This window comes from Pseudomonas sp. SG20056, assembly GCF_031764535.1.
Classification (GTDB): domain Bacteria; phylum Pseudomonadota; class Gammaproteobacteria; order Pseudomonadales; family Pseudomonadaceae; genus Aquipseudomonas.
On the sequence record NZ_CP134499.1, the window covers coordinates 2615688 to 2731030 of the forward strand.

Sequence of the window (115343 nt, forward strand, 5' to 3'; positions counted from 1 at the left end):
ATGATCAGCGCCAGCCAGGCGTAGCTCTGGCTGATAAAGATGCCGGCAAAGCACAGCAGCGTGCAGAGCGCGCCAAAACGCACAATGGCCAAGCGCCGGCCCGTGTGATCGCCCAGCCAACCCCAGATATTCGGCGCAATGCAGCGCATCAGCATGGGAATGGCGATCAACTCACCGATCCGCGCGGCGGAAAACCCCAGGTGATCGAAATACAGCGCGAGAAAGGGCGCGGTGGCGCCGAGCAGCGAGAAATAGAAGAAGTAGAAACCGGACAGACGCCAGTACGGCAAAACCGGGCTCATGCTGAGCACAAACCCGGCAGCGTGCTGCGGAGCGCACGTGGCCGCGCAGCAGCGCTGATCACAGCTGTGGCAGCACCGGCGTGCTGACCCGCACATCGGCATTCTGCGCGCGGTGGCGCAGCAGGTGGTCCATCAGCACGATGGCCATCATCGCCTCAGCGATTGGTGTAGCGCGGATGCCCACGCACGGGTCGTGACGGCCCTTGGTGATGATATCCACCGGGTTGCCGTGAACATCGATCGAGCGCCCCGGCGTGGTGATGCTTGAGGTCGGCTTGAGCGCCAGATGGGCCACAATCGGCTGACCGCTGGAAAGCCCGCCGAGAATGCCACCGGCATTGTTCGAGAGGAAACCTTCAGGGGTCATCTCGTCACGGTGCTCGGTGCCGCGCTGCGCCACGCTGGCGAAACCCGCACCGATTTCCACGCCCTTGACAGCGTTGATGCTCATCAGCGCATGGGCCAGTTCGGCGTCCAGGCGGTCGAAAATCGGCTCACCCAGGCCTGGCATCACGCCTTCGGCGACCACGGTGATTTTCGCGCCGACCGAATCCTGATCACGGCGCAGCTGGTCCATATAAGCTTCCAGCTCCGGCACCTTGTCCGGATCGGGGCTGAAGAAGGCGTTCTGTTCGACGCTGTCCCAGGTCTTGAACGGAATTTCAATCGGGCCGAGCTGGCTCATGTAGCCGCGAATCACGATGCCCTGGGTCGCCAGGTATTTCTTGGCGATGGCACCGGCGGCCACACGCATGGCGGTCTCGCGCGCCGAACTGCGGCCACCACCGCGGTAGTCGCGGATGCCGTATTTGTGGTGATAGGTGTAATCGGCGTGAGCCGGACGGAAAGAATCCTTGATCGCCGAGTAGTCCTTGGACTTCTGGTCGGTATTGCGGATCAGCAGGCCAATCGAGCAACCGGTGGTCTTGCCCTCGAACACCCCGGCAAGAATTTCCACCTCATCGGCTTCCTGGCGCTGGGTGGTATGGCGGCTGGTGCCCGGTTTGCGACGATCAAGATCGCGCTGCAGGTCTTCCAGGCTAATCTCCAGCCCCGGCGGACAGCCATCGACAATGGCGACCAACGCCGGGCCATGGCTTTCGCCGGCGGTGGTGACAGTGAACAGCTTGCCGTAGGTATTGCCGGACATGTGCAAAACGCTCCGCGAAAATCAGCTCCGAGGCTACGCCAGCCGGCGCAAAGCCTCATTTGGATAAAGGCGGCGAGTATACCCGTGGCGTCCGCACAGATCATCCTCGAACCTTCAGGGCAGATAAACGTCAAAGAAGCTCACCCCCGGCAGTTCCTTTCCATGACCCGAGCTCTTCTGTTGCCCCTTCTTCTCTGCAGCGCCCTGCTAAATGCCGCGCCCAACGCCGCCCACAACACCACCGCACACAGCAGCGTGCAGCAACCCATGCGCCTACAGACCGGCGAGGGCACGCTGCATGGCACGCTGCTCAAGCCCAGCAGCACCAAGCCGGTGGCCGTGGCGTTGCTGATTGCCGGCTCAGGCCCCACCGACCGTGACGGCAACAACCCCGAAGGCGGCCAGAGCGACAGCCTCAAGCGCCTGGCGCAAAGTCTGGCCAAACAGGGCATCGCCAGCCTGCGCTATGACAAACGCGGTGTAGCCGGCAGCCGCGCCGCCACCCCGGATGAACGCGACCTCAGTGTTGAGGGGTATGTCAGCGATGCCGTGGGCTGGGCACAGCTGCTCAGGGCTGATCCGGCGTTTGACCGACTGATTCTGATCGGCCACAGCGAAGGTGCGCTGATTGCCAGCTTGGCGGCCGAACAGGCCCAGGCCGATGCCCTGGTGGCGATTGCCGGCAGCTCGCGGCCGATTGATCAGTTATTGCGTGAGCAACTCGCCGCTCGCTTGCCCCCGCACCTCATGGCGCAGAGCAATCACCTGCTTGACCGCCTATTGGCCGGGCAACTCACCCCGCAAGTACCCAAAGACCTGCAGGTGCTGTTTCGCCCCAGTGTGCAGCCCTATTTAATTTCGCTGCTGCGGCAGAACCCCGGTCAGGCCTTTGCTCGCCTGCAGATTCCGGCGCTGATCGTACAAGGCAGCCACGACGTTCAGGTCAGTGTTGCCGATGCCCATGCCTTGCAGGCGGCCAAGCCGGATGCCGAGTTGCTGATCATCCCCGGGATGAACCATCTGCTGCGCATCAGCGCGCTGGATTTACCGGCGCAACTGGCCAGCTACGACAATCCTCGGCTACCGTTGGCACAGGGGTTGGGCGAGCAGATCGCCCAGTTCATCCAGCGCAGCGGCAAAAAGCCAGCCTCCAGTTAGCCGAGCGGCGGCCGATAAGCGCATCAGACGACACCTGAAGATGTCGCGCACAGGATCGCCGTGTATGACTGACAACCCAGAACCACAGAACGATACCGACGCTGCTTCGCAGGAGGTCGTCGAGCAAGCCCACCCGTGGGCCGATCTTGCGCCCGAGCACTTTCGCCTCTTGCGCCTGACCGCCTTACCCACCGACCGCCACACTGGCGCACGCCCCTTGCGCTTTATCCAGTTCGGCCGCGTCGAGCGGCTGGGCAAGCAACAGAGTTTGCTGCGTTTAACTTTGCAGCTCCCCGGTCAGCGGGTGCGCAAGGAGCAAAATATTCTCGAAGTCTGGGCCGATCACGAACAACGCCTGCTCAGTTTCGGCCCCGACAGCGCACTGCAGGTGCAGCCGGAAAACCGAGGTTTAGGGCGCTTTATGCTGGCCCAGGGGATTAGCTGGGCACGCCAGCACTTCGCCCACTATCAAGTGGCCAACACCACGCTGCCCAGCAAGGACGCCTTCAGTGAAGAAGCCCGTGCGCGGCGCGACCACTGTCTGCAGGCCCAGGGCTTTGTCGTCGAGTACCTCGATCCACTGAAGATCAAGGCACATTGCGTCGCACCACGGGTCAGCTCACTGCATGGCAACTGGCATACGGAAAAAGTGCAGATCGTCGAACTGCTGGACGCTGCCAGCATGCTGCAGCAGGCTGACCAGAGCCTGCGCGAGCAAGAAGTGAAAGTACGCAAACTGGAAGAGCGCATTGAGGTGTTCAAACGCGAAGACAACGGTCTGCGCTTCACCATTACCTGCCTGGTGGCCTTCTGCGTGTTTCAGGCGGGGTTGCTGATATGGATTGCCACGCGCTAGAGGGTGGCGCGGGCCTGGCGATACTGCCCTGGCGCCACGCCATAGGCCTGTTTGAACTGCCGGCTCAGATGACTCTGGTCGGCAAACCCCAGCTGCATCGCCACACTCAGCGGCGCACAGCCATTCCTTAATAACGCCCGAGCCTGTTCCAGGCGGCGCTGCATTAGCCAGCTATGCGGCGGCAGGCCGGTAGCGCGGCGGAATACGCGCGCGAAATGAAATGGTGACAAGCCCACCGCCTGCGCCAGTTCCTCCAATGACGGGGGCGACGCCAGCTGGCTGCTGAGTAATTCCTTGGCGCGGCTGACCGCATGCGGCTCATGGCCCGGTGCCAGGACCTCAGGCAGATGCGCATGGCGCTGAAACAGCAGCAGAATCGCCTCACGCCAGGCAGTTTGCAGCTGCAGCGCCGACGCCTGGCTGTCCAGTAATTGATGCAAGGTGACGAACTGGTGATGCAGCTGTGGATCATGCAGCACGCTGAGCGCGAATGACGGCATGTCCTGCTGACCCCACTCCAGCTCTGCGAGCACGCCGCATACCTGCGCATTGTCCGGGTAAAAACCGCGGTAATGCCAACCCAGATCATGGGCTTTGGAGCCGGTATGCAGCTCGTCCGGATTGATCAGCACCATGCTGCCGGCCGGCGCCAGATGATCGCTGCCGCGATGACGAAAGCGCTGCGCACCATGTTCAATCACGGTAAAGACAAACCCTTCATGCACATGCGGGGAAAAGCGCTGCTCAACATAATGCGCCTGCAACAGCTCTACCCCGCCCAACTCGCGTGATTGCCAGAACCGTGTCTGCTCGCTCTGTGCCTGCCCCATGCCTCAACCGCTGAAACGCGCCTCCAGCTGCTGCTTGATCGCCGGCCAGTCGTGATCCGTGATGCTGTACAACACGCTGTCGTCCAGACGCCCGTCCGCCAGGCGGCGATGGTTACGCAGCAGACCTTCGCGCTGTGCGCCGAGCTTTTCGATGGCACGTTGCGAACGTAGGTTGCTCGCAGCGGTTTTAAGCTGAACGCGTACCAGCCCCCAGTGCTCAAAAGCGTGCTTGAGCATCAGGTACTTGATAGTGGTATTAAGGCCCGTGCCATGCTGGCTGCGATCCAGCCAGGTCCAACCAATTTCCGCAGCCGGCAAGGTGTTCATAAAGTCGCCGAAACGGGTGGTGCCTACCAGCTGGTCGCCCAGGCGAATCACAAAGGGCAAGGCCCGCCCTTCACGCTGTTCGAGCAGGCCCTGGCGATACCAGTCGAGGCGCTGGCTGCCACTCATATAGATCAGCTCCTGGCGATTGGCTTCAGCCAGACTGATCAGGGCGGGAATATCGGCATCGACCATGGGCTCGATGCGTAATCCACCACGTTGCAGGGTTATCAGTTGCGGCTTGAACATAGGGTCCCTCCTCGGACAGAGTCGCAGGCGCGACACGCTAACAGGGCCAACACGTGTGCACAATCCACAACAGCAACAGGTTCTACGTCAGTGCGACCTTGGTCGTGCCTGACGCATCGCGACTTTGCTGCGAGACTGACACCCATCATCTGCCGTCGACGCTGATGCGGTAGGCTCTGGGCAGCCGCTGCGCTGCCAGATAAGACCCCGGCAGCCCCCTATAGTTTGTTTTCGGAGTTTGCATGACCCTGTCTAGCGGGCTGATCGCCGCGGTTGCGCTGATTTACATGGCCATTCTGTTCGCCATCGCTTTCTACGGCGACCGCCGCGCCACGCCTATGCCGCCCAAGATTCGCGCCTGGGTCTACAGCCTGTCACTGGCGGTGTACTGCACCAGTTGGACTTTTTTCGGCGCAGTGGGCCAGGCCGCCGAGCAACTCTGGTCGTTCCTGCCAATCTACCTGGGGCCAATCATCATTCTGGTCTTCGCGCCCTGGGTGCTGCAGAAAATGGTGATGATCAGCAAACAGGAAAACATCACCTCGATTGCCGACTTTATCGCCGCGCGCTACGGCAAATCCCAGGCGCTGGCGGTGGTGGTAGCACTGGTCTGCCTGGTTGGCGTATTGCCCTATATCGCCCTGCAGCTCAAAGGCATCGTGCTCGGGGTCAACCTGCTCAGCGGCGCTGGCGCCGGCGCCAATGGCACCGGCGCTCAGGACACCGCGTTGATCGTCTCACTGGTGCTAGCACTGTTCACAATATTGTTCGGTACGCGCAACCTGGATGTCACCGAACACCACCGCGGCATGGTCCTGGCAATTGCCTTCGAATCGCTGGTCAAACTGCTGGCCTTCCTCGCCGTTGGCACATTTGTGACTTATGGCCTGTACAACGGTTTTGGCGACCTGTTCGACCAGGCCAAGGCCAACGCCGAACTGGAGAGTTTCTGGGCAGAAACGGTGAACTGGCCGGCGATGATGACCCAGACGGGGCTGGCGATGATCGCCATCATCGCCTTGCCTCGGCAGTTTCATGTGGCCGTGGTGGAAAACATTGAGCCCAAGGATCTGCGCCTGGCGCGCTGGGTGTTCCCCGCCTACCTGATACTCGCCGCGTTGTTTGTGGTGCCTATTGCCTTGGCCGGGCAGATGCTGCTGCCGGCCGGCGTTACCCCCGACTCCTTCGTAATCAGCCTGCCGCTGGCCGAAGCCCATCCGGCGCTGGCCATGTTGGCCTTTATCGGCGGCGCATCGGCGGCTACCGGCATGGTGATTGTCGCCTCCGTGGCGCTCTCCACCATGATTTCCAACGACATGCTGCTGCCCTGGCTGCTGCGCCGGCAGAACACCGAGCGGCCCTTCGAGGCCTTCCGTCACTGGATGCTTACCGCGCGCCGCGTGAGCATCGTAGTGATCCTACTGCTGGCCTATGTGTGCTACCGCCTGCTCGGTTCCAACGCCAGCCTGGCAACCATCGGCCAGGTCTCCTTCGCCGCCATCGGCCAGCTGGCACCGGCGATGTTCGGCGCGCTGGTGTGGAAACAGGCCAACCGCCAGGGCGTGTTTGCCGGGCTGTTCTTCGGTGCGCTGATCTGGTTCTACACCCTGGTCATGCCGCTGGTAGCACGCGGCCTGGGCTGGCCAGCGGATGCCTTGCCGGGTGTACAAACCCTGCTCTACGGTCCGATTGGTTTCCAGGTCGATCCGCTGACCCGTGGAGTGGTGCTGTCGCTGGCTGGCAACTTCCTGCTGTTTGCCTGGGTCTCCTACTTCTCGCGCACCCGGGTGGCCGAGCATTGGCAGGCCGGGCGCTTTATCGGCCATGACCTGGGCAACAAACCGAGTAACCGCAGCATGCTCGCGGTGCAGGTCGGCGACCTGTTGCTACTGGCCAACCGCTTTGTCGGTGAAGACCGCGCGCGGCAAAGCTTTATGCGCTTTGCCTACCGCCAGGGCAAAGGCTTCGACCCCAACCAGACAGCCAACAGCGAATGGATCGCCCACACCGAACGCCTGCTGGCTGGTGTGCTCGGTGCCTCATCGACCCGCGCGGTGGTCAAGGCGGCCATTGAAGGCCGCGAGATGCAGGTCGAGGACGTGGTGCGCATCGTCGACGAAGCCTCGGAAGTGCTGCAGTTCAACCGCGCGTTGCTGCAAGGCGCCATCGAGAACATCACCCAAGGCATTAGCGTGGTCGACCAGTCGTTGCGCCTGGTGGCCTGGAACCACCGTTATATCGAGCTGTTCAACTACCCCGACGGCCAGGTGTATGTCGGCCGGCCAGTGGCGGAGCTGATCCGCTTCAATGCCGAACGCGGCCTGCTCGGCGGCGGCGATATCGAGGAACACGTCAGCAAGCGCCTGTACTGGATGCGCCAGGGCACTGCGCACACCTCCGAGCGGTTGTTCCCTAACGGCCGGGTGATCGAGCTGATCGGCAACCCGATGCCCGGTGGCGGTTTCGTTATGAGCTTTACCGACATCACCGAATTCCGCGAAGCCGAGCGCGCGCTCAAGGACGCCAATGAAGGCCTGGAACAACGGGTCAGCGAGCGTACCCAGGAGCTGTCGCAGCTGAACCAGGCTCTGACCGAAGCCAAGGGCGTGGCGGAAGCCGCCAACCAATCAAAAACCCGCTTCCTCACCGCCGTCAGCCATGACCTGATGCAGCCGTTAAATGCCGCGCGGCTGTTCTCCGCCGCGCTGTCCCACCAGGACGATGCCCTGCCCGCCGACGCCCGCGAACTGGTGCGCCACCTCGACAGCTCGTTGCGCTCGGCTGAAGACCTGATCAGCGACCTGCTGGATATCTCGCGCCTGGAAAACGGCCGCATCACCCCGGACCGCCACGCCTTTGTACTGAACAACCTGTTCGATACCCTCGGCGCGGAATTCAAGGTGCTGGCCGCCGAACACGGCGTGGACTTCCGCCTGCGCGGCAGCCGCCTACGGGTCGACAGCGACATCAAACTGCTGCGACGCATCCTGCAGAATTTCCTGACCAACGCCTTCCGCTACGCCAAGGGCCGTGTGCTGCTCGGCGTGCGCCGCAAGGGCCAGCAGCTGCGCCTGGAAGTCTGGGATCGCGGCCCGGGTATTCCCGACGATAAACGCAAGGTGATTTTCGAAGAGTTCAAACGCCTGGACAGTCATCAGACCCGCGCAGAAAAAGGCCTGGGCCTGGGCCTGGCGATTGCTGATGGTTTGTGCCGAGTGCTCGGCCATCAGCTGGAAGTACGCTCCTGGCCGGGCAAGGGCAGCGTATTCAGTGTCACCATTCCCCTGGCCCTGAATGCCGAGCCGCCCGTACTGGTCAGCCAGCCCGAGCACAATGGCGAGGCGCTGGCCGGCATCCAGGTGCTATGCATCGACAACGAAGACAGCATCCTCGCCGGTATGCACAGCCTGCTGTCACGTTGGGGTTGTCAGGTGAGGACGGCGCGCAATCGCCTGGAGTGCGAACATCTGCTGAGTGAAAACGTGCGGCCGCAACTGGCACTGGTGGACTATCACCTGGATGACGGCGAAACCGGCACCGAGCTGATGGCCTGGCTGCGCACCCGTTTGGGCGAGCCGCTACCGGGCGTGGTGATCAGTGCCGACGGCCGCCCCGAGCTGATCGCTCAGGTGCATGCCGCCGGCCTCGACTTCCTGCCCAAGCCGGTCAAACCGGCGGCCTTGCGTGCGCTGCTCAGCCGCCATCTGACGCTACGCTGATCAGCCATTCAGGCGTTGCTGGAACAACTCCTGATGCTCGCGGCACTGCGCAGCCGCGAGCAGGAATACACCGTGACCGCCACGCTCGAATTCCAGCCAGGTGAAATCGACTTCCGGGTACAGCGCCTCGACATGCACCTGGCTATTACCGACTTCGATAATCAGCAAGCCCTTTTCGGTCAGATGATCCGCCGCCTCAGCGAGCATGCGCCGCACCAGGTCTAGGCCATCGTCGCCGCAGGCCAAGCCCAGCTCAGGCTCGTGCTGGTATTCGGCCGGCATATCGGCGAAATCCTCAGCATCCACATAAGGCGGGTTGGAGACGATCAAGTCAAAACGCTGCCCCGGCAGCCCGGCAAAACCATCGCCCTGCACGGTGTACACGCGCTCATCCAGGCCGTGACGCTCGATGTTCTGATTGGCCACTTCCAGCGCCTCAAACGACAGATCACCCAGCACCACTTCGGCCTCGGGAAACTCGTAGGCACAGGCAATGCCGATGCAGCCCGAGCCGGTGCACAAATCGAGAATCCGCGCCGGCTCCATCGCCAGCCAGGGCTCGAAGTGCTGCTCGATCAGCTCGCCAATCGGTGAACGTGGAATCAGCACGCGCTCATCGACAATAAACGGCATGCCGCAGAACCAGGCCTCGCCCAACAGATAGGCGGTCGGTACGCGCTCGTCGATACGCCGTGCGAGTAAGGCATGCAGATGCGCATGCTCGTCGTCTTCCAGGCGGCAATCGAGGTAGCTGTCGGCGATTTCGTAAGGCAGGTGCAGGGCACCAAGCACCAGCTGGCGGGCCTCATCCCAGGCATTGTCGGTGCCGTGGCCGAAGAACAGTTCCTCGCCATGAAACCGACTGACCGCCCAGCGAATGTAATCGCGCACGCTGCGCAGGCGGGTTGGGTAGGTATGTGTGGCGTCAGTCACGGCAGCTCTCCGCAGAAAAAGTGCGCCATTCTAGCAGCCTGCCGTACCTGCCCGCGCCGGGCGCAGTGCTGATCTAGCGGCGCGACGCATTGCTGACCATAAAGGCCGCCACAGTCACAATGTAGGCCTGCCCAAGCCTTATGCGCATCAGTATAATTTTGTTACCAATTTCTAACCCTTCCCCTCCCTTCTCAAGACATTCCTAAAAATGGTCATAGATCCCTTCTCGATCACGGGCTTGCTCGTGCTGGCGATATTCCTGATTGGCATGACGCTGATCGTTTTTGAAGCACAACTGGAGATGGATAAGTTCAAGCCGGCGATGTTCATGATGTCCGGTCTGATCGTTATCGGTGCCCACTACGCGTTTTACGACCCCAATGGCTTTCAGTTCTTCCTGCATGCGCAGAGCGAGATCAAGGAAGAGCTGTTCGGCCTGATCGCCTTTATGGCGTTTATGTGGATGGTGGTCGAGCTGCTCAACGAGCGGAACGTCTTCACCGCACTCAATGGCTACCTGATGCGCAAGGGCCTTGGCGCACGCGGTATGTTCTGGGCCACTGGCGCGCTGTCGGCGCTGCTCTCGCCGTTTCTCAACAACATCACCACGGCGATGATCTTCGGCAAGACGGTGAAGAACATCTCGACCAATCAGCGCTACACCCATATCTCGCTGTGCAACATCGTGGTCGCCTCCAACTCCGGGGTGTGGTTTCTCGGCACCTCGACCAGCCTGATGGTGGTGCTGGCCGGCAAGATCAGCATCGCCGGCCTGCTGTTGCTGATCCCCTCGGCGTTGATCGGCTGGCTGTTGTTCGCCGCCACGCTGCACTTCTTCTATCTGCGCAAACTCGATGGCCAGAGCCTGATCCAGGTGGCTGACCAGGCCGAGTCTGCGCTTAAACCCGGCGGCGCGGGCCTGGCAGTAGTCGGTTTCTTCGCGGTGTTTGGCGCGGTGCTGTGCAATATCCTGCTGAAAGTCAGCATCGAGTTCGCCATCGGCATCGGCCTGGGCATCGTCGCCCTGTATGCCTGGCTGCTAATGCGCCGCGGTATCGAGCTGCCCTGGCAGGATCAACTGCAAAAGGTCGAGTGGAACGCCCTGCTGTTCTTTATCGGCATCATCACTTCGGTGGCCTGCCTTAACCACGTCGGCTGGCTGTCGTATATCTCGCGGCTGTTCGAAGTGCTGCACCCCACCGCAGTCAACGTGGTGCTTGGGGTGGCGTCTGGGGTGATGGATAACGTGCCCGTGGAAGCGGCTGCGCTGATGTCCAACCCACAGCTGGGGCTCAATCAGTGGGCGCTGAATGCGCTGATGGTGGGGATTGGCGGCTCGCTGACGGTGGTCGGTTCCGCTGCGGGAGTCATGGCGATGTCACTGGACAAGACTTACAGCTTTGCTGTGCACCTGAAGTTTCTGCCGGCCATTCTGGTCAATTTCTTCGGCTCACTGGGTATCTGGTACCTGCAGTTCGAACTGTTTGGCCTGTACTAAAAACGAAAGCGCCAGAGCATGCTCTGGCGCTTGTCGATGCGCTGCGGCATTTACACGCGCCGCCGCTAGTCTCGTTTAAGGTGTAGTTCGCGCAGCACAGCGATGGAAATCGCCACGGCGAACAACAGCCAGAAATGCTCGGAAAACAGTGCAATCAGGTTCATATTGCAGCTCCTTTGCTTGAAATCGCCGTTCCTCGGCAGCCCCCCGATTCTGCTCGCCACATAGGCGACACGCAAGATCATCGACCACAAAGGTTCACAGCAGCGCAGCACAGGCGGACAATGGGTGGACTGTCCATGCCAGCCTGGAGTTCCTGCCATGTCCACCCCTAAAACGATGTTCGCCCTCACTGGCCGCAGCCATGCGCCCGCCAGCCTGAGCAATGCGACCTTGCTGATCATTGATGCGCAAGAGGAATACCGCAGCGGCGTATTGCAATTACCGGGGCTGGATGCCGCACTGGAAGAAATCGCCAAACTGCTGGCCGCCGCCCGTCACCTGGGCAGCGCCATCGTTCACGTCAAGCATTTGGGCATCCCCGATGGCCTGCTCGACCCACGCGGCCCACGCGGTCTGCATCTGCCGGAAGCCGCGCCGCTACCGGGCGAAATCATCGTCGAGAAGCGCATGCCCAATGCCTTCAACGGCACCGAACTGCATGATCGTTTGCAGGCCCTGGGCCACCTGGACTTGATCGTCTGTGGCTTTATGACCCATTCGAGCATCAGCACCACAGTGCGCGCCACCAAGGACTATGGTTATCGCTGCACCGTGGTAGATGCCGCTTGCGCCACCCGCGACCTGCCAACGCTCGACGGTCAGGTGATCAGCGCCGCCGACATGCACCGTGCCGAGATGATCGCCCTGGCCGACAATTTTGCCGCCGTGGTGCCCTGCGCCAGCGCCTTAATCTGAATAACCGACAGCGCGTAACAGTTCGCAACTTGCACAGAGGCTGAGCGGCGTAGTTGAACCCCTCCAGCCTAGCCCGGTCATACCGCCGATAACCACCGAGGAAATTGGCATGAGGAAATCGGAATGAAACACTCCGATGGTTTCGATGCACGCCGCCTGCGCCCACGCAATGCCAGCAACTGGCGCCTGCGCCTGGGCGCTGGCTTGGCCGCGTTGTTTGCCACATTCGGCGTACTGCTGAGCATGGCCGGCATCGCCACCCTGCTCGGCCAACCTGCCGCACTCGGCCCGCTGAACGAATCGCCAGCCGCCGCCAGCGTATTTGTCGTGATCGGGCTGCTGTTGCTGACCTTCGGCGTGCTGCTGTGGCGCCGCTGCCGACGCCGCCTGCGCCGTCCCAGCGACCTGAGCATGGCCCCACATCTGATGAAAAAGCGCGACTGAGTGCCGGGCAGCTTGGTTACACTAACGGCCTTCGCGGAGATCTAAATGCAAGACGACGATTTTTCCCTATTCAAAGCCGAGTTGCGCGGCGTCAAACCGATCAAGCATGACCGCGCCGACACCGGCAAACCGAAACCCAACCGTGCCCAACTGGCCACCCTGCGCCAGGCCGCCACGGCGCGCGTGGATTCGGTCAAGGTCGACGGCCTGTCCGACCAGTTCGTGATCGATGTCGGTGCCGAAGACCCGCTGTACTGGGCCGGCAACGGCGTGCAGGACGGCCAGATGCGCAAACTCAAGCTGGGCCAGATCAGCTTCGAGGGCAGCCTTGACCTGCACGGCATGAGCGTGGAAAAAGCCCGCGACACCCTCTGGGAATTTATCGCCGAGGCCAACAAGCTGGAGGTGCGCTGCGTGCGCGTCACCCATGGCAAGGCTGTGCGCATGGATGGCCGCAAACCAATGATCAAAAGTCACGTCAACACCTGGCTGCGCCAGCATCCGCAAGTGCTCGGCTTTACCTCCTGCCTGGCCAAGCACGGCGGCACTGGCGCGGTGTATGTGATGCTCAAGCGCACCATGATGGATGGCCGCGACGAATAAGCCCCTGCGGCTGGCGGCTTGCGCACTTGCCAGCCCGACCCTCGCGGCCTAACCTGCGCCCTTCAGAAAGACCTACGAGATTGTCCATGTCCCTGGAACAGCAATACACCGAGATCCTTGGCCAACTTGGCGAAGACGTATCCCGCGAAGGCCTGCTCGACACGCCCAAGCGCGCCGCCAAAGCCATGCAGTACCTGTGCAAGGGCTATCAGCAGACCCTCGAGGAAGTCACCAACGGCGCGCTGTTCAGCTCCGATAACAGCGAAATGGTGCTGGTGAAGAACATCGAGCTGTACTCGCTGTGTGAACACCACCTGCTGCCTTTTATCGGCAAGGCACATGTCGCCTATATCCCCAATGGCAAGGTGCTCGGCCTGTCGAAGGTTGCACGCATCGTCGATATGTATGCACGCCGCCTACAGATTCAGGAAAACCTCAGCCGGCAGATCGCCGAAGCCATCCAGCAAGTCACCGGCGCCCTCGGCGTGGCGGTGGTAATCGAAGCGCAGCACATGTGCATGATGATGCGCGGCGTGGAAAAGCAGAATTCCTCCATGGTCACCTCGGTGATGCTCGGTGAGTTCCGTGAAAACGCCGCCACCCGCAGTGAATTCCTCAGCCTGATCAATAACTGATCAAGCCCTGCTGCAGAAGAAACCGGCCCCGCGCCGGTTTTTTTCTGCCTGCATGTTCTCAAGGTGCGCGGCGATATTCCGCCAAAAGCCGCAATAAATCCGCCTGGGCATGGCGAGATCACGCCACCTAGAACCACTGAGTGACCCACTGCAACTGCGGCAGCGCGCCGCAGTCCAGCGCTTTGCAGCGGCGGGCATGCTTCTTGCGATTCTTTCGATTAGCACCAGGCAACGCCAGTCGCCGCGCCTTGGGCTGCTGCTGTTATGCATACGACGCCCTGCACACCCTGCCCCGCGCCTGTCGCCTGCCGACGGGCCAGCACGCTATTGCCACACGCCTGACCCCGTGTCGGCGCAGGCCGTCACTTTGACTTCACCGATAAGATGGTTGGTTTAATGAAAAAGCTCCTGTTGACCCTGCTGTGCCTGAGCGTGATTGGCTGCGCCAAGCACCCTGAGCCGGAAAAATCCGTGGATGTTCTGCTGATTGGCGGCGGCATCATGAGTGCCAGCCTGGGCACCTACCTCAATGAACTGGAGCCGGGCTGGAGCATCGACATCTACGAGCGCCTCGACCGCGTCGCCGATGAAAGCTCCAACGCCTGGAACAACGCCGGCACCGGCCACTCGGCCTTCTGCGAGCTGAACTACACCCCGCAACTGGCCGATGGCAGCATCGACATCAGCAAGGCCGTGGCGATCAACGAGTCGTTCGAGATTTCCAAGCAGTTCTGGGCCTATCAGGTTGAACGCAAGGTGCTCAACAATCCGCCTTCGTTTATCAACAACGTGCCGCACATGAGCTTTGTCTGGGGTGATGACAACGTCGAGTTCCTCAAGAAGCGCCATGCCGCTCTGCAAGCCAGTTCGCTGTTCCGTGGCATGGAATATTCCGAAGACCCGCAGCAGATCAAGCAGTGGGTACCGCTAGTGATGCAAGGCCGCGAGCCTGGGCAGAAGCTCGCCGCGACCCGCGTATCGATCGGCACCGACGTCAACTTTGGTGAAATCACCCGCCAGCTGTTCGGCTCGCTAAGCCAGCAGGACAACGTCAGCCTCAACCTGCAGCATGAAGTGCGCGGTATCGAGCGCAATGCCGACAACACCTGGAACGTGCAGGTGGCCGACCTGGCCAACGGCGGCGCAGAGAAAACCATCAACGCCAAGTTCGTGTTTATCGGCGCTGGCGGCGCGGCTCTGAAACTGCTGCAGATGTCCGGTATTAGTGAAGGCGAAGGCTATGCTGGCTTCCCGGTGGGCGGCTCGTTCCTCGCCACCAGCAACCCGGAAATCGTCGCTCAGCATCAGGCCAAGGTTTACGGCAAAGCTTCGGTCGGTTCGCCGCCGATGTCCGTACCGCACCTCGACACCCGTGTAATCGAGGGCCAGAAGGTGTTGCTGTTCGGACCGTTCGCCACCTTCTCCACCAAGTTTCTGAAAAACGGCTCGCTGCTCGATACCTTCAGCGCCCTGACCACCGACAACATCCTGCCGATGACCCACGCCGGCATCGATAATTTCTCGCTCAGCACCTACCTGATGGGCCAGCTGATGCTCAGCCAGGAAGACCGCATGGATTCGCTACGCGAGTACTTCCCCAATGCCAAATCGGAGGATTGGGAGCTGATCCAGGCTGGCCAGCGCGTGCAGATCATCAAGAAAGACGCTGAACACGGCGGCATCCTGCAATTCGGCACCGAAGTGGTCAGCGCCGCCGATGGCAGCCTCGCCGCCCTGCTCGGCGCCTCGCCGGGTGCTTCGACAGCCGCACCGATCATGCTCTCGGTGCTGGAGAAGACCTTTAAGGACAAGCTGCAGAGCCCCGAATGGCAAACCAAGCTGAAAGAAATCATCCCGTCCTACGGCCAAAAGCTGAACGACGACCTGGCGCTGACCAACCAGATCCGCGCCTGGAGTAGCGAACGCCTGCAACTGGAGTTCGTTGAAGTGCCACCGCTGGCCCTCACCCCAGAGGTCAGCCAGGCGCAGTAAGCGCCTGCCGGCAATGCAAATTGCCAGAAGCACCTTCTACCGTCGTCTCGCGCGACACAAGCTGCGGCCATGGATGGCACGCAATAAAAAACCGGCCACAAGCCGGCCAATGCACTCCCACACACCCTGCCAAAGCTAGCCTTTCGCAGGGTGTTTTTATTCAGGGCCGTAACCATGCAACCAGCAACAGCATTCGATATCGGTCAGCGCAGACGCAGCGCTCATCTGCACGCCGCATCTTTGATACAAATCACGGGTTCATAAACCCAGCAAAACCACTATCAACTGGCACTGCTGGCCAGCAGGCAATTGCAGCTGAGGCATGTAGAGACATGGGGCATCTCCATGCGGAGCAATTTACCCCCCAACGTTCTAGTCACTCGAAGCAGCTACCCAATAGCTAGATTAAGCTGGGAGGTATTGGCGGAAAATTATCCACATAAAGCCAGTCTCTCTGGATGCAACTCATGGCCTGTCATTTATCTGCGCAACGCGACAGGCATGGTTTGCATCCTGTAACAGGCCACAACCAGCCGGAGGCAATCAGTGGCAAATGCCATTTCATCTGTCTACCTAGCACTATGCGACGCCATAGGGTGGGCGATCTGCTCCAGCGCACAGCCACTGCCCAGGCATTCACGGCTCATCGCCAATCGCAATCCGCTGGCAACCGCCACAGTGCTAGAGCGCTGCCAATGCGCGACTAGCAACCTGCGCCGGGTCAGTAGCTTGGTAGGTCTAAACCTTGCGCTGATGCATGGCATGGCGTCAGCACAGACAATTGAATTGTCGGCTGCCGACTTCTTGGCACCGCAAGTACCCGCAGTGGAGGCCTTGTTGCGCACGGCCGGCTTTGAGCCGGCAATAACGCTCGTACCAGCTGCGCGCTCGCTGCTTATGTTGCAGCGCGGTGAAGTTGATGCCGAGTTCTTTCGTCAGCCTGGCGCAGTAGCGTCCTTTCGTGAGCAGGTACATCTGGTCGGACCGCTCAGTTGCTCAACAAATTACGCCTTCGTGCACAGGGACAGCAGCTGGGTAATTAACGCTGCAGAGGACTTGCGTGATTTACGTGTCGGCATACTGAATGGCAACAAGCTGGCCACAGACCTGTTGGATAAGCAGGGCATCCAACACGACAAGCTCATCAGTCGCGAAAATATGTTCCTGATGCTGGAGCGTGGTCGCCTGGACATCGTCATAGAGCCCGAACGCAGCGGATTGACCTCACTGCAGCAGACAGGGCTGAGTAAGACCCTAGAGCGTCGTGGACCTGCGCTTACCAACCTGCCGAACTATCTGGTTCTGCGCAAACACGTGGAACAATGGGGGCCGCGCCTGGACCGCGCAGCAGCTCAGGTATTACGCAGCGGGCAATGGCATCAATGGATCGAAGTGATAAATGAAGGATTGGGCATTCCCAAACATGTCGGCCTGGGCTGCCTACCAAAGCCCGATGCAGAACTGCCCGACAAACGACCTACTGCCCCTTGAACGGCACCCGCGGTTTGCTGCGTAACGGGTCGAGCAGGCCCGACAGACCGTTGTGATCAATCTCCTGCATCAGCGCCAGCAGCCGGCCGATTTCTCCCTGGGGAAAACCTTCGCGGGCAAACCAGTTGAGGTAATTACCCGGCAGATCGGCGAGCAAACGGCCTTTGTATTTGCCGAAGGGCATTTCGCGGGTTACCAGCAACAGCAGGTCTTCGGGTTTCATCGCAGGCTCGGCAGGGTCAGGCATCGAGCGCGGATTATGCCGTTCGACCGGGACCACGGCCAGCGTCGGGCCAATCGCAGCAAACTCGGGTAAGCTGCGCGCCCGTATTTAGCTACCCAAGGTTTGCCCCCGCATGATTATCAAGGCACTGCGCATTGGCCTCGGCCAGTTGATCATCTTCCTCGACTGGATCAGCCGTCCGGCCAAGCTTAAACGCACCCCAGAAGCTCAGGCTGCGGTCGAGCAAAGCGCCCGCAACCTGGCGCTGTACCAATTCCACGCCTGCCCGTTCTGCGTCAAAACCCGCCGCACCCTGCACAAGCTCAATGTTCCAGTGGCCCTGCGCGACGCGAAGAACGACGCCCAGGCGCGCAGTGAACTGGAGCAGCAAGGCGGCAAGATCAAGGTGCCGTGCCTGCGCATCGAAGAAAACGGCCAGAGCACCTGGCTGTACGAGTCCAAGGCGATCATCGCTTATCTCGACGAGCGCTTCGCTACTGCCTGATCAGGCAATCGGGGCCGCCTAGCGGCCCCAACAGCTCAAGGCTGCACAGCCTGCAACTCGCTCGCGAAAAACTGACTGCCCTGTTGCTGCGCAACAAAACTCACTTTGTCGCCCACCTTAAGCCCCTCCAGCTGGGCGGCGTCCTGCACCTGAAACACCATGGTCATCGGCGGCATGCCGATATTGGCCAACGGCCCGTGGCGCAGGGTGATTTTCTGGTTGGCTGCATCAATCTTGCGTATCTCGCCCTGGCTTGCCGCCGCAGCGCTGTTGGTGACCGGAGCGGCGCTGTGCTGGCTGGCAAATACGGGGCTGGCCAGCGCGCAGGCCAAGGCGATAACACTCAGTAAATTTTTCATGGTCGATCCTCTGCTTGGGTAAGGGGTTAGTTGGTCAGCACACGAATGCGGCCAACCATGCCTGCCTGATAGTGGCCGGCGATCAGGCAGGCGAAGTCGAATTCGCCAGCACGGTTGAAGGTCCAGATGATCTCGCCACTCTGCCCCGGAGCGACGTGGGCCATATACGGCTCGTCGTGCTGCATGCCGGGGAACTTGGCCATCAGCGCCGCGTGCGCATCCAGATCCGCCTGGGTGCCCAGCACGAACTCATGCAGCAACTTGCCCTGGTTACGGTGCACAAAGCGGATGGTCTCGCCCTGCATGACCTCAAGTTGGTCGGGGCTAAAGCGCATCTGGTCGCTCATGCCTATTTCGATGGTACGGCTGACCTGCCCAGGCTCACCGGCAATACCCCAGGGTTTCTGCTCTTTGACTATGGCAGCGCTGTGCTGCGCAGCGTGTTGTTCGCTATGGGCCAGCACGGGGCCGCTAAGCAGCATGCCCGCCAGGGCGAGTGCCAACGGCAAATAAGCTGTCTGTTGCATGGACTGCCTCCTCAATGGCCTGCATGGCTGCTAGGTTTACGCACTTGCACCTCGACCGGCTCGCCAGGCGGCTGTTTGAGCGGCATCGACTGCCCGCCGGCCTCGCTTGAACGCGCCGGTTGGACCAGCTCCCCTTTCCATTCATAGGCCACTGTGCCGGCCGGGTGTTTGAACCAGCCCGGGTCGCGGTAATCGCCAGGCGCTTGATCCTTACGCACCTTGAGCACGGTAAACATGCCGCCCATTTCCACCGAGCCGAAGGGGCCGTCGCCGGTCATCATCGGTGCGGTGTTGTCCGGCAACGGCATCTGCATTTCCGCCATATCAGCCATGCCACGCTCGCCCATCACCATGTAATCGGGAATCAACTTGGCGACCTTGCGCGTCATCTCGCGATGATCGACACCAATCAGCGTCGGCACGTCATGGCCCATGGCGTTCATGGTGTGGTGGCTCTTGTGGCAATGCAGGGCCCAGTCGCCCTCCTCATCGGCGAGAAACTCCAACTGACGCATCTGCCCCACCGCCACATCGCTGGTCACCTCCGGCCAGCGCGCCGCCAAGGGCCGTGGACCGCCATCGCTGCCGGTCACTTCGAACTCATGGCCATGCAGATGGATCGGGTGATTGGTCATGGTCAGGTTGCCGACGCGGATGCGCACCTTGTCGTTGTGCCGCACCACCAGCGGGTCGATACCGGGGAAGATGCGACTGTTGAAGGTCCACAGGTTGAAGTCGAGCATGGTCATGATCTTCGGCGTGGCCGCCCCAGGCTCGATGTCATAAGCGTTAAGCAGAAAGCAGAAGTCGCGGTCTACTTCGCTGATCAGCGGGTGGTGTTCCTTGGGATGAGTGACCCAGAAGCCCATCATGCCCATGGCCATCTGGGTCATTTCATCGGCATGGGGGTGATACATAAAGGTGCCGGGGCGGCGCGCGACAAACTCGTAGACGAAGGTCTTGCCCACCGGAATCGCCGGTTGGGTCAGCCCGGAGACGCCATCCATGCCATTGGGCAGACGCTGACCGTGCCAGTGGATGCTGGTGTGTTCGGGCAGCTTGTTGGTAACGAAGATGCGCACCCGGTCGCCCTCCACCACCTCGATGGTCGGCCCCGGCGACTGGCCGTTATAGCCCCACAAATGGGCCTTGTAGCCTGGCGCCAGTTCGCGCACCACCGGCTCTGCGACCAGATGGAACTCCTTGACGCCGTTGTTCATCCGCCACGGCAGGGTCCAGCCGTTGTGGTTATAGGGCCGACCGCTCTGCGGTTGCAGCGGCGGCTGGGTGTCGGCGCTACCCTGGGACACCGCCTCCGGTATGCCAGCCAGGGATACCCGGCTGACCGCCGAGGTGGCGACAGCTGCAGTAATCGCGCTGGCACCGAGAAAGAAATCACGTCGTGAAACCATGGGAAATAGTCCTTGATCAGTGCCCGGCGGGCTCGTCGGTGGCGGCCATAGCCGGAGTGCTTGCTGACAGACTGGGCGCGCCCAACAGGGCCATATCCAGATCGGCCTTGGCGATCCAGAAATCGCGCTGCGCCTGCAGATAGCCGTCGACCGCGAGGATTTGTTTGCGCGCATCGGCCAGCAGCTCGAAGGTGCTGATAAACATGCCGTTGTACTGCTGGACATTTTCCTCGGCGATGCGTGCGCGCAGCGGCAACACCTCGTCGCGGTAATGCCGGGCAAGGTCATGGCTGGCCTGGTAACCGAGGTAGGCCTCGCGCACTTGCGAGCGCGCATTGACCGCCGTGGCAGCGGCGCGATTAAGCATCTGCCGGTACTGCGCCTCGGCCTTGGCCACCTTGGCGCCACTCCAGTCGAACAGCGGCAACTCGACGCTGATCTCGTAGCCACGCTGGGTCGGTTCCTCATTGGAGCGGTTATTCACCACGCCCAGCTCCAGCACGTTGATAAAACGCGTGGTCTTGCTCAGCCCCAGGTTGCTGGTCAGGCGCTCGGCGTCAAGGCGCACAGCCTGGATATCCAGACGTTGAGCCATGGCTAGGCGCTCGACATCCGGCAACTGCTCAGGCTTAGCCGGCAACTCGGGCAAGCGCTCGGGCAAGTGGAAATCGATCTGCTCGCCCCACAAGCCAAGCAGGCGGGTCAGCTGCTCGCGGCTCTGCACTCGGGCCTGTTCGGCGCGGATCAGATTGAGCCCCGCATCGGCATAGAAGCTCTGCTCCTGGGCCCGTTGCAGCGTGCTGTAGTTGCCCACTGCGGCCAGCCGTCTGGCCAGCTCAGCCGATACCTCAGCCGCCTGCATCACCTGGCCCATAAAGCCGAGACTTTCCTGCGCTGCCACAGCGCGGTACCAGGCCTTGCGCGTCTGGCTGGCCAGTTCGAACAGCGCCAGGCTGGTTTGCCGCTGCACCTGCTCGAAGCGCTTGGCCTCCATGTCGGAGGTCAGCGGCATGGCGATCAGCCGCGCCAGATTTATATGCAAGCCGCGCTCGTACTCCACCTCGCTGCCTTTCTCCAAACGCCCGAAGGAAAAGCCCGGATTGGGGATACGCCCGGCCTGCACCCGCTCGGCTTCGCTGATGCCCAGCGCATCGAAGCTTGCCTGCAAGTCGCGGTTATTCAGCAAGGCAACCTGCACGGCGGCATCCACCGTCAGCGGTTCGGCCAGCAACTCGGCGACCCGCTCAGCCACCTGGCTGCGCTGCTCCGGGGTTTTCACCCAGGTCACCTGTTTGTCCAACTGCGCCTGGCTGGCCTGCTCGACCTGAGTAAAACCACCATCTTGGCTAAAGCTGGCGCAGCCGCTCAGTAGAACAAGCACCGCGCAAAGCCCGATGCGGCTCGTCATACCACTCAATTCAGTGATGGCCATGGTGCGCCTCCATTGACTTGATCGGCGGCTCGGTAGGCTGCTGCACCGGGATTTCCTGGGTATCAGACCCCTGGGCGTAAGGCTCTTGAGCATAAGTGCGCCAACCACCGATCCGGCCGACCAAATCGTTGGCCTCTCGCCAATCGTGCGGCGGCTGCTCAGCAAAACTCTGATAGGTCTTAAGTGGCGATTGATAGTGCAGAGCCGGCGTGGCGGCCTGGGCGTCCAGCGGGTCGGGCGACTCGGCCCAGCTGCCCGCAGGCAGCAGCCATGCCAGGCAGATAAACGCCTGCAGGCAGTTCAAGGGAAAACGCATCATCGAATAGTCTCGCGTGCAGCGGCGCGCCTGCGCTAAGCAGGCAAACACCGACGAATAGCTAAATACGCGTTACGCGGGCCTGGGCAGCAACTGCGTCAGGTGCGTCAACGCACGGTTTGGCTTAGGCGAGAAACAGGCGGGGCGGTCTTTCGGGGGTTTCGGCGATAAAGCCGACAAATTGATCCAGTCGCGCCAGGGATGGCTCGACCGCTTGCAGTGGGGAATGGCTGGCAACCACCGTGCTCAGGGCCACCGCACCGACACAAAAAGCGCAGAGGCTGCACAGGCTGTTATCGGCGGTAGACACAGACTTGCTGGAAGTGTCGCTGGCGTGATGCTCACCATGGGCCGAGTCTGTTGCGGACTCAGGCATGACCATCGCGCCGGGATGATGCGCCGCCATTTGCGGATCAACCTGGGCCATCGCCCCGCTCTGCTGGGTTACCGCGCATAACTGCATGCTGATGGCGGCCATACTCTGCGCCGGGAGGGCGAGCATGAGCATCCAGATCAGAGCGGTACGCAGGGTTTTACGCATGGTACGAGTGTGTCTTCAGCACGGTTGATGGGTCGGATTATCCACCCAATAAGCCATTTGTCCATGCCCAGGCATGGGCAAAACCGCTCGCAGCTGGCTATGATCGGAACCCATGACCAGCACACCACCCTTGCGCCAACCCTGCCCACCCGGTGCCTGCGACTGCGGGCGTGAGCAGCTGCTGGAGAATGCCAGCAGCGATATGCGCATCCTGCTGCTCACCCGCGCCGAGGAAAAGCGCCTGCTGGAGCGCCTGGAAAACCTCGAGAGCCTGGCCGATCTGGAAAAGCTGCAGCGGCGCATCTACGAACAACTTGGCGTACGCGTTGCCGTTGCGCCTGGTTTTAACGAAGTGCGCAGCATGCGCGGTATCCAGATCGAGATCGATGAACTCCCCGGCCTTTGTCGCAAAACCCGCCAGGCCATTCCCACCGCCATCCGCCGCGGCTTGGAAAAACGCCCGCAGATCGCCTACGACCTGCTGAACGCCCATGACCTGTTTCGCTATATTTAAGGGGCTGGCTAAGAGGGTCGTAAGCCGACCAAAGGGCCAGACGCCGGTCGACAGCATGAGCCGAAAACCGCGCGGTTGACAGGCCAGTAAAAATCAGCAGAATCGCCGCCCCTTTTCCACGGATGGAAGTCCCTCGTGCAACGGATTGTGATTTTGGGCAATGCCGGCAGCGGCAAGTCCACTCTGGCGCGGGCCTTGGGCAAGCGCCTCGGCGTACCCGTCGTGCATCTCGATACCCTGTTCTGGGAGCCCGGCTGGGTCGAGCCCGACGCTACGCAGTTCCGTGAAAGAGTCCGCGATGCGCTCACCACGGATGCCTGGGTCTGTGAAGGCAATTACTCCCGCCGCACCTTCGACCTACGCCTGCCCAGCGCCGACCTGATCATCTGGCTGGATACACCGCGGCTGACCTGCCTGAGGCGCGTCATCGTGCGTAGCGTCTTGAACCGACCGCGCCCCGACCTTCCTGCAGGCTGTAGAGAAAAACTCGACCAGGCATTTCTGGAATTTCTTAAGTTCGTCTGGCAGTTCGACCATGGCTACCGTCAAGGTATCGAGGCAGTGCTCGTGGCCATAGGCCCGACGGTGCCAACAGTGCATCTACGAGACCGTCGAGAAATTGCCGCCTTCCTTGCTCAGTTGCCCGCAACACCTGCAACCCGGCCCAGTTCGATTAACTGACGACCCGAATAAAGGAATTATTACTCGTGGCAGAACACTTCATTCGCCCGCTCGCGCTATGCATTTTTCATCATCAGAGGAAAATACTGGTCAACCAATTCCACGATGCCGACGAGAACCGGATGCTCTTTCGCCCCATTGGCGGCGGCATTGAATTCGGCGAAAGGAGCCACGAGGCTATCGTTCGCGAAGTGCAGGAAGAACTGGGCCACTCGATCAGCGACATTCGCCTGATTGGCACGCTGGAAAGCATCTTCACCTACGCAGGCAAGCCAGGGCACGAGATTGTCCAGGTCTACGATGCCAGGTTTGACGACGCAGAGGTCTATGAACAACCCTGGTTAGACGGCCACGAAAGCGATGGCGCGCCGTTCAGGGCAGCCTGGCACTCCAGCTCCAGCTTCACCCAGGCATCGCCGTTGGTGCCGGAAGGACTCTATGACCTGCTCAAGCAAGCATCGCTGTTGTGACGGCCCGAAGGTAGTCCGGGGCTGGCCATATGGCAATTCATGCGATGTTGGCATAGCGAAATTTTTCGTAGCACTCTGAAAATCCTGGTACAGAAAGCGCCCATTACTGAGGCCCCTACGGAGACTGACTTGAAGGATGCCCCTGCGCCCGACCTGCTTGCGACAAAAGCATGCCCTGTGGTTATGCGGATGATTGACGGCATGGCGCACCTGCTGGTGTTCAAACATCCGCTATCGGGTTACCAACTGGTGAAGGGCACCATTGAAGTCGGTGAGCGGCCTTCCCATGCAGCCGTGCGCGAGCTTGCTGAAGAGTCGGGCATTCGGCATGCACGGCCAGTAAAGGATCTAGGCAGTTGGAATGCCGGGTACGAGCAACAGATCTGGTCGTTTCAGCTTTGCGAGGTCGCAGAGTCGCTACCCCATCAGTGGCGCTTCGACACACATGATGATGGCGGACATGTCTTTGAGTTCTTCTGGCATCCGTTGAATGCTGATTTTCCCGCGCCTTGTCACACGCTATTTCAGGCAGCCTGGGCACAGATCAGAAATCGGCTTTATGCCACGGACGCGGACACACATAAGCCCTTATAGCGGCTCTCACCGCAGCTCATCGCCACTCCCAAAAACTGACTTGATTCAAACCGAATATGTCCATGCCTGCTGCACGATGCATGGCACGAGCTACTGAGGCTGTTTGAGTCTTGGGCAGTTGGGGCAAAGCTTCACACCCGGCAGCACGTAGCGGATGCAGCACAACCGGCGCTGTCGCCACGGCCGTACCTGACCGTCGGCGTGCTCGATATCGACATAGCGGATTGGCGCATACAGCGGGTTGCGCGAACCATCCGGGCGTTGCGCGGTGCTTAGCAGGCGCTGGCCATCGAGCAATAACTCTGCTTGCTCGCTGCGTTTTTGCAGTTGCCCGAGCCAGGCTTCGAAGTAGTTGCCGGCATTGCTCCAGAGCACTTTCGCCGATACTCCGGTATGGGCGCAGAGTGCCTGGATAAAGGGCTGCAGATTGTCATCGAGCAGATGGGCAAAACGCTCGAAGGGATTGTGCGGCGGCGGCAGCGGCTCGCACGGCCCAGGCAGCTTGAACACCAGCGGCAAGCCTTCGCCATCGACGATGATCGACAACTGCCCGATCTGCAGCGGCATGCGCTGGTTCAGCAGCAGCGCCGCACTGATCACCGGCGGAAACAGGCGCATAAAGTACTGATTGGCCCAGATCGACGCCAAACCGCGCTGGTCAGCCGTCGCGAACTGCGGGCGGAAGCGCGCCATCAAGGTACTCAGCGTCTGCGGCTGAAGGAATTCCTCGCCAGAGATGGCCTCGCGCGGATCATCTGCCCCCACAAAAACATTACGGTAACGCGCCAGATCGCCACTGAACAGCGTGGTCAGCTCGGACAACATTTCTCCCTCCACAGAGGTATCCGTTGAGGTCGCAAGAGCTGCGGTTACAGGCAAATTCGGCGCCTCAACAGCAACGTTGTTCTTGGAATAATCCTTGGCGTGCAATGCCTTTACTCGTCACAAAAGCCAATATTAACGCTAACGATTAGCATTTGCGCAATGCTGATTCATTACTTAAGATGCAGCCCGCGCCCAATCTAGAGCGGTTATGCACATGGATGATGTAGGACACTCGAAAGCAGCCGTGCATCTGGCGATGCTGATCAACCTGCTTTCCATCGGCAGCCTGATGATGGTGATGCCCCTGGGTCCGGACCTTGTACGCGACCTCGGCATGCAGGCCAGCCATGTCGGCTATATCAGTGGCGGCGCCACGCTCGCCTCGGCCCTGAGCATGGCTCTGGCAGCGCCCTGGCTGGATCGCCTGCAACGCAAACAGGCGCTGGTGATCCTTCTAACCCTGCGTTTCGCCCTGCTGATGGCCTGCGCCCTGACCAGCAGCGCCGAGCAGCTGATTCTGTTGTTTGTGCTCTCCGGCCTGGTTGCCGGGCCCATGGGCGCGCTGCTGATGGCAAGCATGCTCGACATCATCCCGCCGGCCGAGCGCGGGCGAAAACTCGCCTATATCGGCATGGGCTTTTCTCTGGCGGCGATTGTGGTGGTGCCCCTGGCTCTGGAGCTGGCGCTGCGCTGGAGTTGGCAGGCGCCCTTTATCGTCTTCGGCGGCCTGGGCCTGGCGCTGGCCTTGCTGTGTCACCTGCTGTTGCACATCCAGGTCAGCGCTTCGCGGCCCAGCGGCTCGGTGTTGCCGCTGCTGAAATCACCGCTGTGCCTGGGCGCACTGGCGATCACCGCGCTGCAGATATTCGGCCACTTTCTGCTGGTGCCGCATTTCTCCAACTACTTCCAGTTCAACCTGAATTTTCCCCGCGAGCAGATCGGCCTGCTGTTTCTCTGCGGCGGTCTGGCCAGCTTGGCAGCCATGCGCCTGGGCGGTATCTGGATCGACCGTGGCCAGGCGCTGACGGTGATTCTGCTCAGCAGCTTCGGTCTGGCACTGACCACGCTACTGGGTTTCGCCACTCCGATTGGCCTGTCGATCTACCTGGTCTTCGTGCTGTTTATGGCCGCCAGCGCGGTCCGCACCAACAGCAGCATGACCATTGCCGCAGCGATCCCGCCACCGCACCAGCGCGCCGCCTTTATGGCGTTTCAGGGCACCGTCAGCAACGTCGCTGCCGGGCTCGGCAGCCTGTTTTCGGCGCTCTACCTGAGCACCGGCGCAGACAACCAGCTTCAAGGCTTCAACCAGTTAAGCGGCTTTTATGTGGTCGTCGGAATACTCACGGGGGTGGGTATGTGGTTGCTCCAACGCGGTATCCGGCGACGCGACGCCGCCAGCCACACCGCAGGCATAACAACACAGGCGGGCTGAAACCGCCGATCACCAGTGATCAGCTGTAAACGCGTCAACACCTACTCAAATGGAACCTGTCATGTCTTTTGTCAGAAACATCAATCGCCGTCGCGCCATCTCGCTGGGCGTACTGGGCGGTCTGCTGCCTTTCGCGGCGCTGGCCGACAACAGCGTCACCCTGGAAGACAGCATCGTCACCGCCTCGCAAACGGCCCACAGCCAGTTGAGCGTGCCCGCCAGCGCCTCGGTTATCACCCGCGCTGAGCTGGAGAAGATGCCGGTCTATGACCTCGCCGATGCGGTAAAGCGCCTGCCAGGCGTACACATCAATACCTCCTCGGCCTATGGTCGCAAGGAGATCAAGATTCGCGGCATGGATTCGGACTACACCCTGCTGCTGGTCAACGGCCGCCGCATCAACTCGCGTGACGCCCTGACTTCCAACTATGCCAACGACTTCGACCTGTCCTCGATCCCCATGGCAGCGGTTGAGCGTATCGAAGTGATCCGTGGCCCGATGTCTTCGCTCTACGGCGCCGATGCCCTGGGCGGCGTGGTCAACGTGATCCTGCGTCAGCCCACCAACAGCACCGAAGCCGGCGTGGCCTACAGCTACGAGCACCCGACCAAGGGTGATAACGGTGACCGTCACATCAGCAGCGGCTACCTCAGTGGCGCGCTGATTGAGAACAAGCTGCTGGGCAATCTGATTGTCGAATCCACCGACCAGGCCGCCTGGCAAACCGACAAGCTCAGCCTCAAGGGCACCGACGCCACAGAAAAGCGTCAGGGCGCCAACGTGCTTGGCTCACTGAGCTGGTTGCTCGACGAGCAGCAGAGCATCGACCTGGACTTCAGCCACCGCAAGGATGAGCGCAAGGCACGCTGGAACAATGCCGGCGCCCCTGCCCCGCTGGTCACTAACGAGCAGGAAATGGATCGCACCACTTTCGGCCTATCGCATAACGGCAACTGGGACAGCTTCAACTCCCGCGTGCGCTACTACTACGAAAAGGTCGACCTGACCGACGACTCGCAGATCATGACCACACTGCGCGGCCGTGTAGGTGAAGTGGAGCAGAATAACCACACCGTAGACGGCCAGATTTCGACCACCTTGGGCAGCCATCTGCTGACCGCCGGTAGCGAGCTGCGTCGTACCACCCTGGAGCACAACCAAAACCTCGGCAAGGAAACCGAAGTCGACCAGAAAGCCGTCTACCTGCAGGACGAGTTTTCCCTGGGTGACCTCGATATCACCCTCGCAGGACGCTGGGATGACCATGAAGTATTCGGAGGCGCATTCAGCCCGCGCCTCTACGGCATCTACAACCTGACCGACAACTGGGTGCTCAAAGGTGGCGCCGGCAAGGCCTTCAAGGCACCGGACATTACCCAGTCCGACGAAAACTACAGCGTGCTGGCTTGCCGTGGTATGTGCCAGATCGTCGGCAACCCGGATCTGAAACCGGAAACCTCGGTCAGCTATGAGCTGGGCACCCTGTATCAGGACGAGCGCCTGCAAGCCGGCATTATGTTCTTCAACAACGAGATTGAAGACATGATCGTCAGCGACAGCTGGCGGCCGCCGCTCTACCGGCCACGTGTCATGACTTACACCAACGTCAGCAAAGCGCGTATTCAGGGTTATGAGTTGCAGGGCAGCTACGCCTTTACCGATGCAGTGACCGCACGCGCCAATTACACCTACTCAGACGCCGAAAACCGTGACACGGGCAACGAGCTGAACTACAGCCCGAAGCACGTAGGCAACATCGGCCTCGAATGGCAGGCACTGCCGAAACTGGGTCTGAACCTGGACTACCAGTACACCGGCAGCCAGATGCTGGTCATCCCCAACAAGGCCTCCAGTGTTGAATCGGATGCCTACCACACCGTCAGTCTGGGCACCAAGTTCCAGGCCACCAAGGAGCTCGCGCTCAAGGCCGGGGTAAACAACCTGACCGATAGCAAACGTGATGATGTGGCGCAGTCCATCGACCATCTCCTGATGGGCCGCACTGTGTTCGTCGGCTTCAGCTACGACCTGTAGCACCCTTACCCCGGCGGCACCTGTCGCCGGGGTTACCCGAATTCTGTCCAGTAGAACCATGAGCCAGCTAACCCGCACCTTCCCTATCCAGCAACGCCACGTCCTGCTCGCCGGTAGCCTCTTGCTGCTCAGCCTGCTGGCGCTGTCCCTGGCCACCGGTGCCGGGCAATACGGCGCGGCGGATGTGGTCGGTTTTCTACTGGGCAACCCCAACAGCCTGGCCGATGACAAACTGGCCATGGTGGTAAACAGCCTGCGCCTGCCGCGCACCCTCGCCGCGCTGCTGGTCGGCGCCAGCCTGGCGCTAGCTGCCACCCTGCTGCAGAGCGCAACGCGCAACCCACTGGCCGAACCCGGGCTGCTCGGGGTGAATGCCGGCGCGGTGCTCGGCCTGGTGGTCGGGCTGATCTACTTTGGCGTCGAATCGACCCAGGGCTACCTGCTCTGGGCCGGTGCCGGCGCACTGCTGGGCAACCTGCTGGTGCTCGGCATCGGCGTCATGCTCGGTCAGGCCAGCCCGCTCAAGCTGATCCTCGCCGGCATGGCCCTGGCTGCGGTGTTTGGCGGTATCGCCAACTTTCTGTTGCTCTCCACCCGAGTGGCGCTGGAGCAGTTTCGCTACTGGAACCTCGGTTCACTGTCGGCCTCCGAGCTGTCGGCCGTGACCACGGTCAGCCCATTGGCATTGCTCGGTCTGGTGCTTGCCGCCCTGCTCTGTCGGCAACTGACGTTGATGCAGATGGGCGACAGCCAGGCCCGCGCCCTGGGTATCTCGACCACCTGGGTGCGCGTTGGCGTGCTGCTCGCCGCCACTCTGCTGACCGCCTGCGCCATCGCCCTGGCCGGCCCAATCGGCTTTGTCGGCTTTCTGGCTGCCTACTGCGCCCGCCTGCTGGAACCGGTAGCGCTGCTGCGCCAACTGCTGTTTTCCAGCCTGTTTGGCATGCTGTTTCTGCTCGCCGCCGACATCCTCGCGCGCTGGCTGGTACAACCCTATGAACTGCCGGTCGGCACTTTGCTGGCTGCGCTCGGTGCGCCGGCTTTGATCGCCATCGTTCTGCGCGGCGGCTTCCGTTCTCTATTGGCGGTGAAATAAACATGCCCAGCCATCAACCCTCCGGGCTCTGGCATCTGCGTTTGGGCCCACTCAATCTGCTGCTGCATCGGCGCACCTGGCTGCTCAGCCTGCTGGTGCTGGCGGTGCTACTGACGCTATTGATCGTGGCCATCAGCCTAGGTTCCGGGCGCATGGGCGTGCTCGATGTACTGGCCACACTGAGCGGCCAGGGCAGCAAGCTCAATGACATCATGGTGTTCAAGATCCGCATGCCACGGGTCGCCGCTGTGGTGGTCGCAGGGCTGGCCATGGGCATGGCCGGCTGCCTGATCCAGACCCTGGTACGCAACCGTCTGGCCACCCCGGATATGGTCGGGGTCAACGAGGGCGCATCGCTGGCGGTGATCGGTTTTGCGCTTTATCTGACTGTTGGCAGTTGGCCCTGGTGGGCCTCGCCACTGGGTGCGGCGCTGGCTGCGGTGGCGCTGTTCGTGCTGTGCCGCCGACCGGGCGAACAGGGTTATCTGTTTATCGTGATTGGCATCGCCTTGTCGGAGCTGCTCGGCGCCATCGGCGATTTTTTTATGGCCACCCGCCCACTGGTGCATCTGGGCAGCATCTACCTGTGGACCATGGGCCACTTCGCCGGAGCCAGCTACCAAACGGTCGCCCCCATCAGCCTGATCCTGTTGGCACTGATCCCGCTGCTGGCCTGGCTTAACCGCCCACTGGCACTGCTGCGCTTCGGTGAGGCGACCGCACAGAACCTCGGCATCAAGGTCGCGGCGCTGCAACTGACGGTACTTGGCGTGGCGATTCTGGTGGCGGCGCTGGGCACCGCCATCGGCGGCCCGGTGATCTTTATCGCCATGGCCGCGCCGATCATCGCCTCCTGGCTGGCCCGCGACCACCTCGCGCCGATCTGGCTGGCAGCGTTATGTGGCGCAGTGCTGCTGGTGGGTAGCGACACCTTGGTACGCCTGCTGGCACAGCCCGAAGAAATTCCCACCGGGATCATGACCCGCCTGCTCGGCGGCGTTCTATTGCTGATCCTGTTGCTCAAAGACCGCAAAGGCTCCGATTGATGACGCTGTTGTCCACGCCAATTCCCCCGCCCCGACCTGCGCAGTTGCGTGCGCACAACCTGAGCTTTGCCTACCAGGCCAAGCGCGTGTTGCAGGACATCTCGTTCGAGCTGCCCAAAGGCAAGCTGATCGGCATTGTCGGACCCAACGGCAGCGGCAAATCCACCCTGCTCAAGCTGCTGGCGCGGCAACTGCCATTGCAGGACGGCCAGGTCGAACTCAATGGCACGCCGCTGCAGCGCTACGGGATGAAGGCCCTGGCCCGCGAGCTGGCCTTTCTCCCGCAGCGCCCGGTGATGGCCGAAGGCATTCGCGTCGAGCAGCTGGTGCAATACGGCCGCCATCCGCATCAGGGCTGGTTCAACCAGTGGAGCGCGGAAGACGCCCTTCAGGTCGCCCGCGCCCGCGATGCCATGCAGCTGCAGGACATCTGGCAGCAAGTCGCCTCCTCGCTGTCCGGCGGCCAGGCTCAGCGCGCCTGGCTGGGCATGATCCTGGCGCAGAACACCGACCTAGTGCTGCTCGACGAGCCCACCAGCGCCCTGGATATCGGCCACCAGGCCGAGGTGATGGAAGCGGTAGTGAATATCGTCGACGAGGGCCGCACCGTGCTGATCGTGATTCACGACCTGGGTGTGGCCGCGCGCTACTGCGATGAAATCATCGCCCTCGACAACGGCCATATCGCCGCCATGGGCCCGGCCCGTGAGGTGATCAACAAGGCCCTGATCGACCAACTCTATGACACCGACGTGGACATCCTCGCGGCGCCCGATGACGGCGCCCCGGTGGTGGTGCCGCGTCGGCGCAAACCCATCCACTCTGCACAGGACTAATCCGATGACTACTCTATTGCGCTGGAGCCTGCCCCTTTTGCTTGCCACCCAGCTGTTAAGCGCGGCCGCCGTGGCCGACACTCGCCAGGTCGAAGACGCCTTCGGCAACCCGGTTACTGTGCCCAGCTCGCCACAACGGGTAATTACCTTGAGCGAATTGGATCTGGATGCGGCGCTGGCCCTGGGCATCACTCCGGTCGGCACGATTAACGGCCGTGGCCAGGCAGCGCCGCCGCGCTACCTCGACAGTAAAGCCCTGGCCGGGATCAAGGTGGTAGGCGATATCGACAACCCGAACCTGGAAACCCTGCTGGAACTCGAGCCCGACCTGATCCTTACCGGCCCGGTAAAACCCGAGCAACTGGCGATCCTCAATGAAATCGCCCCCACGGTGATCACCTTCGCCTGGGCCAAGCCCTGGCAGGAAAGCCTGCAACGCACCGCCAATGCACTCAACCAGAGCGCTGCTGCTGATGTGCTGCTGGCACGCTACAACGCCCGCGCCGCTGAAGCCCGCGAACGCTTGAAGGCTCATCAAGGCGAGACCTTCAGCATTGTGCGCTGGAACCCCAAAGGCCCGTCCTACATGTTCAAGGATGCTTTCGCCAGCAGCGTGATCAGCGACGTAGGCCTGATTCGCCCGAGCTATCAGCAGGACCCCGGCCACACCCACTCCATGGCCCTGAGCCTGGAATCGCTGCAACTGCTGGATGCCGACTGGCTGGTGATCGGCACTCTGAGCACCAGCGGCGAAGCGGTGGAAGCCCTTCAACAGGCCGAACAGACTCCAGCGTTCAAGCAACTGTCGGCAATCCAGGGCAAACGCTTTGGCGCAGTCGATGGTTCGCTATGGACTTCGCTCGGCGGCCCACAGGCCGCCTTGCAGGTGATTGCGGATATCGAACAGCTGCTCGGCAAGGCCGACGCGCAGCCGTTCAAGAACTGAGCGATTAACCGCTGTAGCACTTGAGGGATGGGCATTAGCCTCGAATGCTGTTCTGCTATCAAGAACGCTCTCAGCTGAAGCCCCTCCTACACACACCTCACTCAGCCACTACGACTGCTGTAAGCCATCGGGGGCTGGCAAGCGCTTACGGTCCAGCTTGCCACTGGCGGTTTTCGGCAGATTTTCGAGCAGCAGAATGCGCGCCGGAATCATGTAGTGCGGCAGCCGTTGCTGTAGCCCTCGGCGAATGGTCATACGACCCAAACCAGCGCCCTCGCGCAGTTCCACGTACGCCACCAGACAGGCGTCATCGCCGCTGCCATGCAACCGCACCGCCGCGTCCTGCACGCCGTCGATACGCCGCAGACAGACTTCGATCTCGCCCAGTTCGATGCGAAAGCCGCGCAGTTTGATCTGCTCGTCGCGCCGCCCCAGATAGCGGTATGCGTCTTCGCCGACCCGCTGCACACGGTCACCGGTGCGATACAGCTGGCGGCCTTGCCAGGTAATAAAACTCTGTGCACTCAGGTCATCACGCGCCCAGTAGCCGCTGGCCAACGACGGCCCGTCGATGCACAGCTCGCCCTCGCCGCCGATAGGCAACGCCTCGCCTACCTCATCCAGCACCCAGTGGCGGTAGCCATCGAGGGACTGGCGCAGCAATACGCCCTGCTCGCCGAGCGGCAATTGCACCTGCGCCATCAGCGACCAGACCGTAGCCTCGGTAGGGCCATAGCAATTCCACAGTTGGCCAACCAATGGCGCCAGGCGTTCGGCCAAGGGCGCATCCAGTGCCTCACCGCCACATAGCGCAGTCAGCCCAGCGCGGCCTGGCCAGCCGGCCTTGAGCAGCATGCGCCAGAACGCGGGAGTGGCTTGCAAGGTGTTGATTTCGGGATGATCGGTCAAGAGCCTGAGCAGCGCGTCCGGGTCCTTGTGCGCCGGGTTGCCGACCACTTCCAGCGCACCACCGGCCCACAGCGGGCCGAGCATTTCCAGCAGGGAAATATCGAAGGCAGGAGTGGTGATAAATAGCCAGCGGGTGGCGCTACTCAGCTGCAGCCGGCGGCTAGCGGCGCTGAGGAAATTGGCCAGGGCGCGGCGGCTGATCACCACACCTTTGGGCCGCCCGGTAGAACCCGAGGTAAACATCATATAAGCCGGCTGTTGCTCATCCAGCGTCGGCCAGCTCAGCTCGCCGCCCTCACCGTCTCGCAGGTGCAGACTCGGCATAGCGAAGCTGCCCTGCCCATGAGCATCCTGCAGCACCAGCGCCAGATCGGCGTCCTCGGCAATACCCTGCAAACGCTCGAGGGGAAATTCCGGGTCCAGCGGCACAAAGCACAGGCCGTTATGCAAACAGGCCAGGGTCGCTGCCAACAGGTCGGTCGAGCGCTGCAGGTACAGGCCGACCCGTGCGCCAGGCGGCACGCCCCGCGCCGTCAGTTGCATGGCAATCGCCGCAGTGCGCGCGGCCAGGCGTGCATAGCTGTAACGCTGGCCTGCCCAGCCCAGCGCCATAGCATCCGCATGCTCGGCGAACACCTGCGCCAGGTGGGTACCCAGCAGCGGCACACCGAGGTTCTGCTGCATCGCCGTCATGCCGGCACCTCCACAGCCAGCTCGGCCAGTTCACTCAGTTGCTGACGCAGACGCTGCAGCAGTTGCTCGCTGAGATCGCCGCGCAGGCAGCCGATCTGCCGCAGGGTCAGGCGACCATCGAAAATCCCGCCGTGCAGGCTGACCAGCTCCGCCGAACGATTGTCCGCCGCACTTGGCCGGCCCGGTGCGATGGGCAACGGCTGCCAGTCGCCCTGGCCACTGCGCGCACTGCCCAGGTAATTCAACGCCACGGGCGGCAGCGGTAAGGGGTTGGGTTCCGCCAGGCTGGCGCGCAATGGCATATAGCCGACGCCGTTATCCGGCACCTGGCGCAGCTGTTCGGCGCACTGCGCAATCAGCTGCCCCCAGTCCGCCTGATCATCCAGTTGTAGCGGGTACATGCTGGTAAACCAGCCCAGGGTGCGGCTGACATCCAGGCTCGGGTCAATCGCCTCGCGGCCATGGCCTTCCAGCAGAATCCACTGACGCTGGCCGAGGCCCATCTCGCTCAACGTGCGGGTCAAGGCGGCCAGCAACAGACTGCGCACCTCACAGGCAAATACCTGAGTAGCGTGCTGGCTAAGCTGCTGAGTCAGCGCTGATTCCAACTCGAGCAGGTGCACCTGGGTCGGCTCGACGCTGACCCAGTCGTCCGCGATGCGGTAATCCATAGCCGCCATGCGCTCGCGCCAGAAGCGCAGCTGCGCGCCGGCTTGCAGCACATAGGCGAGCAAGCCCTGGCCCCACTGGCGATAGCTGCTGGTCTTGGCCGGCAGCGCTTCGCCACGGTGCAGGCGCGCCAAATCGTCGGCAAGAATGCGCCAGGACACCGCATCGACCACCAGGTGGTGACAGGCGATAAACAGCCCGCGCCCCTGCGGCAGGTTCTCCACCAGCCCCCAGCAGAGCGTACGCCCCAACATCGGCTCGAAGTGGCTTTGCAACTTGGTTAAGGCTAATTGCAAACCCGTTTCGCCCAGCTCGCGGTAGTCCAGCAATGCGGGTGAGCCCAACGGCAGGTTCTCTAGATAACGCTGGCCACTTTCCGTTACCGCCAGGCGCAAGGCATCGTGATGCTGCAGCAGCTGTTGTAGATAGCTGCGCAACTGCGATACGCCAACGTTCTCGGGCAAGCGCAGCAGCACGCCCTGGTTCCAGTGCTGCGGGGTGGCCAGGGGCTGCTCGAAGAACCAGCGTTGAATCGGCTGCAGTGGGAACTCACCGGTAAGCACGCCCTGCTCGGCCTGCACCGCGATATCTTCGCGCTTGCTGCCCAGCACCCGGCACAGGCGGCGCACGGTCTTAGCCTCGAACACTTCCTTGACCGAGCAGGGATAGCCGGCATCGCGCAGGCGCGTGGTCAGCTGGATACTCAGAATCGAATCGCCGCCCAACTGGAAGAAGTCGCTCTGCACACCGAGCGGCTGATTCAGCACGGCCTGCCATATGGCGAGTATCTCGGCCTCAAGCGGGTTGGCCGGCGGCGTATGCTCGCCGCCGGCCGCCAGGTCGATCTTCGGCAGTTGGCGCAGGTCGAGCTTGCCATTGGGCGTCAGCGGCATCTGTTCGAGCAGCACCAGGCTACTCGGCACCATATATTCCGGCAGACGCTGCGCCACATCATGCAGGATCGCCTCGACCGCAGGCCGAGCTGCACCGGGCTTGAGCGCCGCGTAGCCGACCAAGGCCTGGCGCTGGCCATCGCGTAGCACCAGTACCTTGACCTGTTGCAACGCCGGGCAGCTGAGGCTCAACTGGGTTTCGATCTCCCCCGGTTCAATGCGGTAGCCGCGCAGTTTGATCTGTTCATCCAGCCGCCCTAGGTATTCATAGTCACCATTACCTAACAACCGCGCACGGTCGCCACTGTGGTACAGACGCAGCGTCACACCAGCCACACAGTGCTCGCGGAACACCGCCGCCGTGCGCTCCGGCTGATTTAGATAGCCGCGCGCCAGGCCGAGGCCGGCCAGGCACAGTTCACCCGGCACGCCGACCGGGCAGAGGTTGCCCAGCTCATCAAGAATCAGCGCCTGCATACCGTCGATGGGCGTACCGATGGTCAGACTGCTGCCTGGCAGCAAATGCTTGCACAGCGCAGTTACCGTAGCCTCGGTCGGCCCGTACATATTGATCAGACGCACGCGCCCGGCCCAGCGTTCGATCAGCCCGCTCGGGCAGGCCTCACCGCCGAAGCCTATCGCCTGCAAGGCCGGCAACGCGCGCTCGGGCAGGGTCGCGAGCAAGGCCGTGGGGCAGATCATATGGCTGCTGGCACTGCGTTCGAGCTGCTCCAGCAGGCCTTCGTCGGGGTCGCCCCAGACCAGGCTCGCACCCTGGGTCAGCGGCAGCAGCGCACACATATTGCCGGCATCAAAGGACAGCGACATGCAGTTGAACATACGTGCCTCGCAGCCCAGCTGCAGCCTCTTGGCATGATCCTGCAGCAGGTTGACCAGGCCACCCTGCTCGACCATCACACCCTTGGGCAAACCGCTGGAGCCGGAGGTGTAAATCACCTGGGCGAGTTGCTGCGGATCGTGGCCGAGCGCCGGGGTGGTCAGTGACATGCCGTCCAGCTGCGCCTGCAGGCTGGCATCCTGCAGATCGACCCAGCGCACGCCAGCCTCCAATGCGAATGGCGGTTGGCCCTGGCCGACGATCAGCTCAATGCCGGCATCGCCCAAGATGTGCTGCAAGCGTTCGCGCGGGTAGGCCGGATCCAGCGGCACGTAAGCGGCGTTGATTTTCCAGATGGCCATGACCGCCACGGCGAAGGCATTCTCACGGCGCGCCAGTACGCCCAGCAACGCACCCGGGCCGCAGCCCTCGCTAAGCAACCAATGCGCCAGGCGGTTGGCTCGCGCATCCAGCTCGGCATAGCTTATCGCCTGCTCGTCAAAACCCAGGGCTGGGCGCTGCGGATAAAGCCGCGCCATGTCCTCGAACAAGCCCAGTGCCGTGCGCCGATTAGGATATTCGCGAGGCAACGCGGCCAGACGCGCGGCGGTTTGCTGCACCAGTGGCTGATCGAGCAGCGGCAGCGCCCAGATATCCATCTCGGGTTGTTCAACCACTGCCTCTAGTAGCAGTAACAGGCGTTCGGCATAACGTTCGACCGTGGCGTGCTCGAACAGCGCCGTGGCGTATAGCCAGTCAACCCGCACCGAGTCCATCAATTCGGTGACCTTGACCGAGATATCGGTCTTGGCCGGCAGCACCGGCGAGGTTTCCTCGACCGCCTGGCAACCGGGAATCAGGTCGTTGAAATCGACGCGTGCCTGGTACACCAGCATGATCTGGAAGATCGGGTTGATCGCCGTGTGGCGATCCATGCCCAACGCCTCGCTAAGCGCCTCGAAACGGTACAACTGGTGGTCGAAGGCCTCCAGATCATCCTTGCGGCAAGCTTGCAGGTAATCGCTAAAACTCTGCCGCTCGGGCAGCTGGGTGCGCAGCACTAGGGTGTTGACGAAAAAGCCCACCAGCCCTTCGATATCCGGGCGTTCACGGTAGGCCAGCGGCGTGCCGATAACAATGTCGCGCTCACCACTGTGGCGCGCCAGCAGCAGCGCGAACAGAGCATGCAGGCCAATAAAGGGCGAAGTGTTGTGGCGCTGACAGAGCTGTTTGAAACGCGCCCACAGCGCGTTGTCGATGGTCGAAAAGACCAGCTCGCCACCACTGGCCTGATGCGCCGGACGCGGTTTGTCCAGCGGTAGGCTGTGCACATCGGCAATACCGCGCAGGCGCTCGACCCAGAACGGCTTGAACTGCTCGTGGTAGTCGCGGAACAGCGGCGAATTGAACCAGTTGGCGTAGTCGATATAGTTCAGCGCCGGCGCTTTCCAGTTCAATGGCTGGCGATTCTGGAAGGCCAGAAACGCAGTCTTCAGATCGGCAAACATATTCTTCACCGACCAGCCGTCGGAGATGATGTGGTGCTGGGTAATCAGCAACACGTGCTCACGCGCGCCAAGGCGCAGCAGGTGCACGCGGGTCAGCTCGCCAGTGGTGAGGTCGAAGGGCCGGTTGATCTCCTCGCGCACCCGTTGCGCCACTTGGGCTTCACGGGCTGGTAACTCGAGCGCGGACAAATCCTCAACGTCCAGTTGCAGCGGCCGATGCGGCAAAATCTGTTGTTCGCCACGGCCCTGGGCATTACGCACAAAGCGCGTGCGCAGGCTGGCATGGCGCTGCGCCAGCGCATCGAAAGCAAACGCCAGCGCCGGCACATCTAGCTCGCCGGTAAGGCGGAAATAGACAGGCATGTTGTACAGGTGCGAGCTTTCCTCGTACTGCTCGATAAACCACAAACCGCTCTGCGATGACGACAGCGGGCCGCTCTCGGCGTGCTGCGCCTGGATCGGCGCGGCAAAGGCGTTAGCGGCGGCCAAACAGCTGACGATGGCATCGCGGTTAGCGCGTATTTGTTGGCCCAGCTCTGGGGTGATGGCGTCCTTGTTCGACTGGGAAACCAGCTGGCACTGGGCATTCAGACTCAGTTGCACGCCCCGGCGGGCCAGCTGGTTCAGCAGGCCGATAATATTAGTGCTCATGTGCGTCCTCTCAGTCGGTCAGGCTTGCGCCGCCGTCGACCACTATGTCTTGCAGAGTGATGTGGCTGGCCAGGTTCGATGCTAGGAACAGCACGACGCTGGCGATCTCTTCCGGGGTGGCGATCTTCTGCAGCGGGATGCCCAGCTTGAACTGCTCGGGAAAGCCGGCGATGGTGCGCGCCGCTGCATCGGGGCTGTGCCACATGCCGCGCTGCATCGGTGTGTCAGTAGAACCCGGTGACACCAGGTTGCAGCGCACGCCATGGGCCGCCAACTCGAGGCCGGCGGTGCGGATCAGGCTGCTAAGCGCCGCCTTGGACGCGCTGTAGGCAGCCATCTGCATGCGTGGCACATGCGCCGCGTTACTGCTCACAGCCACAACTGCGCCACGCCGCCAGGCCTTGAAGCGTGGCATCAGCTGACGCAGCAGGTAGAACGGCCCGGAGACATTTACCCGTAAGCAGGCATCCCAGTCCTCCAGTGCCAGCGCCTCGATCGGCGCCAGACGCAGCACGCCGGCGACACTGGCCAGCACATCGATCACCCCGTGGGCACCCAGCAACTCGTGGCAGGCCTGCTGCACTGCCTGAGCATCGCCAATATCCAGCACATAGCGGGTAAAGCCGTAATTTTGCTCGGGGAAGCTCAAATCGAAGCCGATCACCTGCCCACCCAACTGGGCAAACCCCTCCGCCACGCTGCGGCCAATGCCCTGGCCGGCACCGGTGACCCAGATGGTCTGACCGCTGAAGTCCATTTGTCTGTTCATCTACATGCTCCTTAGAGCCTGTTCACGATCTCGCGAGCTAGAGCGATACAAGGCGCTACGTAGTAACCGCCTCCGGCTGGTCAAAACGGCAAGGAAGTAGAATTTACGAGCGGTAAATAAGCATTCCGAGCTTGTTTTTAACGCAGTAGCGCCGACGCGCAGCAGATCGTGAATAGGTTCTTACCAAACCTGTTCCACCTGCGCTTCACCCTGCAGCACGCGGCTGTCGAGAAAGTGGCAGAAGTCCGCCAGACGCGGGTGATCGAAAACATCGGAGACCTTCACCGCCGTACCGAACTCACTGGCCAGGCGATTGACGATCTGGATGGTCTGCAGCGACTGCCCGCCCAGCTCGAAAAAGTTGTCAGCGGCCTGAATCGCGCTGACGCCGAGAATCTGCTGCCAGATGCTGCGCACCCGTTGCTGGGTCTCATCGTCCAGCGCCTGCTCGCGCGAGCCTTGCAGGTACTCCGTTTGCAGGCGTTTGCGGTCGAGCTTGTTAGTGGCGGTGCGCGGCAACACCGGGTAGTGCCGGTAATCGGTCGGCACCATGGCCGCCGGCAGCAGCTTGGCGAGCTCCTGGCGGATACCACGTACGTCATCGCGCGGACCACTGATAAAGGCCACCAACCGGCGCAACCCGCCGCCTAGTTCCAGACCCTGCACGCAGGCCTCATCGACCCCGCTCAAAGCCAGCAGACGCGACTCGACTTCGCCGGGCTGGATGCGATAGCCGCTGATCTTGAATTCATTGTCCAGGCGGCCGAGGTAAACCAGGCGGCCTTCCTCTATCCGCACCCGATCACCAGTGCGGTAGACCGGCGTCTGCTGCGCGCCGATCAGCAAGCTGGCAAAGGCCTGCGAATCGCTGCCCAGGTAGCCGTTGGCTAACTGCGCACCGCACAGCACGAGCTCGCCCTCCTCGGCCGGACGTTCGCCACGGCCGAGCACCAGCGCCGTGACGCCAGCCAGCGGCTGACCAATCGGCAAGCTGTCGCCATCCGCTGTCAGCTGCTGCAGATCGCAAGTAGTCGCTACCACCGTAGTTTCGGTCGGGCCATAGGTGTTGATCAGGCGAATCGCTGGCGGGGCCATACGCTGCCAGGCCGTCAGTTGTTCGCGGTACACCGCCTCGCCGCCGATGATCACACTCTTCAACCCACCCGGCACCTGCACCAGGCCGGCGCGCAGGGCCACCACCCACTCGTTCCAGAAGGCGGTCGGCAGGTCTAGCACGCTGATTGCCAGTTGCTCGAGACCCTCGACAAAGGCGCTGATCGACTCCAGCAGCGCATCGGTGCGCAGCACCAGCGTCGCGCCGGCGCTGAGACTGACAAATACCTCCTCGATGCTGGCGTCGAAGTTGAACGGGGCGAACTGCAGCATGCGATCGGTGGCATCCACGCCATAACGCAGACGCGCCGCCTGGATAAAGTGGTCCAGCGCGCGGTGGCTGATCTCCACACCCTTGGGCGTACCGGTAGAGCCGGAGGTGAACATCAGGTAGGCCGCCGCCTCGCCCTGACGTGGCGCGCAGAGGCGCTTGGTGCTGTGCAGCACGCCAGCCAGTTCGATCGGACCACTGTAGCTATCGGCCAGGCGATGGCGGAACGCCGCCTCGGTGACCACCAGGGCCAGCTGCGCGGTGGTGCAGATCAGGCGCTGACGTTCAGCGGGCTGCTCCGGGTCGAGCGGCACATACACCGCCCCCGCCAGCAACACGCCGAGTTGCACGACAATCGCCTCGGGGCTGCGGCTGAGCATCACCCCGACCCGCTCACCCGGCTGTACGCCACGCTCGCTCAAGGCGGCGGCGATGGTTTCGGCCTGCGCCTGCAATTCGCCGTAGGTAAGCCTGCGCTCGCCCTGGCACAGCGCCAGGTGCTGCGGCTGCCGTTCGGCCTGGGCGCGAATGGCCAGCAGCACGCAGCCGACCTCGGCCATGGCGGTCTGCTCGGCGGCCGGTGCGCTAAGCAGATGCTGCGCGCGGTACTGCGCGCTCCAGGCGCTCAGCAACTGATCACGCGGCTGTTGCGGGGCCTGCAACCAGGCGGCCAGCAGACTGAACAACTCCTCCTGCAGCGCGCGCACCTGCGCCTGGCTGTAGCACGCCGGGTTGGCGTCGTAATCCAGCAGCGGCACACCGTTAGCACCCAGATGCACTTCCAGGGTCAGGTCTTCCACCGGGCCGGCACTCAGGCTCAAGGTGCGCGCCGGACAGTCACCGAAGGTCTGCGGCCGGTCGAACGGCATGATATTGATCAGCGGGCCGAACAGGCGTTGCTCGCCACCGACCCGAGCGAGGTCGCGGCGCAGTGACTCGTAACGGTAATGCTGATGCTTGCGACTGCTGCGGCGCAGCTTGCCGATGCTCTGTGCGGCTTCGAGCAGATTGGCCTGATCGCTCAGGTTGAGACACAGCGGGGCGATGTTCATCTGCATGCAGGGCACATTGAAGGAGGCCGAACCCATACGGTTCATCACCATCAGACCGAGCACCTGGGCGGCGCTGCCGCTGACCTGGCGCAACTGCGCCGACAGTGCGGCCAAAAGCAGGTCTGGCCAGCCAATTTTATTGGCCTCGGCCAGTTGATTCAGCGCCTGCCACAGCGACGGCGGAAACGCTGCCGAATGACGGAGGAAGGTCGCCGAAATCGGCGCAACGCGCTCACTAAAGCTGACGGCCTCAGGCAGCGCACCCAGCTGTTCACACCAGTAGTCGCGGGCTGCGGCCGTACGGCCCTGGCTTTCGCGCTCGGCATCCTCACTCAGTACTGCGGCGTAGTCACCAAACTCGCAAGGTGCGGCCGGTTCACCGCGCGTTGCCGCGCCATACAGCTCGGCAACGCGCTGATAGAGCAGGTTGCTGCCATAACCATCGAGGGCTATGTGGTGAATGCAGCCGTAGAGGAAATCCACCTCTGTGCCATGCAGCAGAGTGAAGCGGCATGGCAGCTCGCGTTCCAGATCGAACGGCTGGCGAATCTCGGCCATGCCCCACTGCTGCACCCAGGCCTGGGCATCGATCCCGGCCGGTATTTGCACCTGCGCCACGCTGAGCGGCAGTTCGGCAGGGTTGAACCACACCTGCTCGCCCTCGACCACAAAATGCCCGCAGAGCGCTTCGCATTCGCTGACCGCCTGGCGCAGCGCGGCCATCAGCTGCGCGGCTTGGATCTTGCCGGCGAAGACGATGCATTCGGCAGTGTTGAACATCGCGCGATCTTCATTCAGCACATAGCCGTGCCACAGGCCCTGCTGGGCGACTCCCAAGCGCCTCATGCGGCACCGCCATGCTGTTCGATCAGGCTCCACCAGCCGTTCAGCGTCGGCGTCTTGGCCAGATCGGTGAAACTCAGTTCCAGCCCCTGCGCACGCCACTCACTGAGCAGCGCCATCACCTGAATCGAGTCGAGGCCGTAGTCGAGCAGGTTCTCGTCGGGGTCGAAGGGTTCGTCCAGTTCATCCAACAGGCTCAGCAGGCGTGCCTGCAAGGCGGCGCGGGTCAATGCCGGTGCGGCGGTGCGGCCCAGGCTCAGCACATCGGCGCAACGAATCACCTGGCCGCAGCGGGTCGCCACATAATTCAACGCCATCTGGTGGTCGGCCTGGTTAAAGTCGGCCACGCCATCGGCCAGCAGGAACGGCTGGATGTCGCGCATAAAGGCGTCGCAGGCGGTCATCAGACAGCCGATATGGGCGTAGATGCCGCCGATGATCAGCTGGTCGCGCCCCAGTTCCTTGAGCATGTGCTCCAGCGGCGAACGCTGAAAGGCGCTGTAGCGCCACTTCACCAGTACCGTGTCGTCAGGCTCCGGGGCCAGCCCGGCGATGATCGCCTGACGCTCGGGGTGCTGGGTAATGCCCGGCCCCCACATATCGTTGAGCAGGGCCCGTTCGGCGTCGCTTTGCGCGCCGGGCTGGGCGGTGTAAACCACCGGAATACCCAGCAGCTTGCATTGCGCACGCACCGCTGCCAGCCGCTCGACCAAGGCCTGAACGAAGGTGCTGTCGGCCTCCCAGAAGTCGGCGAAATACGCCTGCATATCGTGAATCAACAATACCGCGCGGGCCGGATCAAGCGTCCACTTGACCTTGTTAGGCGTCCATTCGCTGGGGATGCTGTAGGGCTGCAGAGCCGGGATAGCCATGAGAGGATTTCCTTATTCAGTAGGAGCTAATTCAGTGGGAGCAAGATGCGCCGCAATACGCTGACGCAGACGGGTCTTGTCGACCTTGCCGACGGCGGTCATGGGCAGCCTGTCGAGGTGTTCGAAACGGTCGGGCAACTTGTAGTCGGCCAAGCCCAGGCCACGCAGAAACTTGCGCAAGGCGATGCTCTTGAGCGCCGGGTCACGGCTGACCACGAAGGCGCAGCTTTTCTCGCCCAGCGCCGTGTCGGGCATCGCCACCAGCGCCGCATGGGTGATTGCCGGGTGCGCCATCAGCAGGTTTTCCACTTCCTCGGCGGCGATCTTCTCGCCACCGCGATTGATCTGGTCCTTGATCCGCCCGACCACCTCCAGGTAGCCATCGGCGCGCAGCCGCACTAGATCGCCGGAGCGGTAGAAACCCTCGGCATCGAAGGCCTGGGCGTTGTGTTCGGGGCTCTGAAAATAACCGCGAATGGTGTACGGTCCACGGGTCAGCAGCGCACCGATCTCACCGACCGCCACCGGGTTGCCGGCGCGGTCGAGCACGCGCACTTCATCGGCAGGGCTCATCGGACAACCCTGAGTGCCATAGACGTGCGCCTCGTCATCATCGAGACGGGTGTAATTGACCAGGCCCTCGGCCATGCCGAACACCTGCTGCAGGCGACAACCCAGTTCGCTGCCGATTCGCTGTGCCTGCGCCTCAGGCAAGCGCGCGCCGCCGACCTGCAACAGTTGCAGGCTGGCCAATTCGGCCCGTTGCTCGGCGGCAGCCTGTAGCCACAGCGACAGTGCCGGCGGCACCAGGGCGCTGACATTTACCTGATGACGAGCGATCAGCGGGAAGCAGGTCGCCGGCCCCGGATCGACCGCCAGCACCACGCAGCCGCCGGCATGCAATACCCCCAGCGCGCCAGGCGAACTCAAGGCAAAGTTGTGCGCCGCTGGTAGCGCGCAGAGATAGCGGGTGTGGCGGTCGAACGCGCAGATTTCCACGCTGCGGCGCACGCTGTAGGCGTAGTCGTCATGGGTACGCGGAATCAGCTTCGGCGTGCCGGTGCTGCCACCAGAAAGCTGGAAGAACGCCACCTGATCGGCTGGCGTCGGCGCATAGGCGCGCAGCACTGCAGCCGGCTGCAACCAGGCGCTCAGCGACCGCACAGGGTCGGCATCGCCATCGAGCAGCAGGGTATCGAGTTCAGGAATTGCGGCCTGTAATTCATCGAAAAAACGGTCATCGGCAAACAGCGGATGCTGGCGACTGCCGATAAACAGCCGCGGGCGCACCTGTCCGGCGTAGGCCAGTAGTTCCAGGCGGCTATGGCTGAACAGCGCGTTGACCGGCGCAACACCCACCTTGAGCAGGGCGAAGAAGACGATATAGAACTCAGCCTGATTACCCAGCTGGACCAACGCCCGATCACCCGGAGCAAAGCCCTGATTGGCCAGGCGCTGAGCCAGATGAGCGGCCTGCGCATCCACGTCGGCATAGCTCAGCTGGCGTTCGCCACAGATCAGTGCAATCGCCTCGGGTTGCGCCTGCACCTGGGCCTCGAGCAGTTGCGTCAGCGGCTCACCGCGCCAGTAACCGGCCTGGCGATAGCGCGCGGCAAATTCCGCCGGCCAGGGCGTGAACGGCACCAAACTCATAGCGCCTCCCGTTCCAGACCGAAGGCCGAGAGCATGGTGCCGAGCTTGTTGCCGGTCTCCAGCCACTCCGACTCCGGACAGGACGCGGTAACCAAACCCGCGCCGGCAAACAGGCTGACCCGCGTGTGTTCAACGATGCCGCAGCGGATCACCACCGCCCATTCGCCGTTGCCATCGGCATCACTCCAGCCGACGATGCCGCCAAATACACCGCGGTCGAACGGCTCCAGTTCGGCGATCAGACGTTTGGCCGCCGCAGTCGGAAAGCCGCACAGCGCTGGTGTTGGATGCAGGCGGCAGGCCAGGCTCAGCGCCGATGCAGGCGTATCCAGCTCGCCAGCGATTTGCGTCGACAGGTGCCAGAGCCGCGCGGTTTTCAACAAAGAAGGCGCATCGGCCACGTTCAGGCTGCGGCACAGCGGGCGCAGCTGGCGATCCAGCTCCTGGATCACCAGGCGATGCTCATGCAGGTCCTTGGTCGATTGCAGCAGCGCCTGCGCCACCAACGCATCAGCAGCAGGGTCAGCCAGACGCTTGGCCGAGCCGGCCAGTGGATTGGAGGTGAAGTGTCGACCGTGTTGACGCAACAACAGCTCGGGGCTCGCGCCGATCAGCACACCGCCATCCGGCAAATCCATGGAAAAGTGATAGGCCTCGGGGTTCTGCTGGCGCAGCCCCTGGAACACCGTAGCGGCGCACGGCGCATTGTCGAACTCCAGCTGCAACAGCCGCGACAGCACCACCTTGCTCACCTGGCCGCCACGCAACACTTCGACGGCACGACCGACGGCTTGTTTGAAACCAGCCTGATCCGGCTGCTCGGTGCATTGGCGTGCCTTGCCGCAGGGTAAACCGCAAACCCTGGTTGGCGGTGCGACTGGCAACAGGCGCGAAACATGGCGTGGGACAAACAGACTGGACGGCTGCTGCTTGTCGAAGGGAATCACCCCAACCACCATTGGCTGGCTCAAGCCAGCCGCCTTGGCCTCGGCAAAGGCCGCCTCTACCGCCCGTTCAACGCCGTGACCATCCTCACCTGCCGGTGTCTCGATGGCCTGAAAACAGCCGCTGGCCTCAACCCCGCCTTCAGGGGAATAGAACCTATAAGTGGGTGCATAGATATCGCTCCAAGGGGAGCCCCCACGAGCGACACGCGTCAATGCATTCACTCCAACCTCCATATTTAACGCTAATACGAACAATTAGCATTTACATAAAGATGGCAAAACTAACCACTCGCAGAAGTTGCGTCAATTTATTTCTAAGGCTCTAGCCCGTGGGTTACTGAGACGAAGTGGTGGGATTTGCAGCCATCCGCCGCGAACCTGCAGCCCGCTTGCAGCTTTGGCCGACAAGTGCAGCGATCCCGTCTGGGTGAATGACAAAAGTGATTTAGCCAAACTGCCAACGACATCGCAGCGCTGACAACGGGCGGGAACTCCTACTTGCCCCGCCCCGCCAGGATGCGCGTTGCGCCCTGGGTTTTCTGGCAGTACCAGAACACCCGGCTGACGCCACGGGTGATCGCCACGTAGGCCAGGCGCAGGCTTTCATCCTGCATGGCTTGGTCGTAGCTGTTGCTGAAAAATCCCGAGTAGGCATACAGCGCATTGCGCAGCGGGTGCGGCTCAGGCGGCATGCAGTCATCGAGGATGATTGCCACTTCGGCTTGCAAGCCCTTGGCGCGGTGGATGGTGTAGGCCTTGACCGGCAGTTTCTTGTCCAGCTGCGCGGTAATGGCCTGCAGCGGTTCGTTGCGCCGGCTGAGCAGCAGCACGGCATTACGTTCGCGGCTGTTGCGCGCGGCGGCGTAAGCGCACTGCGCGTTGATCTGTTTGAGCAGCTCCGGCAGGCGTGCCTTGCTATCGAAGCGCTGGATCAGGCGCACACCATGATCACCTGGCTGGGTAGCTTTGATCGCCTGACTGGCCTTCTCCTGTTTGTGCTGCACGTCGCCGAGCAGCGCTTCAGCGTCACGGATAATCGGCTCAATCGAACGGTAGTTGTTGGCCAGGGTCAGCACGGCGCTGCGTTTGGCTTTGCCTTTACCGGGAAAGTGCCGGTCGAAGTCGATAAACAGCTCCGGCGAGCTGCCGCGCCAACCGTAGATCGACTGCCAGTCATCGCCAATGGCCATCAGGCTGACGGCTATGCCCGACCCGGCCAGGGAACGCTGCACGGCTTGCAGCCATTGGACTATTTGCGGCGAGATGTCCTGAAATTCGTCGATCAGCAGATGGCTGAACGGTGTCAGCAGTGACGCTGCCACGCTCTGCCCGTCTGCATTCAGCCTTGCCGTCAGCTGGGCGAAGGCGGCGTTAAAGGTCAACAGCCCCTGCTCCTGCAAAGCGCGCTGGAAATAGGGCCAGAACAGCAGCAATGCCTCAAGAAACTCACGCACTGGTATTACAGTGTCGAGGCGTTGCGGCTGCATCGTCGACAACTCAACGCCGATGCTTTCGGCAAACCCGGCCTGGGCGTAGAACACTTCATAGAGCGGCGCAGCACTGAGCTCGCCCGACAGCTTGTAGGCATCCAACGGCGCCTTCGGCAGACGCTTACTCTCAGCCGGCGGTAAGGGTAATTGCAGCAGGCTATGCACCCGCTGACGAAACACCAGCTGCTCGGCATAGCACTGCTGATAGGCCTGCTTGAGCAGGCGCTGCTGCGCCGGTCGCATGCGGCCGGCGCTTAGCGGGTTATCCAGTTCACGACTCGCCGCCTGCGGGTCATCCAGCTGCTCGAACCAGCGCGGGCTATCCAGCACGCTCTTGGCCACACTGCCCATGGCCGAATGAAAGGTGCGCACGCACTGGCGCGCCTGCACGGCATCGAAGGGATAGTTGAAGAAGCCCAACACCTTGAGTAGCTGTTCGCGCAGCTCGGCGCAGGACGCATTGGTAAAGGAAATCACCGTCAGCTGCTCGGGCTTGATGCCCAGGTGGCAGAACATAAACACCACCCGCAGCACCAGCGTGGTGGACTTGCCCGAGCCGGCACCGGCGAAGATGCGCGTCAGCGGATGATGACTGAGGATCATCGCCCACTGCTCATCCGATGGCGCACTGAGCAGCCCGGCCGTCACCGCCCGCGCCACCTGCTCGCGCATAGACTGGGCTTGCGCGGCTTCGACCGTCAGCATGGCAGGGCCGTAAATGCCTTGAGTGCTTGGTTTACTGGCAGTGCGGCGCGGTTTAGCCGGCGGTTTCGTGCTAGCCGATTGGCCCTTGGCAGGCGCTTTTTTGGCCCGTTGTGCAGGCTTTTTTGACTGCACCGCCGCTTCACGCTCGGCACGCAGATAAGCTGTGGTATGGGGAAAGTAGCGCGCCAGTGCAGCGGACAACAGCCGCTTATAGCGCTGAACAGCAGATGGCATTCGCGACCCAGCCAGAAGATAGATCGTTGAATGATAAGTGCTTTTTACGTCGAGCTGGCGACTGAGCGGTGAGAAAGCGCAGCGCCTCTCACCGCTCAGTTCAACCGGCGGCTATCAACCGAGCATGCCGATATAGCGCGGGTGGCTGGCAACCCGCGCCAGCCAGGTGCGGATGGCCGGATACGGCGTCAAGTCGAAGCCGCCCTCATCTGCCACATGGGTGTAGGCATACAGCGCGATATCGGCAATCGAGAAATTCTCGCCAACCAGATACGGCGTGCGCTGCAGCTGCTTTTCCATCACCTTGAGTGCCTTGTGACCGCGCACATGGCACTCCTCGTACTCGCTACGGCGCGCTTCAGGCAGGCCCTGATAGAGCTGAATAAAGCGCGCCACCGCGACATAAGGCTCGTGGCTGTATTGCTCGAAGAACTGCCATTGCAGCACCTGGGTGCGCAGGCGCGGTTCGCTGGGCAGAAACGCGCTGCCGTCGGCGAGGAAGTTGAGGATGGCATTGGATTCCCACAGGCAGGTGCCGTCTTCCAGCTCCAGCACCGGGATCTTGCCGTTGGGATTCTTGGCCAGAAAGGCATCGCTCTGGGTCTCGCCCTTGAGGATATCGATCGGGATCCACTCATAGGGCTGATCCAGCAAGTGCAGCATCAGCTTGACCTTGTAGCAGTTGCCCGAGCGGTAATCGCCATAAACCTTGTACATATCGCCCTCCTCCAACCTGCTTGACCGCGTGGATTAGCTTGCTTGCGCCTGACGAATCACCTCGGCCAGACGCTTGAGGCCTTCGCTCAGGCGCTCCGGCGCGACGTGGCTGAAGTTAAGCCGTAAATGGCCGGGATTGGCGTCCGGGTCGATAAAGAACGGTTCGCCCGGCATAAACGCCACGTTCTGCGCCAGCGCCGGCGCCAGCAGCGTGCGAGTGTCCAGCGGCTGCTTGAGGGTCAGCCAGAAGAACAGCCCGCCCTGAGGCACCTGCCAGTCGGCCAGGTCGCTGAAGTGTTCTTCCAGCACCGCTTGCATGGCATCGCGGCGGATGCGGTAGAAGTCGCGCAGCTCGGCCAGGTGGCCACGGTATTTCTCGCTGCCCAGCCACTGCAGCGCCTGCCACTGACCGATGCGGTTGGTGTGCAGGTCCGCCGACTGCTTGAGGCGCAACAGATAGGGGAACAGATCCGGGGTCGCGATCAGGTAGCCGACGCGCAGGCCCGGCAGCAGGGTTTTCGATACCGTGCCGGTGTAAATCCAGCTGGCCTTTTGCAGACGGCTAACAATCGGCGTGGCGCTGCCATCATCGAATACCAGCTCGCGGTAAGGCTCATCTTCGATCAGGGTCACGCCGAACTCATCCAGCAGCGCCGCCACCGCGTCACGCTTGGCTTCGCTGTAACGCACCGCCGAAGGGTTCTGGAAGGTCGGGATCAGATAGGCAAAGGCCGGTTTGTGGTTCTGCAGACGCTGACGCAGGGCGTCGATCTGCGGCCCGTCGGCTTCCTGCGGCACGGCGATGCAATCAGCGCCGAACAGCTGGAAGGCCTGTAGCGCGGCCAGGTAGGTCGGCGCTTCGAGCAGCACTTCGGTACCCGGATCGATAAACAGTTTGCTGGCCAGGTCCAACGTCTGCTGCGAACCGCTGACGATCAGCACCTGGCTGGCGTCGCAGGGTACACCCAGAGCGCGAGCCTCGGCGGCAATCGCCTCACGCAGCGCCGGCTCGCCTTCGCTCATGCCGTACTGACCCATGCTCGCCGGCATATCGGCCCATTCGACCTTCGGCAACATCGGTTCGGCCGGCAACCCGCCAGCAAAGGACATGACTTCCGGACGCTGCGCCGCGGCAAGAATTTCACGGATCAGGGAGCTTTTTAGGCGGGCAACACGTTCGGAGAAGGCCATGGATACACCGGTAGCGAAGGCAAATAAAAATAGGTCAAACTGTTTGACCGAAATTCTGTTTGCCTGAAACTACGACGATCAACCCGAATACGTCAATAGGCTTGACCTTAATGCTTGACCTCAAGAACACAACCACTCAGCAGACGGCCATGGAAGCTTTCTTCTTCGGCTACCAGGCGTTTACCGCAAAGGCCGATGAAATGTTGGCTCGCCGTGGTCTGTCGCGGGTGCATCACCGCATTCTGTTCTTTATCGCCAAGTACCCGGGGCTGAGCATGAAAGAGCTGCTCGGCTACCTGGGCGTCAGCAAGCAAGCGCTGAATACCCCGCTGCGTCAGCTGCTGGAAATGAACCTGGTGCAGAGCCTTGCCGCTGAAGACGACAAGCGTAAACGCCTACTCGGCTTTACGGCCGAAGGCGCCAAACTGGAACAGGCCCTGCGCCGCGAACAAGCCAAACTGCTGCAACGGGCGTTCAGTGAAGCCGGGGAAACCGCCGTCAGCGGTTGGTTGCAGGTCAACCAGACCCTGCATAACAGCGCCAGTGAAATCTGAGAGAACACTCCCGGTATAAAACTGTACTGACGCCTCAAGCGAGCCGCCTGAAACTGTACCGCCCATTGCCTGCTTCGCTGTACCGCGACGCTCTGGGCATCTGCCCCTAGGCTGATCAGCACTGCCCACCCAATAAGTGCTATGAGCCTGCGCCATGACCACCGAACTGCTGCTCGCCTTTATCGCCTTCGCCTTTGTCACCTCGGTAACGCCGGGGCCGAACAATATGATGCTGCTGGCCAGCGGGGTGAATTTCGGCCTGCGCCGCAGCCTGCCGCACATGTTCGGCATCAGCCTGGGGTTTATGCTGCTGGTGGCCTCGGTCGGTCTCGGCTTGGGCCAGCTGTTCGAACAAGTGCCACTGCTGTATGACGTATTGCGCTATTTGGGCGCCGCCTACTTGCTGTACCTGGCCTGGAAGATTGCCGGCTCTGGTGCGCCGCAGGATGGCGGAAAGCCGGTGGGCAAGCCGTTTACCTTTCTGCAGGCAGCGGCCTTTCAGTGGGTCAACCCGAAAGCTTGGATCATGGCCATCGGCGCTATCACCACCTACACCCCGCAGGAAAATTTCGTAGTCAATGTGCTGCTGATCGCGGCGCTGTTCGCCCTGGTCAACTGCCCTAGCGTCGGCCTGTGGACGGTGGCCGGTAGCCTGCTGCGCAACTGGCTGAGCAACGCCCGAGCGCTGCGCGTGTTCAATATCGGCATGGCTCTGCTGCTGGTAGCCTCGCTGTACCCCATCTTCGCCGACACCGGACTGCTCTGATGCACGACCTGCCGCAAACTCGCCTACGGCCGCTGGCCGACACCTCGACCTCGGCGGTAGTCGCCGGGTTTATCGCCATGCTCACCGGCTACACCAGCTCGCTGGTTCTGATGTTTCAGGCTGGCCAGGCCGCAGGGCTGACTAACGGGCAGATTTCTTCGTGGATCTGGGCGCTGTCGATTGGCATGGCGATTTGCTGCATCGGCCTGTCGCTGCGTTATCGCGCGCCGATCATGATCGCCTGGTCCACTCCTGGCGCGGCCCTGCTGATCACCAGTTTGCCCGGCGTGCCCTATAGCGAGGCAATTGGTGCCTACATCTTCGCTTCAGGGCTGATTGTGCTGATCGGTTTGACCGGCACCTTCGACCGCCTAATGCGGCGCATTCCCGGTTCAATTGCGGCGGCGCTGCTGGCCGGCGTGCTGTTCAAGATCGGTCTGGAAATCTGCGTAGCCGCCGAGCAGCAGCCGCTGCTGGTGGTGGCCATGTTGGTCGCTTACCTGCTGGGTAAACGCCTGCTGCCACGGTATGCCGTGCTAGCGGCACTGATCGTCGGCAGCGTGCTGGCTGCGGTCTTCGGCCTGCTCAATTTCGAGCACTTCGAGCTGCAACTGGCGGTACCAGAATGGACCACGCCAAGCTTCTCCCTGGCGGCAGTCATCAGTATCGGCATCCCACTGTTTATCGTTGCCATGGCCTCGCAGAACCTGCCGGGCATGGCCGTGCTGCGCGCCAACGGTTATGACGTACCGGCCAGCCCACTGCTAAGCACCACCGGCCTGACGTCGATACTGCTGGCGCCGTTCGGCAGCCATGGCATTCATATGGCCGCCATCAGCGCAGCGATCTGCGCCGGCCCGGAAGCCCACGAAGACCCGAAAAAGCGCTACACCGCCGCCATCTGGTGCGGGGTCTTCTACGGCATTGCCGGAGTGTTCGGCGCCACCCTGGCCGCGCTTTTTGCCGCGCTACCGAAAGCCCTGATCCTTTCCATCGCGGCACTGGCGCTGTTCGCTTCGATCATCGGCGGCCTGACCCAGGCCATGAGCGAACCGAAAGAGCGTGAAGCGGCGCTGATCACCTTTCTGGTAACCGCCTCGGGCATGACCCTGTTCTCGGTCGGTTCGGCGTTTTGGGGGATTGTTGCCGGCTTGCTGACCCTGGCGATTCTTAACTGGGGCAAGCGGGACGTTTGAGTGTCACGTGGGAGGGGCTTTAGCCGCGACACCTGCGATAAAGCTCGCCGCTAAAGCGCCTCCTACAGGCCCGCAGGTCACCCACAATAAAAAACGGGCTTATGCACAACGCATAAGCCCGTTTTATTGCAGCCGTTGTAATCAGCCGCGCTGACGCTTCGGCAGCACATCCTTGAGCTTGGCGTGCATGCCGCGCAGGGTTTTCTCGGTGCTTTCCCAATCGATGCAGGCATCGGTGATGGACACGCCGTACTTGAGCTGGCTGAGGTCCTTGGGAATCGACTGGTTGCCCCAGCCCAGGTGACTTTCCACCATCAGACCGACGATCGACTGGTTGCCTTCGAGAATCTGGTTGGCCACATTGTCCATCACCAACGGTTGCAGGGCCGGGTCCTTGTTCGAGTTGGCGTGGCTGCAATCGACCATGATGTTCGGGCGTATGCCGGCTTTGGTCAGTTCCTGCTCACAAACGGCAACACTCACCGAGTCATAGTTCGGCTTGCCGTTGCCACCGCGCAGCACCACGTGACCGTAGGCATTGCCTTTGGTGGTGACGATGGACACGCCACCTTCCTGGTTGATGCCGAGGAAACGGTGCGGGCTGGAAACCGACTGTAGGGCGTTGATCGCCACAGTCAGGCCGCCATCGGTGCCGTTCTTGAAGCCCACGGACGAAGACAAACCGGAGGCCATCTCGCGGTGGGTTTGCGATTCGGTGGTACGTGCGCCGATGGCCGACCAGCTGATCAGGTCCTGCAGGTACTGTGGGGAGATCGGGTCGAGGGCTTCGGTAGCGGTCGGCAGGCCCATTTCAGCCAGGTCACGCAACAACTGGCGACCGATATGCAGGCCATCCTGAATCTTGAACGAGTCATCCATAAACGGATCGTTGATCAGGCCTTTCCAGCCGACAGTGGTACGCGGCTTCTCGAAATACACCCGCATAACCAGATACAGACTGTCCGAAACCTCGGCAGCCAGCGCCTTGAGGCGCTCGGCATACTCGTGGGCGGCCTTGATATCGTGGATCGAGCACGGCCCAACCACCACGAACAGGCGATGATCCTTGCCATCGAGAATATTGCGGATCACCTCACGACCACTGGCAACCGTGCGCAGGGCAGCTTCGGTCAGCGGAATTTCACGCTTGAGCTGTGCGGGGGTGATCAGGGTTTCGTTGGAGGCAACGTTCAGGTCATCAATCGGTAAATCAGCCATCGTGCTATTCATCAGTCAGAGTCATCAGGTCACGGGTGCCGGCCGCCAGCGAGCCCCGTGTGGCGGAGCACAGCAATATGAGCACAGCGGGGAAGCCGAACCTTAGCGCGTAAAGGCCCGGCTCGACAATGGGCTTGGCAGGTCGCCAAGAACGACTTGCGTTGGCAATAGCGCGTTAAAAACCGCCTTGCCTAGGTTTTTCAGCGGCCTACAGCCGGGCAATGACTAATTCAGACTGGCGCGGGAAAATTCGGCGGCATGCTGGCTGATCCACTCCTGCGCCACCACCTCGACCGGCAGGCTGCAGCCCAGTTCCTGCTCGCGTTGATGGCGATAATGCTCAATCTGGCAGACCTGTTCGACCATACGCGCGCGAAACAGCGTGTCCTCATCGACAAAGGCAATACCCACAAGGTACTTGTCTTCCTGCTTGCGGCACCAGGCCACCAGGCCTGGGTAACGCGCATGCTCGCCGAACAACGGAATACGCAACTCGATGGCCGTGCCACGGCGAAAAGCGCGGTTGGAGTTGCAAGCCACACCGCCGAGGCTGATATTGTTGAGCCGCTGCTTGGGCACGAACGCCTGTTTGCGCAGCACTAATTCAACCGGCATATCACTGGGATGACGCAGAAAGTGACGCATCTATGACTACCTCGGATGCCATCAATTTGATACCGCATTGGCCAGTATAGTGACTGAGCTGGAATTGACCGATTTAGATGCAGACCGCCATCTGCTCGACTTGCCCGGCACTTCACTGCTGATATTTACCAGCATAGGTTGTGCCAGTTGCCGTTGGGCGCGGCGTGAGCTGCCTAATTTGCCGCTGCCGATACAACGCCTGGCCTGGGTCGACGCTGCCAATAGTGGCGGTTTAGTGACGCGTTATGAGGTATTTCATCTACCCGCGTTATTCGTGGTTCAGGATGGCCAATTTTATGGCGCATTGCAGAGCAGCCTGCAGCCCGCCGCACTTATTCAGGCGCTGGAGACTGCCCTGTCGCGCCCCGCAGAGGAATTACCCTGATGAATGCAGCACCCCGTATCGGCATTATCGGCTCCGGCGCGATTGGCGGTTTTTATGGCCTGATGCTGGCCCGCGCTGGCTTTGATGTGCACTTTCTGCTGCGCAGCGAGTTCGCCGCAGTCGCCAGCCAGGGCTTGCAGGTCAACAGCGCCGTACACGGCAACCTGTACCTGAATAACGTGCAGGCTTATCAATCAGCAGCCGATATGCCGCCATGCGATTGGTTACTGATCGGCGCCAAGACCACCAGCAACGCCGAGCTAGCCCCGCTGATCAGCCAGGCCGCCGCGCCCGGCGCCAAGGTGGTGCTGATGCAGAACGGCCTGGCCGTAGAGGATGAGCTGCGCCCGCTGCTGCCGGACTCACTGCACCTACTGGGCGGCCTCTGTTATATCTGCGCCCATCGCAGCGCGCCGGGAGTGGTCGAGCACCAGGCCCTGGGCAACGTCAACCTGGGCTATCACTCAGGACCGGCTAGTGATGCCGAGAGCCGTCAGCAAATCCTCGAACAAGGCTGTGCGCTGTTCCAGGCTGCGGGGCTGGACTCCACCGCCATGGCTGAGCTGAACCAGGCACGCTGGCAGAAGCTGGTGTGGAACGTGCCCTACAACGGCCTGGCCGTGCTGCTGAACAGCGCCACCACGGCGCTGATGGGCAACACTGACAGCCGTGCGCTGATTGAGGCAATCATGCAGGAAGTAGTGGATGCCGCCGGCGCCTGCGGCTATCAGTTGCCTACGGGCTTTGCCGGCAAGCTGCTCGCCGCTACTGACCGCATGCCGGACTACCTGCCGAGCATGTACCACGACTTCGCCCTGCAGCGCCCGCTGGAGCTGCACGCCATCTATGCCGCGCCGCTGGCCGCTGCAGCCAAAACCGGTTGCGCCATGCCGCGCACCGAGATGCTGTATCAGACCCTGTGCTTTCTCGAACAACGCGCGCAATAGGACACAGCCATGAGCAAGGGATTAGGCGACAAACTGGTGCTGGCGATCTCCTCGCGGGCGTTGTTCGACCTGCGCGACAGCCATCAGATTTATGAAAGCCAGGGCGTCGAAGCCTATCGTCAGTACCAGATTGAACATGAGGACGAGATACTCCCGCCAGGCGATGCCTTTCCCCTGGTCGAGAAACTGCTGGCGCTGAACGCCGCCCTCAAGCAGCAACGCGTCGAAGTCATTCTGGTTTCGCGCAACAGCGCCGACACCGGCTTGCGCGCGTTCAACTCGATCCAGCACTACGGCCTGGGTATCTCGCGTGCGGCCTTTGTCGGCGGGCGCAGCCCCGACCCTTATCTGGCCGCATTTGGCTGCCACCTGTTTCTCTCCACTCACGCCGAAGATGTGCGCAGCGCGCTGCGGGCCGGTTTCGGTGCGGCGACCATCCTCTCCGGCGGCGCAAGGCGAGCGGCAAGTAACGAGCTGCGTATTGCTTTCGACGGTGACGCCGTGCTGTTTTCCGATGAGTCCGAGCGGGTCTATCAGCAGGCCGGCCTGGAAGCCTTTCAGAGCCATGAGCGGCAGTCGGCCCGCGAGCTGCTCGGCGGCGGTCCATTCAAACCCTTCCTCGCCGCCCTGCACCGCCTGCAACAGGAGTTTCCCGAAGAGCAATGCCCGATTCGCACAGCGCTGGTAACCGCACGCTCGGCGCCGGCCCATGAGCGGGTGATTCGCACCCTACGCGAGTGGAATATCCGCCTGGATGAGTCGTTCTTCCTCGGTGGCCTGGAAAAAGCCGCAATTCTGGAAACCTTCGGCGCCGACGTATTTTTCGACGACCAAACCGGCCACTGCGAAAAAGCTAACAAGGTCGTACCCACCGGCCATGTGCCACACGGCATCAGCAACGAACCGCAGCTCTAATCACCGCGCGAGGGCGCTCAACCGCCCTCGCCGCTCAACCCTTTCCCTCGTATATAACCATTCGTCCTCAAAACCCCGGCTTTCTTTGACTTGTCGATGGCGCTGCTAAGCTCAGATCAGGCCCGCCAGTCAGGCAGTCAAGGAGGCCGCATGATTCGCTCGATTCTCTATGCCACTGATCTAGGCCTATACGCCCCCTACATCCTGCAACACGCCCTGGCGCTCACCCGTTCCTTCAATGCCAGCCTGTATGTGGTGCACGCGGTGGAGCCCATGGGCCTGTTTGCCGAGTCGGTGCTGCAAACCTATTTAGATGAAGAACGCCTCAAGGACCTGCGCACCAACGGCCTGAGCACGGTGATGGCGAGCATCGAACAGCGGGTGCTGGAGGGTTTCCGCGATGAGATCGGCGAAGCCCTGCATGATCTCGACCTGATCAAGGCGGTGCGCGTGGTACAGGGCGATCCACCGCTGGTGATACTCGATGAAGCGCAGCAACTCGGCGTGGATTTACTGGTCCTAGGTAGCCACAGCCACGGCACCGATATGGACATTCCGCTTGGGCGTACCGCATCGCGCCTGGTGCAGTTGTCCGAAGTACCGGTGTACCTAGTGCCGATGCTGCAGCATCGCAGCCGCGGTGATCTTTAAATGAAGCGCAGCACTTTCTAATTTTTGGTCTAGATTTAATGCTTCAATCATCATTATGGTTATATAAAACGCCGGTAACCTGAACGGCTGTCTTTTTGCTTTGAGGGATTTTTATGAAGCTTCAGCAACTGCGCTACATCTGGGAAGTCGCGCATCACGACCTCAACGTTTCTGCCACGGCACAAAGTCTCTACACCTCGCAGCCCGGCATCAGCAAACAGATCCGCCTACTCGAAGACGAACTGGGGGTTGAAGTATTCGCCCGCAGCGGCAAGCACCTGACCCGCATCACCCCGGCCGGCGAACGCATTATCAATACCGCCGGGGAAATCCTGCGTAAGGTCGAAAGCATCAAGCAGATCGCCCAGGAGTTCTCCAACGAGAAGAAAGGCACCCTGTCCATCGCCACCACCCACACCCAGGCGCGCTATGCCCTGCCGCCGGTGATCAGTGCCTTTATCAAGCAATACCCGGACGTAGCCCTGCACATGCACCAGGGCACACCGATGCAGATCGCCGAAATGGCTGCCGACGGCACCGTTGATTTCGCCATTGCCACCGAAGGTCTGGAACTGTTCAACGACCTGATCATGATGCCCTGCTACCGCTGGAACCGCTGCGTAGTGGTGCCCCAGGGCCACCCGCTGACCAAGCTGCCGAAGCTGACCCTTGAAGCCCTGGCCGAATACTCCATCGTCACCTACGTGTTCGGTTTTACCGGCCGTTCCAAGCTCGACGAAGCCTTCAGCCATCGCGGCCTGACGCCGAAAGTGGTGTTTACCGCCGCCGACGCTGACGTGATCAAAACTTACGTACGCCTGGGTCTGGGCGTAGGCATCGTGGCCAAGATGGCCGTCGACCCCAAACTCGACCCGGACCTGGTGGTGCTGGATGCCGGTGAGCTGTTCGAAGCCAGCGTGACCAAGATCGGCTTCCGTCGCGGCACCTTCCTGCGCGGTTTCATGTGCGACTTTATCGAGAAGTTTGCCCCGCACCTGACCCGCGACATGATGGCCAAAGCCGTGCAATGCCACAGCAAGGTCGAGCTGGAAGAGCTGTTCGAAGGCGTTGAACTGCCGCTGCACTGAGCCAACCTGCTGGTATGAAAAAGCCCGTCCAAGTGGCGGGCTTTTTCATACTCGGCCATAGCTATTCAGTGGCTTTCAATTCTTTGCCATGGGCGAAGTTCACCCACCAGCCAAAAGCCGCAGCGGTAAAGAACATGATGATGCTGTAGATCGCCGCCGGGATCGACATGGTGGCGTTATTCAGCAGCATCGGGCTCAGTGCCAGGGCAATTGCCAGGGTGCCATTGTGAATGCCGATCTCCATGCCGATGGCAATCGACTGGCGCAGGCTCAGTTTGCACAAACGCGGCACCCAGTAACCCACCGCCAGGCTGATCAGGTTGAAGGCCAGCGCCGCGCCGCCCACCAGCGGTGCGTAATCGACAAAGGTCTGCCAATCCTTGACCACCGCCAGGATGATGATGATCAGCAGAAACAGCGCGGAGATGATCTTCACCGGCTTTTCCATACGCGCGGCAAAGCCAGGGAAGCGGCTGCGTATCCAGATGCCGATGGCCACGGGCCCCAGCACAATGACAAACACCTGCACCACCTTGGTGAACTGCAACGGCAGGGCCTGATCGCCCTCCATAAAGTAAGCCAGCGACAGGTTGACGATCAGCGGCATGGTCAGCACCGCAATCACCGAATTCACCGCTGTCAGTGTGATATTCAGTGCCACATCGCCGTGAGCCAGATGGCTGTAGAGATTGGCCGTGGTACCTCCCGGCGAAGCCGCCAACAGCATCAAGCCCACCGCAAGTGCCGGGGCCAGACCAAAGGCCTTGGCCAGAAAGAAACACACCAGCGGCAGCAGCAACAACTGGCACGCCAGGCCAATCAGCACTGGTTTGGGGAATTTCACCACCCGGGCAAAATCCGCCAGGGTCAGCGATAAACCCAGGCCAAGCATGATGATGCCCAAGGCGATAGGCAGGAACAGGGTCAATAACGGGTCAGCAGTCACGGCTTTCTTACTCCTTGATCAAAGCGCTGGGCGATCTTGAACAGCGACGTAGAACACTGCAGTGACTTTAGTGGCCAATCGTGTGAAAGAAATGGCGAGGTATAAAAAAAGCGCCCAGATGGGCGCCTTTTTTATTGCTGAATGAAATCAGATCGCCGTGGCACCGCCATCCACCGCCAGCGCCTGGCCAGTGGTAAATGCCGCGTTATCGCAGCACAGGTACAGCACTGCGGTGGCGATTTCCTCGACCTTGCCGATGCGCCCGACCGGATGCATAGCGGCGGCGAACTCGCCCTTCTTCGGGTCGGCTTCATAGGCGCGGCGGAACATATCGGTGTCGATCACCGCCGGGCATACCGCGTTGACCCGCACTTTCTTCTTCGCGTACTCGACCGCTGCGGATTTGGTCAGGCCGATCACCGCGTGCTTGGACGCGGCATAGATGCTCATCTTCGGCGCGGCGCCCAGGCCGGCGACCGACGCGGTGTTGACAATGGCGCCGCCACCCTGGGCCAGCAGCAGCGGGATCTGGTGCTTCATGCACAGCCACACGCCTTTGACGTTGACGCCCATGATGGCGTCGTACTCGGCCTCAGTGCCCTCGGCCAGCTTACCCTTCTCGATCTCGATACCGGCGTTGTTGAAGGCATAATCCAGGCGGCCGTAAGCGCCCAGTGTGCGCTCCATCAGCACCTTGACCTCGGCATCGCGGGTCACGTTACAACGCACGAACTGCGCATCGCCGCCCGCTTCACGGATCAGCGCGACAGTCGCTTCGCCACCCTCGACATCAACGTCGGACACCACCACCTGCAAGCCTTCGTTAGCGAACGCCAGTGCCGTGGCACGACCAATACCCGCTGCACCACCGGTGACCAGGGCAACCCGGCCGGAAAAGCTAAAGCTCATCTGCGTGTCCTCGCAAGGATTAGAAACTGCATTGAGTCTAATCAGCTCGGTGATTCCAAGGCAGCACTATCAAACTGCTGGTGATGACCTCATTGAAATGAGTGATTAACACCCCAGCACGGCTATCACTCGAATGGATTTACAAGCATTCGGCCCACGGGCAAGCCTTGCCCCACTGGCCAGCACGGGCTATCAACAGGCTTTCCGTTCAGTGAGTACCTGCCATGACTGCCCCACTCAACCGCCAGTTCCTGCTTGCCCAACGCCCGGTCGGCCTGCCCAGCCGCGAGACCTTCAGCTATGTGGAAACCAGCGTCGGTGAACCCGGCCCCGGCCAGATTCTGGTGAAGAACGCCTACCTGTCGCTGGACCCGGCCATGCGCGGCTGGATGAATGACGCCAAGTCCTACATCCCGCCGGTCGGCATTGGCGAAGTGATGCGCGCCCTCGGCGTGGGTGAAGTGGTGGCCTCGCAGCACCCGGACTTTGCCGTGGGCGACCATGTAAACGGCGCTCTTGGTGTGCAGGATTATTTCCTCGGCGAGCCCAAGGGCTTCTACAAGGTCGACCCCAAGCGCGCGCCGCTGCCACTTTACCTGTCGGCACTGGGCATGACCGGGATGACCGCCTACTTCGCCCTGCTCGATGTCGGCGCGCCGCAAGCCGGTGAAACCGTGGTGATTTCCGGCGCAGCCGGCGCGGTCGGCAGCGTCGCCGGGCAGATCGCCAAGCTCAAGGGTTGCCGTGTGGTCGGCATCGCCGGCGGTGCGGACAAGTGCAAGTTTCTGATTGATGAGCTGGGTTTCGATGGCGCCATCGACTACAAGAGCGAGGACGTGATCGCCGGCCTCAAGCGCGAGTGCCCGAAAGGTGTGGATGTCTACTTCGATAACGTCGGCGGCGACATTCTCGATGCGGTGCTCACCCGTCTGGCCTTCAAGGCGCGGGTGATCATCTGCGGTGCGATCAGCCAGTACAACAACAAGCAGGCGGTCAAAGGCCCGGCCAACTACCTCAATCTGCTGGTCAACAGCGCACGCATGGAAGGCATGGTGGTGATGACCTACGCCCCGCGCTTTGCCGAAGCGGCTGCTGAGATGGGCGGCTGGCTGGCCAGTGGCAAGCTGAAATCCAAGGAGGATATTGTCAGCGATCTGACTACCTTCCCGGAAACCTTGCTCAAGCTATTCAGCGGCGAAAACTTCGGCAAGCTGGTGCTGAAAGTCGACTGAGGCAATTTCGTAGGAGCGGCTAAGCGCCGCTCCTACGAAAACCAGGCATCAGGCGACTGCCATTGCCTCACTGTCCTGCTTTATCGGCCGCCAGCGGCGCAGCAGCATATACAGGGTCGGAATTACAAACAGGGTGAAGAAGGTGCCGACCAACAGGCCGCCGACAATCACCATACCGATCTGCTGACGGCTTTCCGCCCCTGCCCCCGTGGCAATCGCCAATGGCAGCGAACCCAACACCATCGCCCCGGTGGTCATCAGAATCGGTCGCAGGCGCTGTACCGACGCCTCGATTACCGCATCACGCAGCGCATGGCCTTGACGCAACAACACGTTGGCGAACTCGACGATCAGGATGCCGTGCTTGGTAATCAGGCCGATCAGCGTCACCAGGCCGATCTGCGAGTAGATGTTCAAGGTGCCACCGAACAAGGTCAGCGCCAACAAAGCCCCGGCCATCGACAGCGGCACGCTGAACAGAATAATCAACGGGTCAGTAAAGCTTTCAAACTGCGCCGCCAACACCAGGAAGATAAACGCCAGGGCCAGGGCGAAGATCAGCGCAATGCCGGCGCTGGACTCCTTGAAGTCTCGCGACGTGCCGGTGTAGTCGTATTGGGTCTCCGCCGGGAAAACCGTGCGCGCTGTGCTTTCCAAATGTGCCAAGGCTTCACCCAGGGTGTAACCGGAGCCCACGTTGGCACTTACCGTTACCGCACGCAGCTGGTTGAAGTGGTTGAGCTCGCGCGGCGCCACGGTCTCGCGCACCTCGATCAGATTGGACAGCTGCACCATGCTGTCATCGCGGCCACGCACATAGACACGGTCGAGATCCTGCGGGTTGCTGCGGTCCACGCCCTGCAACTGCACCAGCACATCGTACTGCTCACCGTTCTGCTTGAAACGCGTCACCTGACGGCTGCCGAACAGGCTTTCCAGGCTGCGGCCGATGGTCGCCACATCGGTGCCCACGGCTACGGCCTGCTCACGATTGACCGCGACCTTGAGCTGCGGCGCATTGAGTTTGAGGTCGCTGTCCAGGCTTTCCAACCCGGGATAATCGCGCAATTGGTTGAGCAATTGATCGACATAGCCCTGGAGCTCGCTGTATTCCATGGAGGAGCGAATCACGAAGTTCACCGGCTGGTTACGCGCGCTCTGCCCGAGCGGTGGACGGTTGACCGGGAAGGCGCGCACCCCGGCGATATCCTGCAGCTTGGGCAGCAATTCATTGCGAATCTCGAACTGGCTGCGCGAGCGGTCCGCCCAGTCTTCCAGCTTCATAAAGGAAATGCCCTGGGCTACCGTGGGGAAGCCGGCGATGACCATGTAGCGATTGGTTTCCGGGATGCTGTCGTAAGCCGCTTCAATCTCACGGGCATAACGCCCGGTGTAATTGATGGTGGCGCCATCCGGGCCATTGAACACGCCGATAATGGTGCCGGTGTCTTCGGTCGGCGCCAGCTCGGATTTAAGCCCCGAGAACAGCAGCACGCAGGCCGCCACGGTGAGCAACAGCACGCCCACCACCAGCACCCAGGCGCTGAGAGCCTTGGCCAGCAAGTGCTTGTAGCTGTAGGTCAGACCGTTGAGGAAGTTCTCGATCAGGTTGTATACCCGGTTGTGCCGCTCACCGGCCTGATGCGGTTTGAGCAGCAGCGCGCACATCATCGGCGTCAAGGTCAGGGCGACAAAACCCGACACCAGCACCGCGCCGGCCAGGGTCCAGGCAAACTCGGTAAACAGCTTGCCGGTGGTGCCTTGCATAAAGCCGATGGGGGCAAACACGGCGGCCAGGGTCAGGGTCATGGCAATCACCGCAAAGGCAATCTCACGACTGCCCTTGAGCGCCGCCTGCAGCGGCTGCATGCCCTCCTCGATATGCCGGTGGATGTTCTCCAGCATGACGATGGCATCGTCCACCACCAGGCCGATGGCCAGCACCATAGCCAGTAGAGTCAGGGTATTGATGGTGAAGCCCATCAGGCTCATCAGGGCGAAGGCGCCGATCAGCGACACCGGAATGGTCACCAGCGGAATGATGGTGGCGCGCAGCGAACGCAGGAAGATAAAGATGATCAGGATGACCAGCCCCACCGCTTCCCAGATGGTGATAAACACGTTGTCGATCGACTCGCGGATAAACAGCGAGTTGTCGTTGGCCACCGCCATTTCCATGCCTTCAGGCAGCAATTCGCGCACATCTGGCAAAGCCGCCGCCAAGCCATCGGAAATATCCAGCGGGTTGGCGGTGGCCTGTTTGATCATGCCCATCGATACGGCCGGCTGGCCCTTGTAGCGGACGATGCTGCGCTCATCCTGGGCGCCGATTTCGGCGTAACCGACATCCGCCAGGCGCAGCAGGTAACCGCGCGAATCATCAAGGATCAGCTGGTTGAACTGCTCCGGGGTGTTCATGTCGGTTTCCGAGAGCACGGTGAATTCGCGCTGCTGCGATTCGATGCGCCCGGCGGGAATCTCGACGTTCTGCCGACGCAGGGCATCTTCCACGTCCTGCACGGTGAGGTTGTGCGCGGCAAGCTTTTCCGGGTCCAGCCAGATGCGCATGGCGAAGGTGCGCGCGCCGCGAATCTGCACTTCGGAAACACCGGGGATGGTCTGCAGGCGATCCTTGATCACCCGTTCCAGCACATCGGTGATTTCCATGGCGCTGTAGCGTTCGCTATAGAAGGCCAACCAGATCACCGGCTGGGCATCGGCCTCGACCTTCTGCACGATGGGCTCGGCAATTTCATCCGGCAGCAGGCCGCGCACCCGGCCCAGGCGGTCGCGTACATCGTTGGCGGCTTCATCGGAGTTGCTGCCCAGGCGGAACTGCGCAGTGATCTGGGTGTTTTCCGAGCGGCTGATGGAGCTGACAAAATCCAGCCCGTCGATGCCCGACAACACGTCCTCAATCGGCTGAGCGACCTGGGACTCCATGATCTCCGGGCTGGCTCCCGGATAGGTGACGTTGACCGTGACAATCGGCACGTCGATATTCGGGTACTCGCGTACGGCAAGTCGGTCATAGGCCATCAAGCCAAGCAGCACCACAATCAGCGACAGTACGGTGGCAAATACCGGCCGGCGGATGCAGATATCCGACAGGGTCATGACGCTTGCTCCACCACCTTGGTACGCACCGGCGCGCCGGGACGAACCTTTTGCCAGCCGGCGCTGATCAGCGTTTCATCACCCTGCAGGCCCTCCAGTACCTCGACCTTGCCAGCCAGGCGCTTGCCTAGCTTGACTTCGCGCACCTCGACTTTGCCCTCCACCACCAGGTTGACCAGCAGCTTGTCGCCCACCGGCATGATGGCTTCTTCTGGAATCACCAGGGCATTCGGCCGCTCGGCGAGGATCACCGAGACCCGCACGAACTGCCCGGGGCTCAGGCGGCCGTCACTGTTGCTGATATGCGCGCGAATCGCCTGGCTGCGTCCGGCTTCGTCCAGACGTGGGTTGATGGCGAAAATCTCACCGTTGAAGCGCTCACCCGGGTAAGCATCCAGACTGACTTCAATGAGCTGTTTGAGGCGGATTTGGCTGACGGCTTTTTGCGGAATGCGGAAATCCACCTTGAGCGGATCGAGCACTTCCAGGTTGACGATGTCCTGGCCCTCGCTGAGGTAATCACCGGGGCTGACGGCGCGCAAACCCAGCACGCCATCATAGGGCGCAAGGATGCGCGTCTTGTCCTGACGCGCCTGAGACAGCGCCAGGTTGGCGCGTGAAGCCTGTTGCTGGGCGCTGGCTTCATCCAGCGCCTGTGCGTTACTGGCACCGCGCTTGAACAGCATCTGCGCGCGCTGAAAGTTCTTTTCCGCGAGGTTCAGGTTGGCCTGCGCCTGCGCCAGTTCGGCGCGGGTAATCGAATCATCCAGGCTGACCAGCAATGCACCGGCTGCGACACGCTGGCCTTCGCGAAAATGCAGCTGCGCCACGCGCCCGGCAATTTCCGGACGGATCATCACCGACTCGTCGGGGCTCAGTGAACCGAAGGTCACCAGCTCATCGCGCACCAGACTGCGCTCGGCCTTGACCACCTCGACCAGCGGCCCTCCATTGGCCAGCGCGTGCACACTGGCAAGCGAACACAGCAAAAAGACCGTAGCGAACAGAGCATGCGCGCGGGCAAACATATACAACCCCTAATTCTTTGTAGAGGCTGAGTCTAACGGCCGAGCCGCGCAGATCAGCCGTTAAAAATGTTTCCCGATGTTGGCTGTCAGTTACTGGCGCATACCACGGCCACTGACCAGCAAGCGGATGCACACGCCATACAGCACTGCAGTGGCGACCAGCATAAAGGCGATGGCCACACCAATGCGGATATCGGATACCCCGAGAATGCCATAGCGGAAGGCGTTGACCATGTGCAGCACCGGATTGGCCAGCGATACCATCTGCCAGAACTGAGGCAACAGGCTGATCGAATAGAACACCCCACCCAGGTAGGTCAGGGGCGTCAGCACAAAGGTCGGGATGATCGAAATATCATCGAAGTTGCGCGCATACACGGCGTTGATAAAGCCGCCGAGGGAGAAGATGGTCGCGGTGAGCAGCACCACCAGCACCGTCACCCCGAGGTGATGCACCTGCAGATGAGTGAAGAACAGCGACAGCAAGGTGACGATAAAACCCACCGCCAGGCCGCGCAGCACACCACCGATCACATAACCGGTGAGGATGATATGCGGCGACACCGGCGAAACCATCAACTCTTCAATGGAGCGCTGGAACTTGCTGCCGAAGAAGCTCGATACCACGTTGCCGTAGGAGTTGGTAATCACCGACATCATGATCAGCCCCGGCACGATGTACTCCATATAGGTGAAGCCACCCATGTCGCCGATCTGGCTGCCGATCAGGTTGCCGAAGATCACGAAGTACAGAACCATGGTGATCGCTGGCGGCAGCAGGGTCTGCGGCCAGATGCGGGTAAAGCGGCGGATCTCGCGGTAGACGATGGTGCGCAGCGCCACCATGTTGGCGGTGAATTCGGAGTTCAGATAAGCCGTGCTCATACCGCCACCTTCGCCAGATTCTTCTCGACCAGGGAAACAAACAGCTCCTCCAGCCGATTGGTTTTATTGCGCAAGCTGAGCACCTCGATGTTCTGCAAGGCCAACTGGCGGAACAGCTCGGTAATGCCCTGAGCCTTGTCCACCTGCACTTCCAGGGTATGCCCGTCGAGCAACTGCGCCGGGTAGCCGATCAGTTGCGGGGCGACCAGCAGCGCCTCTTTGAGGTCGAGCAGGAAGGTTTCCACATGCAGCTTTTTCAGCAGGTCCTTCATGCTGGTGTTCTCAACAATCCGCCCGTGGTCGATGATGCCGATGTTGCGGCACAGCTGCTCGGCCTCTTCCAGGTAATGGGTGGTGAGAATGATGGTGATGCCTTGCTCGTTCAGCTCGGTGAGAAAGCTCCACATCGAACGGCGCAGTTCGATATCCACCCCGGCCGTTGGCTCATCGAGAATCAACAAACGCGGCTGATGCACCAGGGCGCGAGCGATCATCAGGCGGCGCTTCATCCCGCCGGAAAGTTCGCGCGACGGCACATTATGCTTGCCCCACAGGCCGAGCTGGTTGAGGTATTGCTCGGCACGCTCCTTGGCGATTTTTGCCGGGATACCGTAATAACCGGCCTGGGTGACGACGATGTCGAAGGCCTTTTCGAACTGGTTGAAATTGAACTCCTGCGGCACCACACCCAGGCAGCGCTTGAGCGCCGAAGGTTGTTTGTCCAGATCGTGACCGAAGACGTTCACCGTGCCGCTGCTCTTGGTCACCAGGGTGGAAAGAATGCCGATGGTGGTGGATTTGCCGGCACCGTTGGGGCCGAGCAAGGCGAAGAAATCGCCTTCAGCCACATCCAGGTCAATGCCGTGCAGCGCCTGGAAGCCGTTGCCATAGGTCTTGGTCAACTGGCGAATGGACAGAGCGGTACTCATAAAAATGCGCACACCTGATCAGATAAAAGAAATTCGAGAGGGCTGCGCCTACGCGCGAAGTGGTCCAAGTCTAGCGCCTGGAGCCTCTCCACCACAGCATCTTTGCGCAAAACTGCCGCCCCCACGGCTGGGCAGCAGCCTACCAGCGCCAGGTGCAGATTAAACCCGGCAGTTGCCGATGGTGCTTATCAGCCCTGTCGATAGATCAGCCGGGCAAAGCCTCAGCGGCGAAGTCGCCACTGATCGACAGCGCGTCATCGGCAAACAGATGTGGGTAGCAAGCGGCCAGATGACCGAAGAACAGCGGCTCCGGCACATCGGCAAACTGGCCGTGATCACACAGGTATTCCATGTAACGTTCGCCTTGCTGGTTGAGCGGGTGAAATACGCTGTCACTCAGACCATCGAACTCCAGCGGCGCCACCTTGAATACCCGGCACAGCGCCAGGTTGAACGCCGGCGTAGCCTTGACCCAGCGGCCCTCAAGGTACAACTCGGTGTAGCCATGCATGGCGAACACTTCACTGCGCAGCATCTCCAACAGGCGTGGAGTGGCCAGGTGGTTGCGCACATCGGCCAGGCCGATGCGTGCCGGAATGCCACAATGGCGAGCGCAGGCGGCGAGCAAATTGGCTTTGGGCACGCAGTAACTTTCTCCCGCCTGCAATGCGTGGCTGGCTTTCAAGGTGTCGGCGTCGCGGCTGAATACATAGGGGTTGTAGCGAATTTCATCGCGCACCGCGTAGTAGAGATTGATCGCCTGTTGACGCGGGTCACGACTGGCCCCGCGAAATTTTTCTGCGAACTCCACCAGCGCTGGGTGGTCACTATCGGTGAAGCGGCCGGGCTTGAGGTATTCACGCATCAAGGTTTCTCCATGGCTGAGAAACCAGTCTAACGACGCGAGTCCGGCCAATGTCACGACGATTCGGCCAAGCTCACCGCTCTTGTCGCCATCAATGACGACTACGCTCGTGATGGTGCGTAAATAACGCATTGTCATCATGGAGGACTCTGCATGCTCGCTCTCTGGTTACTCGCCCTGCTGCTTGGCACGGCCTTTCTCGCTCACCGCCGCACCGCCCCCCTGCTCGCAATGGGTATCGTGGCCAGTTTTCTGATCCTGATGGGCGTGTTCAGCCATGCCCCTTCCTGGCTGATGGGGCTGTTCTGGTTGCTCCTGCTGGCCGTGGCCTTGCCGCTGCTGTTGCCGCAACAACGCCGTAGCCTGTTCACTGCACCGTTGTTTGCCTGGTTCAAGCGCGTGCTGCCGCCGATGTCGGCCACCGAACGCGACGCCATCGAAGCCGGCACGGTGTGGTGGGATGGCGAGCTGTTCAGCGGCCGCCCGGATTGGGACACCCTGCTCGCCTACCCCAAGGCGCAACTCACCGAGGAAGAGCAAGCGTTTATCGATGGCCCGACCGAAGCGCTGTGCGCCATGGTCAGTGACTGGCAGATCGGTCAACAGATGGACCTGCCCGCCGAAGCCTGGGCACATATCAAGCAACATGGCTTCTTCGCCCTGATCATCCCCAAGCAATACGGCGGTAAGGGCTTTTCCGCCTACGCCCACTCCCAGGTGGCCATGAAGCTGGCCACCCGCTCCGGCGACCTGGCCTCCACCGTGATGGTGCCCAACTCCCTTGGCCCGGCCGAACTGCTGCTGCACTACGGCACCGAGGCGCAGCGTGACCATTACCTGCCGCGCCTTGCACGCGGTGAAGACATCCCCTGCTTCGCCCTCACCGGCCCCCTGGCGGGCTCCGACGCTGGCGCCATGCCGGACACCGGGATCATCTGCAAAGGCCAGTGGCAAGGTGAGGAAGTGATCGGCCTGCGCCTGAACTGGGAAAAGCGCTATATCACCCTCGGCCCCGTCGCCACCCTGCTTGGCCTGGCCTTCAAGGCTTACGATCCCGAGCACCTGCTGGGCGAAGAGGAAGACCTCGGCATCAGCCTGGCCCTGGTACCCACCGAAACGCCCGGCGTAGAAATCGGCCGCCGCCATCTGCCGCTCGGCGCGGCCTTTATGAACGGCCCGAACTCCGGCAAGGATGTATTTATCCCGCTGGACTACCTGATCGGCGGTGAAGAAATGCTCGGCAAAGGCTGGATGATGCTGATGAATTGCCTGTCCGTGGGCCGCTCCATCTCCCTGCCGGCAGTCGGTACCGGCGCAGCCAAGTTCACCAGCCTGACCACCGGCCAGTACAGCCAGGTTCGCGAGCAGTTCAACGTACCGCTTTCAGCCTTCGAAGGCATTCAGGAAGCCCTGGCGCGTATTGGTGGCAACGCCTGGCTGATGGACAGCGCACGCATCCTCACCGCCAATGCGGTGGATCTCGGCGAAAAACCCTCAGTGCTCTCGGCCATCCTCAAATACCACCTGACCGAACGCGGCCGCGAATGCATCAGCCACGCCATGGACGTGCACGGCGGCAAGGGCATCGTTATGGGCCCGAACAACTACCTGGCGCGCTCATGGCAAGGTGCGCCAATCTTTATCACCGTGGAGGGGGCCAATATCCTCTCGCGCAACCTGATGATCTTTGGCCAGGGCGCGATTCGCTGCCATCCCTACGTACTCAAGGAAATGGCCCTGGCCAGCCACGAAGACCAGGATCAGGCGCTGCAGCAATTCGATGAACTGCTACTGCAACATATCGGTTTTGCCGTGAGCAACGCCGCCAGCAGCCTGCTGCTCAGCCTCGGCTTTGGCGTCTTCAGCCAGGTGCCGGGCGACCGTATCAGCCGTCCTTATTTCCGCGCCCTCAACCGCCTGGCGGCGTCCTTCGCCCTGCTCGCAGACACCAGCATGATGTTGCTCGGCGGCGAACTGAAACGCCGCGAACGCCTGTCGGCGCGCCTCGGTGATGTACTCAGCCACCTTTACCTGGCCTCTGCCGCGCTCAAGCGCTACCACGACCTCGGTTATCCCGAGCATTCACAACCCATGCTGCGCTGGGCCGTGGAAGAAAGCCTGAGCAAGGCCGAACAGGCGCTGGAAGAGCTGCTCAGCAACTTCCCCAGCAAACTGCTCGGCTGCGCTCTGCGCGTACTGGTATTGCCGCTGGGCCGCCGTCACAAAGGCCCGAGCGATGAACTGGACGCCGAAGTGGCGGGCATCATCGGCCGTAACAGCGGCGATCCGGCGCTGGAGGAACTGCTCGAAGGCTGTTATCGCCCACAAGCCGAACAGGACCCAGTGGGGGCTTTGCAATATGCGATGAACCTGCTGCAAGACGCACAGGGCCTGCAGAAGAAACTGCACAAGGCCGTCAAAGCCGGCCAGATTCAGGAACTGCCAGGGCAAAGCCTGATCGATACCGCGCTGGCTGCTGGGGTTCTCAGCGCCGATGAAGCGCACAGCCTGCAACAAGCCGAAGCCGCGCGCCGGATGGTGATCGATGTCGATGACTTCGCCAAGGAAGAACTGACTCTAGGCTCCGGCAAGGTGCGCTAACGAGGACAGCGGGCGACGTGAGCCTTATACTTGCGCGCCCGCTTTACCCCTACAGGATTACCCCATGGCCAATACCCACATCGACCATCACCTCGCCCTGCTGCAGCACCTGCGCACCATTCTGGTCGCCCTGGGCGAAGCCGAGCAGATTCTCGATGACAGCCACGCCATGTACCTAGAGCGCTATGACGAGCTGCTCAGCGACCTGCCGAGCGATCCGGAAGCCAGCCTCTACCTGGGCCAGGACCTGATCAGCCAGATCTTCCAGCGCTACCCGCAAATCGCCCACCTGGTGCCGCGCGACCTGCTCTGGTTCTTCGGCGGCGACTGCCTGCATTTCATGCCCGACGAAGAAATCGAAATGTACCAGACCCTTGAAGAACGCCGCTTTTACGCCGAAGAGAACGACGAACCCTTCGACTGGAATCAGGAAAAACAGCTGCTGGCCATGCCTGCGCAAGGCAGCAAGCACTAAAGAAGCCTCTGCCAGAAACAAAAAAGCCCGCACGGCATCGCCGGCGGGCTTTTTTGTGGACACTAAAAACAGCACAAACAAAAGCGCCGCTCAGTGAGCGGCGTTCTTGACTATTTGGAGCGGGAAACGAGACTCGAACTCGCGACCCCGACCTTGGCAAGGTCGTGCTCTACCAACTGAGCTATTCCCGCATACAACTTGGTACAACAAAAATGGCGTCCCCTAGGGGACTCGAACCCCTGTTACCGCCGTGAAAGGGCGGTGTCCTAGGCCACTAGACGAAGGGGACCTTGGAACTTGTCGGCTACCTGCCTGAGCAGATCACCTTAATTTGGAGCGGGAAACGAGACTCGAACTCGCGACCCCGACCTTGGCAAGGTCGTGCTCTACCAACTGAGCTATTCCCGCATGCAACTTGGTTTTAGCAGCACACTTCATAAAGAAGTGGCGTCCCCTAGGGGACTCGAACCCCTGTTACCGCCGTGAAAGGGCGGTGTCCTAGGCCACTAGACGAAGGGGACGCAGCCCGGAAACTACAACTTCTATCCGGCTTCTACACGTTTTGCCGTGAGGCATTGCGCTACGAAGTGGCGCGCATTCTATGGAGCCTTGAAAGGCCCGTCAACCTCTGTGTAAAAATTTTTATAAATCAACGACTTCAGCTGCGAATGTGAGGCAGCTCTATCAGCCTCCCGGCTAAGGCACTACACTCGGACGAAAACTGGTGATCGAGAGGCTCCACCCATGTCCCCACTCGTGATTACCATATTGATTGTTTCTGGCATCGTCGTATTGATCGCCATTGCCTACATCAATCATATGGTCGAGAACAACAAACTGGAGAAGGCGCGCATCAAGGCTGACCTCAATGATCGCCTGCGCCGCTGCACGGACCTCGCCGAAGCCCTCCCCGGCCAGCTGATGACCCCGGCACTGAAACTGATGCTCAGTCGCCTGCAATTACACTTCAGTGAACGCATGCTGCCTTTGGAAAAGGGTAACAACGCCCTCAAGGCGCGCATTGAAGAGCTGCGCAAACTGATCGCCCAGGGCGAGTCAATTACTGTAAACAATCCGCCGCAACCCATCATCAATGAAGCCAAAGCCAAAGAAGTGCGCTTCCAGCTGGAAAACCTTCACGGCCAACTGACCCGCTGCGCCAAAGACGGGATTATCCCGACCAACGAGGCCAAGCACTGGCTCAAAGAAGTGCGCCATATGCTGACCCAGGTGCACATCGAGTTTTTCGGCAACCTCGGCCAGCAGGCCCTGCAACAAAATCAACCAGGCCAGGCCCGCCTGGCATTCGAGCGCGGCGCGCAATACCTGCGCAAGCAACCCGACCCAGCCCCTTACCAGAACGCCCTGAAGAAATTCGAAGAGCAGTTGGCACGCGCCAACGCTATGGTTCTGGAAAGCAGCAAACCCGCCACCGATCTACCGAGCGAACTCGATGCCGGCCTGGAATCTCTCGGCGGCGATGACGAGTGGAAGAAGAAGAACATCTACGACTAACCCTGCCAGCGCGCGACTTGCGCGCTATCGCCCTGCCTACGAGTGCCGTGCAAATGAGCCTGACTGTTTATGGCGCCCCGCTGTCACCCTTCGTCCGTAAAGTTCGCCTGTTTCTGGCTGAAAAGAACATGGACTACCAGCTGGAAATCATCCTGCCGTTCGGCCAGCCGACCTGGTATCGCGAGCTGAGCCCACTAGGGCGCATTCCAGCCCTGAGGGATTGCGACTTTACCCTCGCCGACTCCAGCGTGATCTGCCAATACCTGGACGACAAACACCCCGAGCGCCCCTCTCTGCTTGGACAGAATGCCGAACAACGCGCGCAGGTACGTTGGCTGGAGAAATATGCCGACTATGAACTGGCTCCGCTGTGCACCTTCAGCGTATTTCGCAACCGCGCGCTGAAACCCAGCATGGGCCAGAGCTGCGATGAAGCCGCCGTACAGAAAGCCCTGCATGAAAAACTGCCGGCGCATTTCGACTACCTGGAACAGACCCTCGGCTCAGCTGACTACCTGGTCGGCGATAGCCTGACCCTGGCCGACCTGGCCCTGGCTTGCCAGCTGATCAACATGCAGCATGGCGGCGAGCAACTGGATACGCAGCGCTGGCCCAACCTGAGTGCGCACTATGCTCGAATCACCGCGCGCGCCTCGGTGCAGGCTGTATTGCCCGGCGAGCTGAAGATGCTCGCCAAGATGGCCGCCAAAGCCTGAGCAATCGCTGACCACCCAATAAAAAAGCCCAGCGATTGCCGGGCTTTTTTGCCTTGCTTTGAGGACTGGCTCAGCAATCAGTCAGTTCGACAAACAACTCGACCAGCAGCTCGATGCCAGCCTGATCCGCTGTGCTAAACCGCGCCAGCGACGGACTGTCGAGATCGAGCACACCAAGCAAGCGCCCGTCCTTGAACAGCGGCACCACCAGCTCGCTATTGGAGGCACTGTCGCAAGCAATATGCCCGGCAAAGGCATGCACATCGTCAACTCGCTGAGTCTGCCCTGTGGCCGCGGCGGCGCCGCAGACACCGCGACCGAAAGGAATGCGCACGCAGGCTACTTTGCCCTGGAAAGGTCCGAGCACCAGCTCCTCACCACGGGCCAGGTAAAAACCTGCCCAGTTCAGGTCGCTCAGCTCCTGAAACAGAAACGCTGAGAACTGCGCTGCATTGGCAATAAAGTCGCGCTCCCCGGCCAACAGCGCCTGCAGTTGCGCCACCAGCAGTGGGTAGCCGTCGAGCCCCTGCCCGCTTTGTTGTAGATCAATCATCGTGCTTACTCAGTAGTTGCAGCCCCACCCAGTCGCGGGCGAATTGATAGGCGCAGCGCCCATTACGATTACCACGCCCCAAGGCCCAGCGTATGGCAGCCTTTTCCAGCTCGTCGTGCCATTGCCAGACCAAGCCGGCCTGCGCGGCATGCACCCCGACCCAGTGGCGGACCACGTCGAGGAAATGCTCCTGAGTGAAGGGGTAGAACGACAACCACAGGCCGAAGCGGTCAGATAGCGCAATCTTGTCTTCCACCGCCTCGTTGGGGTGCAGCTCGCCATCGACTCGCTGCCAGCTTTCGTTATCGCTCTGCTTTTCCGGCAACAGATGGCGACGGTTGGAGGTGGCATACAGCAACACATTGTCCGGCGCACGCTCCAGGGAACCATCGAGCACGGTTTTCAGCATGCGGTAATCACCCTCACCGGCCTCGAACGACAGGTCATCGCAGAACAACACAAAACGCTGCGGTAGCTCGCTCAGCTGCTCGACGATACGCGGCAGATCGGCCAAATGATCACGTTCAATCTCGATCAGACGCAGCCCCGCTGCCGCATGCTCGGTCAGCAGCGCCCGCACCAGCGATGACTTACCCGTACCACGCGCGCCCCAGAGCAACGCATGGTTGGCCGGCAGACCCTGGATAAACTGCTGGGTATTGCGCGCCAACTGGGCCCGCTGAAGATCGACCCCGATCAGATCATCCAGATTCACATCCAGACTGACCTGCAGCGGCGCGAGAAAACCACTGCGACCATCGCGCTGCCAACGTACCGCCAGGCTCTGCTGCCAGTCGATAACCGGACGCTGTATCGGCAATAAGGGCTCTAAGCGGGCCAGTACAGCCTCAGCGCGCAACAAAAAATCACTTAAACGCGAATCCACAACACACTCCAGGGTTTTCAAGCAACTCTGCCACTGCCGTCCGGCAAAACAGATGGGCTATGCTTGGCAAGCTACTCAACACGAGAACAACCGGCCCATATGGATATAGCGCTAACCCAACGCCTGTCATTCAAACAGGCCGGCTTGACCGTATTGGTAGCCTTTATCCTCGGCACGGCGCTCAGCTTGATACAGGTGGGCATCGATTATGCCAGCGAAGATGCCTCCATCAACCGCGAGATCAACGCGTTGATGGAAATCAGCCACAACCCGGCTGCACGCATCGCCTACAACATCGACGCCGAACTGGCCCAGGAACTGGTGCTGGGGCTGCTGCGTTCTCCAGCTGTGATCAGCGCACAGATCATCGACAACAACCAGCTGACGCTGGCCAGTGTCAGCCGCCCAGCCATGGAAAGCCGCTACCGAATAATTAGCGACTTCATGTTCGGCGAGCGCCGGCACTTCGAAACCGCCCTGTTTGTCAGTCACTCGCCCAATGAAGCCCTCGGCAAACTAAGCCTGGAAGTCGACACCTACGCCTTTGGCAGCCACTTCCTCAATCGCTCGCTACTGACCCTGCTGACCGGCTTCGCTCGCAGCCTGCTGTTGTCGCTGATCCTGCTGGTGCTGTTCTATTTCATGCTGACCAAGCCGCTGACCGGGTTTATCCGCGCCCTCAGCGAGCGTGACCTGCGCAGCCCCAACAACGCCAAGCTGCCCTACCCGCCGAACCATGAGCGCGACGAAATTGGCGTACTGGTTGATGTGACCAACCGCCAGCTAAGCAGCATCGCCAGTGAAATCGAGCAACGCCAGCAAGCCGAAGGTCGCCTGACCCGTTACCTGGCCGAGCTGGAAGACATGGTCTCGGCGCGCACCGAGCAACTGGAAGCCGCCAATAGTCGCCTGCTCGACTCCAACCGCGAGCTGGAGCAAGCCAAACGCACGGCCCTGGACATGGCCCAGGCGCGCTCAGCCTTCCTGGCCAACATGAGCCATGAGATCCGCACACCACTCAACGGTTTGCTGGGCATGCTGGCACTGTCGCTGGACGGCCCACTGAATAACGAGCAGCGCCAGCAGCTATCGATTGCCCACGACTCCGGTAAGGTGCTGGTGGAGCTGCTCAACGACATTCTCGACCTGTCGAAATTCGAGGCTGGGCAGCTGGAGCTGGAACAGATCCCCTTCGACCTGGCGAGCATGGTTGAAGACACCGCTAATCTGCTGTCACAGAACGCCGCGCCTGGAGTTGAACTGACCTGCCTGATCGACCCACTGCTGCCCAACCAGCTGCTCGGCGACCCAACGCGGGTCAGACAGATTGTCAGCAATCTGCTGTCCAATGCCTTGAAGTTCACCCGCTTTGGCCGCGTCGATATCAGCGTCAGCGCCCAGGCCAGTGGCGTCAGGATCATTGTCCGCGACACCGGCATCGGGATTGCCGAAGACGCCCAGGCGCGGATTTTCCATCCGTTTGCCCAAGCCGGGGTTGGTATCACCCGACAATTTGGCGGCACCGGCCTAGGCCTGGCTCTGACACGTCGCCTCTGTGAAGCCATGCACGGCCAGCTCAGCCTGGAGACACAGGAAGGTTTTGGCAGCACCTTCAGCGTCGACCTGCCGCTGCCTGGGCAAGCCAGCACTAAACAGCTTCCCCTGCTGCATGGGCGCATTGTTGGGCTTAGCCCGGCCAGCTCGGGGCTCAGTGAACAACTGGCAAGCCTGCTGCCGAGCTGGGGCCTCCAGTATCAGCATCTGGATACTGATGCCGCGCTGGGCCAGCTTGATGCCGATCTGCTGATCAGCGATTGCCCACAGCGCCTGAATGAGCTGCGCACGCTTTCCAACCTGCCGATCCTGTTGGTCAGCGCCTACGGCAACTTTCTCAGCAGTGAGCAGGTGGAAAAACTCTCACCTATCGAACAGCTGGCCCGGCCGCTGTCACGCCAGGCGCTGCTGCAGGCCCTGCGCCGCGCCCTCGGTCAAGACGAAGCACATGCCGCCGAACAGCACAGCGAGCCGCAACGCAACCGCCAGGCGCGCGTCCTGTTGGTGGAGGACAACCCAGTCAATCAGCTTGTAGCCAAGGGCATGCTGGGCAAACTCGGCTGCGAGGTGCTGCTGGCCAATCATGGTGGCGAAGCGCTGGCCTTGCTGGAAACCCAAGCGGTCGATCTGATTCTGATGGACTGCAATATGCCGGTCATGGATGGCTATGAAACCACCCGGCGGATTCGCCAGAAAAGCGAGTTCGCCGAGCTACCGATCATCGCCCTGACGGCCAACGCACTGTCCGATGAGCGCGAGCGCTGCCGCGCTGCGGGAATGGATGACTACCTGGCCAAGCCCTTCCGCAAGGATGAGCTGGCAGCCCTGCTCGATCAGTGGTTAAGCACCATAAACTGATCAAGCAGCACGCCCACCTGGCTGCGCAGCGCGGCAAGCTGATCAAGATCAATCCCGCGCTCGCACAGTAGCTGGTTTTTCAGCGGCAACACCTGCTCACGCAAGGCGCAGCCGGCCGGGGTTAGCGCCAAGTGCACCTCACGCTCATCACTGGCCGAACGCTTGCGCTGCAACAACCCTTGCAGCTCCAGACGCTTGAGCAGCGGCGTCAGCGTGCCGGAATCCAGTAACAGGCGCTCGCCCAACGCCTTGACCGTTGGCAGCGCCGGCGGTTGCTGCTGCCACTCCCACAGCACCAGCATGGCCAGGTACTGCGGGTAGGTCAGGCCGAGCTGGTCGAGCATGGGCTTGTAGGCGCGGATCACCGCCCGTGAAGCGGCGTAGAGTTTGAAACACAGCTGGTTGTCCAGCTGCAGCCCCTCGTCCACGTGCAAGCTGGCCTGGGTCATTTCAGCAGTGCTTCGATCTCGGCTGTCAGATCTTCAGGCTTGGTGGTCGGGGCAAAACGCTTGATCACCGTGCCGTCGGCGCTGAGCAGAAACTTGGTGAAATTCCACTTGATGCCCTGGCTGCCGAGCAAGCCTGGCGCGCTCTTCTTCAGATTGACGAACAGCGGGTGGGCATCGCTGCCATTGACATCGACCTTCTTGAACAGCGGGAAACTCACCCCGAAGTTCAGCTCGCAGAACTCGCTGATCGCGCCCTCATCACCGGGCTCCTGCTTGCCAAACTGATTGCAGGGGAAGCCCAGCACCACCAGGCCCTGATCCTTGTACTGCTGCCAGACGTTCTCCAGGCCCTTGTACTGCGGGGTGAAACCGCACTTGCTGGCGGTATTGACCACCAGCACGGCCTTGCCGCCGAAATCGGCCAGGGTCTTCTGCTCGCCCTTGATGGTGGTAACCGGAATATCGAAGAGTGCGTTGCTCATGCTGGTCATCCTGAGGAGTGGGAATGGACGCAAGATAGCGAGCAATTAAATTGCATGCAATTTAATTAAAGCAAAATAAGGCCCGCTGATAGCGGGCCTGTGCAATGGCATTAAGCCTTCGGCACCAGCTTGAGCGATGCCGAGTTGATGCAATAACGCAGCCCCGTCGGCGCCGGCCCGTCGGGAAATACATGGCCCAAGTGGGCATCGCACCTGGCGCATTTGACTTCGATGCGGTGCATGCCGTGATTGAAATCATCCAGGCTGGTGATGGCCTCGCTGTTGACGGGCTGGAAGTAACTCGGCCAACCGCTGCCAGAGTCGTACTTGGCGTCCGAATCAAACAACTCAGCCTGGCAACAGGCGCAGTGGTAAATACCTGGCACCTTGCTGTCGTGGTATTGGCCGGTAAATGCGCGCTCGGTGCCGCCCAGGCGACAGACATGAAACTGCTCCTCGGAAAGCTCTTCGCGCCAGGCTTCCAGGGGTTTTTCCAGCTTGTCCACAGGCAAGTCTCCTCTACATGAAAAAATCGCCGGGAGCGATTTTTAACGTCGCGCAGCGACGACCCAAAGGGTGGCGGCCATGGATGGCACGCCATAAAAAAGCCCAACCAGTACCTTTGCCAAGGTCGGGCTGCCACGTATCATTCGACCCCAGTCTGTCACCGGCGTTACAACCTGCCAAGGCTCGTCAGATCGCGTCTTTTTGCAGGGTAATTCAGCGGCGTCCACCATTCGGGATCACTTACATGCAGTTCAGCAAATCGAACAAGCTTGCCAACGTCTGCTACGACATCCGCGGGCCGGTGCTCAAGCACGCCAAACGCCTGGAAGAGGAAGGCCATCGCATCCTCAAGCTGAACATCGGCAACCCGGCACCGTTCGGTTTTGAAGCGCCTGAAGAAATCCTTCAGGATGTGATTCGCAACCTGCCCACGGCCCAGGGCTACAGCGACTCCAAGGGCCTTTTCAGCGCGCGCAAGGCGGTCATGCAGTACTACCAGCAAAAGCAGGTAGAAGGCGTTGGCATCGAGGATATCTACCTGGGCAACGGCGTATCCGAGCTGATCGTGATGGCCATGCAGGCGCTGCTCAATAACGGCGACGAAGTGCTGATCCCGGCACCGGATTACCCGCTGTGGACTGCTGCCGTAGCCTTGGCTGGCGGCAAGCCGGTGCACTACCTGTGCGACGAGCAGGCCGGCTGGTTCCCCGATATCGCCGACATGCGCGCCAAGATCACTCCGAACACCAAGGCGCTGGTGCTGATCAACCCGAACAACCCCACCGGTGCGGTGTATTCCAAAGAAGTGTTGATGGACATCGTCGAACTGGCGCGCCAGCACAATCTGGTGCTGTTCTCCGACGAAATCTACGACAAGATTCTCTACGACGAAGCCCAGCATATTTCTACCGCATCGCTGGCTCCAGACGTGCTCTGCCTGACCTTCAACGGTCTGTCCAAGTCTTACCGCGTAGCGGGTTTCCGCTCCGGCTGGGTGGCGATTTCAGGGCCCAAGCACCGTGCGCAGAGCTATATCGAAGGGATCGACATCCTCGCCAACATGCGCCTGTGCGCCAACGTGCCGAGCCAGCATGCGATCCAGACCGCACTGGGCGGCTACCAGAGCATCAATGATCTGGTGTTGCCGCAAGGCCGTTTGCTGGAGCAGCGCAACCGCACCTGGGAACTGCTCAACGACATTCCCGGCGTCAGCTGCGTCAAGCCGATGGGCGCGCTGTATGCCTTCCCGAAGATCGACCCAAAAGTCTGCCCGATCCATAACGACGAGAAATTCGTTCTGGACCTGCTGCTCTCGGAAAAACTGTTGATCGTTCAGGGCACCGCCTTCAACTGGCCGTGGCCGGACCACTTCCGCGTGGTCACCCTGCCGCGTGTGGATGAGCTGGAAATGGCCATCGGCCGCATCGGCAGCTTCCTCAAGACTTACCAACAGTAATCGGAGCAATCCATGAGCCAGGGCAAACGCTATCTGCTGACCGGTGCCAGTTCTGGCATCGGTGCCGCCCTGGCCCGTGAGCTGGCCAGCCGAGGCTATGACCTGGCCTTGGCGGCACGCCGTGAAGACAGCCTGCACCTGCTGGCCGCCGAACTGCAGGCGCGCTTTCACTGCAAGGCGGTGGTATTACCATTGGATGTAACGGATTACGCGGCCTGCCAGGATGCCGTAGGCCTGGCCGCCAATGCGCTCGGCGGGCTCGACGGGATCATTGCCAATGCCGGCATCGGCCTCGCCGGCAAGGCAGGAACCGGACGTTTTGATCGCTACCGGCAAACGCTGGAAACCAACCTGCTAGGCGCCATCGCCTGCCTGGATGGGGCCGCTCAGCTGTTCCTTGAACAGGGTCACGGCCACCTGGTAGCCATCGCCTCGGTGGCTGGCAAGCGCGGCTTGCCGGCTTCTGCGGGTTATTCAGCCAGCAAAGCCGGACTGATCAGCTACATGGAGTCCCTGGAGCTGGAGCTGTACCACACAGGTCTAGATACCACTCTGATCCTGCCGGGCTACATCGATACACCGATCAATCAGGGCACCGGCCCGCGCCCTTTTCTGATCGACGTTGAACGCGGCGCCGCACTTATCGCCCGCCATATTGAAAAACGCACTAGCAGCGCTTACGTCCCCGGCTGGCCCTGGGCATTGATTGGCCGCCTGCTGCCCTGGTTACCCACCACCCTGATTGCCAGAGCGCTTTAAGCATGGACCTGCAGATCGACGACTTCTACAAAGATGCCGCCGCCGGCATGTTGACCCTGTACCAGGCGTTCCCCAGCAAAGTCGCGCTGTATGTTGAAGACCTGATCGGCCGCGAAGAGCCGGACGAATTCGGTCTGCCCACACCACGTCATCAAAGCTGTCTGGGCGCCCTGTTATGGCTGGCCGAGGAAGGTTATATCCGCTTCGACTCAACCATCGGGTACGACGCCCTGGATCAAGCCGTACTCAGCGAAAAAGGCTTTCTACGCCTGACTCGCGGTGTGCCTCATGCCCTGCGCGAGGGCGATGCCTTGCCGCCCAGCGTGCGCCGCGTACATGCCACCCTGGCCTTTCAGCTGCGCGAAGCCCTGGGCCAGCGCCATGGCGAACGCGTCGCCCGCCTCACCCGCCTGCTATTCGAATCCAACCTGAACGGCGCAAACGACATAGTTTGAAATAGTCGCCAGGTTGAAGTGCCTGGGGGTGCGCCCTTATATAGCCGTCATAACCAATAGTGGCCGTTGAAAACCAGGCTAAGCAGCCAAAACAGGGTTTTCAGCGGCCTGATAGATCTTTCCCCGTGAGGAGTCTCAATACACCATGATGCGCATTATGCTGTTCCTGGCCACCAACATTGCGGTGTTGATCATCGCCAGCATCACCCTGAAGTTGCTCGGGGTCGACCGCTTTACCGGCCAGAACTATGGCAGCCTGCTGGTTTTCTGCGCCGTGTTCGGTTTCGCCGGTTCGCTGGTTTCGCTGTTCCTGTCCAAGTGGATGGCGAAGATGAGCACCAAAACCGAAATCATCACCCAGCCACGCACCCGTCACGAACAGTGGCTGCTGCAGACCGTGGAAGAACTGTCCCGCGAAGCCGGGATCAAGATGCCGGAGGTGGGTATCTTCCCGGCCTATGAGTCCAACGCCTTCGCCACTGGCTGGAACAAGAACGACGCCCTGGTAGCCGTCAGCCAGGGCCTGCTGGAGCGTTTCTCGCCTGATGAAGTGCGTGCCGTACTGGCCCATGAAATCGGCCACGTGGCCAACGGTGACATGGTTACCCTGGCGCTGATCCAGGGCGTGGTGAACACCTTCGTGATGTTCTTCGCACGGATCTTCGGCAACTTTGTCGACAAGGTAATTCTGAAGAACGAAGACGGCCCAGGCATCGGTTACTTCGTTGCCACCATCTTCGCCGAGCTGGTTCTGGGCATCCTGGCAAGCATCATCGTTATGTGGTTCTCGCGTAAGCGCGAGTTCAAGGCCGACGAAGCTGGTGCACGCCTGGCCGGCACAGGTGCCATGATTGCCGCTCTGCAGCGCCTGCGCGCCGAACAGGAAGTGCCGGTCACCATGCCTAACAGCCTGACCGCGTTCGGCATCAACGGTGGCCTCAAAGGCGGCCTGGCTGGCCTGCTGATGACCCACCCGCCACTGGAAGTGCGTATCGAAGCCCTGCGTCAGCGCGGCTAAGTAGCAAAAGCCAAAAGGGCGACTCTTGAGTCGCCCTTTTTTGTGGCTGTGATTCAGTCTTTACGCAGCTGATAGACCCGCTCATCCAGGCGCTCAAGGCCGCGCTTTAAAAACTTCCAGTTATCGCCCAGCACATCACCGCACGCCAGTTCCTCCAGCTGCCAATCAGGCGTAAACAGCCGCTGCACTTCGTCATCCGCCACCGCGAAGGGCGGCCCGTCCATACGCGCCTGGTCATAGTCCAGGCTCACCAGTAAACCCTGGCAACCGCTGGGTAGCAGCTGCGATAGGTGTGCTACATAACGCGCGCGCATTTCTGGCGGCAATGCAATCAGCGCGGCGCGGTCATACAGCGCACTGCAACCGGCAAGCAGCTGCGCCGTCAGGGCAAAGAAATCACCGCAGTAGATCTCCACAGCGCCAGCCCGATACAGCCTGAAAGCGCCGACCTCACTGACCTCCGGCTGCAGCTTATGCTCGGCGAAGAAGTCCTCCACTGCACGCTGCGCCAGCTCAACACCAACGACTTGATAGCCCTGCCCCGCCAACCAGGCCAGGTCCAGGCTCTTGCCACACAGCGGCACCAGCACCCGTGCCCCCTCCGGCAAACCCAGCTCCGGCCAGTACTGCTGCAGATATGGATTGACCTCAGGTAGATGAAAGCCGATTTCACTGCGCGCCCAACGGGCCTGCCAGAATTCTGCGTGCATAGCGCCTCCAGTAGATAATCAGCCAAAGATCCTGCCGTAACACAGACAATAAGGCCAAATAATTCAGCCCGTATAAACCCATCTATTAAAACGATAAAAATACCCAGGCTTTTACGCTTTTATGCACATATTGGCTGATAGAAAATGCAAGTAATCCACTAGGAGTCTGCCATGTCATTGCCCAGCCTATTTATCTCCCACGGCTCGCCCATGCTGGCCCTGCAACCCGGCGCCAGTGGTCCTGCCCTCGCCCACCTGGCCAACCAACTGCCCAAACCACGCGCTATCGTGGTGGTTTCTGCGCACTGGGAAAGCCGCGAGCTGCAAGTAGGCAGTGCGGCGCAACCGCGAACCTGGCATGACTTTGGCGGTTTTCCTGCCGAGCTCTATCAAGTGCAATACCCAGCACCTGGCAACCCAACGCTGGCGGCGGAAATAATCCAACTGCTGGCCGCAGCCAACTTGCCAGCACAGCTCAACGCTGAGCGGCCGCTGGATCACGGCGCCTGGGTACCGCTGTCGTTGATGTACCCGCAAGCCGATATACCCGTGGTGCAGGTCTCACTACCTAGCCAACAAGGCCCAGCCCTGCAACGCCAGGTCGGCCAGGCTCTGACCAGCCTGCGCGCACAGGGCGTACTGTTGATCGGCTCCGGTAGCATCACCCACAACCTGGGCGAGCTGGACTGGCACGCGGGGCCGGAACAAATCGAACCCTGGGCGCAAGCCTTCCGCGACTGGGTGGTGAACAAACTGACCGAGCAAGACAACGCCGCCCTCGACGACTATCGCCGGCAGGCCCCGCACGCCGCACGCAATCACCCCAGCGACGAACACCTGCTGCCACTGTTCTTCGCCGCAGGTGCTGGCGGGCAATTCAAGGTCGAGCACAGCGGCTTTACCCTGGGCGCACTGGGGATGGATATCTACAGCTTCGGCTAAACGACAGGCTGCCTGGCTCCGGCAGATTGCGACTACCTGTAGCGACTAACCATGCGCCACCAGGAAGTCGGTCAGGAACACACCAGCGCAGTTCCAGACGATGGACAGATGCCCCTCATCCGGGAAGAAACGGTAACGCGCAGTCGCGAGTGCCCCGGCCATGTGCTCGGCCATGACGGGCGGTACATTGCGATCCTGTCCGCCTTGATATACATGCACTGGCATGCCGATTTCAGCCAGAGCAAAACCACGAGGTCTGGCGATTAATCGCACCTCCTGCTGCACACCAGCTATTCCTGGTCGATAGGCCTCGGCCAGGGCACGTGCAAAAGCATCAGCCAACTGCACTTGCTGCTGCACGAAACGGCGATCCGGCTCGGTCATCAGCCCAGCCAACTGGCGCACTGCGGCTGAGGGATCACGAAGAAACAGGCGCCGATCCAGCGCCAGCATTGGGGTCGTCAAACGCGGATGCAGCCGTGCCAGACCAAACAGCAACTTGAGTGCCGGATGCTGAGCGCGACGAAGCGCAGGAACATCCATGACGCCCATACCTGCCACGGTTCCGACAAAGCTCACTCGATGGCTCAAGCGCAACCCACACGCAAGGGCATAAGGCCCTCCGCAGGAAATGCCGAGTACACCGAAGCGTGCCAGACCGAGGTGGTCAGCCAGCTGCTCGACATCCTCGCTCCATGACAGAATGCTGCGCTGCGGGTTCGGGCTGGAACAGCCCACACCAGGTCGATCAGCGGCAATCAGACGCACACCAAGCCTGCATGCAGGCTCATCAAGCAGCGCAGCCTGCAAACGACAACCAGGCAAGCCGTGAAATACCAGCAACGCAGCGCCACTCAGATCGCCGTATTGCTGGTAGGCCAACTCACGGCCATCCCTTAGCACGACGCTCTCACAACCATTCATATTCATCGCAGCGCCTCGCAGTCCATCAAGGGCTCGGCCAACTCGCGCACCCGCGCCGGCAAAGGCAGTGATTGCCGCAGACGGGTATCAATATGCACACCAACCAGGGTAGATACCGCCGCAACACTGCCTTCCGGCTCTCTGCGCATTTCGTGACGAAAGCGGATCGACTTGCTGCCCACTGCCAGTACGCAAGTATGAATACTCACCAGATCACCGGCCACCAGCTCGCTGCTGTACTGCGTGTGCTGATCGGCTGCAACCATCCCTCGCCCACTCTCGCGCAGGGTCGCCGGTGCCAAGCCCAGGTGTGCAAATAGGGCCCAGCTGGCCTCATCGAACTTACCGGTGTACCACATCACGTTCATGTGCCCCATGTGGTCGCATTGCCAGGGATAGACCACACCACGATACGTCAACAATGCCTCGTCCACGCGAACGCTCCTCGATGCTCAGAACCCGCCCGATGCGAGCTTCGCAAACAGTTTGGAGCGAGCCCGGGCAGGAGTCGTCAGCAAAGGGTCAGCTATCGGTCAGCACGAAGGTCTCGTAGGCAATCACAGCTTTCGGGTCAGGCAAAGTGCGGCCAAGCGCACGCAACGCATGCCGATCCTGTACAGTCGCCGTTGGCAGGCGGCACAGCTCCAGCAGCAGCTTCAACTCCATCCCAGGTGCCTGCTGTGAGCGCGCCTCGGCCAAGGCCGACTGCAAGGCCTCTTGCGCCGCCAACGGATTACCACGCGCAAGCTCGATCTGCGCATGCAGGCAGGCAAGTTCAGGCAAGCGTGCTCGCTCACCCAGCCGCGCAGCCAAGCGTTCGGCCTGCGCTAAATACTGGGAGGCCGCTTGCCAATCACCCGCAGCAAGCAGGGCATCCGCGATAAACCCCAGCACCTGCACATGGCCAGCCACCATGCCAAGACGCTGAAGAATGGCGCCGCCTTCACGAATGCGCACGTAACCGGCCTGCCCATTGCTTTCATGCGCCATAACCCAGCCGGAAAGAATACGCCCAGCACCATCAGCCTGGAGCACGCCATAGCGAGTGTGCAGAGACGCCAGGGCCTGCGCATGGGCAACAACAGCCTCCTTTCGCCCAAACCATAGCTCCAGCATCCCGGCACAGCGTGTAGCCACTGCCAGCGACATCGGCTGAGCAAGATCATTCGCGCGCAGCAGTGCCGCTTCACACAACACCTGGGCCCGCTTGAACTGACCAAGGGGCAGCAGATGCAAGCCCAAGTGCGCCGACATGGCGACCAGAGGATCAACCACGAAACGCTGTCGAGGTAAGTGCTCACCCAATGTCTCGGCAATCGCAATGCCACGTTCCAGGTGCTGCCGCCCAGTGTTGTGCTGCCCAAGTACCGCGCAGAGCATGCCACCCAGATTGCAGGCAGCCAGCTCTAGCGCGGGATCCTGCAGCCTGTCCGCCAGTTGCGCTACACGCTCGATCAAACCATGCGCCAGCGAGTACTCGGCACGGCCATAACGCACCTGAGCCAGGCCGACCAGCCCCCAGCCAAGTTCGCGTGAATCGGCAAGCTCGGCAGCCAAAGCCTGAGCCCGGCCATAGAAGTCACCGGCTTCAACCGACGCCATGCCGTGCAACTGGGCACTGGCAATGCCGCCCTTGAGCAACAAATCCAGCTCCAGTTCGGCATTACTGCCGTCATGCAGTGCCAGACCATGGCAGGCAAACTGCAACGCCTGAGCCGCCGCAAAACACTCAAGTGCGGCTGAGCTGGCAACAGACAACTGCCTGACTGCAGCGGATGCTTCTTTACCCTGCTCAAAGTGAGCAGCCAACTCGGCAGCAGAGGCTGAACCGGCCCGCAACAAAGCGGCGGCTACCGCACGGTGCAGCCTCACCCGTGACAACGCCTGCAACCGCTGGTAGAACAGCTGCCGATAGAGGGCATGGCGAAAGGCAACACGCATATCCAGCCGGCCATCGGCAAGCAACGTAACCTCGCGTACAACAAGCCAGGCATGGCCTGCTGCAAGGATCTGACACTGGGTCTGCACCTCTGCCTCACTGCGCCGCAGCACATCCGCCAGAATGCCGATATGAAACTCGACACCGCACACACTGGCAGCCTCTAGCAGCGCATGCTGTTCATCGGTCAGATGGCTGAGCTGCCGCAGCAAGCTGCCCTCCAGGCCTTCAGGTACTCGCCATACGACTTGTTGCGGTGCCGCCAGTAGCTCGCTGACCAGGCTTTCAACAAACAGTGGCAGCCCCTCACTGCGCTGATAGAGCAGACGAGCCAGGTCGCTGCGTGCTGGCAATGCCGGATGGTAGCGCGCGAGGTAATCGCGCAGCTGCTCCAGAGAAAATGGCTGCAGTGCAAGCTCTTCACTCAAACCACGCAGATTCAGATCATGGCGCAATACGCTCAGTGGCTGCCCACTGTCAGCAGGACGTAGACTGCATACCAGCATCAGGCGCTTGAGGCCGCGACGCCGCGCCAGATACTCAAGCAAACGCACACTGGCGCTGTCGCACCAGTGCATATCCTCCAGAACCAGCAACAGCGGGCGCAGCTCACAGCAGCGCATCAGCAACTCGCCGAACTCGCGCAGCATCCGCTCAGGGCTGGCGCCCGCGCAGCTACGACGCAAGGCGTCACGCTCCGCCTCAGCGCACAACCAGGGGAGTTGCAACAACCACATCGGCGCGGCGAGCCGCAACATTGGCAACACCTGCTCATCACGCCGACAGAGCTCGGTAAGCAACTCCAGCCAGGGCAGATAGGGTTCGCCTTCACCAAAATGTTCGATGCATTGCCCCTGCACATGAAGGCCATCGAAACCTGTGTTCGCAAACGCCTCGAGTAGACGCGTCTTGCCGATCCCTGCCTCACCACTCAACCAGACCAGCTGCCGGGTTTGGCCGCAGCGCCGCCAGGCCTGCCGTAGCCTGTGCAACGCCGGCTCACGGCCGATCAGCTCGACCTCACTGGCAAGCTCGGCAGCACCGATAAAGCGATAACCCAGGCGGGAGGCTGTCTCAATAAACCGCGGTTGCCGAGGGTCATCCCCCAACGCCTGGCGTATACCGCTGATGGTGGTTTTGAGTACCGACTCACTGACATGCCGATGCCCCCAAACTGCATCCAGCAAAGCATCCTTACTGAGCAACCGCCCTGGCTGGCGAGCCAGCTCGCAGAGCAGTGCCAGCGCCTTGGGCTGCAGGGGAACCGGACGCCCATCATGGCTAAGACGCGCATTGTCTTCGTCCAGCTCAAAGCCGGCAAAACGCAAGCGCAAAGGAATGTGCGCAGGCATGAACTCGCTCTGTTTATTCAACCTGCAAAAATACTGTGGAGGCCCCGGTTAGTTGTCAATGCGCCGCAACAGACCTGGCTTGGATATGCACAAATGCAAAAAGCCGACCCTGAAATCAGGATCGGCTTTTCAATTGCAGGCTGTAGATCAATACCTCGCGTGAGCATGGTGACTCACAACGCAGTGATCAATCTTCGCGATAACGACGCAGCTTCAGCGGCTTGCCACCGACGCGGGTGTCTTTCAACTTACCCAGCAGACGATCAAGGCCTTCTTCCGGCAGCTCGACCAGACTAAAGCTCTCACGCACCTGAATGCGGCCGATGTCTTCACGGGCCAGACCGCCTTCATTGAGGATGGCGCCGAGCAGGTTCTTCGCCGCAATACCATCGCGTGCGCCCAGGGCGGTACGGCAACGAGCACGGCCTTCGGCCAATGGCACCGGCGCACGACGTTCACGGCTGCCTTCGCGATCAGGACGCTCAGGACGGTCACCGCGCTCGCTACGCTCACGTGGGCCACTGCTGTTTGGCACCAGCGGCTGGTCACGCTGAACTTCAGCCAGGGTCAGCGCCTGGCCGTTGGTGGCCTTGCGCAGCAGGGCTGCGGCCAGGGCACGCGGGCTGCAACCGATGTCGGCAGTCAGGCGATCCAGCAGCTCACCGTGGCTGGCTTCAGCATCAGCCACCAGGGGAGCCAGGCTGTTAGTCAGCTTCTTGATGCGGGCGTCCAACACCTGCTGGGCGTCCGGCAGCTTGACTTCGCCAACCTTCTGCCCGGTTACACGCTCGATCACCTGCAGCATGCGGCGCTCACGCGGGGTGACCAGCAGCAGCGCGCGACCGGTACGGCCAGCACGGCCGGTACGGCCAATACGGTGTACATAGGACTCAGGGTCGTATGGCATGTCCACGTTCATAACGTGGGTAATACGCGGCACGTCGAGGCCGCGAGCGGCAACGTCGGTGGCGATAACGATGTCCAGACGACCATCTTTCAGCGAGTCGATCACGCGCTCACGCTGGTTCTGCGCGATGTCGCCGTTGAGCGCAGCAGCCTTGTAGCCCTTGGCTTCCAGCGCAGCGGCCAGATCCAGGGTGGCTTGCTTGGTGCGAACGAAACCGATCAGCGCGTCGAACTCTTCGACTTCCAGCAGACGCAGTACGGCGGCGTGCTTCTGGTCAGCGTGGACCATCAGATGCACCTGCTCGATGGCAGTTACGGTCTGGGTTTTGGTTTCGATCTTGACGTGCTTGGGGTCACGCAGGTGCTTTTCGGCGATGGCGCGGATCGAGTGCGGCAGAGTGGCGGAGAACAGCACGCTCTGACGGCTTTCCGGCATGGCCTTGAAGATGACTTCGAGGTCATCCATAAAGCCCAGTTTGAGCATCTCGTCGGCTTCGTCGAGGACCAGGTGCTGAATGGTCGACAGGACTTTCTCGTCACGACGCAAGTGGTCAACCAGACGACCCGGAGTGGCCACAACAATCTGTGCGCCATTGCGGATGGCCTTGAGCTGCGGGCCCATCGGCGCACCGCCGTATACGGCGATAACACTGACACCCGGCATTTGCTTGGAGTAGGTTTCAAACGCAGTCGCAACCTGCAGCGCCAGTTCACGGGTCGGCGCCAGGATCAGCGCTTGTGGCTGACGCTTGGTCGGGTCGATGCGGCTGAGGATTGGCAGAGCGAAAGCAGCGGTTTTACCGGTACCGGTCTGCGCCTGGCCGATCATGTCGTGGCCGGCGAGAATGACTGGAATCGCTTGAATCTGAATAGCCGAAGGCTCTTCATAGCCAGTGGCAATTACAGCAGCGAGAACATTGGGATGTAGATCGAGAGCGGCGAAGCCGCCGGTTTCCTGGGTCATGGGTCTGCCTCTAGTGCATCCGCAAAGACCCATGTTCCAAAGCTGCGCATGCCGTGTAAGACCCGAGAGTCACCCTGGCAGCCATGTCGGCGGGGATTTGCGAAAACGTGTGATAAATGAATCGTCAAGGATAGTCCGCAAAAGGGACTAACTGCCAAAGTAAACCTTCGGGCGAGTTGTACTACCTGAACGTGGCCAAGAATTGACCGGCGCGCACTATACCGGAAAACCTGGCCGATGTGCCTGTTTTTCCATACGGCATACATAAAAAGGCATAAATAATGCCTATAGCGTGCCATACAGCCATCCTCTGATAGCCTGCAGCTGCCATGCTGTAACGGCTTCAGCCCCATCACTAACCTGCGCAAAAGGACTCCCCGCCATGACCCAAAGCACCAGCGGCCGCGTCAGCCGTGAAAAACGCGGCCAGATCATGTTGATCGGCCTGGACCGAGCGAGCAAACGCAACGCTTTCGATATGCCCATGCTGGATGACATGTGCCTGGCCTATGGTGAGTTCGAACGCGACAGCGAGGCGCGGGTGGCGCTGGTATTTGCCCATGGCGAGCACTTTACCGCCGGATTGGACCTGGCCAATGTGGCGGCGCAGTTTGCCGCCGGCTGGACGATTCCCGAGGGTGGCTGCGACCCCTGGGGCGTGTTCGGCGGGCCGCGCGTCAGTAAACCGGTGATTGTCGCCGCGCAAGGCTACTGCTACACCATCGGCATCGAGCTGATGCTCGCCTCGGATATCAACCTGTGCGCCAGCAATACCCGTTTTGCACAGATGGAAGTGCAACGCGGTATCTTCCCCTTCGGCGGCGCGACCTTGCGCATGCATCAGACCGCCGGCTGGGGCAACGCCATGCGCTGGCTGCTGACTGGCGATGAATTCGATGCTCACGAAGCCTATCGCCTGGGCTTTATCCAGCAGGTGGTGGCCAGTGAGGAACTGCTGCCCAAGGCACTGTGGCTCGCTGAACGCATTGCCGCGCAGGCGCCACTGGGAGTACAAGCCACCCTGGCGTCGGCGCGCCAGGCGGTGGTCGAAGGCCCGGCTGCCGCAGCCGCCAGCCTGCATCCGACCGTCACCCGCCTGATGGCCAGTGAAGATGCTCAGGAAGGCGTGCGAGCCATGCTGGAACGTCGTCCAGGTGATTTTAAAGGGCGTTGAGCGTGATCAGGTCGCAGGACGTACCGCTTTGATCAACGACTCCAGCGAATAACCGAACTGCGGCGCCAGCAGCTCATTGCGGCGCAGCAGTTCGGTAAAGTCGATGTTCTGCTCCAGATCCGCCGGCACCAGCAGCACCACATTGCCCTCCTTCACCGGGCACTCCCAGTAATGCCGGTGGTAGAGGCCGCGCAGCAGCGGCGCCCCCAGTGGCTTGCCGTCGTTGCCGGCCCACTGGTTGATGATCAGCCAGCCGCCAGGGTTAAGCTGCTTCTGGCAGTTTTCCAGAAAACGCCAGGCCAGATGCCCAGTCGCCGGACCATGGTCGGTGTACAGGTCGACAAACAGCAGGTCGGTCTTTTCCGCGCTTTCCAGCAGTTCCAACGCATCGCCGATACGAATGGTCAGGCGCGGATCATCGGTCAGCCCCATGTGCTCCATGGCCAAGCGCGGCACATCGGCGCGCAGCTCAATCACCTCGACATCTTCCAGCGGCAGAAACTTCAAGCAAGCCTGGGTTAGATTGCCAGCACCGAGGCCCAAAAACAGCGCGCTTTCCGGCTGCTCATGGCACAACGCGCCAAGCAGCATAGCGCGGGTGTAGTCGTACTCCAGCCAGCTGGGGTCCGGCATATACACGCAGCTCTGCTCAATCGCCTCACCAAATTCGAGAAAGCGGTAAGCGCCCATTTCGACCACCTGAATAACGCCGAAGGCATCGTGCACTTCAGCGATCAACAGCGGGTCCGGCATCTGCCCAACCGGAGGTAAACCTGGCATCCCGCACACTCCACCGTGACATCCCCGACCATTTCGGCCAGAGGAAAGGCGCTAATTGTCATTGAGGCACCCTCCCCCGGTCACGCGATAATTTTCCGCAGTCGGGAGCGCCGAGTTCGTCGCTATGCGGCTACAACAATAAAAACAAATATCGAGGTTTGCCATGTACGCCATTATCGGTGCCGGCCCCATGGGGCTGTGTACAGCACGTCAACTGCACAAGCACGGCATCGACTTTGTCGGTTTCGAACTGCACGCGGATGTCGGCGGCCTGTGGGACATCGATAATCCGCACAGCACCATGTACGACTCGGCGCACCTGATTTCCTCCAAGGGCACCACCCAATTCACTGAATTTCCGATGCGCGTCGAGGTGGCGCCCTACCCGCATCACAGTGAAATGCGCCGCTACTTCCGTGACTACGCCAAACATTTTGGGCTGTATGCGCATTACCAGTTCAACACCCGCGTGGTGGAAATTCAGCGCCTGGATAAAGGCTGGAAGCTGATCAGCGAGTACGACGGCGTGCAGCGTGAATGGCTGTTCGACGGCGTACTGATGGCCAACGGCACCCTGCACACGCCTAACCAACCAGCGCTACCCGGCACGTTTACCGGAGAGTTGATGCATTCCAGCGACTACCGCTCGGCAGCGGTATTCGACAGCAAACGCGTGCTGGTAATTGGCTGCGGCAACTCGGCCTGCGATATCGCCGTGGACGCCGTGCACCGCGCCGCTTCGGTGGACCTGTCGGTACGCCGTGGCTATTACTTCCTGCCCAAGTTCACCCTGGGCCGCCCCACTGACACCCTCGGCGGTGCGATCAAGCTGCCGCGCCCGTTCAAGCAATTCCTCGATGGCCTGCTGGTACGCGCGCTGGTCGGCAAGCCGTCGCAATACGGCCTGCCCGACCCGGATTACAAACTCTACGAATCACACCCGGTGATGAATTCCCTGGTGCTGCACTACCTCGGCCATGGCGATATCCAGGCGCGCCGCGATGTGGCCACAGTCGACGGTTTGCAGGTGACCTTCAGCGATGGCGAACAAGCCGAGTACGACCTGATTCTGCAAGGCACCGGCTACAAGCTCGACTACCCCTTTATCGACCGTACGCACCTCAACTGGCCCCAGGCAGCCGGGGCGCCGCAGCTCTACCTCAACGTGTTCCACCCCGAGTATGACGACCTGTTTATGCTGGGCATGGTCGAAGCCTCCGGCCTCGGCTGGCAGGGCCGCGACGAGCAGGCCGAGCTGGTGGCGCTGTATATCAAGGGCCTGCAAGCCGGCAGTCAGGCGGCCAAGGACTTCCAGGCACTCAAGCGCGAACGCGCCGGCATACGTCTGGACGGCGGCTACCAGTACCTGCAACTGGAGCGCATGGCCTACTACGTGCACAAGGACAGCTATCGTCAAACCATCGCGCAGCACAGTAACAGCCTGCGCGCCGGTTTGGCTGCGCGGCCCGCTGTCGCCAGCCGCACTGCCGAAGGAAGCCTGTGATGGAGCCGGTGAATATCCAGTTCGACCCCAGTAGTCTAGTGCTGATCAACATCATCCTCGCGGTGATGATGTTCGGTGTCTCGCTGGACCTGCGCCTGGATGACTTCAAACGCATCGTCCGCGAACCCAAGGCACCGGTGATTGGCCTGCTGGCGCAGTTTGTCCTGCTGCCGGCGCTGACCTGCCTGGCCTGCTGGGCGCTGCGCATCGAACCGATGCTGGCCCTGGGCATGATGCTGGTGGCGGCCTGCCCCGGCGGCAGCTTCTCCAACATCATGACCTGGATGGCGCGGGGCAACGTCGCGGTCTCGGTGAGCATGACGGCGGTATCCAGCCTTGCGGCCAGCATGCTGACGCCACTGAACTTCGGCTTCTACGCCTGGCTCAATCCACTGACCCGACCACTGCTGACACAGATCGCCATGGACCCGATCAGCCTGCTGCTGTTGGTGCTGCTGGTGCTCGGCCTGCCGCTGATTGTCGGCATGTGGGTTGGTCGGCGTTTTCCTGGCCTGTCGCTCAAGGTGGAAAAGCCGCTGCGCATCTTTGCCCTGCTGGTGATGCTGGCCTTCGTCTCCCTGGCCTTCAGCCGCAACTTCGACCAGTTCATCGCGCACTTCCATCTGTTCTTCTGGCTGGTGGTGGCGCACAACGCCCTGGCGTTGGCGGTGGGCTACTGGTGCGCGCGACTGTCCGGGCTGCCGGCAGCGGATCGTCGGGCGATCACCCTGGAAGTCGGCATCCAGAACTCGGCCCTGGGCCTGGTGATCATCTTCACCTTCTTCCCGCAGGCCAGCGGCATGCTGCTGATCGCCGCGTTCTGGGGCTGCTGGCACCTGGTCAGCGGCCTGGCCCTGGCCTTTATCTGGTCTCGTCGGCCACCCGCAAGCCTGCCACTTACACCTACGGCCCTAGCCAGCGCTGGAGAAAAATAATGCCCACCATCCTGATCACCGGGGCCGCCAGCGGCCTCGGCTGGCAGCTTGCGCGCGCCTACCACGGCCAAGGCTGCAACCTGCTGCTCACCGATATCAACGCAGATGGCCTGAGCGCGCGGGTCAATGAGCTGGGCGCCGAGCGGGTAATCGGCCTGGCTGGCGATATCACCGACCCGCACCTGCATCAGCAATTACTGCTGGCCTGTAGCGAGCGTTTCGGCCGCCTCGATGTGCTGATCAACAACGCCGGCATCACCCACCGCTCGCCAACCATGCAGACAGACCCAGCAGTGCTGCGCAAGGTCATGGCCGTCGACTATCAGGCGCCCGTGGAGCTGACCCTGAGCGCCTTGCCGTTGCTGCGCCAGAGCCATGGACAGATCATCGCCATCGGCTCCATGGCCGGCTGGATGCCTGTGCTCGGCCGTGCCGGTTATTGCGCCGCAAAAAGCGCCCTCGGTCAGTTCTTCGAGGTGCTGCGCGCTGAGGCCGCCCGCGACGGCATCAGGATGTTGCTGGTGTACCCCAGCTTTCTCGACACGCCGATCGAACAGAACGCCCTCGGCGGCGATGGCCAGCAGGCGCAGCACGGCCGCTCAACCGTAGGCCAGATACGCGGCGCCGACTGGATGGCCGCGCAGATTCTCCAGGCGCAAATGCAAGGCCGCGAGCGCCTGTTCCCCGACCGTGGCAGCTGGCTGGCCAGCCTGCTCTGGCGCATCGCCCCGGGTTTCTACTACCGCAAGATGAGCGCGCGCTTCGCAGGGGAGATGGGCTGATGGAGGTTATCTGGCTGACCCTGGCCGGTTTTATCCTGCTGGCCTACACCCTGGAGGCGATCACCGGTTTCGGCAGCATCGTGATTGCCCTGTCACTGGGTGCCCTGCTGCTGCCCATCGACCAGCTACTGCCGGTGCTGGTGCCGCTGAATATCTGCATGACCGGTTACCTGGTCTGGCGACACCGACAAATGATCGACCGCCGCCTGCTGCAGGGCATGATCCTGCCCGGCATGCTGCTCGGCACGGCTGTCGGCTATGCCCTGCTGCCCTTCCTCGATGCTGCCCTGGCCAAGCGCCTGTTTGGCGCATTGGTGCTGTGGTTTGCCGCTCGCGAACTGTGGCGCCTGCGTCATGCGGCCGTGCAACCCATGCGGCCCATGTGGCTTAGCCGCCTGCTCAGCCTGTGCGCAGGCATCAGTCACGGTCTGTTCGCCTCCGGCGGCCCGCTGCTGGTGTTCGCCCTGGCCGGTACGCAACTGGACAAGGCGCGCCTGCGCGCCACCCTGGTCACGGTGTGGTTCACCCTCAACAGCCTGCTGACCGTCGCCTTCCTGCTCGACGGCCGCCTACTGCCCGCCCTGCCGCAAGTCGCCAGCTACGCGCCGCTGCTGCTGATCGGCGTTTGGCTCGGTGAGCGCCTGCACCAGCGCTTCAACGAACAACACTTCCGCATCGCCATTTACCTGTTGCTGCTGGTCACCGGCGGCCTGCTGCTCGCGCCCTGGAGTTTGCTATGAGCTTCGACATCATCATCAAAAATGGTCTGTATTTCGACGGCACAGGTACACCCGGTGCGCAGCGGCATATCGGCATCAAGGACGGACGCATCGATGTACTCAGCCTCAGCCCGCTGGATGAAAGCGGTTGCCCCGAGGTGCTGGATGCGGCCGGCAAGTGGGTCACCCCGGGCTTTTTGGAAATCCACTCGCACTACGACGCCGAAGTGATCGCCGCGCCGGCACTCAAAGAGTCAGTGCGCCACGGCGTGACCAGCGTGACCATCGGCTCCTGCTCGATCAGCATGGTGTTGGCCGATGCAGAAGACTGCTCGGACCTGTTCACCCGCGTCGAGGCGGTGCCGCGTGAATACGTGCTGCCGATCCTGCAACAGAAAAAGACCTGGCGCGACGCCGCCGGCTACCGCGCTTTCTACGATCAGCAGCCGCTGGGGCCGAACGTCAGCTCCTTCCTTGGCCACTCCGAACTGCGCGTGGCGGTGATGGGCCTGGAGCGCGCCACCAGCCAGGTCAAACCGACCGAAGCCGAACTTGCACGTATGGAGCAACTGCTGGAAGAGGCACTGGACGCCGGCTGCATCGGCCTGTCGGTGATGACCACCAAGCTGGACAAGATGGACGGCGACCGCGCCTGGTCCAGCCCGCTGCCCTCGACCTTTGCCAGCTGGACGGAGTTCTCGCGCCTGTTCGCCGTGCTGCGCCGGCGTGGCGCGGTGCTACAGGGTGCGCCGGATGCAGTGACCAAGGTCAACGTGTTCGCTTTCCTCTACCAGGCCCATGGCTGGTTCCGCCAACCGCTGAAGTGCTCAATGCTGACCGCCCTGGACCTGAAATCGCAGCCACTGTTGCATTACTTCACCCGCCTCTCTGGCTGGCTGGCTAACCGCGTGCTGCGCGGCCATTTCCGCTGGCAGACTCTACCGGCGCCCTTCACCCTGCGCCTGGAAGGGCTGAATGTGAACGCCTTCGAGGAGTTCGGTGCGGGCGAAATCCTGCGCAACATCAAAGACCCGGACGAGCTGTACGCCAAGGTGCTGGAGCCGGAATTCCGTGCGCTGTTCAAAAAGCAGGTCAAGGCCGTGCTGACCAAGGGCCTATGGCACCGCGACTTTTCCGACTGCTGGGTAACCGAATGCCCGGACGCCAGCATGATCGGCAAGAATTTCAAGCAGCTCGGCGCCGCCCGTGGCCTGGATCCGGTGGATGCCTACTTCGAGCTGGCCTGCCAGTACCGCGAGGCACTGAAGTGGACTACCTGCTACGGCAACCAGCGCGAGGCGGTGATGCACAAGCTGCTGTCCAGCCCCTGGACCCAGCCGGGCTTTGCCGACTCCGGCGCACACCTGCGCTCCATCGCCCAGTACAACTTTGCGCTGCGCTTCCTTAAATATGTGCGTGACGCCGAACTGGCCGGCACGCCGTTTATGGACATGGGCCGCGCCATCCATCGCCTGACCGGTGAATTGGCAGATTTTATTGGCATGGACGCCGGCACTATCCGCGTTGGCGATCGGGCTGATGTAGTGATCGTCAATCCGGCTGGGCTGACCGATGAGCTGGATGAGATGCATGAAGCGCCAATGGAGGTGCTCGGCCTGGAACGGGTGGTCAAACGCAATGACGCGGCGGTGGATGCCACCCTGATCAACGGCCATATCGCCTATCGGCGTGGCAGCGAGTTCCCGCAAGCGCTGGGTAAGCAGCCGGGCTTTGGCCGTTTTCTACCGGGGCGTGACGTATTGCCACGCACGGCAACCGCCAGCGGCTTCAGGCCTGTCACTGCCTGAGCCACACGTCACCATGCAGCGGCTCTATCGCGCCTATCGGCTTGAAGCGTCCGGCTTATCGGTTACCATGCCCGTCCGCCTAAATTGACTTAAGCCGAGAGCCGCAATGTCGCAACCCTGGAGCCCTGAAAGCTGGAGAGCCAAGCCGATCCAGCAACAACCGCAGTACCCGAACGCCGCGCAGCTGGCCCAGGTCGAACAGACCCTGGCCGGTTATCCGCCGCTGGTGTTTGCCGGTGAAGCCCGTGAACTGCGCCGCCAGTTTGCCGAGGTCACCCAGGGTCGCGCGTTTCTCCTGCAGGGTGGCGATTGCGCCGAGAGCTTCGCCGAGTTCAGCGCGGCGAAAATCCGCGACACCTTCAAGGTGCTGCTGCAGATGGCCATCGTCATGACATTCGCCGCCGGCTGCCCGGTAGTGAAAGTCGGGCGCATGGCCGGCCAGTTCGCCAAGCCGCGCTCAGCCAACGATGAAACCATCGACGGCGTAACCCTGCCCGCCTACCGTGGCGATATCGTCAACGGTATCGGCTTCGACGCCGCCAGCCGCGTGCCGGACCCGGAGCGCCTGCTGCAGGCCTACCACCAGTCCACCGCCTCGCTGAACCTGCTGCGCGCCTTTGCCCAAGGCGGCTTCGCCGACCTGCATCAGGTGCACCAGTGGAACCTCGACTTTATTGCCAACTCGGCGCTGGGCGAAAAGTACAGCCAGCTGGCCGACCGCATCGACGAAACCCTGGCCTTTATGCGCGCCTGCGGCATGGACGGCGCAGCGCAAGTGCGTGAAACCAGCTTCTTCACCGCCCACGAAGCACTGCTGCTGAACTACGAGCAAGCCTTTGTGCGCAAGGACAGCCTTACCGGCGGCTGGTACGACTGCTCGGCACACATGCTGTGGATCGGCGACCGCACCCGTCAGCTGGACGGCGCGCACGTTGAGTTCCTGCGCGGCGTCGGTAACCCGATTGGGGTAAAAGTTGGCCCGAGCATGGGCAGCGAAGACCTGATCCGCCTGATCGACATCCTCAACCCGGACAACGATCCCGGCCGCCTCAACCTGATCGTGCGCATGGGTGCGGATAAGGTCGAAGCCGGTCTGCCGCGCCTGATCCAGACCGTGCAACGCGAAGGTCGCCAGGTGCTGTGGAGCAGTGACCCGATGCATGGCAACACCATCAAGGCCTCAAGCGGCTACAAGACCCGCGACTTTGCGCAGATTCTGGCCGAAGTGAAGCAGTTCTTCGCCGTGCACCAGGCCGAGGGCAGCTACGCCGGTGGTATCCATATCGAGATGACTGGGCAGAACGTCACCGAATGCATCGGCGGCGCGCGACCGATCACCGAAGACGGCCTGTCGGATCGCTACCACACCCACTGCGACCCACGGATGAACGCCGACCAGTCGCTGGAGCTGGCTTTCCTGATCGCCGAAACCCTCAAGCAGGTACGCCGCTAACGGCGGCTACTGGCCCCGCTGCTACGCCGCACAAGGCGCAGCAGCGGGATTCATTCAGGCAATCAGGCGTTCACGCAAACGTCCGAGCATGCCCAGCAAACTGCCGACTTTCTCACGCTCGCGATCATCAACGGGTTGCTGCGCCAGTCGCGTAACCACTTGCGCCGGCTGCGCACGCCAGATTTGCGCTTGTTCGGCCGCTGCCAATAAGCCCTTGTCGAACAGCCCGCGACGAATCGGCTTGGGCAGGTAACGGAAAATCTGCGCCTCGTTGATCAGCTTGAGCAGCGCCTGGGTATCGCAGAACGGCGTAACCACCAGACTGAGCAGGCGCGGATGGGCCTGGGCCAGACTTTTCAGCAGCGGCGCGGTGTCCTCTCCGGCGACTTGCAGATCACTGATCAATAGATCAATCGGCTGGCTGTTAAGCAGCATCACGGCGTCGCTCAGCGAAGCCGCGCGCAGCAGGCGATGACCGCCGGCCACGCAGAACTCGGCCACCACGTCCAGGGTCGACGCATCCTCATCCAGGAGCAGCACATTGAGCGCCGCCGGCGGTATGGCTGTAGACGCTTTCGGTGCCTGCAACTGCCGCGCAGCAATCTGCGCCGCCTGGCGCAGGGTGAAAGCCATTTCCTGCTGATCCCAGGGTTTGGTCAGGTAACGGAAAATACCGCCACTGTTGAGCGCCTCCACGGCTGCATCCAGGTCCGAGTAGCCGGTCAACAGAATGCGCAGGGTATCGGGAGCAATCTGTCGCGCTTGGGCCAGCAGTTCGGCACCGCTCATCTGCGGCATGCGCTGGTCACTGACAATAATCTGCACACGCTCGTTTTTCAGCCGCTCCAGAGCACGGCGCGGGTCACTCTCGGTCAGCACCTCATACTCGCGGCGAAACTGCAGGGCCAGGCTGCGCAGAATGCGTTCTTCATCATCAACAAACAGAATACGAATCGGCTCACTCATATCAGGCACTCCGTTGTAGTGGCAGCGCCTGCGGGCGCGGCAGGCGGATCAGAAAGCGCGTACCGCGCCCAGGCTCGGACGCTGCGCGGATCTGCCCGCCGTGGTCCTGGATGATCTTGTAGCTGATCGATAGCCCCAGCCCGGTGCCCTGGCCCACCGGTTTGGTGGTAAAGAACGGATCGAAGATGCGCGCCAGCACTTCAGGTGGCATGCCACGCCCGGAATCCTGCACGGAAATGCACACGGCACTGTCGTCGGCCCAGGTTTTCACCAGGATCTGACCGAAGCCGTCGATGGCCTGGGCGGCGTTGTTGAGCAGGTTGAGCAGCACCTGGTTGATCTGCGACGGCGCACAGGGAATGCGCGGCAACTCGCCGAGCTGCAGGATGGTTTCGGCCTTGTCCTTGATGCCGTTGCGGGCAATCACCAGGGCGCTGCGGATACACTCATTGAGATCGACCTCCTCGCTCATGGCGCGGTCCAGGCGGGCGAAATCCTTCAGCCCGACCACCAGTTCGGCAATCTGCTCCAGGCCATACAGGGTGTCGCTGAACAGCTGGGTAAAGTCCTCCACCAACAGTTCCGGCGCAGCCTTGGCACGAGCTTCGGCGGCAGCCTCCAGGGCCATGGCCAGGCGCGCCTCATCACAGGTCGGATCGTTCAGGCAATCGCCCAAAGCAGCCTGCGCCTCGGCCAGCTCAAACAACGGCGCACTGAGTTCGCGCAGCAGCTGCACGTTGTTTTTCACATAACCCAGCGGGGTATTCAGCTCGTGAGCGACACCAGCGACCATCTGCCCCAGGGATGCCATCTTTTCTGACTGCACCAGTTGGGTCTGCGATTCCTTGAGCTCCACCAGGGCCTTGCGCAGCACCAGATTGCGCTGGGCAATACGCGCCTCCATGGCCTTGAGCAGATCGAGCACGGTGCCCAGGCCGCGATACAGGCCCTGGGCGTCGACCAGGATAAAGTCTTCGGTAATCGGGTATTGCAGCTGCCCGGTGATCTGCTTGGCGGCGTCCTCCAGGCTAGTGTCGAGGCTGACTACCAGCGGTGCCGCATTCATCACCTCCTGCACCGCGTGACGGCCGCGCAAATCGCGACCGAAGCGCTGCATAAAGATGTCCTGCAAGGTGGTGCGACTGACCAGGCCCAGCGGCCGGCCGGCGCTATCGACAATTGGCAGCGAGAGAAAAGCTTTGAGCTCCGGCGTCAGCAGACGATCAGCCACATCGGCGATGCTCATGTCCGCCGCCAACGGCGTAACCGGCTTGAGCAAGCGCGTGAGCGCGCTGGCAGTGGTCATGGGCAGACTCCCTGTGCGTTGGAAAGCCGCCATTCAACCAGCGCCAAGTTGCTGCCGTGTGACAGTCGTCACACTCATTTCCCTAGCCAAAGCGCTGGGTTACCCCATCGGTACGCGCTTATCGTTTAATTGCCGGCCGCCGCGCGCTATGGTGGCCGCTCAACTCTGCAAGGATGGTGTTATGACCTGGTATATCTGGCTGCTGATGCTTCTGGTGCTGGGCTCCATCATTGGCGGCCTGATGGTGCTGCTGCGCACGGCAAAACCGCTGCCGCTGAGCGAAGAACAGCTGGCCAAGATCCGCCAACGCCAGCTTGAGCAAGAAGCCAAGGATGCCCGCGAGCCTTAACCGCAACACACAAGGATGTACCATGCCATTGCATCTGCGCCTGCTGCTGCCCGCCCTGTGCCTGGCCAGTGGGTATGCCCTCGGTTATATCCAGCTGACGGGACTGGCCGCCGGCGCTGTCCTGTGCGCATTACTGCTGTTTGCCGACAAATACCTGCCCAGTGCGCTATGGACTGGACTAAGCCTGCTGGCCTGCATTGCCTTTGCCGCACACCTCGTTCCAGGCTTTAGCGCCACACCGTTATGGTCGCCACGCCAACTCAGCGTCGATGCCGCGCCATACGCACTGCGCCTGTCCTGGGACAAGCTGCTGGTCGGTGTCACGCTGCTGGCCTGGTGGCTGGGGCAGAAGATGCCGAGCAAACCACTGTCCAAAAACGTCTGGCTCACCACCGCACTGACGTTGCTCGGTGTACCGCTGCTGGCATTGGCACTGGGTTTGGTCGGCTGGCAGCCGAAATGGCCTGACGGGCTCTGGTTGTGGTTGGCGGTCAACCTGGGAGTGGCCGTGCTGGCCGAAGAATTGCTGTTTCGTGGTTTGCTGCAGAGCCGACTGGTCAGCTGGCTCGGTGCCGCTACGGGAGTTGGCCTGACGACGCTGCTGTTCGCTGTCGTGCATCTGCCCTTCAGCCCATTATTTGCCGTGGTCGCCGGAATTGCTGGCCTGGGCTATGGGCTGATCTTCCACTTCAGCGGGCGGATCAGCCTGGCCATCGCTCTGCATGGTGCGGTTAATTTGCTACATCTGCTGCTATTGAGCTATCCGTTACGCGTGGGATGACGGCGACCTGATAGCGGCTGAAAATTTTTTCCAGCTGACCGTTATTCCGCAGTACTTCATAGAACGCCATAAACTGCTCAGGCGTAATTGGCGCTTGCGGACGTAACAGCACGTGGTGCCGGTAGCGCTGATCAGTGCGCTCGGAAATCAGTAACTGCCCGGCGTATTGCCGGTTGCGCTCAAGGAAGTCGCCAATATACGAGCGCGTTACCAGGGCAATTTCCGCTCGCTGGTGCAGCACCATCAGCAGGTTGCTTTCGTGGGAATGGGTCAGGGTAGCGTTAAAGTTCTTGCTCAGGTGTTTCGGCTCGGCATTGAAATCGGCAAAGGCATAGTGATAGCCGTGGTAGAGCGCCAGACGCTTGCCGTCGAGCGAATCGAAATACCCCTGATCGCGGCCTGGTTCAACGCGCGCGACAAACACTTCGGAGTCTTCGAGCCCCATATCCAGGGCTATATGCGGAACGTCCTGCCAGCCCCAACCGGGGTTCTCGAAAATCGCCAGGTCAATACGCTGTTGCTCGAAGTCACGAAAGCGACGCTTGACCGAGGTTGGCACCATCACAAAGCGATAATCCGTTTGGACCTGGTTAAGCGCCGCCAGCAGCTCATCAAGCAAACCGGTGGCCTGGCTCTGTTCAGCTTTGAACACGTAAGGCGGGAAATACACAGCGGCGACACGCACATCCTGTGCAGCCATAAGCGGCCCGGCCAGCAGCAACGCCAAGCCCATGCCGAAGAACTTACTTACCGCGTGCTTGAAGAACCCCATTTGACGCCAACTTCCCTATTTTTCGGATACTGCAGCCTACCCTAGGCAAATCTGACCGAACAGAGCATTTTCAGTCATTTATCAGCATCGATGCGTCACGCAGGTGATAGCGTCTCAACAGTTTATCCAGCTGTTTATCGCGATTAAGTTGTTTAAGCAGCTTGGCAAAAGCTGGCGGCTGCATCGTCGACTCCGGTCGGAACAACGCCTGATGCTGGTAAACCTGGTCAACCCGCTGAGACACCAGCAAGGCACTGCTCTGCTCCGGGTAACGCTGCTGATAGGCACGCAGATATGAACGCGTGACCACCGCCACATCGGCACGACCGCGCAGCAGCATTATCAGGTTGCTGTCGTGGGAGTAAGTCAGCACCGCGCTAAATGCATCAGTAAGAAACTGTTTATCTGGGTTGAACCCGGCGAACCCGTAGTGATAGCCGCTGTACAGGGCCATCCGCTTGCCCTTGAACTCGTCAAAATAATGCTCATCACGGCCGGGTTGCAGACGAGCAACATAGACTTCGGCATCTTCGATATGCAGATCCAGCGCGGTATGCGCAGTGTTCTGCCAGCCCCAGGCCGGAGACTCAAACAGGATCAGGTCGAAACGTCCGCTTTGCAGATCGCGATAGCGCCGCATGGTCGAGGTTGCAACCAGGGTAAAACGGTAGTCGCTTTGCAATTGGTTGAGCGCCTGCAACAACTCCGGTAACAGGCCACCAGGGCGCTCACTTTCCGGTTTAATCACATAGGGCGGGAAATGATAGGCCCCCACTCGCACTTCTTCCGCAGCCTGCGCAATGCATACCGCAGAAAGCATCAACCCGAGCAGCAAACCTCGTAACAGCGTGGCCAAGCAGCGAACCTCAGAGCAAAACGCAGCGACATCTTCCGTAACCTGAAATGCTCGCAATCCTTTGGCGCCAAAATACTATCAATAGGCCATGTAGCGTAGCTGAATTTCCTTAAGCGTCCTTTAGTACCAGCGACAGGGCCTCTTCAGCCAGTTGATCAAGGGTCATGGGGCCTTCTGGACGGAACCAGGTTGTGGTCCAACTCAGCGCGCCGGTCAGCAGGCGACGCAGGATAAACGGGTCTGCCTTGAAGTAACCGGCTGCCTTCGCCTCGTCCAGCACCTGTAACCAAAGCTGCTCGTAGGTATCGCGCAAATCGAGAATAAACGCCTGGCCCTGCTCCGAGAGCGAGCGCCATTCATACACCAACACGGCCATGGCCTCACCGGTGCCACCCATGATCGATTGCAGCTCACAGCGAATCAGCGCCAGCACGCGGCCGCGCAGATCCGTCGCTTCGGCCAGCGATGCCTGCATCAAGGCAGTGTTGTAGCGGATGGTTTCCTCCATCACCGAACGCAGGATCTCGTCCTTGCTCTTGAAGTGATGAAAGATGCTGCCGGACTGGATGCCCACAGCGCTGGCCAGATCCCGTACTGTGGTGCGCTCGTAGCCCTTGCTGCGGAACAGGTGTGCTGCGGTTTGCAGCAGCTTGCCGCGTGCACTGTCCGGGTCGGTGATCTGCCCGCTGGCCACCAGTTGCTGCATCACCGCCTGCGCTTGTTGATCATCCACGCTAAGTACTCTCCAACTCTCTTTATGCCTCGGGCCAAGCGGCCCAGCCTGCAATTGCACGCTGGTTCTCAGCTGGTTTACCCAAGTGCTTGTCGTTATTAGTGAAATTTATGCTGCACCAGCCACCCAAGCAAGCGCTTGGCCACACTTTCGGTTAGAAAGATTCGCCGCGGGGCTTTTCAACCAAGCGCTTGCTTGGTAGCCTTCGAATCACCTTATTCATGTGTTGCGGACCTATTCCAATGACTAAAACCGTACGCATCGGCTGCGCTTCCGCATTCTGGGGCGATACCAGCACCGCCGCCGCCCAGCTGGTACAGGGCACCGAACTGGATTACCTGGTCTTCGACTACCTGGCCGAAGTGACCATGTCGATCATGGCTGGAGCACGGATGAAGAAGCCGGACGCCGGCTACGCCACCGACTTTGTGGAAACCCTGGCGCCGCTGCTGGGCACTATCGCCGCCAAGAACATCCGCGTAATCAGCAACGCCGGCGGCGTCAATCCGAGCGCCTGCGCTGCTGCCCTGGCCGCTGCCTGTGAGCAAGCCGGGGCCAACCTGAAGATTGCCGTACTGCATGGCGACAACCTGCAACCCAAACTTGCTGAACTGGCCAAGGCTGGCACCGTAGAAATGTTTAGCGGCGCACCACTGCCGCCCTTCTGCGTCTCGGTCAACGCCTACCTTGGCGCACCGGGCATCGTCGAAGCCCTGAAGCTCGGTGCGGATATCGTCATCACCGGTCGCGTAGTCGACAGCGCCGTGGTCAGCGCCGCGCTGGTGCATGAATTCGGTTGGAACTGGAGCGACTACGACCAGCTGGCCCAGGCCGCACTGGCCGGGCATATCATCGAGTGCGGCGCGCAGTGCACCGGTGGCAACTTCACCGACTGGGAAAGCGTGCCGGACTACGAACATATCGGCTTCCCGGTGGTGGAAGTGGCGGCCGATGGCAGCTTTGTCGTGACCAAGCCGGAAGGTTCCGGCGGCTTGGTCACGCCTTTTACCGTGGGCGAGCAGATGCTCTATGAAATCGGCGATCCGCGGGCCTATTACCTGCCCGATGTGCTTTGCGACTTCACCCAGGTGCAACTGAGCCAGGTCGGCAATAACCGCGTGGAGCTGAAAGGCGCGCGCGGCCTGCCGCCGACTGATCAATACAAAGTCAGCGCCACCTACCCGGACGGTTTTCGCTGCACCGCCAGCTGCCTGATGGCTGGCATCGATGCGGTGAAGAAAGCCCAGCGCGTCAGCCAGGCGATCATCCGCAAGACCGAAGAAATGTTCGCCGAGCGCGGCTGGGGGCCTTACAAGGAAGTCAGCATCGAACTGCTCGGTTCCGAGGCCACCTACGGCCCGCGTGGCCAGCGCACCGACACCCGCGAGATCGTGATCAAGATCGCCGTGCGCCATGCCAAGAAAGAAGCGCTGATCCTGTTCTCACGCGAAATTGCCCAGGCGGCCACCGGCATGGCACCGGGTCTGACCGGCATAGTCGGTGGTCGCCCTACGGTTTACCCGGTAATCCGCCTATTCAGCTTTCTCGCTGACAAAGGCGCCTGTGCCATGGAAGTGGAACTGAACGGCGAACGCACACCGGTCGCACTGCCGCAGATTGCGGTGCTGGACAGCGCGCAGATTGCCGCTGACAGCGCCGCCCCGCTACCAAGCGGCCAGGCCGACGCCTGCGTACCGCTGATCAAGTTGGCCGTAGCGCGCTCTGGCGACAAGGGCAACCACAGCAATATTGGTGTGATGGCCAGAAAGCCCGAGTACTTGGCTTGGATCGCCGCTGCGCTGAACGAGGGTGCCGTGGCCGAATGGATGCAGCACACGCTCGACTCGCAAACCGGCAAGGTTAGCCGCTGGTATCTGCCGGGCAGCCACAGCCTGAATTTTTTGCTGGAAAACGCCCTGGGCGGCGGCGGCGTCGCCTCCCTGCGTATCGACCCGCAAGGCAAGGCTTTCGCCCAACAGTTGCTGGAATTCCCGATACCGGTGCCCAAGGCGCTGGCCGCTAGCCTCGAACAAGGACAATAACAATGCGCTACGACTCGGTGTTTAAACCCGGCCTGTTTAACGGCCAGACCATCATGGTCACCGGCGGCGGCAGCGGTATCGGCCGTTGCACCGCCCATGACCTGGCGAACCTCGGCGCCCATGTGGTGCTGGTCGGACGCAAGCTGGAAAAACTCGAAGCCACCTGCGGCGAGATCAGTGAAGACGGCGGCAGTGCCAGCTTTCAGGTCTGCGATATCCGTGATGAAGAGGCGGTCAAGGCCATGGTCAAAACCGTGGTCGCCGAGCGCGGGCAGATCCATCACCTGGTCAACAACGCCGGTGGTCAGTTCCCCGCGCCACTGATCGGCATCAACCAGAAAGGTTTCGAAACCGTAGTGCGCACCAACCTGGTCGGCGGTTTTCTGATCGCCAAGGAAGTCTTCCTGCAGAGCATGAGCAAGAATGGCGGCAGCATCGTCAACATGCTCGCCGATATGTGGGGCGGCATGCCGGGCATGGGCCACTCGGGTGCCGCACGTGCCGGTATGGAGAACTTCACCAAGACCGCCGCCTACGAATGGGGCCACGCCGGGGTGCGGGTTAACGCCGTGGCACCAGGCTGGATCGCCTCCAGCGGCATGGACACCTACCCCGAATCGATGAAGAACATGATCCGCTCGCTCAAGGACCATGTGCCGCTGCAACGCATTGGCAGTGAATCGGAAGTGGCCGCGGCCATCGTCTTCCTGCTTACGCCGGGTGCCAACTTTATCAGCGGCAACACCATCCGCATCGACGGTGCAGCGAGCCAGGGCACCCGTGCCTGGACACTGGGCAAGGCGAAGAACAGCGAAACCTATAACGGCTTCCACCGGGCCTACGTGCCTGACGTACTCAAGGGCGAGGAGTAACGCCATGCCGGTTATCCACTCCGAAATTGACGTGCATGGCGAGGAGTTCGCCAAGAACCGCGAAGCCATGCTCACTGCCGTCGACAGCTTTCGCCAGATCGAACAGAACTGCCTAAACAAGGCTGCCGAGGCCAAAGCCAAATTTGAAAAACGTGGCCAGTTGCTGCCGCGTGAGCGCCTGAATCTGCTGCTCGACCCCGGCGCGCCGTTTCTCGAACTCTCGTCGCTGGCCGGCTACAAGCTGCATGACGACAAAGACGGCACCCAGGCCGGCGGCGGGATTATTTCCGGTATCGGCTATATCGCCGGGGTGCGTTGCCTGGTCACTGCCAGCAACAGCGCGATCAAGGGCGGCACCATCTCCCCCACCGGGCTGAAGAAAACCCTGCGCCTGCAGCAGATCGCCTTCGAGAACAAACTGCCGGTGGTGGCCCTGACCGAAAGCGGCGGTGCCAACCTCAACTACGCGGCCGACATATTCGTCGAAGGCGCACGCGGCTTTGCCAACCAGGCGCGCATGTCGGCCATGGGTTTGCCACAGATCACCGTGGTGCACGGCTCCAGCACCGCTGGCGGGGCCTATCAGCCAGGGCTGTCGGATTATGTGGTGGTGGTACGCGGCAAGGCCAAGATGTTCCTCGCCGGCCCGCCGCTGCTGAAAGCCGCCACCGGCGAAATCGCCACTGATGAGCAACTGGGCGGCGCCGAGATGCACGCCCAGGTCGCCGGCACCGCCGAGTACCTCGCGGAAAATGACGCCGACGGCGTACGCATCGCCCGCGAAATCCTCGCCATGCTGCCGTGGAATGCCCAACTGCCGGCACGCCCGGCCAAGGTCTATAGCGAGCCGCTGTACCCGGCTGAAGAACTGCTCGGCCTGGTGCCGGCAGACGCCAAGAAGCCCTATGACGTGCGCGAGATCATTGCCCGCATCGCCGACGGCTCGGCCTTTCTCGATTTCAAGAACGAATTCGACAACCAGACCGTCTGCGGCCACTTGCAGATCGAAGGGCAGCCCTGCGGCTTTATCGGCAATAACGGCCCGATCACTCCGCAAGGTGCGGCCAAGGCGGCGCAATTTATCCAACTGTGCGAACAGAGCAACACGCCGATTCTGTTCTTCCACAACACCACCGGCTTTATGGTCGGCACCGAGTCGGAACAGCTCGGCGTGATCAAGCACGGCTCGAAGATGATTCAGGCCGTGGCCAACGCCACCGTGCCGAAACTGACCATCGTCGTCGGCGGCTCGTATGGGGCCGGCAACTACGCCATGTGCGGCCGTGGCCTCGATCCGCGTTTTATCTTCGCCTGGCCCAACAGCAAAACCGCCGTGATGGGCGGCGCCCAGGCCGGCAAGGTGCTGCGCATCGTCACCGAGGAAAAACACCTCAAGGAAGGCAAGGAAGCCGACCCGAAAATGCTCGACATGCTGGAAACCGTCACCGCGCAGAAACTCGACAGCCAGTCCACCGCGCTCTATGGCACCGCCAGCCTGTGGGACGACGGTCTGATCGACCCACGCGATACACGCAAGCTGCTCGGCTACCTGCTGGATATCTGCGCCGAAGCTGCTGCTCGACCGCTTAAAACCACCACTTTCGGCGTAGCCCGCCTGTAACCCTTCGGAGAATAAAAAATGATCTTTACCCAAGAACACGAAGAGCTGCGCCGCACGGTCCGTAACTTTGTCGACAAGGAAATCAACCCGCACGTCGAACAATGGGAAAAGGACGGCCGCTTCCCGATCCACGATATTTTCAAGAAAGCCGGCGATCTGGGCCTGCTGGGCATCTCCAAGCCGGAGAAATTCGGCGGTATGGGCCTGGACTACAGCTACTCGATCGTCGCGGCCGAGGAGTTCGGCACCATCATCTGCGGCGGCATCCCAATGTCCATCGGCGTGCAGACCGATATGTGCACCCCTGCTCTGGCGCGCTTTGGCTCCGATGAACTGCGCGAAGAGTTCCTCAAGCCGGCAATTACCGGCGAGATGGTCGGCTGTATCGGCGTCTCCGAAGTCGGCGCCGGCTCCGATGTGGCCGGGCTGAAAACCACCGCCAAGAAAGACGGCAGCGACTATGTGATCAACGGTAGCAAGATGTGGATCACCAACTCGCCGTCGGCTGACTTTATCTGCCTGCTGGCCAATACCTCGGACGACAAACCTCACGTCAACAAGTCGCTGATCATGGTGCCGATGAACACCCCGGGCATTTCGGTCAGCCCGCACCTGGACAAACTCGGCATGCGCAGCTCGGAGACCGCTCAGGTGTTCTTCGACAACGTGCGCGTGCCGCAGCGCTACCGCATCGGCCACGAAGGCGCCGGGTTTATGATGCAGATGCTGCAGTTCCAGGAAGAGCGTCTGTTCGGTGCGGCCAACATGATCAAGGGCCTGGAGCACTGCATCAACGCCACCATCGACTACTGCAAAGAGCGCAAAACCTTCGGCAATGCGTTGATCGACAACCAGGTGATCCACTTCCGCATGGCCGAGTTGCAGACCGAAGTCGAATGCCTGCGCGCCCTGGTCTACCAGGCCACCGAGCAGTACGTACGCGGCCGCGACGTTACCAACCTGGCCTCGATGGCCAAGCTCAAGGCCGGTCGCCTCGGCCGTGAAGTCACCGACAGTTGCCTGCAGTATTGGGGCGGTATGGGCTACATGTGGGAAAACCCGGTGGCCCGAGCCTACCGCGATGTGCGCCTGGTCAGCATCGGCGGCGGTGCCGACGAAATCATGCTGGGCATTATCTGCAAGCTGATGGGCATTCTGCCTGGCAAGAAAAAATAGCCGGGAGCTATTTTTAACGTCGCATAGCGACGGCCCGAAGGATGGCCGCCAGGGATGGCAGGCCATAAGAAGGCTGATCCGTAGGGCGGGTGCAACCCGCGCTGATGACAACGCGGGTTGCACCCGCCCTACTTCAACGGAACGATGAAATGTCTCTACCGAACTGCGAAACCCTGCTGCTGAGCCTCGACGCCGGCGTGCTGCATATCACCCTTAATCGCCCGGACAGCCGCAATGCCATGAGCCTGGCCATGGTCAGCGAATTGCGCGCGGTGCTGGAAAGCCTGCGCGTAGACCCTCGCGTGCGCGCGATTGTCCTGCGCGGTGCCGGTGGGCACTTCTGCGCCGGTGGCGATATCAAGGACATGGCCGGTGCCCGAGCGGCCGGTGGCGATGCCTACCGCAGCCTTAACCGCGCCTTCGGCAGCCTGCTGGAAGAAGCGCAGAACACGCCACAGGTGCTGATTGCCGTGCTCGAAGGCGCAGTGCTGGGCGGCGGTTTCGGCCTGGCCTGCGTATCGGATATCGCCATCTGCCAGCAGGACGCCAAGTTCGGCCTGCCGGAAACCACCTTGGGGATTCTGCCCGCACAGATCGCGCCCTTTGTGGTCAAGCGTATCGGCCTGACCCAGACCCGCCGTCTGGCCCTGACTGCCGCCCGCTTCAATGGCAGCGAAGCCGAACGCCTGGGCTTGGTGCATTTCAGCGAAACCAATAGCGAAGCGGTGGATGTGCGTCTGCACCAGGTACTTAGCCAGGTACGCCAATGCGCACCGCAGGCCAATGCCCAGACCAAGGCGCTGTTGCTGGCCGCCGAGCAAGAAGCCCTTGGCCCGTTACTGGACCGCGCCGCCGAGCAGTTTGCTGCAGCGGTAACCGGCGCAGAAGGCGTCGAGGGCACCATGGCCTTTATGCAAAAACGTGCGCCGAAGTGGGCTGCTGAATAAGCCCCTCTACAAATGACCTGATCACCAGGTTTACGACCCCAGCAGGAGCACACAGATGCCCGCCTTTAACAAAATTCTGATCGCCAACCGTGGGGAAATCGCCTGCCGGGTGATGCGCACCGCCCAGGACCTCGGCTACCGCACTGTGGCCGTCTATTCGGAAGCTGACGCAGGCGCACGCCATGTGCAGGAAGCCGATGAAGCCGTGTGCATCGGCTCGGCCCAGGTCAACCAGTCCTATCTCGTCATCGACAACATTATCAAGGCAGCGCAAAAAACCGGGGCCGACGCGGTCCACCCTGGCTACGGCTTTCTCTCGGAAAACGCCGACTTCGCCCGCGCCTGTGAGGCCGCCGGCATCATGTTTATCGGCCCGACCGTGGAAGCCATCCACCTGATGGGCAGCAAGCGCCTGTCGAAGATCGCCATGCTCGAAGCCGGCGTGCCGTGCATCCCCGGTTTTGAGGGCGCAGCCCAGGATGACGACACCCTGAGCCGTGAAGCCGAGCGTATCGGCTACCCGCTGATGATCAAGGCCAGCGCCGGTGGTGGTGGCCGTGGCATGCGCCTGGTGCACGAATCCAGTGAACTGCTGGCGCAGATCCGCACCGCGCGGTCCGAGGCGCAGAACGCCTTCGGCTCCGGCGAGCTGATTCTCGAACGCGCGGTAATTCAGCCACGCCATGTGGAAATCCAGGTGTTCGGCGATCAGCATGGCAGCATCGTTTACCTCGGCGAGCGCGACTGCTCGGTGCAGCGCCGCCACCAGAAGGTGGTCGAGGAAGCGCCCTGCCCGGTGATGACGCCCGAGCTGCGTCAGGCGATGGGCGAGGCGGCGGTAAAAGCGGCGGCCTCGGTCAACTACGTTGGCGCTGGCACCGTGGAGTTTCTGCTGGATCAGAGCGGCGAATTCTTCTTTCTGGAAATGAACACCCGCCTGCAGGTCGAACACCCGGTCACCGAACTGATCACCGGGCAGGATCTGGTGGCCTGGCAGATTCGCGTCGCCGAAGGCCAGCCGCTACCGCTTAAGCAAGACGAGATTCGCCTCACCGGCCACGCCATGGAAGTGCGCCTGTACGCTGAAGACGCCACGCAGAATTTCCTGCCGCAAACCGGCACCGCCCTGCGTTGGGAGCCGGCGCTGCGCGACGGCATTCGCATCGACCACGGCCTGGTCGAAGGCCAGGCGATCACGCCGTTCTACGACCCGATGCTGGCCAAGGTCATCGCCTATGGCGCCACCCGCGAAGAAGCACGGCGCAAGCTGGTGCGCGCGGTTGAGGATTGCGTACTGCTGGGCGTCAACGGCAACCAGCGCTTTCTCGCCAACCTGCTCAGCCACCCTGAGTTTGCCGCCGGCAATGCCACCACAGCGTTTATCGCCGAGCATTTCGCCAGCGACCCAAGCCTAAGCCCGCAGCCGCCCAAAGCCAGCGAACTGGCCGTCGCAGCCGCCCTGCTGTTCCAGCAATCGGCCAATGCCCGTGCCCATCAGGGCGGTCTGGCCGGTTGGCGTAATGCCGGAAGCGCACCCTGGCGCTTTCTGCTGAAGCAGGGCGAACAGGCATTTACCGTGGAGCTGGAAGTGCTGGGCGACGGCCCACAGCCCAGCCTGCTGGCCACGATTGGCGAACAGCAGGTCAGCCTCAAACTGCTGGCCAGCGACGGCCGCTGGGCCACCCTGGAGCTGGACGGCATTCGTCAGCGCCTGGCCTATCACCTGGCTGGCGAAAACCTCTGGCTGTATGGCCACAACGGCAATCTGCAGCTAACTGATATCACCCACCTGCCGGTCAGCAGCGCTGCCGGCGCCGGCTCGGGCAGCGTCAAGGCGCCGATGGACGGCGCGATTGTCGAGGTTCTGGTGGAAGAAGGCGCCAGCGTCAGCAAAGGCCAACTGCTGGTAGTGCTGGAAGCGATGAAGATGGAACACCCGCTCAAAGCCAGCATCGACGGCGTGGTACGGCGGATTGGCGTCAGCCGTGGCGATCAGGTGAAGAACCGCCAGTTGCTGGTGGAAATCGAAGCCGCAGAGGCCTGATCCACCCTACATAAAAATAAAATTGGAGACGCCATATGTCACTGCAAGGCAAAACCCTGTTTATCACCGGTGCCAGTCGCGGCATCGGTCGTGAAATCGCCCTGCGCGCCGCGCGTGAGGGGGCCAATATCGTGATTGCTGCAAAAAGCGCCGAGCCTCATGCCAAGCTGCCCGGCACCATCCACTCGGTGGCCGCCGAGGTCGAGGAAGTCGGCGGTAAGGCTCTAGCTCTGCAAGTCGATGTGCGTGACGAAAACGCGGTAAAAGCCGCCATGGACCAGGCGGCCGAACACTTTGGCGGCATCGACGCGCTGATCAATAACGCCGGCGCGATCAAGCTGGTCGGTGTGGAGAAGCTCGAACCCAAGCGCTTCGACCTGATGTTCCAGATCAACACCCGCGCAGTGATGGTCTGCAGCCAGGCGGCCCTGCCGTACTTGAAGCTGAGCAAGGGTCATATTCTCAGCCTGTCGCCGCCGCTTAACCTCGATCCCAAGTGGTTCGCCAATTACG

Annotated in this window: 104 protein-coding genes and 4 tRNA genes (2 of these 108 cut by a window edge); 56 read left to right on the forward strand and 52 right to left on the reverse strand. The window is 61.3% G+C overall.

What is annotated here, in order from left to right:
* Together RHP75_RS12505 and aroC are read right to left on the reverse strand one after the other, a co-directional pair.
* A protein-coding gene (locus RHP75_RS12505; RefSeq protein WP_311088460.1) for an MFS transporter crosses the window boundary here: on the reverse strand, positions 1–302 show its beginning. The gene continues 850 nt to the left of window position 1, outside the view; the window shows 302 of its 1152 coding nt (coding positions 1–302); its start codon is at positions 300–302; the stop codon falls past the left edge of the window.
* A gap of 58 nt (positions 303–360) precedes the next feature.
* Positions 361–1452 carry a chorismate synthase gene (aroC, locus tag RHP75_RS12510; RefSeq protein WP_311088461.1) on the reverse strand — a complete coding sequence of 364 codons (1092 nt, stop codon included), beginning with the start codon at positions 1450–1452 and terminating at the stop codon, positions 361–363.
* Positions 1453–1614: 162 nt separating this feature from the next.
* Here aroC and RHP75_RS12515 point away from each other — a divergent pair, with 162 nt between their 5' ends.
* Both RHP75_RS12515 and RHP75_RS12520 read left to right on the forward strand, forming a co-directional pair.
* Positions 1615–2610, forward strand: a complete 996-nt coding sequence (locus tag RHP75_RS12515) for an alpha/beta fold hydrolase (protein WP_311088462.1) — start codon at positions 1615–1617, stop codon at positions 2608–2610.
* Positions 2611–2674: 64 nt separating this feature from the next.
* Positions 2675–3466, forward strand: a complete 792-nt coding sequence (locus RHP75_RS12520; RefSeq protein ID WP_311088463.1) for a hypothetical protein — start codon at positions 2675–2677, stop codon at positions 3464–3466.
* On the opposite strand, the gene RHP75_RS12525 is transcribed toward RHP75_RS12520, so the two are convergent.
* Entirely contained in the window at positions 3463–4296 is an 834-nt protein-coding gene (locus tag RHP75_RS12525) for an AraC family transcriptional regulator (protein WP_311088464.1), read from the reverse strand. The genes RHP75_RS12520 and RHP75_RS12525 overlap by 4 nt on opposite strands.
* 3 nt (positions 4297–4299) lie before the next feature.
* Positions 4300–4869 (reverse strand): GNAT family protein, encoded by a 570-nt coding sequence (locus RHP75_RS12530; RefSeq protein WP_311088465.1) that lies wholly within the window; start codon positions 4867–4869, stop codon positions 4300–4302.
* A 242-nt stretch (positions 4870–5111) separates the two neighbouring features.
* Between RHP75_RS12530 and RHP75_RS12535 the strand changes: the two genes are divergently transcribed.
* Complete coding sequence (locus tag RHP75_RS12535; RefSeq protein ID WP_311088466.1) at positions 5112–8588, forward strand: hybrid sensor histidine kinase/response regulator; 3477 nt, start codon at positions 5112–5114, stop codon at positions 8586–8588.
* On the opposite strand, the gene prmB is transcribed toward RHP75_RS12535, so the two are convergent.
* Positions 8589–9521 carry a 50S ribosomal protein L3 N(5)-glutamine methyltransferase gene (prmB, locus tag RHP75_RS12540; protein ID WP_311088467.1) on the reverse strand — a complete coding sequence of 311 codons (933 nt, stop codon included), beginning with the start codon at positions 9519–9521 and terminating at the stop codon, positions 8589–8591.
* Positions 9522–9729: 208 nt separating this feature from the next.
* On the opposite strand from prmB, the gene nhaD reads away from it, so the two are divergent.
* The 7 genes from nhaD to RHP75_RS12575 all read left to right on the forward strand — a co-directional run bounded on the left by nhaD (position 9730) and on the right by RHP75_RS12575 (position 17102).
* The gene (gene nhaD / locus RHP75_RS12545) at positions 9730–11019 is read left to right on the forward strand and encodes a sodium:proton antiporter NhaD (RefSeq protein WP_311088468.1); all 1290 of its coding nucleotides are present in this window, start codon (positions 9730–9732) and stop codon (positions 11017–11019) included.
* Positions 11020–11340: 321 nt separating this feature from the next.
* Complete coding sequence (locus RHP75_RS12550; protein WP_311088469.1) at positions 11341–11937, forward strand: cysteine hydrolase family protein; 597 nt, start codon at positions 11341–11343, stop codon at positions 11935–11937.
* A gap of 123 nt (positions 11938–12060) precedes the next feature.
* Positions 12061–12381 carry an LPXTG cell wall anchor domain-containing protein gene (locus RHP75_RS12555; RefSeq protein WP_311088470.1) on the forward strand — a complete coding sequence of 107 codons (321 nt, stop codon included), beginning with the start codon at positions 12061–12063 and terminating at the stop codon, positions 12379–12381.
* Positions 12382–12426: 45 nt separating this feature from the next.
* A complete protein-coding gene (locus RHP75_RS12560) occupies positions 12427–12984 on the forward strand; it encodes a Smr/MutS family protein (protein ID WP_311088471.1) in 558 nt (185 codons plus the stop codon).
* An 86-nt stretch (positions 12985–13070) separates the two neighbouring features.
* Entirely contained in the window at positions 13071–13619 is a 549-nt protein-coding gene (gene folE, locus RHP75_RS12565; protein ID WP_090247849.1) for a GTP cyclohydrolase I FolE, read from the forward strand.
* 396 nt (positions 13620–14015) lie between these two features.
* Positions 14016–15611 carry a malate dehydrogenase (quinone) gene (gene mqo, locus RHP75_RS12570; protein ID WP_311088472.1) on the forward strand — a complete coding sequence of 532 codons (1596 nt, stop codon included), beginning with the start codon at positions 14016–14018 and terminating at the stop codon, positions 15609–15611.
* A 546-nt stretch (positions 15612–16157) separates the two neighbouring features.
* A complete protein-coding gene (locus RHP75_RS12575) occupies positions 16158–17102 on the forward strand; it encodes an ABC transporter substrate-binding protein (RefSeq protein WP_311088473.1) in 945 nt (314 codons plus the stop codon).
* On the opposite strand, the gene RHP75_RS12580 is transcribed toward RHP75_RS12575, so the two are convergent.
* A complete protein-coding gene (locus RHP75_RS12580; protein ID WP_257779558.1) occupies positions 17089–17325 on the reverse strand; it encodes a DUF3820 family protein in 237 nt (78 codons plus the stop codon). The genes RHP75_RS12575 and RHP75_RS12580 overlap by 14 nt on opposite strands.
* Positions 17326–17458: 133 nt before the next feature.
* On the opposite strand from RHP75_RS12580, the gene RHP75_RS12585 reads away from it, so the two are divergent.
* Complete coding sequence (locus RHP75_RS12585; RefSeq protein ID WP_311088474.1) at positions 17459–17830, forward strand: glutaredoxin domain-containing protein; 372 nt, start codon at positions 17459–17461, stop codon at positions 17828–17830.
* A 35-nt stretch (positions 17831–17865) separates the two neighbouring features.
* Here RHP75_RS12585 and RHP75_RS12590 read toward each other — a convergent pair whose 3' ends face one another.
* From RHP75_RS12590 to RHP75_RS12615, 6 genes are all read right to left on the reverse strand, one after another.
* A complete protein-coding gene (locus RHP75_RS12590) occupies positions 17866–18189 on the reverse strand; it encodes a copper-binding protein (RefSeq protein ID WP_311088475.1) in 324 nt (107 codons plus the stop codon).
* Between the two features lie 26 nt (positions 18190–18215).
* Complete coding sequence (locus tag RHP75_RS12595; RefSeq protein WP_311088476.1) at positions 18216–18716, reverse strand: cupredoxin family protein; 501 nt, start codon at positions 18714–18716, stop codon at positions 18216–18218.
* 11 nt (positions 18717–18727) lie between these two features.
* Positions 18728–20128, reverse strand: coding sequence for a copper oxidase (locus RHP75_RS12600; RefSeq protein WP_311088477.1), 1401 nt, complete (start codon positions 20126–20128; stop codon positions 18728–18730).
* A 16-nt stretch (positions 20129–20144) separates the two neighbouring features.
* A complete protein-coding gene (locus tag RHP75_RS12605; protein WP_311088478.1) occupies positions 20145–21560 on the reverse strand; it encodes a TolC family protein in 1416 nt (471 codons plus the stop codon).
* Complete coding sequence (locus RHP75_RS12610; RefSeq protein WP_311088479.1) at positions 21547–21879, reverse strand: hypothetical protein; 333 nt, start codon at positions 21877–21879, stop codon at positions 21547–21549. The genes RHP75_RS12605 and RHP75_RS12610 overlap by 14 nt, the downstream gene beginning before the upstream one ends.
* 121 nt (positions 21880–22000) lie before the next feature.
* Positions 22001–22417, reverse strand: coding sequence for a hypothetical protein (locus RHP75_RS12615; protein ID WP_311088480.1), 417 nt, complete (start codon positions 22415–22417; stop codon positions 22001–22003).
* Between the two features lie 112 nt (positions 22418–22529).
* On the opposite strand from RHP75_RS12615, the gene RHP75_RS12620 reads away from it, so the two are divergent.
* The 4 genes from RHP75_RS12620 (at position 22530) to RHP75_RS12635 (ending at position 24676) form a co-directional block, all read left to right on the forward strand.
* The gene (locus tag RHP75_RS12620; protein WP_311088481.1) at positions 22530–22931 is read left to right on the forward strand and encodes a hypothetical protein; all 402 of its coding nucleotides are present in this window, start codon (positions 22530–22532) and stop codon (positions 22929–22931) included.
* A gap of 135 nt (positions 22932–23066) precedes the next feature.
* Positions 23067–23612, forward strand: coding sequence for an AAA family ATPase (locus RHP75_RS12625; protein ID WP_311088482.1), 546 nt, complete (start codon positions 23067–23069; stop codon positions 23610–23612).
* Positions 23613–23638: 26 nt separating this feature from the next.
* Positions 23639–24082, forward strand: a complete 444-nt coding sequence (locus tag RHP75_RS12630; protein ID WP_311088483.1) for an NUDIX hydrolase — start codon at positions 23639–23641, stop codon at positions 24080–24082.
* 129 nt (positions 24083–24211) lie between these two features.
* On the forward strand, positions 24212–24676 hold the full coding sequence (locus tag RHP75_RS12635; RefSeq protein WP_311088484.1) for an NUDIX domain-containing protein: 465 nt from the start codon (positions 24212–24214) through the stop codon (positions 24674–24676).
* A 90-nt stretch (positions 24677–24766) separates the two neighbouring features.
* Here RHP75_RS12635 and fhuF read toward each other — a convergent pair whose 3' ends face one another.
* On the reverse strand, positions 24767–25501 hold the full coding sequence (gene fhuF, locus RHP75_RS12640) for a siderophore-iron reductase FhuF (protein ID WP_311088485.1): 735 nt from the start codon (positions 25499–25501) through the stop codon (positions 24767–24769).
* A 214-nt stretch (positions 25502–25715) separates the two neighbouring features.
* On the opposite strand from fhuF, the gene RHP75_RS12645 reads away from it, so the two are divergent.
* From RHP75_RS12645 to RHP75_RS12670, 6 genes are all read left to right on the forward strand, one after another.
* Positions 25716–26936, forward strand: coding sequence for an MFS transporter (locus RHP75_RS12645; RefSeq protein ID WP_311088486.1), 1221 nt, complete (start codon positions 25716–25718; stop codon positions 26934–26936).
* Positions 26937–26997: 61 nt separating this feature from the next.
* Positions 26998–28971, forward strand: coding sequence for a TonB-dependent receptor domain-containing protein (locus tag RHP75_RS12650; protein WP_311088487.1), 1974 nt, complete (start codon positions 26998–27000; stop codon positions 28969–28971).
* A 58-nt stretch (positions 28972–29029) separates the two neighbouring features.
* The gene (locus RHP75_RS12655; protein WP_311088488.1) at positions 29030–30067 is read left to right on the forward strand and encodes an iron ABC transporter permease; all 1038 of its coding nucleotides are present in this window, start codon (positions 29030–29032) and stop codon (positions 30065–30067) included.
* 2 nt (positions 30068–30069) lie between these two features.
* Positions 30070–31113: an iron ABC transporter permease gene (locus RHP75_RS12660; protein ID WP_311088489.1), complete on the forward strand. Its 1044-nt coding sequence runs from the start codon at positions 30070–30072 to the stop codon at positions 31111–31113.
* Entirely contained in the window at positions 31113–31949 is an 837-nt protein-coding gene (locus RHP75_RS12665) for an ABC transporter ATP-binding protein (RefSeq protein WP_311088490.1), read from the forward strand. Before RHP75_RS12660 ends, RHP75_RS12665 begins: the two co-directional genes overlap by 1 nt.
* 4 nt (positions 31950–31953) lie before the next feature.
* A complete protein-coding gene (locus RHP75_RS12670; RefSeq protein WP_311088491.1) occupies positions 31954–32895 on the forward strand; it encodes an iron-siderophore ABC transporter substrate-binding protein in 942 nt (313 codons plus the stop codon).
* 108 nt (positions 32896–33003) lie between these two features.
* On the opposite strand, the gene RHP75_RS12675 is transcribed toward RHP75_RS12670, so the two are convergent.
* From RHP75_RS12675 to RHP75_RS12720, 10 genes are all read right to left on the reverse strand, one after another.
* Positions 33004–34497, reverse strand: coding sequence for an amino acid adenylation domain-containing protein (locus RHP75_RS12675; RefSeq protein WP_311088492.1), 1494 nt, complete (start codon positions 34495–34497; stop codon positions 33004–33006).
* Positions 34494–39056, reverse strand: a complete 4563-nt coding sequence (locus tag RHP75_RS12680) for a non-ribosomal peptide synthetase (RefSeq protein ID WP_311088493.1) — start codon at positions 39054–39056, stop codon at positions 34494–34496. The genes RHP75_RS12675 and RHP75_RS12680 overlap by 4 nt, the downstream gene beginning before the upstream one ends.
* A 10-nt stretch (positions 39057–39066) precedes the next feature.
* Positions 39067–39825 (reverse strand): 2,3-dihydro-2,3-dihydroxybenzoate dehydrogenase, encoded by a 759-nt coding sequence (dhbA, locus tag RHP75_RS12685; RefSeq protein WP_409079649.1) that lies wholly within the window; start codon positions 39823–39825, stop codon positions 39067–39069.
* A gap of 180 nt (positions 39826–40005) precedes the next feature.
* Positions 40006–43107, reverse strand: coding sequence for an amino acid adenylation domain-containing protein (locus tag RHP75_RS12690; RefSeq protein ID WP_311088494.1), 3102 nt, complete (start codon positions 43105–43107; stop codon positions 40006–40008).
* Complete coding sequence (locus RHP75_RS12695) at positions 43104–43976, reverse strand: isochorismatase family protein (protein ID WP_311088495.1); 873 nt, start codon at positions 43974–43976, stop codon at positions 43104–43106. Before RHP75_RS12695 ends, RHP75_RS12690 begins: the two co-directional genes overlap by 4 nt.
* Before the next feature lie 12 nt (positions 43977–43988).
* A complete protein-coding gene (locus RHP75_RS12700) occupies positions 43989–45629 on the reverse strand; it encodes a (2,3-dihydroxybenzoyl)adenylate synthase (RefSeq protein ID WP_311088496.1) in 1641 nt (546 codons plus the stop codon).
* Entirely contained in the window at positions 45626–46798 is a 1173-nt protein-coding gene (locus RHP75_RS12705) for an isochorismate synthase (protein WP_311088497.1), read from the reverse strand. Before RHP75_RS12705 ends, RHP75_RS12700 begins: the two co-directional genes overlap by 4 nt.
* 272 nt (positions 46799–47070) lie before the next feature.
* Positions 47071–49005 (reverse strand): DEAD/DEAH box helicase, encoded by a 1935-nt coding sequence (locus tag RHP75_RS12710; RefSeq protein ID WP_311088498.1) that lies wholly within the window; start codon positions 49003–49005, stop codon positions 47071–47073.
* 114 nt (positions 49006–49119) lie between these two features.
* The gene (locus tag RHP75_RS12715) at positions 49120–49722 is read right to left on the reverse strand and encodes a glutathione S-transferase family protein (protein WP_311088499.1); all 603 of its coding nucleotides are present in this window, start codon (positions 49720–49722) and stop codon (positions 49120–49122) included.
* A gap of 33 nt (positions 49723–49755) precedes the next feature.
* Positions 49756–50913 (reverse strand): PLP-dependent aminotransferase family protein, encoded by a 1158-nt coding sequence (locus tag RHP75_RS12720; protein WP_311088500.1) that lies wholly within the window; start codon positions 50911–50913, stop codon positions 49756–49758.
* 110 nt (positions 50914–51023) lie between these two features.
* Here RHP75_RS12720 and RHP75_RS12725 point away from each other — a divergent pair, with 110 nt between their 5' ends.
* The 3 genes from RHP75_RS12725 (at position 51024) to RHP75_RS12735 (ending at position 53429) form a co-directional block, all read left to right on the forward strand.
* A complete protein-coding gene (locus RHP75_RS12725) occupies positions 51024–51467 on the forward strand; it encodes a MarR family transcriptional regulator (protein ID WP_311088501.1) in 444 nt (147 codons plus the stop codon).
* Between the two features lie 154 nt (positions 51468–51621).
* Positions 51622–52233: a LysE family translocator gene (locus RHP75_RS12730; RefSeq protein ID WP_311088502.1), complete on the forward strand. Its 612-nt coding sequence runs from the start codon at positions 51622–51624 to the stop codon at positions 52231–52233.
* Entirely contained in the window at positions 52233–53429 is a 1197-nt protein-coding gene (locus RHP75_RS12735; RefSeq protein WP_311088503.1) for a benzoate/H(+) symporter BenE family transporter, read from the forward strand. The genes RHP75_RS12730 and RHP75_RS12735 overlap by 1 nt, the downstream gene beginning before the upstream one ends.
* A gap of 141 nt (positions 53430–53570) precedes the next feature.
* On the opposite strand, the gene RHP75_RS12740 is transcribed toward RHP75_RS12735, so the two are convergent.
* Complete coding sequence (locus RHP75_RS12740; RefSeq protein ID WP_311091928.1) at positions 53571–54647, reverse strand: 3-deoxy-7-phosphoheptulonate synthase; 1077 nt, start codon at positions 54645–54647, stop codon at positions 53571–53573.
* A gap of 225 nt (positions 54648–54872) precedes the next feature.
* A complete protein-coding gene (locus tag RHP75_RS12745; protein WP_160084841.1) occupies positions 54873–55292 on the reverse strand; it encodes a PilZ domain-containing protein in 420 nt (139 codons plus the stop codon).
* A gap of 58 nt (positions 55293–55350) precedes the next feature.
* Between RHP75_RS12745 and RHP75_RS12750 the strand changes: the two genes are divergently transcribed.
* The 5 genes from RHP75_RS12750 (at position 55351) to cysB (ending at position 59278) form a co-directional block, all read left to right on the forward strand.
* Positions 55351–55677: a thioredoxin gene (locus RHP75_RS12750; protein ID WP_311091930.1), complete on the forward strand. Its 327-nt coding sequence runs from the start codon at positions 55351–55353 to the stop codon at positions 55675–55677.
* Complete coding sequence (locus RHP75_RS12755; protein ID WP_311088504.1) at positions 55677–56624, forward strand: putative 2-dehydropantoate 2-reductase; 948 nt, start codon at positions 55677–55679, stop codon at positions 56622–56624. The genes RHP75_RS12750 and RHP75_RS12755 overlap by 1 nt, the downstream gene beginning before the upstream one ends.
* Positions 56625–56633: 9 nt before the next feature.
* The gene (locus RHP75_RS12760; RefSeq protein WP_311088505.1) at positions 56634–57539 is read left to right on the forward strand and encodes a 5'-nucleotidase; all 906 of its coding nucleotides are present in this window, start codon (positions 56634–56636) and stop codon (positions 57537–57539) included.
* A gap of 150 nt (positions 57540–57689) precedes the next feature.
* Positions 57690–58190 carry a universal stress protein gene (locus RHP75_RS12765; protein WP_160084845.1) on the forward strand — a complete coding sequence of 167 codons (501 nt, stop codon included), beginning with the start codon at positions 57690–57692 and terminating at the stop codon, positions 58188–58190.
* 113 nt (positions 58191–58303) lie between these two features.
* A complete protein-coding gene (gene cysB, locus RHP75_RS12770; protein ID WP_275961493.1) occupies positions 58304–59278 on the forward strand; it encodes an HTH-type transcriptional regulator CysB in 975 nt (324 codons plus the stop codon).
* Positions 59279–59339: 61 nt separating this feature from the next.
* Here the strand turns inward: cysB and RHP75_RS12775 are convergent, their stop codons facing one another.
* A complete protein-coding gene (locus RHP75_RS12775) occupies positions 59340–60224 on the reverse strand; it encodes a bile acid:sodium symporter family protein (protein ID WP_311088506.1) in 885 nt (294 codons plus the stop codon).
* A 147-nt stretch (positions 60225–60371) separates the two neighbouring features.
* On the reverse strand, positions 60372–61133 hold the full coding sequence (locus tag RHP75_RS12780) for an SDR family oxidoreductase (protein ID WP_311088507.1): 762 nt from the start codon (positions 61131–61133) through the stop codon (positions 60372–60374).
* Between the two features lie 224 nt (positions 61134–61357).
* Here RHP75_RS12780 and RHP75_RS12785 point away from each other — a divergent pair, with 224 nt between their 5' ends.
* A complete protein-coding gene (locus tag RHP75_RS12785; RefSeq protein ID WP_311088508.1) occupies positions 61358–62365 on the forward strand; it encodes an NADP-dependent oxidoreductase in 1008 nt (335 codons plus the stop codon).
* Positions 62366–62413: 48 nt separating this feature from the next.
* On the opposite strand, the gene RHP75_RS12790 is transcribed toward RHP75_RS12785, so the two are convergent.
* The 5 genes from RHP75_RS12790 to RHP75_RS12810 form a co-directional block, all read right to left on the reverse strand.
* Positions 62414–65482: an efflux RND transporter permease subunit gene (locus RHP75_RS12790; protein WP_311088509.1), complete on the reverse strand. Its 3069-nt coding sequence runs from the start codon at positions 65480–65482 to the stop codon at positions 62414–62416.
* Positions 65479–66510 (reverse strand): efflux RND transporter periplasmic adaptor subunit, encoded by a 1032-nt coding sequence (locus tag RHP75_RS12795; protein ID WP_311088510.1) that lies wholly within the window; start codon positions 66508–66510, stop codon positions 65479–65481. The genes RHP75_RS12790 and RHP75_RS12795 overlap by 4 nt, the downstream gene beginning before the upstream one ends.
* A gap of 90 nt (positions 66511–66600) precedes the next feature.
* Positions 66601–67380 carry an ABC transporter permease gene (locus RHP75_RS12800; RefSeq protein WP_311091932.1) on the reverse strand — a complete coding sequence of 260 codons (780 nt, stop codon included), beginning with the start codon at positions 67378–67380 and terminating at the stop codon, positions 66601–66603.
* An 11-nt stretch (positions 67381–67391) separates the two neighbouring features.
* Positions 67392–68324 (reverse strand): ABC transporter ATP-binding protein, encoded by a 933-nt coding sequence (locus RHP75_RS12805; protein WP_160084850.1) that lies wholly within the window; start codon positions 68322–68324, stop codon positions 67392–67394.
* Positions 68325–68529: 205 nt separating this feature from the next.
* Positions 68530–69189 (reverse strand): transglutaminase family protein, encoded by a 660-nt coding sequence (locus tag RHP75_RS12810; protein WP_311088511.1) that lies wholly within the window; start codon positions 69187–69189, stop codon positions 68530–68532.
* Between the two features lie 153 nt (positions 69190–69342).
* On the opposite strand from RHP75_RS12810, the gene RHP75_RS12815 reads away from it, so the two are divergent.
* A complete protein-coding gene (locus tag RHP75_RS12815; protein ID WP_311088512.1) occupies positions 69343–71790 on the forward strand; it encodes an acyl-CoA dehydrogenase in 2448 nt (815 codons plus the stop codon).
* Positions 71791–71854: 64 nt separating this feature from the next.
* Positions 71855–72265 (forward strand): PA2817 family protein, encoded by a 411-nt coding sequence (locus RHP75_RS12820; protein WP_170048958.1) that lies wholly within the window; start codon positions 71855–71857, stop codon positions 72263–72265.
* 115 nt (positions 72266–72380) lie between these two features.
* Here the strand turns inward: RHP75_RS12820 and RHP75_RS12825 are convergent.
* The 4 genes from RHP75_RS12825 to RHP75_RS12840 form a co-directional block, all read right to left on the reverse strand.
* Positions 72381–72456: transfer RNA gene (locus RHP75_RS12825), tRNA-Gly, on the reverse strand.
* Between the two features lie 22 nt (positions 72457–72478).
* A tRNA-Glu gene (locus RHP75_RS12830) sits at positions 72479–72554 on the reverse strand.
* A gap of 43 nt (positions 72555–72597) precedes the next feature.
* A tRNA-Gly gene (locus RHP75_RS12835) sits at positions 72598–72673 on the reverse strand.
* Positions 72674–72710: 37 nt separating this feature from the next.
* Positions 72711–72786 (reverse strand) — tRNA-Glu (locus tag RHP75_RS12840).
* A 223-nt stretch (positions 72787–73009) separates the two neighbouring features.
* On the opposite strand from RHP75_RS12840, the gene RHP75_RS12845 reads away from it, so the two are divergent.
* Together RHP75_RS12845 and RHP75_RS12850 are read left to right on the forward strand one after the other, a co-directional pair.
* On the forward strand, positions 73010–73780 hold the full coding sequence (locus RHP75_RS12845; RefSeq protein ID WP_311088513.1) for a hypothetical protein: 771 nt from the start codon (positions 73010–73012) through the stop codon (positions 73778–73780).
* Positions 73781–73833: 53 nt separating this feature from the next.
* Positions 73834–74496: a glutathione S-transferase family protein gene (locus tag RHP75_RS12850; RefSeq protein WP_311088514.1), complete on the forward strand. Its 663-nt coding sequence runs from the start codon at positions 73834–73836 to the stop codon at positions 74494–74496.
* 70 nt (positions 74497–74566) lie between these two features.
* Here RHP75_RS12850 and RHP75_RS12855 read toward each other — a convergent pair whose 3' ends face one another.
* Complete coding sequence (locus tag RHP75_RS12855) at positions 74567–75049, reverse strand: GAF domain-containing protein (RefSeq protein WP_311088515.1); 483 nt, start codon at positions 75047–75049, stop codon at positions 74567–74569.
* Positions 75042–75935 (reverse strand): ATP-binding protein, encoded by an 894-nt coding sequence (locus RHP75_RS12860; protein WP_311088516.1) that lies wholly within the window; start codon positions 75933–75935, stop codon positions 75042–75044. Before RHP75_RS12860 ends, RHP75_RS12855 begins: the two co-directional genes overlap by 8 nt.
* A 99-nt stretch (positions 75936–76034) precedes the next feature.
* On the opposite strand from RHP75_RS12860, the gene RHP75_RS12865 reads away from it, so the two are divergent.
* On the forward strand, positions 76035–78347 hold the full coding sequence (locus RHP75_RS12865; protein ID WP_311088517.1) for a response regulator: 2313 nt from the start codon (positions 76035–76037) through the stop codon (positions 78345–78347).
* Here RHP75_RS12865 and RHP75_RS12870 read toward each other — a convergent pair.
* The 3 genes from RHP75_RS12870 to msrB form a co-directional block, all read right to left on the reverse strand.
* Entirely contained in the window at positions 78323–78796 is a 474-nt protein-coding gene (locus RHP75_RS12870; RefSeq protein ID WP_311088518.1) for a MarR family transcriptional regulator, read from the reverse strand. The two genes, RHP75_RS12865 and RHP75_RS12870, sit on opposite strands and share 25 nt — an antisense overlap.
* A complete protein-coding gene (locus RHP75_RS12875) occupies positions 78793–79278 on the reverse strand; it encodes a glutathione peroxidase (protein WP_090387165.1) in 486 nt (161 codons plus the stop codon). The genes RHP75_RS12870 and RHP75_RS12875 overlap by 4 nt, the downstream gene beginning before the upstream one ends.
* Before the next feature lie 110 nt (positions 79279–79388).
* A complete protein-coding gene (msrB, locus tag RHP75_RS12880; RefSeq protein ID WP_311088519.1) occupies positions 79389–79784 on the reverse strand; it encodes a peptide-methionine (R)-S-oxide reductase MsrB in 396 nt (131 codons plus the stop codon).
* A 245-nt stretch (positions 79785–80029) separates the two neighbouring features.
* Here msrB and RHP75_RS12885 point away from each other — a divergent pair, with 245 nt between their 5' ends.
* The 4 genes from RHP75_RS12885 to htpX all read left to right on the forward strand — a co-directional run bounded on the left by RHP75_RS12885 (position 80030) and on the right by htpX (position 83473).
* Entirely contained in the window at positions 80030–81241 is a 1212-nt protein-coding gene (locus RHP75_RS12885; RefSeq protein ID WP_090247908.1) for a pyridoxal phosphate-dependent aminotransferase, read from the forward strand.
* A gap of 12 nt (positions 81242–81253) precedes the next feature.
* Entirely contained in the window at positions 81254–82000 is a 747-nt protein-coding gene (locus tag RHP75_RS12890) for an SDR family NAD(P)-dependent oxidoreductase (RefSeq protein ID WP_311088520.1), read from the forward strand.
* Positions 82001–82002: 2 nt separating this feature from the next.
* The gene (locus tag RHP75_RS12895) at positions 82003–82455 is read left to right on the forward strand and encodes a hypothetical protein (protein ID WP_311088521.1); all 453 of its coding nucleotides are present in this window, start codon (positions 82003–82005) and stop codon (positions 82453–82455) included.
* 145 nt (positions 82456–82600) lie between these two features.
* The gene (htpX, locus tag RHP75_RS12900; RefSeq protein WP_311088522.1) at positions 82601–83473 is read left to right on the forward strand and encodes a protease HtpX; all 873 of its coding nucleotides are present in this window, start codon (positions 82601–82603) and stop codon (positions 83471–83473) included.
* Between the two features lie 53 nt (positions 83474–83526).
* On the opposite strand, the gene RHP75_RS12905 is transcribed toward htpX, so the two are convergent.
* Positions 83527–84183, reverse strand: a complete 657-nt coding sequence (locus RHP75_RS12905; protein WP_311088523.1) for a thiopurine S-methyltransferase — start codon at positions 84181–84183, stop codon at positions 83527–83529.
* Between the two features lie 171 nt (positions 84184–84354).
* On the opposite strand from RHP75_RS12905, the gene RHP75_RS12910 reads away from it, so the two are divergent.
* Positions 84355–85125: a class III extradiol ring-cleavage dioxygenase gene (locus RHP75_RS12910; RefSeq protein ID WP_311088524.1), complete on the forward strand. Its 771-nt coding sequence runs from the start codon at positions 84355–84357 to the stop codon at positions 85123–85125.
* Positions 85126–85170: 45 nt separating this feature from the next.
* Here RHP75_RS12910 and RHP75_RS12915 read toward each other — a convergent pair whose 3' ends face one another.
* The 4 genes from RHP75_RS12915 to RHP75_RS12930 form a co-directional block, all read right to left on the reverse strand.
* Complete coding sequence (locus tag RHP75_RS12915) at positions 85171–86055, reverse strand: alpha/beta fold hydrolase (protein ID WP_311088525.1); 885 nt, start codon at positions 86053–86055, stop codon at positions 85171–85173.
* A complete protein-coding gene (locus RHP75_RS12920) occupies positions 86052–86483 on the reverse strand; it encodes a thioesterase family protein (RefSeq protein ID WP_311088526.1) in 432 nt (143 codons plus the stop codon). The genes RHP75_RS12915 and RHP75_RS12920 overlap by 4 nt, the downstream gene beginning before the upstream one ends.
* An 88-nt stretch (positions 86484–86571) precedes the next feature.
* Entirely contained in the window at positions 86572–89340 is a 2769-nt protein-coding gene (locus RHP75_RS12925) for an AAA family ATPase (protein ID WP_311088527.1), read from the reverse strand.
* Positions 89341–89527: 187 nt separating this feature from the next.
* Positions 89528–91243, reverse strand: a complete 1716-nt coding sequence (locus RHP75_RS12930) for a DEAD/DEAH box helicase (RefSeq protein WP_311088528.1) — start codon at positions 91241–91243, stop codon at positions 89528–89530.
* A 349-nt stretch (positions 91244–91592) separates the two neighbouring features.
* Between RHP75_RS12930 and RHP75_RS12935 the strand changes: the two genes are divergently transcribed.
* Complete coding sequence (locus RHP75_RS12935; protein WP_311088529.1) at positions 91593–92384, forward strand: crotonase/enoyl-CoA hydratase family protein; 792 nt, start codon at positions 91593–91595, stop codon at positions 92382–92384.
* Between the two features lie 6 nt (positions 92385–92390).
* Here the strand turns inward: RHP75_RS12935 and RHP75_RS12940 are convergent, their stop codons facing one another.
* The gene (locus tag RHP75_RS12940) at positions 92391–93164 is read right to left on the reverse strand and encodes a spermidine synthase (RefSeq protein ID WP_311088530.1); all 774 of its coding nucleotides are present in this window, start codon (positions 93162–93164) and stop codon (positions 92391–92393) included.
* Positions 93165–93327: 163 nt separating this feature from the next.
* Between RHP75_RS12940 and RHP75_RS12945 the strand changes: the two genes are divergently transcribed.
* The 6 genes from RHP75_RS12945 (at position 93328) to RHP75_RS12970 (ending at position 100365) form a co-directional block, all read left to right on the forward strand.
* Entirely contained in the window at positions 93328–94668 is a 1341-nt protein-coding gene (locus RHP75_RS12945; RefSeq protein WP_311088531.1) for an NAD(P)-binding domain-containing protein, read from the forward strand.
* On the forward strand, positions 94668–95603 hold the full coding sequence (locus RHP75_RS12950; protein WP_311088532.1) for a bile acid:sodium symporter family protein: 936 nt from the start codon (positions 94668–94670) through the stop codon (positions 95601–95603). The genes RHP75_RS12945 and RHP75_RS12950 overlap by 1 nt, the downstream gene beginning before the upstream one ends.
* Positions 95603–96385 carry an SDR family NAD(P)-dependent oxidoreductase gene (locus tag RHP75_RS12955; RefSeq protein ID WP_311088533.1) on the forward strand — a complete coding sequence of 261 codons (783 nt, stop codon included), beginning with the start codon at positions 95603–95605 and terminating at the stop codon, positions 96383–96385. Before RHP75_RS12950 ends, RHP75_RS12955 begins: the two co-directional genes overlap by 1 nt.
* Positions 96385–97125, forward strand: coding sequence for a sulfite exporter TauE/SafE family protein (locus RHP75_RS12960; protein ID WP_311088534.1), 741 nt, complete (start codon positions 96385–96387; stop codon positions 97123–97125). Before RHP75_RS12955 ends, RHP75_RS12960 begins: the two co-directional genes overlap by 1 nt.
* Positions 97122–98912: an amidohydrolase family protein gene (locus RHP75_RS12965; protein ID WP_311088535.1), complete on the forward strand. Its 1791-nt coding sequence runs from the start codon at positions 97122–97124 to the stop codon at positions 98910–98912. The genes RHP75_RS12960 and RHP75_RS12965 overlap by 4 nt, the downstream gene beginning before the upstream one ends.
* 106 nt (positions 98913–99018) lie before the next feature.
* On the forward strand, positions 99019–100365 hold the full coding sequence (locus tag RHP75_RS12970; RefSeq protein WP_311088536.1) for a class II 3-deoxy-7-phosphoheptulonate synthase: 1347 nt from the start codon (positions 99019–99021) through the stop codon (positions 100363–100365).
* Positions 100366–100419: 54 nt separating this feature from the next.
* On the opposite strand, the gene RHP75_RS12975 is transcribed toward RHP75_RS12970, so the two are convergent.
* Both RHP75_RS12975 and RHP75_RS12980 read right to left on the reverse strand, forming a co-directional pair.
* On the reverse strand, positions 100420–101331 hold the full coding sequence (locus RHP75_RS12975) for a response regulator (protein ID WP_311088537.1): 912 nt from the start codon (positions 101329–101331) through the stop codon (positions 100420–100422).
* A 1-nt stretch (position 101332) separates the two neighbouring features.
* Complete coding sequence (locus RHP75_RS12980) at positions 101333–102637, reverse strand: ATP-binding protein (protein ID WP_311088538.1); 1305 nt, start codon at positions 102635–102637, stop codon at positions 101333–101335.
* A 181-nt stretch (positions 102638–102818) separates the two neighbouring features.
* Between RHP75_RS12980 and RHP75_RS12985 the strand changes: the two genes are divergently transcribed.
* Together RHP75_RS12985 and RHP75_RS12990 are read left to right on the forward strand one after the other, a co-directional pair.
* The gene (locus tag RHP75_RS12985) at positions 102819–102986 is read left to right on the forward strand and encodes a DUF2897 family protein (RefSeq protein WP_311088539.1); all 168 of its coding nucleotides are present in this window, start codon (positions 102819–102821) and stop codon (positions 102984–102986) included.
* A 22-nt stretch (positions 102987–103008) separates the two neighbouring features.
* The gene (locus RHP75_RS12990; RefSeq protein WP_311088540.1) at positions 103009–103767 is read left to right on the forward strand and encodes a CPBP family intramembrane glutamic endopeptidase; all 759 of its coding nucleotides are present in this window, start codon (positions 103009–103011) and stop codon (positions 103765–103767) included.
* Here RHP75_RS12990 and RHP75_RS12995 read toward each other — a convergent pair.
* The 3 genes from RHP75_RS12995 to RHP75_RS13005 form a co-directional block, all read right to left on the reverse strand.
* Complete coding sequence (locus tag RHP75_RS12995; protein ID WP_409079650.1) at positions 103718–104539, reverse strand: substrate-binding periplasmic protein; 822 nt, start codon at positions 104537–104539, stop codon at positions 103718–103720. The genes RHP75_RS12990 and RHP75_RS12995 overlap by 50 nt on opposite strands.
* 70 nt (positions 104540–104609) lie before the next feature.
* Positions 104610–105359: a substrate-binding periplasmic protein gene (locus tag RHP75_RS13000; RefSeq protein WP_409079741.1), complete on the reverse strand. Its 750-nt coding sequence runs from the start codon at positions 105357–105359 to the stop codon at positions 104610–104612.
* Between the two features lie 145 nt (positions 105360–105504).
* The gene (locus RHP75_RS13005; RefSeq protein ID WP_311088542.1) at positions 105505–106128 is read right to left on the reverse strand and encodes a TetR/AcrR family transcriptional regulator; all 624 of its coding nucleotides are present in this window, start codon (positions 106126–106128) and stop codon (positions 105505–105507) included.
* Between the two features lie 242 nt (positions 106129–106370).
* Here RHP75_RS13005 and RHP75_RS13010 point away from each other — a divergent pair, with 242 nt between their 5' ends.
* The 7 genes from RHP75_RS13010 to RHP75_RS13040 form a co-directional block, all read left to right on the forward strand.
* The gene (locus RHP75_RS13010; protein ID WP_311088543.1) at positions 106371–108170 is read left to right on the forward strand and encodes an acyclic terpene utilization AtuA family protein; all 1800 of its coding nucleotides are present in this window, start codon (positions 106371–106373) and stop codon (positions 108168–108170) included.
* A 2-nt stretch (positions 108171–108172) separates the two neighbouring features.
* Positions 108173–109042 (forward strand): SDR family oxidoreductase, encoded by an 870-nt coding sequence (locus tag RHP75_RS13015; protein WP_311088544.1) that lies wholly within the window; start codon positions 108173–108175, stop codon positions 109040–109042.
* Between the two features lie 4 nt (positions 109043–109046).
* Positions 109047–110663, forward strand: coding sequence for a geranyl-CoA carboxylase subunit beta (atuC, locus tag RHP75_RS13020; protein ID WP_311088545.1), 1617 nt, complete (start codon positions 109047–109049; stop codon positions 110661–110663).
* Between the two features lie 18 nt (positions 110664–110681).
* On the forward strand, positions 110682–111839 hold the full coding sequence (atuD, locus tag RHP75_RS13025; RefSeq protein ID WP_275961452.1) for a citronellyl-CoA dehydrogenase: 1158 nt from the start codon (positions 110682–110684) through the stop codon (positions 111837–111839).
* A 149-nt stretch (positions 111840–111988) separates the two neighbouring features.
* On the forward strand, positions 111989–112786 hold the full coding sequence (locus RHP75_RS13030; protein ID WP_311088546.1) for an enoyl-CoA hydratase-related protein: 798 nt from the start codon (positions 111989–111991) through the stop codon (positions 112784–112786).
* 55 nt (positions 112787–112841) lie between these two features.
* Positions 112842–114830, forward strand: coding sequence for an acetyl/propionyl/methylcrotonyl-CoA carboxylase subunit alpha (locus tag RHP75_RS13035; protein WP_311088547.1), 1989 nt, complete (start codon positions 112842–112844; stop codon positions 114828–114830).
* Between the two features lie 35 nt (positions 114831–114865).
* Positions 114866–115343, forward strand: partial view of an NAD(P)-dependent oxidoreductase gene (locus RHP75_RS13040; RefSeq protein WP_311088548.1) — the 5' portion only. The gene runs 341 nt beyond the window's last position; 478 of the gene's 819 nt are visible here — the first part of the coding sequence; the start codon lies at positions 114866–114868; its stop codon lies beyond the right edge, outside the window.

Excerpts from the sequence above, each read along its gene's own strand:
- RHP75_RS12740 (WP_311091928.1), bottom strand. The coding sequence starts at position 54,647 with ATGGCTGATTTACCGATTGATGACCTGAACGTTGCCTCCAACGAAACC.
- RHP75_RS12795 (WP_311088510.1), bottom strand. The coding sequence starts at position 66,510 with ATGTTTGCCCGCGCGCATGCTCTGTTCGCTACGGTCTTTTTGCTGTGT.
- RHP75_RS12805 (WP_160084850.1), bottom strand. The coding sequence starts at position 68,324 with ATGAGTACCGCTCTGTCCATTCGCCAGTTGACCAAGACCTATGGCAAC.
- RHP75_RS12850 (WP_311088514.1), top strand. The coding sequence starts at position 73,834 with ATGAGCCTGACTGTTTATGGCGCCCCGCTGTCACCCTTCGTCCGTAAA.
- RHP75_RS12815 (WP_311088512.1), top strand. The coding sequence starts at position 69,343 with ATGCTCGCTCTCTGGTTACTCGCCCTGCTGCTTGGCACGGCCTTTCTC.
- RHP75_RS12520 (WP_311088463.1), top strand. The coding sequence starts at position 2,675 with ATGACTGACAACCCAGAACCACAGAACGATACCGACGCTGCTTCGCAG.
- RHP75_RS12965 (WP_311088535.1), top strand. The coding sequence starts at position 97,122 with ATGAGCTTCGACATCATCATCAAAAATGGTCTGTATTTCGACGGCACA.
- atuC (WP_311088545.1), top strand. The coding sequence starts at position 109,047 with ATGCCGGTTATCCACTCCGAAATTGACGTGCATGGCGAGGAGTTCGCC.
- RHP75_RS12695 (WP_311088495.1), bottom strand. The coding sequence starts at position 43,976 with ATGGCTATCCCGGCTCTGCAGCCCTACAGCATCCCCAGCGAATGGACG.
- RHP75_RS12810 (WP_311088511.1), bottom strand. The coding sequence starts at position 69,189 with ATGCGTGAATACCTCAAGCCCGGCCGCTTCACCGATAGTGACCACCCA.
- RHP75_RS13030 (WP_311088546.1), top strand. The coding sequence starts at position 111,989 with ATGTCTCTACCGAACTGCGAAACCCTGCTGCTGAGCCTCGACGCCGGC.
- RHP75_RS12870 (WP_311088518.1), bottom strand. The coding sequence starts at position 78,796 with ATGACCCAGGCCAGCTTGCACGTGGACGAGGGGCTGCAGCTGGACAAC.
- RHP75_RS12515 (WP_311088462.1), top strand. The coding sequence starts at position 1,615 with ATGACCCGAGCTCTTCTGTTGCCCCTTCTTCTCTGCAGCGCCCTGCTA.
- RHP75_RS12620 (WP_311088481.1), top strand. The coding sequence starts at position 22,530 with ATGACCAGCACACCACCCTTGCGCCAACCCTGCCCACCCGGTGCCTGC.
- RHP75_RS12605 (WP_311088478.1), bottom strand. The coding sequence starts at position 21,560 with ATGGCCATCACTGAATTGAGTGGTATGACGAGCCGCATCGGGCTTTGC.
- RHP75_RS13000 (WP_409079741.1), bottom strand. The coding sequence starts at position 105,359 with ATGCTTTCTGCGGTATGCATTGCGCAGGCTGCGGAAGAAGTGCGAGTG.
- RHP75_RS12925 (WP_311088527.1), bottom strand. The coding sequence starts at position 89,340 with ATGCCTGCGCACATTCCTTTGCGCTTGCGTTTTGCCGGCTTTGAGCTG.
- RHP75_RS12560 (WP_311088471.1), top strand. The coding sequence starts at position 12,427 with ATGCAAGACGACGATTTTTCCCTATTCAAAGCCGAGTTGCGCGGCGTC.
- RHP75_RS12595 (WP_311088476.1), bottom strand. The coding sequence starts at position 18,716 with ATGCAACAGACAGCTTATTTGCCGTTGGCACTCGCCCTGGCGGGCATG.
- RHP75_RS12855 (WP_311088515.1), bottom strand. The coding sequence starts at position 75,049 with ATGATTGATCTACAACAAAGCGGGCAGGGGCTCGACGGCTACCCACTG.
- RHP75_RS12600 (WP_311088477.1), bottom strand. The coding sequence starts at position 20,128 with ATGGTTTCACGACGTGATTTCTTTCTCGGTGCCAGCGCGATTACTGCA.
- RHP75_RS12675 (WP_311088492.1), bottom strand. The coding sequence starts at position 34,497 with ATGACGGCGATGCAGCAGAACCTCGGTGTGCCGCTGCTGGGTACCCAC.
- RHP75_RS12535 (WP_311088466.1), top strand. The coding sequence starts at position 5,112 with ATGACCCTGTCTAGCGGGCTGATCGCCGCGGTTGCGCTGATTTACATG.
- RHP75_RS12945 (WP_311088531.1), top strand. The coding sequence starts at position 93,328 with ATGTACGCCATTATCGGTGCCGGCCCCATGGGGCTGTGTACAGCACGT.
- RHP75_RS12555 (WP_311088470.1), top strand. The coding sequence starts at position 12,061 with ATGAAACACTCCGATGGTTTCGATGCACGCCGCCTGCGCCCACGCAAT.
- RHP75_RS12690 (WP_311088494.1), bottom strand. The coding sequence starts at position 43,107 with ATGAGGCGCTTGGGAGTCGCCCAGCAGGGCCTGTGGCACGGCTATGTG.
- mqo (WP_311088472.1), top strand. The coding sequence starts at position 14,016 with ATGAAAAAGCTCCTGTTGACCCTGCTGTGCCTGAGCGTGATTGGCTGC.
- RHP75_RS12790 (WP_311088509.1), bottom strand. The coding sequence starts at position 65,482 with ATGACCCTGTCGGATATCTGCATCCGCCGGCCGGTATTTGCCACCGTA.
- htpX (WP_311088522.1), top strand. The coding sequence starts at position 82,601 with ATGATGCGCATTATGCTGTTCCTGGCCACCAACATTGCGGTGTTGATC.
- RHP75_RS12915 (WP_311088525.1), bottom strand. The coding sequence starts at position 86,055 with ATGAATATGAATGGTTGTGAGAGCGTCGTGCTAAGGGATGGCCGTGAG.
- RHP75_RS12725 (WP_311088501.1), top strand. The coding sequence starts at position 51,024 with ATGCTTGACCTCAAGAACACAACCACTCAGCAGACGGCCATGGAAGCT.
- RHP75_RS12720 (WP_311088500.1), bottom strand. The coding sequence starts at position 50,913 with ATGGCCTTCTCCGAACGTGTTGCCCGCCTAAAAAGCTCCCTGATCCGT.
- RHP75_RS12665 (WP_311088490.1), top strand. The coding sequence starts at position 31,113 with ATGACGCTGTTGTCCACGCCAATTCCCCCGCCCCGACCTGCGCAGTTG.
- RHP75_RS12530 (WP_311088465.1), bottom strand. The coding sequence starts at position 4,869 with ATGTTCAAGCCGCAACTGATAACCCTGCAACGTGGTGGATTACGCATC.
- RHP75_RS12745 (WP_160084841.1), bottom strand. The coding sequence starts at position 55,292 with ATGCGTCACTTTCTGCGTCATCCCAGTGATATGCCGGTTGAATTAGTG.
- RHP75_RS12980 (WP_311088538.1), bottom strand. The coding sequence starts at position 102,637 with ATGACCACTGCCAGCGCGCTCACGCGCTTGCTCAAGCCGGTTACGCCG.
- RHP75_RS12680 (WP_311088493.1), bottom strand. The coding sequence starts at position 39,056 with ATGAGCACTAATATTATCGGCCTGCTGAACCAGCTGGCCCGCCGGGGC.
- RHP75_RS12930 (WP_311088528.1), bottom strand. The coding sequence starts at position 91,243 with ATGGGTCTTTGCGGATGCACTAGAGGCAGACCCATGACCCAGGAAACC.
- RHP75_RS12875 (WP_090387165.1), bottom strand. The coding sequence starts at position 79,278 with ATGAGCAACGCACTCTTCGATATTCCGGTTACCACCATCAAGGGCGAG.
- RHP75_RS12550 (WP_311088469.1), top strand. The coding sequence starts at position 11,341 with ATGTCCACCCCTAAAACGATGTTCGCCCTCACTGGCCGCAGCCATGCG.
- RHP75_RS12525 (WP_311088464.1), bottom strand. The coding sequence starts at position 4,296 with ATGGGGCAGGCACAGAGCGAGCAGACACGGTTCTGGCAATCACGCGAG.
- RHP75_RS12940 (WP_311088530.1), bottom strand. The coding sequence starts at position 93,164 with ATGCCAGGTTTACCTCCGGTTGGGCAGATGCCGGACCCGCTGTTGATC.
- dhbA (WP_409079649.1), bottom strand. The coding sequence starts at position 39,825 with ATGAACAGACAAATGGACTTCAGCGGTCAGACCATCTGGGTCACCGGT.
- RHP75_RS12650 (WP_311088487.1), top strand. The coding sequence starts at position 26,998 with ATGTCTTTTGTCAGAAACATCAATCGCCGTCGCGCCATCTCGCTGGGC.
- RHP75_RS12615 (WP_311088480.1), bottom strand. The coding sequence starts at position 22,417 with ATGCGTAAAACCCTGCGTACCGCTCTGATCTGGATGCTCATGCTCGCC.
- RHP75_RS12990 (WP_311088540.1), top strand. The coding sequence starts at position 103,009 with ATGCCATTGCATCTGCGCCTGCTGCTGCCCGCCCTGTGCCTGGCCAGT.
- atuD (WP_275961452.1), top strand. The coding sequence starts at position 110,682 with ATGATCTTTACCCAAGAACACGAAGAGCTGCGCCGCACGGTCCGTAAC.
- RHP75_RS12935 (WP_311088529.1), top strand. The coding sequence starts at position 91,593 with ATGACCCAAAGCACCAGCGGCCGCGTCAGCCGTGAAAAACGCGGCCAG.
- RHP75_RS12960 (WP_311088534.1), top strand. The coding sequence starts at position 96,385 with ATGGAGGTTATCTGGCTGACCCTGGCCGGTTTTATCCTGCTGGCCTAC.
- RHP75_RS12715 (WP_311088499.1), bottom strand. The coding sequence starts at position 49,722 with ATGTACAAGGTTTATGGCGATTACCGCTCGGGCAACTGCTACAAGGTC.
- RHP75_RS12765 (WP_160084845.1), top strand. The coding sequence starts at position 57,690 with ATGATTCGCTCGATTCTCTATGCCACTGATCTAGGCCTATACGCCCCC.
- RHP75_RS12610 (WP_311088479.1), bottom strand. The coding sequence starts at position 21,879 with ATGATGCGTTTTCCCTTGAACTGCCTGCAGGCGTTTATCTGCCTGGCA.
- RHP75_RS12590 (WP_311088475.1), bottom strand. The coding sequence starts at position 18,189 with ATGAAAAATTTACTGAGTGTTATCGCCTTGGCCTGCGCGCTGGCCAGC.
- RHP75_RS12585 (WP_311088474.1), top strand. The coding sequence starts at position 17,459 with ATGATTATCAAGGCACTGCGCATTGGCCTCGGCCAGTTGATCATCTTC.
- RHP75_RS12995 (WP_409079650.1), bottom strand. The coding sequence starts at position 104,539 with ATGGGGTTCTTCAAGCACGCGGTAAGTAAGTTCTTCGGCATGGGCTTG.
- RHP75_RS12755 (WP_311088504.1), top strand. The coding sequence starts at position 55,677 with ATGAATGCAGCACCCCGTATCGGCATTATCGGCTCCGGCGCGATTGGC.
- RHP75_RS12970 (WP_311088536.1), top strand. The coding sequence starts at position 99,019 with ATGTCGCAACCCTGGAGCCCTGAAAGCTGGAGAGCCAAGCCGATCCAG.
- RHP75_RS12985 (WP_311088539.1), top strand. The coding sequence starts at position 102,819 with ATGACCTGGTATATCTGGCTGCTGATGCTTCTGGTGCTGGGCTCCATC.
- RHP75_RS12735 (WP_311088503.1), top strand. The coding sequence starts at position 52,233 with ATGCACGACCTGCCGCAAACTCGCCTACGGCCGCTGGCCGACACCTCG.
- RHP75_RS12760 (WP_311088505.1), top strand. The coding sequence starts at position 56,634 with ATGAGCAAGGGATTAGGCGACAAACTGGTGCTGGCGATCTCCTCGCGG.
- RHP75_RS12950 (WP_311088532.1), top strand. The coding sequence starts at position 94,668 with ATGGAGCCGGTGAATATCCAGTTCGACCCCAGTAGTCTAGTGCTGATC.
- RHP75_RS12645 (WP_311088486.1), top strand. The coding sequence starts at position 25,716 with ATGGATGATGTAGGACACTCGAAAGCAGCCGTGCATCTGGCGATGCTG.
- RHP75_RS13015 (WP_311088544.1), top strand. The coding sequence starts at position 108,173 with ATGCGCTACGACTCGGTGTTTAAACCCGGCCTGTTTAACGGCCAGACC.
- cysB (WP_275961493.1), top strand. The coding sequence starts at position 58,304 with ATGAAGCTTCAGCAACTGCGCTACATCTGGGAAGTCGCGCATCACGAC.
- RHP75_RS12890 (WP_311088520.1), top strand. The coding sequence starts at position 81,254 with ATGAGCCAGGGCAAACGCTATCTGCTGACCGGTGCCAGTTCTGGCATC.
- aroC (WP_311088461.1), bottom strand. The coding sequence starts at position 1,452 with ATGTCCGGCAATACCTACGGCAAGCTGTTCACTGTCACCACCGCCGGC.
- RHP75_RS12885 (WP_090247908.1), top strand. The coding sequence starts at position 80,030 with ATGCAGTTCAGCAAATCGAACAAGCTTGCCAACGTCTGCTACGACATC.
- RHP75_RS12905 (WP_311088523.1), bottom strand. The coding sequence starts at position 84,183 with ATGCACGCAGAATTCTGGCAGGCCCGTTGGGCGCGCAGTGAAATCGGC.
- RHP75_RS13010 (WP_311088543.1), top strand. The coding sequence starts at position 106,371 with ATGACTAAAACCGTACGCATCGGCTGCGCTTCCGCATTCTGGGGCGAT.
- RHP75_RS12865 (WP_311088517.1), top strand. The coding sequence starts at position 76,035 with ATGGATATAGCGCTAACCCAACGCCTGTCATTCAAACAGGCCGGCTTG.
- RHP75_RS12910 (WP_311088524.1), top strand. The coding sequence starts at position 84,355 with ATGTCATTGCCCAGCCTATTTATCTCCCACGGCTCGCCCATGCTGGCC.
- nhaD (WP_311088468.1), top strand. The coding sequence starts at position 9,730 with ATGGTCATAGATCCCTTCTCGATCACGGGCTTGCTCGTGCTGGCGATA.
- RHP75_RS12700 (WP_311088496.1), bottom strand. The coding sequence starts at position 45,629 with ATGAGTTTGGTGCCGTTCACGCCCTGGCCGGCGGAATTTGCCGCGCGC.
- RHP75_RS12780 (WP_311088507.1), bottom strand. The coding sequence starts at position 61,133 with ATGAGCTTTAGCTTTTCCGGCCGGGTTGCCCTGGTCACCGGTGGTGCA.
- RHP75_RS13035 (WP_311088547.1), top strand. The coding sequence starts at position 112,842 with ATGCCCGCCTTTAACAAAATTCTGATCGCCAACCGTGGGGAAATCGCC.
- RHP75_RS12580 (WP_257779558.1), bottom strand. The coding sequence starts at position 17,325 with ATGAAACCCGAAGACCTGCTGTTGCTGGTAACCCGCGAAATGCCCTTC.
- RHP75_RS12730 (WP_311088502.1), top strand. The coding sequence starts at position 51,622 with ATGACCACCGAACTGCTGCTCGCCTTTATCGCCTTCGCCTTTGTCACC.
- RHP75_RS12845 (WP_311088513.1), top strand. The coding sequence starts at position 73,010 with ATGTCCCCACTCGTGATTACCATATTGATTGTTTCTGGCATCGTCGTA.
- RHP75_RS12975 (WP_311088537.1), bottom strand. The coding sequence starts at position 101,331 with ATGAGTGAGCCGATTCGTATTCTGTTTGTTGATGATGAAGAACGCATT.
- RHP75_RS12820 (WP_170048958.1), top strand. The coding sequence starts at position 71,855 with ATGGCCAATACCCACATCGACCATCACCTCGCCCTGCTGCAGCACCTG.
- RHP75_RS12660 (WP_311088489.1), top strand. The coding sequence starts at position 30,070 with ATGCCCAGCCATCAACCCTCCGGGCTCTGGCATCTGCGTTTGGGCCCA.
- RHP75_RS12655 (WP_311088488.1), top strand. The coding sequence starts at position 29,030 with ATGAGCCAGCTAACCCGCACCTTCCCTATCCAGCAACGCCACGTCCTG.
- RHP75_RS12670 (WP_311088491.1), top strand. The coding sequence starts at position 31,954 with ATGACTACTCTATTGCGCTGGAGCCTGCCCCTTTTGCTTGCCACCCAG.
- RHP75_RS12710 (WP_311088498.1), bottom strand. The coding sequence starts at position 49,005 with ATGCCATCTGCTGTTCAGCGCTATAAGCGGCTGTTGTCCGCTGCACTG.
- RHP75_RS12955 (WP_311088533.1), top strand. The coding sequence starts at position 95,603 with ATGCCCACCATCCTGATCACCGGGGCCGCCAGCGGCCTCGGCTGGCAG.
- RHP75_RS12895 (WP_311088521.1), top strand. The coding sequence starts at position 82,003 with ATGGACCTGCAGATCGACGACTTCTACAAAGATGCCGCCGCCGGCATG.
- RHP75_RS12785 (WP_311088508.1), top strand. The coding sequence starts at position 61,358 with ATGACTGCCCCACTCAACCGCCAGTTCCTGCTTGCCCAACGCCCGGTC.
- folE (WP_090247849.1), top strand. The coding sequence starts at position 13,071 with ATGTCCCTGGAACAGCAATACACCGAGATCCTTGGCCAACTTGGCGAA.
- fhuF (WP_311088485.1), bottom strand. The coding sequence starts at position 25,501 with ATGTTGTCCGAGCTGACCACGCTGTTCAGTGGCGATCTGGCGCGTTAC.